The organism is Streptomyces sp. DG2A-72, assembly GCF_030499575.1.
In the GTDB taxonomy this organism is placed as follows: domain Bacteria; phylum Actinomycetota; class Actinomycetes; order Streptomycetales; family Streptomycetaceae; genus Streptomyces.
Map to the genome: position 1 here is coordinate 3,145,193 of NZ_JASTLC010000001.1, position 115,343 is coordinate 3,260,535.

Consider the following 115,343-nt stretch of genomic DNA (forward strand, 5'->3'; position numbering starts at 1 on the left):
CGCCGCGGGCGGTACCTGGCTCCTGCATCGCCGGGCGAGAGGCGACGGGATCTGACGGACACCCTCCGCTGTCCGTCCGCCGGTACCGCACGTCCCCTCCCCCTCCGGGTCCGACGCCCCTCGCGGCCCGGAGGGGGATCGGGTCCAGCCTCAAGAGGCCAGTTCAAGGGGCCAGTTCAAGGGGCCAGGAGGTCGTCATGCGCAGGTTGGGCAAAGCCGCCATAGTCAACGCCGCGGTAGCGACCGTGACCCTGACCGCCCTGTGCACCGGCGCCTGGCTGCTGAGCAGTGGCGCCCGGACGCACACCCCTCCGCAGCCGTCCGCCCGGGAAGCGCGGGAAGCGCGGGAAGCGCACGCCGAAGCGTCCGTACGGCACTCCGCCATACCCGCCGCGCCCGCGCTGCCCCCCTCCCCACCCGACCGCATCCGCATCCCGTCGCTCCGCGTGGACGCCCCCCTGATGGGCCTCGGGCTGACCAAGACCGGCAGTCTCGACGTACCGCCGGCCGAGCAGAGGAACCTCGCCGGCTGGTACGAGGCCGGCACCACCCCGGGCGAGACGGGCACCGCCATCGTCGCGGGCCACGTCGACAACGCCGACGGACCCGCCGTCTTCTACGGTCTCGGCGCCCTGAAGCGGGGCAGCACGGTGGAGGTGGACCGGCGCGACGGCGGGATCGCCGTGTTCACCGTGGACGCCGTCGAGGTGTACGACGCGAAGGACTTCCCCGACGAGAAGGTGTACGGGGCGGCGAGCCGACCCGAGCTACGGGTGATCACCTGCGGCGGGGGCTACTCACGGGCGACCGGTTATCAGGGGAACGTGGTCGTCTTCGCGTATCTGACGAGCAGCCGCTGAAGCGCTCCGCTGGAAGCGCGGTGATGCTGTATCGATGTGCGGCTCCGCCGCGTGCGCGGGCCGGTGGGGGCTGGTCGCGCCCCGCGGCGGAGCCGCTGATGTCACAGCCCCGCGCCCCTTCGGGGCACTGCTTGTCGCGCAGGAGCAAAACCGGCCTCCCTCACATGGCCCCCATGTGTCCCTCACACTTATGGCGAAAAGCTGATCTTGACCGGAACCGTCGGCGCGGCGGACCGTGGCAGTCAGGGCGGGGAGGTGGACATGGCTACCACGGCACGTACGGCGACGACGACCACGGGGAGGGCCGGAGTCGAAGCCCTGGTACGGCAGGACGCCGCGCTGCTGGAGGACGACCTGCGCGAGTTCATCGGGTCGCTTCCCACCAAGATCGGGTCGCTTCCCACCGAGGGGGACCTGTACGGCGCGGCCCTGAGCCGTTCCCTCTACGCACCGGTCGCCGATGCCCTCGCATCCAAAGTGGGACAGGCAGCCCTGCCTCCGACCCCGCGCGCACCGGGTCACGGCGGGCCCCCCTTGCGACCCTCGATCGTCTACTGGGCCTACCGCAACTACCGCGGCTTCCCCGACGAGACCGACGAGAACGGCGAGACCGGCAAGACCGGCCACGCCCCCGGAACCGATGCCACCGACCTCGCCCTGATCCGCCGCACCGCCGTAGCCGTACGCATCCTGCTCAAGGCCGCGGTCGTGCTCGACGACATCCAGGACGGCAGCGACGTACGGTACGGCGAACCCGCACTGCACCGCACCCATGGAGTGCCGCTCGCCCTCAACGCCGCTTCGTGGCTGATCATGGCGGCGCTGCGGCACGCGGCCGATCCGGCGGTGGTGGCCGGTCTCGTCCGCGCGGTGGGCAACGGCTTCACCGGCCAGGCGGGCGACATGTCGACACGGACGGCCCGCACCCGCGCCGAGCTGCTCGCCGCGCCGCACGGGGAGCGCGTGCGGTTCTGGGAGTCGGTGGCGGCGCTGAAGACCGGGACGCTGTTCTGGATGCCGCTGGACGCGGCGGTCGCCGGGCTCGGTGTCGTCGAGGACGAGCGGCGCACGCTGGACGACGCGATGCGCCGGCTCGGGCTGGCGAGCCAGTTGTTCAACGACCTCACCGATGTCGTGCCGGAGCTCGGCGGCGCCAACACCCACGAGGACTTCGACGGCTTGAGCAACCGGGTCTTCCTGGAGCTGGCCGACTCCGCCCGGCCGTCCGCGCAGGGTGAGCAGCTGAAGGCGTTCGTCCTCGGTCATCCGGGACTTCAGCGGACTCTCCTCGAACTCTCGTCTCAGGCCGTCGAGTTGAAGCGCTCCGTGAAGGAGGACGTGCATCGCGTGTGCCGTTCGGCGCGCAGTGCGGCGTACTTCGATGTGACCATCGAGCGCAAGGGCCACCTCATCGACCGGCTCCACGAGACGGTCCGGCAACGGGCGGGCGTGTGACGGCGACCCCCGCGGAACGCCTGCGGGCCGCCACGCGCGCCTGGCACGACGCCCTGGAGACCACCACCTTCGCCACCGCGATGGCCTCCGGAACGCTCCCGCTCGACCGTTACGTCGGCCAGCTCGCCGCCTACCGGGAGGCGCTGGCAGCGCTCGAAGGCGAGCTCTCCCGCGCCACCAGCCCGTCCCTCACCCACGTCTGGTCACCGGATCTGGCCAAACTGCCGCTCCTGGAGCGGGACTTGAGGTACTTCACGCAGTCCGGCATCGATCCGCCGCCCCAGGCGAGGGTGGCGGGACGGGCGTTCGCGGAGGAGATACGGCGCACCGCGGCGGCGGATCCCGAGGCGCTGCTCGGTTTCCTCTACGTCATGGAGTGCTCCACCCTCGGCGCGCTGCTCCTGCACCGGTACGTCAGCGAGGCCTACCGCCTGACCGTCCCGTACGGGCTCGCCTACTACGGCAGCGGCGACCGTACGCGCTGGGCGGGCTTCACCACCCGCCTGAACGAGGCCCTGACCGGCCCGGACACCGAGGCGCGCGTCCTCGCCGCCGCCGAACGCGCCTACCACCACACGGCATCGGTCGCCCAGGCGCTCGCTCCACCTGCGCGAGCCACCGCTCGTACACCGCCAGGGAGCTGAGCTTCACCCCGTGCTCTCCAGATACCGCAGCACCGCCAGCACCCGCCGGTTCCCCGTCTCCGACGGTGCCAGGTCGAGCTTGGTGAAGATGTTGGCGATGTGTTTCTCGACGGCGCGTTCGGAGACGGTGAAGGCCGTGGCGATGGCGTGGTTGGTGCGGCCCTCGGCCATCAGCTCCAGCACCTCGCGCTCGCGGGGCGTGAGCGTGTCGAGGGCGTTGGTGCGGCGGCTCGCGCCGAAGAGCTGGGCGACCACCTCGGGGTCGAGGGCGGTGCCGCCGGCCGCGATCCGCTCCAGCGCGCCGACGAACTCGGCGATGTTCGCGACCCGTTCCTTCAGCAGATACCCGAACCCGGCCGGGTTGCCGAGCAGTCGGGCGGCGTGCGCGGTCTCGACGTACTGCGAGAAGAGGAGCACACCGGTGCCGGGGTGCTCCTCACGCAGCCGTAGGGCCGCTCGTACGCCCTCGTCGGTCTGGGTGGGCGGCAGCCTGATGTCGACGACAGCGACATCGGGGACGTGCTCGGCGACGGCGGCCAGCAGGGCGTCGGCGTCCGCGACGGCCGCGGCGACCTCGACCTGCCGGAGCGCCAGCAGCTGGACCAGTCCGTCACGCAGCAGGGCCGAGTCCTCGGCGATGACGACGCGCATCCCACTCCTGTCACAAGGGCAGCTCGACGGTGACCACCGTAGGCCCTCCCGGCGGGCTGTCGCAGGTGAGTGTGCCGTCGACGGTGCGGGCGCGGGCCAGCAGTCCGGTGAGGCCGGAGCCCTTGCCGAGGGCGGCGCCGCCGCGTCCGTCGTCGGTGACGGTCAGCCGCAGCAGGCCGTCGCGGGCGGTGACGTCGACCGTGGCGGATGCGGCGCGGCTGTGCTTGGCGGCGTTGGCGAGGAGTTCGGCGGCGCAGAAGTAGGCGATGGACTCGACGGCCGGGGCGGGGCGGGTGCGGATGTCGGTGGTGAGGGCGACCGGTAGCGCGCTGTCGGCGGCGAGGGTGGCGAGCGCCGCGGGCAGGCCCTCGTCGAGTACGGGGGGATGGATGCCCTTGACCAGGTGGCGCAGGTCGGTGATGGCTTGGGTGGCGTTGCCCTGGGCGGTGTCGACGACGGAGAGGACACGGTCGGGCGCGGCGTCGGCGGCGATCAGCTCGCGGATCATGGTGAGGTGCATGGTGAGGCCGACCAGCCGGGCCTGGGTGCCGTCGTGCAGGTCGCGCTCGATACGGCGGAGGGTGGCGGCGGCGTCCTCGACGGCGTGCGCACGGGTCTCCTCCAGGGCGCGGATACGGCGGTCCGCAGCGCTCGGGCCGAGCAGCGCGGTCAGTACGAAGCGGTGGGGGGTGAGCGCGTACCGGAGGAGCCGGGGGGCGGCGGCGAGCAGCAGCAGTCCGAAGGTGAGCGGGATCAGCCAGCGCGGCCAGGTGTCGACCTGGTGGCCGAAGAACTCTAGTGACACGCGGGACGTCGAACCGTCCGGATGGTGAACCGTCTCGTAGTTCACGCGCGCGAGCAGCGGGTGCAGCGTGAGCAGAACGCCGTACGCATATCCGATGCAGACGGCGATCACCCCGAGTGCTGCGGTGAACGGGGTCAGCAGCGCGCACCCCACCGCACGCCATCCGACCCGGTCCCCCAGCACGGCTCGCCGCCACGCGAAGATCCCGCGGCCCTCCGCCCGCAGCGGCTCCTCGATCTCCACTCCGAGCAGCCGCCGTGCCAGCCTCCGCTGCACCGCGCCCAGCGCCAGCGCACCCCGCACGGTCCCGGCCATCAGCCACAGGCCCAGCGTGGTCACCGACAGCGCCCCGCCGACCGCCAGCCCGACCAGCGTCAGCAGAAACCCGACGTAAGCGAGCGGAAACGCCAGCACCACGTACAGCACGGCGGCCAGGGCGCGGCGGCCGAAGGTGGCCCGGATGAGAACCCGGAGGCGGGCGACGAGCGTACGGAGGCCATACATGGACAGCAACCTGGGCAAGGCGGTGTCCATCGCGTGCCTCCTGGGCGTGAGCTGCTGAAAGCCGAGCCTCCAGGGTGGCCCGCCCCCGGTTCGTAGACGATGGTGGCCACACGGAAACCGGTGGTTGGGTTACCCGCACCGGCCCCGCCTCACAGCCCGCGACCTGCGCACCGTCCGAACCCTCACACACACCCCCGGCCGCCGCTGAGGGCAGCGTTCCTCACGGGAAACAGACGTGATGCGGCCGGGTAACACCGGCACCGCACGCTCAAGGGCATGACCTCGAATACGCGTGTGGTGGTGATCGGCGCCGGCCTCGCGGGCGTACGTCTCGCCCGGCGGCTCGGTGAGCTGGGCACGCCCGTGACGCTGATCGGCGAGGAGGAGCACCGCCCGTACAACCGGGTACTGCTCGCCGAGGTGCTGGCCGGCCGGTACGCCCCCGAGGTGATCGCCCTGCCCTCCCCCGCCGGGCTGGTCCGGGCCCGGGTCACCGGGATCGACCGCGCCGGGCGGCAGGTGGAGTGCGCGGACGGCTCGAAGATCGCCTACGACACGCTGGTCCTGGCCACCGGCTCCAACCCTGTGCTGCCGCCGCTGCGCGGACTGTTCACCCCCGAGCACGAGCTTCCCGAGGGCGTCCACGCGTTCCGCACCATGGACGACTGCCTCGGCCTGTCCAAGGCGGTACGGCCGGGTGTGCGCGCGGTCGTCATCGGCGGCGGGCTCCTCGGGGTCTCCGCGGCCCGCGCGCTCGCGATGCGCGGCGCCCAGGTCGTCCTCGCCCAGCAGTCCGAGCGGCTCATGGAGCGCCAGCTCGACCCGAACGCCTCGAAGCTGGTGCTGCGGCACCTGAAGGATCTCGGCGTCGAGGTCCACACCGAGTGCCGGGTGCGCGACGTGCGCTGCGTCGGCGGCGCGGTCCGCTCGGTGGAGATGGCCGACGGATACGCCCTCGACGCCGACCTCGTCGTCCTGGCCTGCGGGGTCCACCCGCGTGTGGGCCTCGCCCAGACCGCCGGACTCGCGGTGCGCAAGGGCGTCATCGTCGACGACGAACTGCGTACGTCCGACCCGCACATCCGGGCGATCGGCGACTGCGCCCAGCACGACGGCGTCCTGTACGGGCTCGCCACTCCGGCCCTCGAACAGGCCGACGTACTGGCCGAGATGCTGGCGGGCGACGCGGGCGCCCGCTACACCGGCACCCGTTCGCTGACCCGGCTCACGCTGAACGGGACGGACGCGTTCGACCTCGCCGCGTTCGGCGAGACCGTGCCGCTGCCGGGCGACGACGTCGTCCAGCTCGCCGACGCCACCCGCGGCACCTACCGCAAGGTCGTCGTCCGCGACGACCGCGTGGTCGGCGGCGTACTGGTCGGCGAACTCGGCACCGTCGGCGCCCTCGCCCGCGCCTGGGAGGGAGCAGAGCCGCTTCCCGCCGACGGCGCCCCCCTGCTCCACCTGCTCACCAACGATGGAGGCTCCTGATGACCGCCGCCACCCTGGGGGCCACCCCCACGATCGTGCTCGTCGGCCATGGCATGGTCGGCCAGCGCTTCCTCGAAGCGCTGGCCGAGCGCGGCCTGACCGCCACGCACCGCGTGGTCGTGCTGTGCGAGGAGCCGCGCCCCGCGTACGACCGCGTCGCCCTCACCTCGTACTTCTCGGGCAAGACGCCCGAGGACCTGTCGATGACCGACATGGAGTTCATCGACAAGCACGCGATCGAGCTGCACGTCGGCGACCCGGCCGTCTCCGTGGACCGTGAGGCGAAGAAGGTCACGGCCAGGTCCGGTGAGGTCTTCGAGTACGACACCCTCGTCCTCGCCACCGGCTCCTTCCCCTTCGTACCGCCCGTCCCCAACAAGGACGCCACCGGCTGCTTCGTCTACCGCACCATCGAGGACCTGCTCGCGATCGAGGAGTACGCGAAGACGGCCACGACCGGCGCGGTGGTCGGCGGCGGTCTGCTCGGCCTGGAGGCGGCGGGCGCGCTGCAGGGTCTCGGACTCACCTCCCACATCGTGGAGTTCGCGCCCCGGCTGATGCCCGTCCAGGTGGACGACGGCGGCGGCGCGGCGCTGCTGCGCACCATCGAGGACATGGGCCTGAGTGTCCACACGGGTGTCGGCACGCAGGAGATCGTGGTCGACGCGGACGGCGCCGTGACCGGCATGAAGCTGTCCGACGGCTCCGAACTCGCCACCGACCTGGTCGTGTTCAGCGCCGGTGTCCGCCCCCGCGACCAACTGGCCCGCGACTGCGGCCTGACGGTCGGCGAGCGCGGCGGCATCACGGTCGACGAGCAGTGCCGTACGGTCTGCGACCCGCACGTCTTCGCGATCGGCGAGTGCGCGCTGGCGTCGGACGGCCGGGTGTACGGCCTGGTGGCGCCGGGCTACGAGCAGGCGGAGACGGCCGCCGCGACCATCGCGCAGGACGAGGCGGAATTCACCGGCGCCGACCTCTCCACCAAGCTGAAGCTGCTCGGCGTGGACGTGGCGTCCTTCGGTGACGCGCACGGCTCCACCGACGACTGCCTCGACGTCGTCTACTCCGACTCCCGCGCGGGCCTGTACAAGAAGCTGGTCATCGGCCGCGACGGCACGCTGCTCGGCGGCATCTTGATCGGCGACGCGGACGCGTACGGCACCCTGCGCGCGCTGACCGGCTCGGTCCCGCCGATCGCGCCCGAGTCGCTGGTGCTGCCGGCCGGTGCCGGCGGTCCGGCGCAGCTCGGCCCGTCCGCGCTGCCGGACGACGCGATCATCTGCTCCTGCAACAACGTCCGCAAGGGCACGATCCGCGGCGCGGTCACCGAGCACAACTGCACCACCGTGCCCGAGGTGAAGAAGTGCACCAAGGCCGGTACGACCTGCGGCAGTTGCGTCAAGGTGCTGGGCCAGCTGGTCACCGCGGAGCTGGAGGCCAGCGGCGTCGAGGTCGACAAGGGCCTGTGCGGCTGCTTCTCGCAGACCCGCGAGGAGCTGTACGAGATCGTCCTCGCCCTGCGCATCAACACCTACCAGGATCTGCTGGACCGCTACGGCCGCGAGGACGCCCGGGGCAGCGACGGCTGCGAGATCTGCAAGCCGGCGGTGGCGTCGATCATCGCCTCCCTCGCCCCCACGATCGGCGCGAGCGGCTACGTCCTCGACGGCGAGCAGGCGGCCCTCCAGGACAGCAACGACCACTTCCTCGCCAACCTCCAGAAGAACGGCTCGTACTCGGTCGTCCCGCGCATCCCCGGCGGTGAGATCACCCCGGAGGGCCTGATCGTCATCGGCGAGATCGCCCGCGACTTCGGCCTCTACACGAAGATCACCGGCGGCCAGCGCATCGACATGTTCGGCGCCCGGGTCGAGCAACTCCCGCTGATCTGGACGAGGTTGGTGGACGCCGGCTTCGAGTCCGGCCACGCCTACGGCAAGTCGCTGCGCACGGTGAAGTCCTGCGTCGGCCAGACCTGGTGCCGCTACGGCGTCCAGGACTCCGTCCGCATGGCGATCGACCTGGAGCTGCGCTACCGGGGGCTCAGGTCCCCCCACAAGCTGAAGTCCGCGGTCTCCGGGTGCGCCCGCGAGTGCGCGGAGGCCCAGTCGAAGGACTTCGGCGTGATCGCCACGTCCAACGGCTGGAACCTGTACGTCGCCGGCAACGGCGGCGCGACCCCGCGCCACGCGGACCTGCTGGCGCAGGATCTGACGGACGCCGAGCTGATCAGGCTGATCGACCGCTTCCTGATGTTCTACATCCGCACCGCCGACCGCCTGGAGCGCACCTCGACCTGGCTGGAGCGGATCCCGGGCGGCCTGGACCACGTACGCGATGTGGTCGTCGAGGACTCTCTCGGTATCTGCGAGGAGCTGGAGACGCTGATGGCCGCGCACGTCTCCAACTACCGCGACGAGTGGTCCGACACCATCAACGACCCGGAGAAGCTCGCCCGGTTCGTGTCCTTCGTGAACGCGCCGGACACCCCCGACCCGGTCGTCGGCTTCGTCCCCGAGCGCGACCAGATCAAGCCCGACCTGCCGCTGCTGTCCATCGGCCTGCGCCCCGCCGATGACGTCCTGGAAGGAACCGCCCAGCGATGACCCTGGCCCCAGAGACGACCGATCTGAAAATCCAACTCCGCCTCGACGACAGCTGGTTCACCGTCTGCGACCTGAACGTCCTGCTGCCGGGCCGCGGCGTGGCGGCCCTGCTGCCGGACGGCCGGCAAGCTGCCCTCTTCCGCGACCGGGCGGGCAACCTCTACGCCGTCGACAACCGCGACCCGTTCGGCGGCGCGGCAGTCCTCTCCCGCGGCCTGACCGGCTCCCACCAGGGCCGCCCCTTCGTCGCCTCCCCCCTGCTGAAGCAGCGCTTCGACCTGACGACCGGGCAGTGCCTGGACGACGACTCGGTACGGATCACCGCGTACGAGGTACGCACCGCTTCTTGAGAGAGTTTCCTGTCCCCGAGAAGGTTTCTTGACCGATCGTTCTCATTAAGCCTAGGCTGCGCTACGTGGCCAGGACCAAGGAGTTCGATCCGGACGCCGCACTGCAGGCAGCCCTGGAGCTGTTCTGGCAGCGCGGCTACGAGGCGACGTCGATGTCCGACCTCGTCGAGCACCTCGGCGTCGGCCGCGCCAGCATCTACGCGACCTTCGGCAACAAGCACGAGCTGTATCTGAAGGCGCTGGACCGGTACACCGAGATGGGCGATCCGCGGCTGTTGCGCGAGCTGTCCCAGCCGGGGCCGGCGCTGCCCGCCGTGCGCGCGGTGGTGTGGCGGTTCGCGGCGGAGGCCGCGGACGAGGCCCGCCGCAGGGCCGGTTGTTTCGTCACCAATACAGCGGCCGAGCTGGCACCGCACGACACGGCGGCGGCCCGCCGCGTGGAGCTCAGCTGGGAGCACCTCGAAACACCTCTGCACTCCGCACTCGTACGCGCCCAGGCGCAGGGCGAGCTGCCGGAAGACCGCGATCCGCGAGCCCTGGCCCGCATGCTGCTGGTGCTCATGCAGGGACTGCGGGTGGTCGGCAAGGCGTCGACCGACCCGGCACGGGTGCGGGACGCGGCCGAGCAGGCGCTGAGCCTGCTGAACTGACACCCGACGCCGACTCCAGCGCACACAACGACGACTCAGCAACACGCCCGTGTCGCTGGGCGCCCCGCGCCCCACGACCCTCCCCCTTCCCCCCTGCCCCCTCCCCCTCTCGACTCTCGACTTCATACTGAACCGATCGATCAAAAAAGGAGCGCAGATGACCACGGTCGACGGTACCGCGGCGAAACCGGCGTCACCCCGCTCCACCAAGGCGTCGTTCGCACTGCTCGGCGCCGTGCAGATCACGCTGATCTTCACGCTGGCTGCCGTGGCCGTGCCGTTGCCGCACATCGGGCACGAATTCGGGCTGCGGCGCGAGGAGTTGCTCCTGCTGAGTGCCGCATACGGGCTCACGTTCGCCGGTCTGCTGCTGTTCGGCGGGCGGCTCGCAGACCGGCACGGCGGACGCCGGGCACTCACGGCGGGACTGCTGGTGTTCGGCAGTTCGTCGGCCGCCGCGGCGCTCGCGCCCGGTTACGCCCCGCTGCTCATGGCCCGGTTCGCTCAGGGCGCCGGCGCAGCCCTGGTCGCCCCGGCCGCGATGGCGTTGCTGCGGACGGTCTTCCCCGGGCCCGCCGCCCACCGCAAGGCGATCGCCACCTGGGGTGGCCTGTCGGTTCTCGGCGCCACGGCGGGCAACCTGCTCTCCGGGGTCGTCTCCGCCCTGGCGTCCTGGCGGTGGGCCCTCGCCGTGCCGCTCGTCGTAACGGCGGCAGCGCTCGCCCTCGCGCCCCGAGTGCTGCCGCTGGCTCCTCCGGCTTCCCGCGGCGACGAGCGCGACCCCGGACACCGGCGCCCCGCCCTCGACCTGACCGGCGCGTTCCTGGTCACGGCCGGCATCATCTCCACCAGTTACGGGCTCGTCCTCACCGACGCCTGGCCGTGGACTTCCGTCCGAGTGCTGGCGCCGCTCGCCGTCGGAGCCGTCCTGCTGGGCGCCTTCGTCGCGACGGAGCATCACGCACAGGATCCGCTGCTGCCGCCGCGCTTCCTCCTCGACGGGCGGCGAGCGCTCGGGCTCACCGCCACCGCGCTGACCGCGGCCGGGACGTCGACGGTCTTCGTGCTGTTCTCGCTCCACCTGCAGGACGAGCGCGGCTGGTCGGCGCTGCGTACGTCGGCCGCGTTCGCGCCCTTCGCCGCCGCGCTCATCATCTCCAGCCGGGTGGCGGGGCGGCTCATCGGGCGGTACGGGGCGGCTCTCGTCACCGGCGGCGGGCTGGCCACGGGGGCCGTGGGCCTCGCGCTCCTTGCGCTCCTCGGTGTCGAGGGCTCAGCCCCGTACACCTACGGGATGCTGCCCGGATTCGTCCTGCTGGCCGCCGGGGCCGCCGTCTCCTTCGCGGGGGCCGCCGTGCTGGCCACAGACCGGGTGCCGGCGGAGCGGAGCGGCCTCGCGGGCGGGGTGCACAACACGGCGATGGAGACCGGGCCGACCGTCGTCTTCGCCCTGGTGCTCGCGGTCGGCGGTGACACGGCGAGCCTCGCGGCAACCGCGGCCCTGTTCGCCACAGCCGCCCTGGCCCTGCGCCTCACCCGCTTCTGACCTTCCCGCTCCCGGCTCCGGCCGGGCGGGTCGTACACCACACCATCCCATCCAGCAAAGGGAGTCACCCATGACCCGAAACCGTTTCTCAGGCCGCACCGCACTCGTCACCGGGGGCGGATCCGGCCTCGGACGGGCCATCGCGCTCGCGTTGGCTGCCGAAGGGGCGTCCGTCGTCGTCGCGGGCCGTACCGGGACCTCGCTGGACGAGACCGTCGCCCTCGCCGAGCAGGCCGGCGGCACCGCGATCGCGCAGGTCACCGACGTGGCCCAGGCCGCGGACGTGGAGGCGCTCGTCCGGACGGCCGTGGACCGCTTCGGTTCCCTCGACATCGCCGTGAACAACGCAGGGGTCTTCCGAGGCGGCCGGCCCGTCGCCGACCTCCCCGAGGCCGACTGGCGGACTCTCCTCGGCATCAATGTCACCGGCGTGCTCCTCTCCCTGCAGGCGGAGGTGCGTCAGATGCGGACCCAGCCGGACGGCGGGGTCATCGTCAACGTCTCGTCCAACCTGGGTGCGCACCAGCAGTGGCCAGGCACGACCGCGTACGCCGCCTCCAAGGCCGCGGTGTCCGCGCTCAGCGCCGGTGCCGCGCTCGACCACATCTCCGACGGTATCCGTATCAACGCCGTGAGCCCGGGCGCCTCGGCCACTTCCATGTCGCTACGGCCCGGCGAGACCGTGGACGAGCGTACGGCGCGCATGAAGGAGGAGTCGCCGCTGGGCCGTGTCTCCTCGACCGAGGAGGTGGCCGAGGCCGTCCTGTATCTGGCCTCCGACGCGGCGGCCTCCGTCGTCGGCACGGACCTGGTGATCGACGGCGGCGCGTCGCTGTAACCAGAGGGCCAGAGGGGTTGCCCGGGAAGGCGTGCTCAGGCCTTCAACCCGTCGTACGTCACCCCGGTCAACGTCTCCGACGCCTCCCAAAGGCGTTCCCCCGCCCGGTCGTTGAGCGTCCAGGGTGCGCGCCAGGTCCGGCCCGGTGCGCCCCGCCAGCCCGCGAGGGACGGGCCGGTGAAGGAGTCGGGGTGTACGTCGGGGGCGGTGGCGGCGTAGAGCGTGGGCAGGGCGCCGGCGGTGGCGGGCCGGCCGATGATGCGGTTGCCGAGGAGCATGATCCGTTCGCTGAGCTTGCTGCCCGCCATTCGAGGGCCGGCGGTCTGGAGGTTGGTGTCGGCGTAACCGGGGTGCGCGGCGGCGGCCACGAGGTCCGCGCCGGCAGCCGCCGCCCTGCGGGCCAGCTCGTGCGTGAAGAGCAGGTTGGCCGTCTTGGAGCGGGCGTACGCGATCCAACGGTTGTAGCGGCGCTCGCTGTTGAGGTCGTCGATGTCGATGTTGGACAGGGCGTGCATACCGCTGGAGACGGTCACCACCCGCGCCCCGGGCGTGGCGAGCAGCACCGGCAGCAGCCGTCCCGTGAGCGCGAAGTGGCCCAGGTGATTGACCCCGAACTGCGTCTCGAAGCCGTCCGCCGTCGTCCCGTACGGCAGCGCCATCACCCCGGCGTTGTTGATCAGCAGATCGAGACGGTCGTACGGGTACCAGGCCGCGAAATCCCGTACGGAACCCAGGTACGCCAGGTCCAGCCGGCCGTACTCCACGTCCGTGCCCGGCGCTTCGGTGACCAGCCGGTCGCCGGCCTCGGTGCCGCGTGCCTCGCTGCGGCAGGCGAGCACCACGCGGGCACCCTTGCCGGCCAGCTCCCGCGCGGTGACGTACCCGAGGCCGCTGTTGGCGCCGGTGACGACGGCGACGCGGCCGGTCTGGTCGGGGATGTCACTCGCGTTCCAGCCGGGCATGGCGGGGCTCCCTCCGGTGTGCGGATCGGATTCAGCGTACGGCGGCGAGCGGCCGGTGCGGCCGTCCGACGCGTACTCGGCCGCCACAGCCTGTCCATGACCTGTCAACCCACTGTGCCCGAGCGAAGTAACCCCGCGCCCCTAACGTCCCTCACCGCACGACCCCGCCGTCGATCGGCGACGGGGCGGTCACGCCACCCTTGGAGCGAGAGTGGAACGTCGTACTGTCCTGCGTGCGGCCGTCCTCGGCGGGTCCTCCGCCGTCTTCGGCGGAACCCTGTGGCGCGGCGCCGCGTACGCCGCGCCCGCGCAGCCCGGCACCGGCCCGTACGGAGCGCTCGGTTCGCCGAACGCCAACGGCATCAGACTCCCCAGCGGCTTCACCAGCCGAGTGATAGCCCGCTCCGGCCAGACAGTCCCCGGCACCTCGTACACCTGGCACAACGCCCCTGACGGCGGCGCCTGTTACGCCGACGCCAGCGGCTGGATCTACGTCTCCAACTCGGAGATCAACCCGTCCGGCGGCGCGAGCGCGGTGAAGTTCTCGTCGACCGGCGCGATCACCGGCGCGTACCGCATCCTGTCCAGCACCCGCCAGAACTGCGCGGGCGGCAAGACCCCGTGGAACACCTGGCTGTCCTGCGAGGAGGTGTCCCTCGGCTACGTCTACGAGACCGACCCGTGGGGCGTGAACGCCGCCGTGCGCCGCGACGCCATGGGCCGCTTCAAGCACGAGGCCGCCGCCGCCGACCCCGTGCGCAAGGTCATCTACCTGACCGAGGACGAGTCGAACGGCCGCTTCTACCGCTTCGTACCGACCACTTGGGGCAACCTCTCCGCCGGCACCCTCCAGGTCATGGTCGCCGGCTCCGCCACGTCCGGCTCCTTCACCTGGGCCAACGTCCCCGACCCGGACGGCTCCCCGACGTCCACCCGCACCCAGGTCTCCGGCTCGAAGTCCTTCAACGGCGGCGAGGGCTGCCACTACGCCGACGACACGGTGTGGTTCACCACGAAGGGCGACAACCGCGTCTGGCAGCTCAACCTCACGTCGAACACCTACGAGTTGGCGTACGACGACTCCCTGGTGACCTCGGGCACGGCCCCCCTCACCGGCGTCGACAACATCACCGGCTCCTCCTCCGGCGACCTCTTCGTCGCCGAGGACGGCGGCAACATGGAGATCTGCGTCATCACCCCGGACGACGTCATCGCACCGTTCCTGCGCATCGACGGCCACTTCGGCTCCGAGATCACCGGCCCGGCCTTCTCACCCGACGGAACCCGGCTGTACTTCTCCAGCCAGCGGGGGACCAGCGGGAGTTCGTCCGGTGGGATCACGTACGAGGTGACAGGGCCGTTCCGCTCGTAGCGGCCCGTCCGGCGGGGGCGTCCGTGCCCTGCGGGCGCCCTCCGCGACGTGCTTAGGCTTCTGCCATGGCCGTGACCTTCTTCGCCGTGACCCTCGACTGTCCCGACCCCGATGCGCTGGCCCGCTTCTACCAGGGCTTCCTCGGCGGCAAGCGGGCCATCTCCGACGAGGGCGACTTCGCCGTGCTCGTCCTGGACGGCGGTGAAGTCCGCATCGACTTCCAGCAGGCAGCCAACCCACAGCCACCCCGCTGGCCGGACCCGACCGCCCCGCGCCGCCATCACCTGGAATTCTCCATCGACGAGGACATGCCCGCCATGGAACGCCGCCTTCGCGAACTCGGCGCGACCGTGCAGGAACAGCAGCCCGGCGGCGACCAGTTCCGGGTGTTCGCCGATCCCGCCGGTCACCTGTTCTGCGTGGCGCCGCGGGAGACGACGTATGTGCACGGGGAGTTGCTCGACTATGACCACTGACCCGGGCCGATCCCTCCGCGACAACCGGCCAGGCCCTGGCCAAGAGGGCGGCGGTAGCGCAACTTGCTGAGAGAGGCCCCACCGGTGGTGTCCTCCACAGCTGCGCCGTCTGCGTGCCAGCCAGCGGCTTCGTAGAAGCGCCGGGCGCGTTCATTGTCTTCCAGGACCCACAAGGTGGCCTGCGTGTAGTCAGCCTGTCCGATAGTCGTCAACGTGGCCAGCATCAATTGCTTTCCGATCCCAGTGCCCCAGACCTCGGGCATCGTGTACAGCGTGCCGATTTCCGCTGCGGTGGGGGTCCCCTGAGACGGGCCGAAACTTGCGAATCCGACGATCCCCGCCTCGGTTTCGGCTACGAGTACTCCCGACGATGGCCACCGTGTCTCCGCGATGCGTGTCTTCCACTCGGACTCTTCGCGGCTTGGGTCCATGGCGTCGAGGTAGTGCTGGGGAACAAGACCGGCAAAGGCCACCTGCCAGGAGCACACGTGGACACCAGCGACCGCTGACGCGTCATCAGGCCATGCCTGTCGGGTCTGCATGACCGTCATTCTTCAAGTCTCCACAAACCCGGCCAAGTTCTTTTCCGAGGGCGCCACCGAGTGCTCGACTGGTGATCCGGCAAAGCGTTCCCGGGCTACGAGCGGCGAGAGCTTCATGCATCACCGGGTTTACAGAACGTGAATCCATGAGCGGAGAGCTACCGTCCGGTCACGTCACGTTCGCATCACGGGTCCGGCATTTCGCCGCGGCATCAGCAGGCCCTCAATACGTTCGTCACCTCATATCCGGCCGATCGCCTCTGTGTGATCAGGCGTATGGATATCCGTGCACATGAGGGGGATCTCCGTGAAGCTTTTCCGCAAGCCAGCCGCCGTGGCTGTCGCCGCGCTGGCGCTGGCCGCTCTGCCTGTCACTGCCGAGGCGCATGACGGCAATCACCCGTTCGAGAACTGCTCCGAGGCGTACGACAACGGGTACTCCAACATCAAGGAGGGCGACGAGCACTACGGGGAGCACCTGGACCGCGACCAGGACGGCATCGGCTGTGACAACCCGCCCGCGGGCTTCGTCCCCGCCGAGGACACGGGCACCGACGGCGCCGAAGACGCTGCGGAACAGGAGGACACCGACCTCGCGGCGACCGGCGGCAACAGCGCCACGCCGTATATCGCGGGCGGCGGTGCCGCCGTCCTCCTCGCCGGGGGCGGGCTGCTGGTTGTGGTGCGTCGGCGTCGCGAGGCCCGCTGATCCGTAACGGAGTGACGGGCTAGGGCGGCGTGGAATCGGCGCGTCCGTCGGCGAGTTGACGAGAACGTATCTGCGATCTTCAGGAAGCAGGCCGATATGTCCGACGAACCCGCCGTCCGTGAACTCCGCCTCGTCGTCACAGCGGACGACTACGACGCCGCCCTGCACTTCTACCGCGACGTTCTCGGCCTGACCGAACAGGCCGCGTTCTCCTCACCCGACGGACACGTCACGATCCTCGATGCCGGACGGGCCACGCTGGAGCTGACCGATCCGAATCATGCGGCGTTCATCGACGAGGTGGAGGTCGGGCGGCGGGTGGCCGGGCATATTCGGGTGGCGTTCCAGGTGGGTGACTCCGCCGCCGTCACGGCGAAGCTGGCCGCGGCCGGCGCCGAGGTGGTCGCCGAGCCGACGCGGACGCCGTGGAATTCGCTGAACTCCCGGCTGGAGGCGCCGGGTGCGCTGCAGCTGACGCTCTTCACCGAGCTGGGCGAATAGCGGCGAACAGAAAGGGCGAGAGGGCGGCTCCCCCGCACGGGGTGCCGCCCTCTCGTCGTGCACCGGAGCCGCCGCCCATCGGTGAGGGTCGGGGACGGACGACGGCTCCGGGGTCGGGAGCGCCCCGAAGGGGCGCGGGGCTGTATCTATATGCGGCTCCGCCGCGTGGGCGCGACCAGCCACAACGGCGCCGCAGCCGACCTACGACACATCGCGGCACTCGAAGCGGAGCGCTCAGCGGTGGTCGCTGCCCTGGGACCGGGACGCCGCCCGGCCTGCCTCCAGACGCGCCACCGGGATGCGGAACGGCGAGCAGGAGACGTAGTCCAGGCCCACCTCGTGGAAGAAGTGGACCGACTCCGGGTCGCCGCCGTGTTCGCCGCAGACGCCCAGCTTCAGGTCGGGGCGGGTGGCACGGCCCGCCTCGGCCGCCAGCTTCACCAGGGAGCCCACGCCGTCCTTGTCGATCGTCTCGAACGGGGAGACGCCGAAGATGCCCTTCTCCAGGTACGCCGTGAAGAACGAGGCCTCCACGTCGTCCCGGCTGAAGCCCCACACCGTCTGGGTCAGGTCGTTCGTGCCGAAGCTGAAGAACTCCGCCGCCTCCGCGATCTGGCCCGCCGTCAGCGCGGCGCGCGGCAGCTCGATCATCGTGCCGATCGCCAGCTTCAGCTCCGTACCCGTCGCCGCCTCCACCTCCGCTACGACCTGGTCGGCCTCCTCGCGGACGATCTCCAGTTCCTGGACCGTGCCGACGAGCGGGATCATGATCTCGGCGCGCGGGTCGCCCTTGGCGTTCTTGCGCTCGGCCGCGGCCTCGGCGATCGCCCGTACCTGCATGGTGAACAGGCCCGGGATGACCAGGCCCAATCGCACACCCCTGAGCCCCAGCATCGGGTTCTGCTCGTGCAGGCGGTGGACGGCCTGGAGCAGCCGCAGTTCGTTCTCGTGCGGCTCCTGGCGGGACTCGGCGAGCGCCACGCGGACCGACAGCTCGGTGATGTCGGGGAGGAACTCGTGCAGCGGGGGGTCGAGAAGACGGATCGTCACCGGGAGGCCGTCCATCGCCGAGAACAGCTCCACGAAGTCCTGCTTCTGGAGCGGGAGAAGGGCCTTCAGGGACTCCTCGCGCTCCGCCTCCGTGTCGGCCAGGATCAGGCGCTCCACCAGCTCACGGCGGTCGCCGAGGAACATGTGCTCCGTGCGGCACAGGCCGATGCCCTGCGCGCCGAAGCGACGAGCCCGCAGCGCGTCCTCCGCGTTGTCCGCGTTGGCGCGCACCCGCAGCCTCCGCTTGCGGTCGGCGAACGCCATGATCCGGTGTACGGCCTCGACCAGCTCGTCGGCGTCCTGGGCGCCCGCGTGCATCCGGCCCTCGAAGTACTCCACGACGGGAGACGGGACCACCGGGACCTCGCCCAGGTAGACCTTGCCGCTGGAGCCGTCGATGGAGATGACGTCGCCTTCCTCCACCACCTGCCCGCCGGGGACGGTCATCCGGCGCCGCTTGGTGTCGACCTCCAGCTCCTCCGCGCCGCACACGCACGTCTTGCCCATGCCGCGCGCCACGACGGCCGCGTGCGAGGTCTTGCCGCCGCGCGAGGTCAGAATGCCCTCCGCCGCGATCATGCCGTCCAGGTCGTCGGGGTTGGTCTCCCGGCGGACCAGGATCACCTTCTCGCCCGAACGCGACCACTTCACGGCGGTGTACGAGTCGAAGACCGCCTTGCCGACCGCCGCACCCGGCGAGGCCGCGATGCCCCGGCCGACCGTCTCGACCTTCGTGTCCTCGTCGAAGCGGGGGAACATCAGCTGGGCCAGCTGGGCGCCGTTGACGCGCTGGAGGGCCTCCGCCTCGTCGATGAGCCCCTGGTCGACCAGCTGCGTGGCGATCCGGAAGGCCGCGCCCGCCGTGCGCTTGCCGACGCGGGTCTGGAGCATCCACAGCTGGCCGCGCTCGATGGTGAACTCGATGTCGCAGAGATCCTTGTAGTGGTTCTCCAGGGTCTCCATGATCTGCATCAGCTGGTCGTACGACTTCTTGTCGATCGTCTCCAGCTCCGCGAGCGGGACGGTGTTGCGGATGCCCGCGACCACGTCCTCACCCTGGGCATTTTGGAGGTAGTCGCCGTAGACGCCCTGGTGGCCCGAAGCGGGGTCCCGCGTGAACGCCACACCCGTGCCCGAGTCCGGGCCGAGGTTGCCGAAGACCATCGAGCAGATGTTGACCGCGGTGCCCAGGTCGCCGGGGATCCGCTCCTGGCGGCGGTAGAGCTTCGCGCGGTCGCCGTTCCAGGAGTCGAAGACGGCCTTGATGGCGAGGTCCATCTGCTCGCGCGGGTCCTGCGGGAAGTCCCGGCCGGCCTCCGTCTTGACGATCTTCTTGAACTTGGTGACCAGCTTCTTCAGGTCGGCGGCCTCCAGCTCGGTGTCGACCGTGACCTTCTTGGCCTCCTTGGCCTTCTCCAGCGCGTCCTCGAAGAGGTCGCCGTCGACGCCGAGGACGGTCTTGCCGAACATCTGGATGAGGCGGCGGTAGGAGTCCCAGGCGAACCGGTCGTCGCCGGCCTGCTGGGCGAGGCCCTGCACGGACTTGTCGGAGAGACCGATGTTGAGGACCGTGTCCATCATGCCGGGCATCGAGAACTTCGCCCCGGAACGTACCGATACGAGGAGGGGGTTATCGGCCTGTCCGAGCTTCTTGCCCATCGTCGCTTCGAGGGCGTCGAGGTGCGCACTCACCTCGTCACGCAGTGCCACCGGCTCCTCGCCGCTGTCGAGGTAGACCTTGCAGGCCTCAGTGGTGATGGTGAAGCCCGGAGGGACGGGAAGACCCAGATTGGTCATCTCGGCGAGGTTCGCACCCTTTCCGCCGAGGAGGTCCTTGAGCTCCTTGTTGCCCTCGGTGAAGTCGTAAACGAACTTTTGATTTTCCGACACGGGTCCCAACTCCTCGAGGACGCGGTGGCTGCCCTGACGGCGAGGAACATACCCAGTTCGAAGGCGTCTGGGTACGTCCACTTGTGCGTCATGAGCCTGTAACCAGCCGTCCGCCACAGGATCGAAAGTCAAGGCTTGGCAAGGAATAGCCCGTCGATGTGTTCACTTCTTGAACGGGTTCAGCCCCGCAGGCCGTCATTATCGCTCACCTGAGCGGCTCCCGGCACGTCTGATTTCGATCGATGAACGATCAAGGGGTGGCACTCAGTGCCACTCCTTGGAGAAGTGCAGTCGCTCAAGATCCGCTCATCTGAGCGCTACCCTTATCAAGGGTGGCGAGAATCACGCTGCCACAGGCGACGGGATTTCACCATGCGGACGACCCGCGGACAGGTATCCGGACCGAAACGTGCTGCTTACACGCCGAGCGCCAGCAACCGCTCCTCCACCCGCTCCGGCGCATACAGGTACTCGACGACCAACGCCCCCGCCCCCACAAGCCCGGCCCGCTCGCCGAGCCGCGAGGTCACGACCTCCAGATGGGCGGTGGAACGCGGCAGCGCCCGCTGGTACAGCAGCTCCCGTACGCCGGTGAGGAAGGGAGTTCCGGCCAAATCCCCGGCGATCATCAGAACCCCGGGGTTCAGCAGCGTCACGACGGTCGCCAGTACGTCCCCGACCGCCCGCCCGGCCTCCCGCGCCAGCGCCGCCGCCTCCGGATGCCCGGCCGCCAGCAGATCCCGTACGTCCGAGCCGGACGCGGCAGGCACGCCGGTCTCCGCCAGCCGCCGGGCCACGGCGCCGCCGCTGGCGACGGCGGCCAGACAGCCGTACGAACCACACCGGCACAGCGCCTCCGCGCCCACCCGGATGTGCCCGAGGTCGCCCGCGCCCCCGTCGATGCCCCGGTAGACCGAGCCGTCGACCACGACGCCCGCGCCGATACCGGTGGACACCTTGACCAGTACGAAGGCCGAGCAGTCCGGGTGTCCGGTGCGCTGTTCGCCGTACGCCATGAGGTTCGCGTCGTTGTCGACGAGGACGGGGACGGGCGCGGCGCCCGTGTGCTCGGTGAAGGCTCTGGCGAGGCGGCCCCGTATGTCGTAGCCGTCCCAGCCGGGCATGATCGGCGGCTGGACGACGCGGCCGGTGTCGCTGTCGACGGGGCCGGGCACCGCGAGCCCGATGCCGCAGACCTCGTCGGCCCGGTGACCAGCCTTCTCCAACAGCTCGGCGAACCAGTGGCCGAGGTCGCCGAGTACGGCGTCCGGGCCGTCCTCGACGACCAGCGTGCCGGAGTGCTCGGCGAGGATCTCGCCGCTGAGCGAGAGGACGGCGGCGCGGGCGTGCCGGGTGTCCAGGTCGGCGGCGAGGACGACGGCGTGCCCGTCGTCGAATTCGAGGGTGATCGAGGGGCGCCCGCCGAGCGGGGACTCGACCGGGCCGCCGGCGCCCTCGCGCAGCCAGCCCGCGCGGAAGAGGCGGTCGAGACGCTGACCGACGGTCGCGCGTGAGAGACCCGTCACCTGTTGGAGTGCACCACGGGTCGTCGCACGGCCGCTGCGCACCAGCTCCAGCAGCTCTCCGGCGCTCGCCTGACTCCGACCGGCCATGCACACCCCCTTGTGTTTCTCAAGCTTGCATTACATATTGAGTTTTGCGTGTTAAATAGACGTAACTCTACGGTAGCCACTGCCGAACCGGTCGGCCGGACGTCTTCGGGGAGCCCCGAGTGGATCGCACTGCCCAACTCACAGCACGCCGCACCGAGCGTGAGCTCGTATACGATCCGCCCCTCACGAAACCTTCGCTGCACCTCAGGGCCGCGCGGGTGCTGGAGGCCAACTGGACGGGCACCAACACGGTGCCCTCGCGCAGCCTGTATCCGCACCAGTGGTCCTGGGACTCCGCGTTCATCGCGATCGGCCTGAGGCACATCTCGCCGTTACGGGCGCAGACGGAGCTGGACACGCTGCTCGACGCCCAGTGGGGCGACGGCCGGATCCCGCACATCGTCTTCAACCCCTCCGTACCGCTCGACGCCTACTTCCCGAGCCCCGACTTCTGGCGCTCCTCGACCGCGGGGCGCGCTGCGGGCGCCCCGCGCACCGTACAGACGTCCGGCATCGTGCAGCCACCGGTGCACGCGCTGGCGGCCTGGCTGGTGCACTGCGCCGACCCCGGTCTGTCCCGGGCGCGCGGCTTCCTCTCCCGGGTGTATCCCCGGCTGGCGGCCTGGCACCGCTATCTGCTGCACCGGCGGGACCTGGGCGGGGGCGGTCTGGCGTCCGTCGTGCACCCGTGGGAGCAGGGCATGGACAACTCCCCTTCCTGGGACGCGCCGCTGAGCCGCATCACGCCCGCCCCGGCCCGCTCCTTCCGCCGTGCCGACCTCGACCACGGGGCGGCGGAGGACCGGCCGACGGATCTGGACTACGGGCGGTATGTGCGGCTGGCGACGGACTACCGGGACCGGGGGTACGCCGACGGGGCCGGCGACTTCGCGGTGGAGGACCCGGCGTTCAACGCCCTGCTCATCGCCTCCGAACACGCCCTCGCCCGCATCGCGCACGAGCTGGGGGCGACGGGGACGGCCCGGCACGCGCGCGCGGAACGGCTGACGGCGGCGCTGGTGGAGCGGCTGTGGGACCCGGCGCGGGGCATGTTCTTCTGCCGGGATCTGCGGGGCGGGGAGTCCGGCCGGGATCTGCGCGGCGGCGGCCTGATCCCCGAGCGCGGTGTCTCCGGCCTCGTCCCGCTCCTCCTGCCCGGCCTCCCGCGCGACATCGCCGCCGCCCTCGTCCGCACGGCGAGCGGCCCGCACTTCGGCCTGGGCACCACCACCCGCCTCGTCCCGTCGTACGACCTCCTCGGCGAGGCCTTCGACCCGCACCGCTACTGGCGCGGCCCGGCCTGGTTCAACACCGGCTGGCTGCTGGAGCGCGGGCTGCGCATGTACGGCGAGCGGGAGCGCGCCGGTGCGCTGCGCGAGGCGGTGCTGGAGCTGGCCGGCACGTCCGACTTCGCGGAGTACGTCGACCCGTACACCGGCGAGGCCTGCGGAGCCACCGGCTTCGGCTGGACCGCCGCGCTCACGCTCGACCTGCTGCACAGCGACACCTCAGTCAGCGACACCTCAGTCAGTGACACCTCAGTGATGGCCAGCGTGGTGACCAAGGGAGGGGACCAGGGATGACGGACCGGCATCATCTGCTCGTGCACGGCGGGACGTTCGCCGCCGTGGGCGACGGCGGCGACATCAGCGGCGTACGGGGCGGCACCTCCCCGGACGGCTTGTTCGTGCGCGACGCCCGGCACCTCAGCCGCTGGCAGCTGACGGTCGACGGGGCCGTACCCGAGGCATTGAGTCCCGTCGCCGACGGGGACACCGCGCGCTGTGTCCTGGTCCCGCGCGGTGGCCGCCAGGAGCCACCGGCGTACACGGTCTTCCGTGAACAGGCCGTGGGCGACGGCGCGTTCATCGAGTTATTGCGAGTGACCAGCAACCGCCCGGTGCCGACCACGGTCCGCCTCGCGGTCACCGCGGACGCCGACTTCACCGACCAGTTCGAGCTGCGCTCCGACCACCGCACCTACACCAAGACCGGCGCGACCCGCACCCGCCAAGTCCTCGACGGTGGCGTGGAGTTCACCTACCGGCGCGGCGAATGGCGCTCCCTGACGACGGTGACGGCCGAGCCGGTGCCGGACGGCGTCGAGGAGACGGGCACGGGCGCGCGTCGCCTCGTCTGGACCCTGGAACTGGAACCGCACGGCACGGCGGAGCTGGCCCTGCGGGTCATGGCCCGTCCCCACGGCGACAAGCGAGCCCGCCGGGTGCCCCGCTCCCCCGCCGCGCTGACCGACCAACTTCTCGCCCTGGAAGGCGAGTTCGTGGAGGGCGTGGCCTTCCCGACCGGCTGGCCCGAGCTGGCCGCGGCCTGCGCGCGCGGCCTCGCCGACCTGGCCTCGCTGCAGATCCCGGCGGCGGGCCTGGACGGCGAGGAGGTACGGGTTCCCGCGGCCGGCGCGCCCTGGTTCTTGACGCTGCTGGGCCGCGACGCGCTCCTGACGTCCCTGTTCGCCCTCCCCTACCGCCCCCAGCTCGCCGCCGCCACCCTCCCCGCGCTCGCCGCGGCCCAGGCGACGGAGACCGGCGCGGGCTCGGTCGCCCAGCCCGGCAAGATCGTGCACGAGGTGCGGCACGGCGAGCTGGCGCACTTCGGGCAGGTGCCGTACGGGCGTTACTACGGGTCGGTGGATGCGACGCCGTTGTTCCTGGTGCTGCTGGGTGCGTACGTCGAGCAGACGGGCGACGCGGAGCTGGCCCGCCGCCTTGAGTCGCACGCCCGCGCGGCGATCGGCTGGATGCTGGACCACGGCGGGCTCACCTCCCGCGGCTACCTCGTCTACCGCGCCGACCAGGGCGGCCTCGCCAACCAGAACTGGAAGGACTCCCCCGGCGCGATCTGCTCCGCCGACGGCACGAGGGCCTCCGGCTCGGTGATGGCGGCGGGGGCTCAGGGTTACGCGTACGACGCCCTGCGCCGCACCGCGTGGCTGGCCCGCACGGTGTGGGACGACGAGGTGTATGCGGCGCTGCTGGAGCAGGCGGCGGGCGATCTCCGCGACCGTTTCCAGCGGGACTTCTGGATGCCGGACCGGTCCTTCCCCGCTCTCGCGCTGGACGGTGAGGGCCGACATGTCGACGCGCTGGCCTCCGACGCCGGGCATCTGCTGTGGTCGGGGCTGCTCGACAAGGAGTACGGCGAGATGGTCGGGCGGCGGCTGCTGGAACCGGACTTCTTCTCCGGGTGGGGCGTCCGCACGGTGGCCTCCGGCCAGTCTGCGTATCATCCGCTGTCGTATCACCGGGGGTCTGTGTGGCCGCATGACAACGCGCTGATCACGTTGGGGCTTGCGCGGTACGGGCTCCATGACGAGGCCCGTACGGTGGCGCATGCGCTGGTTGATGCGGCGGCGGCCACGGGGCATCGGCTGCCGGAGGTGCTTGCGGGGTATGGGCGGGGGTCGCATGGGGAGCCTGTGCCGTATCCGCATGCGTGTGTGCGGGAGTCCCGGTCGGCGGCGGCGCCGCTTGCTCTGCTGACGGCGGTTGGCGGCGCCTAAGAGCTCGGGTGGAGTAGCTGCGTGGCGAGTGCGGGTTTGCCGTGGCTGGTCGCGCAGTTCCCCGCGCCCCTATAGGGGCGCCTTATTTGCCGTGTGTTTGCCGAGTGCTGGGCGAAATGGCTGAACACGGGCCGAGGACGGACCGTACGGGATGACGTAGATCCTGGGCCTTGCACGGAAGGACTTCGGGTGCCCGTCTTCACGCGTCAACGTCAACTGCCTGCTACGACTGACGAGCCGGCACCCGACGACGAAAGTAGTACGCCACAGGCGCTTCGCACGCGGCTTGCCCACCTCCGTGCCTGGCGCACGCGCCACCCTGCGGCTGCCCGCAACCTCAGCTGGACCACGACCATCCTCGCCGCGGCTCTCGTCCTCGCCGCCCTCCTCCTCCCGAACGCCTGGGCCGCCCTGCGCCCGAACAGGTTCATGCGGCTGCCGGCGGAGGCGATCGTAGGAGCGGTGATCCTGCTGGCGCTGCCCCGCCGGCCCCGCACGGTGGTCGCCGCGCTGATCGGAGTGGGCCTGGGTGTCCTGACCGTGCTGAACTTCCTGGACATGGGCTTCCGGGAGTACCTGGGCCGGGGCTTCAACATGGTCCTGGACTGGGAGTTGCTGGACGACGCGCAGTCGTACACGGCGGACTCGATGGGCGGTACCGTCGCGACGGTCGCCGCCATCGGAGCCGTACTCCTCGTCGTGGTGCTGATGGCCGTGATGGCGCTGGCGACGGTCAGGCTGGCCAGTCTCCTCGCCCGGAACTCCTCGGTCGCGACGCGCGGCACGCTGATCGCGGGCACCGTCTGGATCCTCTGTGCGGCGCTCGGCATCCAGGTCTCGGGCATGCCGGTCGCCTCCGACCGCACCGTGGACACGCTGAGGATGCAGGCGCGGCGGGTGACGGACACGCTGCGGGACGAGGCGGCGTTCGCCAAGGAGGCCAAGGCGGACCGGTTCGGCAGTACGCCCGGCGCTCAGCTGGTGCCGGATCTGCGGGGCAAGGACGTCATCTTCACGTTCATCGAGAGCTACGGCCGCAGCGCGCTCGAGGACCCGGACATCTCGCCCGGCGTGAACAAGACGCTCGACACGAGCACCCAGGCGCTCACGAAGGCCGGTTTCTCCGCCAAGAGCGGCTGGCTGACGTCGGCGACCTACGGCGGCAGCAGCTGGCTCGGCCACTCCACGTTCCTGTCCGGCCTGTGGATCGACAACCAGCAGCGCTTCCGCACGGTGATGTCCAGCGACCGGCTCTCCCTCACCAAGATGTTCCAGAAGACCGGCGCGTGGGACACGGTCGGCATCATGCCGGGCATCCAGAAGGGCTGGCCGGAGGAGAAGTTCTACGGCCTCGACAAGGTCTACAACGCCTTCGGACTGGGCTACAAGGGCCCGAAGTTCAGCTGGTCGACGATGCCGGACCAGTACGCCCTGGAGGCGTTCCAGCGTCAGGTGCACGGCAAGAAGCGCGACAAGCCGCTGATGTCGGAGGTGATCCTGACCTCCAGCCACCAGCCGTGGGCCCCGATCCCCAAGATGGTCGGCTGGGACGAACTGGGCGACGGCTCGATCTTCAACAGCATCCAGAAGGCGGGCAACAGCCCGTCGGACGTCATGTCCGACAGCGCCAAGTCCCGTGAGGAGTACGGCAAGTCGATCGAGTACTCGGTCACCTCACTCACCCAGTGGCTCGAGCGCTACGGCACCGACGACACCGTCCTCGTCTTCCTCGGCGACCACCAGCCGATCGCCCGCGTCAGCGGCAACAACGCCAGCCGTGACGTCCCGGTATCAATCGTCGCCAAGGACCCCAAGGTCCTCGACAAGATCTCCTCCTGGAACTGGACCGACGGCATCAAGCCCGCCCAGAAGGCCCCCGTCTGGAAGATGGACGCCTTCCGCGACCGCTTCCTGATGGCATACGGCTCGACACCGGGCCCAAGCAAGGGCTGAGCAGGTCGGCAGCGCCCCAAAGGGGCGCGGGGCTGTATCGATATGCGGCTCCGCCGCGCGGGCGCGACCAGCCCCAACGGCGCCGCAGACGACCGGAACCCTTACCCGCCGGACGTATCCAGTTCCGCGTCCTCACTGATGCCCGCGCAGTCGTACGGGTCCTTCAACCAGCCGTCCGGGAGGACGACCCGGTTGTTCCCGGAGGTACGCCCGCGGGGGCCATCCGCGCCGGTCGGCCAGGACTGGTCGAGGTCCAACTCGTCCAGGCCGGAACGCAGTTCCTCCAGCGAGGACGTGATCGCGAGACGCTTCCGCATCTCCGAGCCGACGGCGAAGCCCTTCAGGTACCAGGCCACGTGCTTGCGGAAGTCGATGACGCCGCGTGCCTCGTCGCCGATCCACTCGCCGAGGAGGGTGGCGTGGCGGACCATGATGTCGGCAACCTCGCGGAGGGTGGGCGTACTGAAGTCGGTGCGCCCCTCGAACGCCGCCACCAGGTCCGCGAACAGCCACGGCCGGCCGAGGCAGCCGCGGCCCACGACCACCCCGTCGCAGCCGGTCTCCCGCACCATCCGCAGCGCGTCCTCCGCCGACCAGATGTCGCCGTTGCCGAGGACCGGGATCTCCGGCACGTGTTCCTTGAGGCGGGCGATGGCCTCCCAGTCGGCGGTGCCGCCGTAGTGCTGGGCCGCGGTGCGTCCGTGCAGGGCGATGGCCGTCACGCCCTCCTCGACCGCGATCCGGCCGGCGTCGAGGTAGGTGATGTGGTCGTCGTCGATGCCCTTGCGCATCTTCATGGTGACCGGGAGGTCACCGGCGCCGCTGACCGCCTCGCGAAGGATCGCGCGGAGCAGGGGGCGCTTGTAGGGGAGCGCCGAACCGCCGCCCTTGCGCGTCACCTTCGGGACCGGGCAGCCGAAGTTCAGGTCGATGTGGTCGGCGAGATCCTCCTCCGCGATCATGCGGACGGCCTTGCCGACGGTCGCCGGGTCGACGCCGTACAGCTGGATCGAGCGCGGCTTCTCGGTCGCGTCGAAGTGGATCAGCTGCATGGTCTTCTCGTTGCGCTCGACCAGCGCCCGCGTCGTGATCATCTCGCTCACGAACAGGCCCTTGCCACCGCTGAACTCCCGGCACAGCGTGCGGAAGGGCGCGTTGGTGATCCCGGCCATGGGGGCCAGGACGACGGGCGGCTGGACGGTGTGCGGGCCGATCCGCAGGGTCGGGTTCATCGTGGACGTGGGCGTGGGCATTCACCCATTCTCACGTACCGACGGGGGTGCAGCCAGATTCATTAGTTAGGCGTACTATTCATGCATGCCCGAGCTGAGCCCTCGCCGCCGCATGCTGGTGCTCGCGATCTGCTGCATGAGCCTGCTCATCGTGAGCCTCGACAACACGATCCTCAACGTGGCCCTGCCCTCGATGCAGCGCGAACTGCACGCGAGTACGGCGGGGCTGCAGTGGACCATCGACGCCTACACCCTGGTCCTTGCCTCGCTGCTGATGCTCGCGGGCTCCACCGCCGACCGGATCGGCCGCAAGCGCGTCTTCATGGCGGGCCTCGTCGTCTTCACGATCGGCTCGGCGCTGTGCTCGGTCGCGCCGAACCTGGAAGCGCTGGTCGCGTTCCGCATGGTGCAGGCGGTGGGCGGTTCGATGCTGAACCCGGTCGCCATGTCGATCATCACCAACACGTTCACGGATCCGCGAGAGCGGGCGCGCGCGATCGGCGTATGGGGCGCTGTCGTCGGTATATCGATGGCCGCGGGCCCGCTGGTCGGCGGACTGCTCGTGGAGTCGGTGGGCTGGCGGTCGATCTTCTGGGTCAACCTGCCGGTGGGGCTGGCCGCGCTGCTGCTGACCCTCCGCTACGTCCCCGAGTCCCGTGCGGACCGGGCCCGCCGTCCCGACCCCGTCGGCCAGATCCTGGTGATCGCGCTGTTCGGCTCCGCGACGTACGGGATCATCGAGGCGCCGCACGCGTCGCTCGCCACGGTGCTGCCGTTCGCGGTGGTCGCGGTCGCCGCGCTGATCGGGCTCCTTGGGTACGAGCCTCGTCGCGCCGAGCCCCTCATCGATCTGCGGTTCTTCCGGTCGGCACCGTTCAGTGGGGCGACCGTGATCGCGATCAGCGCGTTTGCCTCGCTGGGCGGGTTCCTGTTCCTGTCGACGCTGTATCTGCAGAACGTACGGGGGCTGGACGCGCTGCATGCGGGGCTGTGGATGCTGCCGATGGCTGTGCCGACGCTGGTGTGCGCTCCGCTGGCCGGGCGGTTGGTCGGTAGCCGGGGGCCGCGGTTGCCGTTGCTGATCGCGGGGGTGGCGATGACGTGCAGTGCGCTGTTGTTCGCGGTCTTCGATGCGGAGACCTCTGACGTCACGCTGTTCCTGGGGTACGCGCTGTTCGGTATCGGGTTCGGGTTTGTGAATGCGCCGATCACGAATACGGCTGTGTCCGGGATGCCGCGAGCGCAAGCCGGCGTGGCCGCCGCCGTCGCCTCGACGAGCCGTCAGTTGGGGCAGACGCTCGGTGTTGCGGTGGTGGGGGCGGTGCTGGCCGCTGGTGTGACGGCGGCGGCGTACGAGGATGCGTTTGTGGCTGCCGCCATGCCGGGGTGGTGGATTCTGACCGGGTGTGGGGTGGCCGTGCTGGTGGTGGGTCTGTTGAGCAGTGGGCGGTGGGCTCGGGGGACTGCTGAGCGCACGGCTGAGAAGCTGGACGCCGTGGAAGCGCGTCAGACCGTAGGGGCTTCTGAGCGTCGGTGAGTGCCGTTGTGGCTGGTCGCGCCCGCGCGGCGGGAGCCGCATATCGGACACAGGGCGTTGGCGAGGTTCTGGGTGTGCGGGTGCGGGGAGAGGCGTAGTGGAGCACCGCATCGGGGGCTCCCGTGAGGGGGAGGTAGCGGACGTCCGGGTCCGGGTGCTGGGCGGCCACCGAGGCCGGGAAGACGCCCACGCCTCTGCGGGCCGCCACCGCGTGCAGGTACTCGTCGATGTTGGTGCCCTCCGCGCCGATCTCGGGGCGGACGTCGGCCGACCAGTCGTCGGGGGTGAGGGCGCACGCCGGCCAGCCGTACGGGACCGTCGTTGAGATCTCGCTCACGGCGGAGTCAGTCCCGCGCCCGCTCCAGCGCGATGGCGTGCAGCTTCTCCAGTCGTTGCCTCGACTGGTCGTCCGCCGGTGCGTACGTCACCATCCTCGGCCCCTGCCCCGGACCCAGCCACAAGTCCGTGTGGTCCACCGTGAGTCGGCCTACGTAGGCGTTGTCGAACTCTTTTCGCTTGCTGCGGTGGGTGTTGACCTCGTGGCGGTCCCAGACCTCGCAGAACTGGGGGACTCGGTGCGGAGACGTTTGAGGAGCATCTTCCAGGCGGGCTCGGCGAGGTGGCCGGCCATGGCGGCGCGGAAGCGGGCGGCCATGAGGCGTTGGGTTTCTTCGAGGTGGACGATCGAGGAGCGCCAGTCGTCGTGGGTGTAGCAGAGGACCATGCAGTTGCGGTCCTCGGGCGGGACGGCGTCCAGGTCGCAGAGGAGCAGGCCGTAGGTGCGGTTGTAGGCGAGGATGTCGTAGCGGCTGTTCTGGAGACAGGCCGGGAACGGCTCCAGTTGTTCGAGTACGGCGCGCAGGGCGGGAGTGACCGACGCGCAGTTGGTGGCCGGGGTCGGGTCCACGGCGCCGGCGAGCTGGAAGAGGTGGGCGCGCTCGCTGGGGTCGAGGAGCAGGGTGCGGGCGAGGGCGTCCAGGACCTGGACGGAGACCTGGATGTCACGGGCCTGTTCGAGCCAGGTGTACCAGGTGACGCCGACGGCGGAGAGGTGGGCGACCTCCTCGCGGCGCAGCCCCGGGGTGCGGCGGCGTCGGCCGCGGGGGAGGCCGACCTGCTCGGGGGCGATGTGCTCGCGGCGGTGACGGAGGAAGGCGGCGAGCTCGTGCCGGCGGATCTCCGCTTCGCGGGCCGGCCGGGGCTGTCGTACCGCCGTGTCCTGGGCCATGGTCGTCATGCCTCCAGCGTGCGCGAGTGCGGACCCTGTTGCCAGGTTCGCCCACTACCAGGATAAGGAGACTCTGGTACCCGTTTGAGGGGAGGAGCAGGCTCATGATCGTGACCGAATCCACGATGTCCACGACCACGGTCCGCTCCCCCGCCGCGCCACCCGTACTCGGCGGTCTCGGACTTCTCACCGTGCTGCTCGGTGCGGCACTTCCGCTCATCGACTTCTTCATCGTCAACGTCGCCCTGCCCACCATCGGCCACGACCTGGCGGCGAGCGAGTCCGTCCTGGAGCTCGTCGTCTCCGGGTACGGCCTCGCGTACGCCGTCCTGCTCGTCCTCGGTGGCCGGCTGGGCGATCTCTTCGGCCGGCGCCGCCTCTTCCTGGGCGGCATGGCGGCCTTCGGACTGACCTCCCTGGCGTGCGGGCTCGCGCCCACCGCGTGGACGCTGGTCGCGGCCCGGGTCGCGCAGGGCGTGGCGTCCGCGGCGATGCTGCCGCAGGTGCTGGCCACGATCCAGGCGGCGACATCCGGCCCGCGACGGGCGAAGGCCATGGGCCTGTACGGCGCGACGGCCGGACTGTCCATGGTGGCGGGGCAGATACTCGGCGGCGTCCTGGTCGCCGCCGACCTCGCGGGCACCAGCTGGCGTGCGGTCTTCCTGGTGAACGTGCCGGTCGTGCTGGTCGGCCTGGTCCTCGCCGCCCGCGCCGTCCCGGAGACCCGCTCGCAGCACCCGGAACCGGTGGACGCCCCCGGCACGGTCCTGCTCGCCGCCTCCCTGCTCGCGCTGCTGGCGCCGCTCACCGAGGGCCGGGCGGCGGGCTGGCCGCTGTGGACGTGGCTGTCGCTGGCCGCGTTCCCGCTGCTGGCGGGGGCGTTCTACGCGGTGGAGCGGCGGGCGGACCGGCAGGGCCGTACGCCACTCGTCCCGCCGAGCCTGTTCGCGCTCATGTCGTTGCGGCGCGGGCTGGTGATGATCGTGCCCTTCTCCATCGGCTTCAGCGGGTTCATGTTCGTGATCGCGGTGGCGTTGCAGCAGGGCGCGGGGCGGGGCCCGGTCGCTGCGGGACTCGCGCTCGCGCCGATGGCGGTGGTGTTCTTCTTCACCTCGCTCGCCGGGCCGCGGCTGGTCACCCGGTACGGCACCCGCGTGGTGACGGCGGGCGCCGGGCTCCAGGCGGTGGGCGTGGCGCTGATGGCGCTGGCCGCTTGGCGTTCCTGGCCGGACCTCGGCATCGTCGAACTGCTGCCGGGCGCGGCCATCGCCGGAGCAGGCCAGGCCCTCCAGCTTCCCATCATCTTCCGCGTCGTCCTCTCCGAGGTTCCGACCGCTCGCGCGGGCGTCGGCAGCGGCGTGATGATCACCACCCAGCAGTCGGCCCTGGCCCTCGGCGTGGCCACCCTCGGCACGCTCTTCCTCTCCCTCGTCCCCGGCCTCGGCATGCGAGACGCCCTGGTCACGACGCTGGTGGTGCAGCTGGCGGGGGTGGCGCTGACGGGTCTGCTCAGCCTGCGCCTCCCGCGTACGATCGGTTGACTCGGCCACAGCTTGGACAACTCGGTGTGAAGGACCACCTGTTGATGTTGGTCTTGCTGCACACTCCTCCTTGACTTTCCCGGGACGACTTTCCCAGGAGGCTGGAGGCGTCATGCCGCAGATCGACTCGAGCAAGGTAAGCCGCTGGGACCAGCACGGCCGTGAGCACGTGGTGCGGGTGCAGCGCACCGGAGTGCAGCGCACGATCAGGTGCGACACCTGCGGCTGGCGCAAACCGGCCCAGTTCCTGCCCTGGCTGAAGGCGGAGGAGCATCTGGCCCAGGCGCATCAGGCGACGGTGGATCCGTCGGCGGCGTAGGGGTCGCGGTGGCGATGACTTTCCGTGGCGGCAGCGGTCGTACATACGAAGGCATACGACGATCAACACGGAAGGCCGGCCGATGAGCGCTCTGCGCGAGACCCTGCGACGGCACGTCGACGACGGATCGGTGCCGGGAGCGGTGGGCCTGGTGGACCGCGGCGACGAGGTCGAGGTGGTGACCGTCGGTTCCCTGTCCGCCGGCGGGACCGCGCCGCTGCCCCGGGACGCGATCTTCCGGATCGCCTCGCTGACCAAGCCGATCACCGCGGCGGCGGTGCTGATGCTGGTGGAGGACGGGCGGATCGGGCTCCACGACCCCGTCGACGTATGGCTGCCGGAGCTGTCGAACCCGACGGTGGTGCGTACGCCGTCGAGTCCCGTGGACGACGTGGTTCCGGCGGTCCGCCCGATCACGGTCGAGGACCTGCTCACCTCCCGGGCGGGCTGGGGGTACGCGTCCGACTTCTCGCTCCCCGCGGTCCAGGCCCTCTCCGCCGTCCAGAAGGACAGCCGGGAGCCGCACACCTATCCCGACCCCGACACCTGGCTACGGCAGCTGGCCCAGGTCCCGCTGCTCCACCAGCCGGGCGAGGGTTGGCTGTACCACACGTCGTCCGACCTCCAGGGCATCCTGATCGCCAGGGCGTCGGGCCGTGCCTTCCCGGAGTTCCTGGCGGAGCGGATCTTCGAACCGCTGGGCATGAAGGACACGGCCTTCGAGGTCCCGGAGACGAAACGCGACCGCTTCACGACCTACTACCGCACGGGCCCGACGGGCGCCCTGGAGCCGGCGGACACCCCGGACGGCGACTGGAGCCGCCTGCCCGTCCTCCCGTCGGGCGGCGGCGGACTGGCCTCCACGGCCGACGACCTGCTGGCCTTCGTCCGCCTTCTCCGCTCCTCCGGTGAATCCGGTGAATCCGGCGGCCACCGTCTCCTGACGCCCGCCTCCGTCAGCCGTATGACCACCAACCACCTCACCGCCCACCAACGCCAACTCGGCACGCTCTTCCTCCAGGACCAGGGCTGGGGCTACGGCGGCCAGGTCGACGTCACCCCCAGCAGCCCCTGGAACACCCCCGGCCGCTACGGCTGGGTCGGCGGCACCGGCACGACGGCCTACCTCGTCCCACCCACCGGCACGATCACCATCCTGCTGACCCAGGTGGGCGTGGAGAGCCCGGAACCGGTGCGGCTGATGGAGGAGTTCTGGCGGTGCACGGCAGGGGTTCAGGTGGGTCCAGGGACAGGAGCAGCGGGGATCCAGCCACTGTCGTCAGGGTCTCCGTCACTGTCGTCAGGATCTCCGCTCTGGTCCGGGCCGGGGCTGTGACGTCCAGGAGTGTAGGAGCGAAACGCCTGGTCGAGGGCCTTGAGCTCCCTTGACGCGACGACGCCCGGCTCCAACACCTTCGAGATGACTTCGGTGTTCAGCTTCTGGCATCCCGGAATGTGCTCCGGGTCGATGTGCCAGGTTTCCCCCACGGGGTAGAAGTTCCTCGAGTCGCCGCCTGGACTGATGACTGCGACACGACCGGCCTTGAGCTTCCTGCCACCGTCGTGAACGAGTTCCACATCGAAGACACCGACCCAGGGACTGTCGCCGTAGTCGATGATTTCCGGGCCCGTCGTGAGGGTGAACTTCTCGTAGGAGTTGGCGTCGATGCGGTGGGTCAGCTCGGCGGTCCTGCTGAACGGGACCTTGTGGGAGTGTGTGCCCGGGACGAGGGGCTGCTTGTCGGGCACGGTCAGGTCGTAGGTCGCGGTGCTTCTCAGGCCTTCGCTCGTGGGGGTGTAGCACCCCTCCAGAAAGAGCGACTTCCGGAAAGTGACGTTGGCCTCGGTGATCAGAGACGGGGCTGTGGCGAGGTTCTGGACCGTGATCTCCACATGTGGACCCGAGATGTCGGCCTTCTGCCGTCCGGCGGCGCCAAGGCCGCCGAACTGTTCCTCGGTCCCTTTGATGCCCTTGCCGATGTAAGCACGGACCGTTGCCAGCTTCAGGTCCGCCTTGAGGTCCGGCCCACTGCGGGCCGCGTCAACGGCCTGCTTGCTGGTGCGGTAGTCGGCCGACCACGACCCGACAGTCCAGGAGGCACCCAAGAGCACGGCGACGACCGCGAGGTAGCCACAGATCAGGTCGACCCAGCCTTGCAGGTTCTCGCGGTTCTCTCTTCGGTGGGCACGGCGGAAACGACGCCACAGCCGGCCGATGAAACCCGGGCCCGGCGGAGCGGGCGGGGGCGCTAACGAGCCGGGCTCTGACATTGCACTCCCCACTGATGTCTACCCCTTGAGTTCCGGCATCCTACGGCTGGGCAGCGCCCCGAAGCCCGCGCACCAGGAGATCCACCACCGCCTCGAACTCCCCCTGGATCCCCGCCCGTTCCCACTCCCGGTGGTACCCCGGGTCATGGAAGCGGGCGGTGGCCTGGAAGAGGGCGGTGGCGGTGGTTGCCGGGTCGGCGGTGGTGAACGCGCCGGACTCGGTGCCGGCGCGGACGATTTCCGTGAGCTGGTCGGTCAGGTCGGTGAGGTGCTCGTCGACGGCGTGGCTGTTCTCGCTGGTGAGGACGGTGTAGGTGGCGAAGAGTTCGGGGTCGTCGCCCGCCTTGTGGCGCTTGGCGTCGAACAGGGCCCGCAGCCAGTCGCGGACCCGGGACTCCGGATCGCGGTCGGTCGCGGCGACGATGCCGGACAGGGACGCCGACGTACGGTCCAGCCACCTCTTCGTCACGGCCTCCCGCAGCGCGGCCTTCGTACGGAAGTGCCGGTACACGCTCCCGTGGCTGACGCCGAGCGCGCGGGCCACGTCGACCACGGTGGCCTTGGCGGGGCCGTGGCGGCGCAGCACCTCCTCGGTCGCTTCGAGGATGCGCTCGGCGGTCAGGATCTCGGAGGTGGGTGACATGGTCAGACCGTACCTGCCGCTACTTGGTGCCGAGGTGGCTCATCTGCGCGGCCGGGTAGCGGTCGCCGGCCGCCGCGTCCGCCGGTACGGCCCGCTCGATCGCGGCGAGGTCGGCGGCGTCCAGCGTGACGTCCAGCGCGCCCAGCGACTCGCTGAGCCGCTCCCGGGTGCGGGCGCCGACGAGCGGCACGATGTCCTCGCCGCGGGCCAGCACCCAGGCAATCGCGATCTGCGCGACGCTCACGCCCTTCTGCTCGGCGATCTTCCGCAGCGCCTCGACCAGGTTCAGGTTGTGCTGGAGGTTCTCGCCCTGGAAACGGGGCGACAGCGACCGGAAGTCGTTCGCGCCGAGCTGCCGGCCGGCGGAGAAGTGGCCGGAGATCAGCCCGCGGGAGAGCACGCCGTACGCCGTGATGCCGATCCCCAGCTCGCGCGTGACCGGCAGGACCTCGTCCTCGATGCCGCGCGAGATCAGCGAGTACTCGATCTGAAGGTCGGAGATCGGAGCCGTGGCCGCCGCCCTGCGGATGGTGTCCGCGCCTACCTCGCTCAGGCCGACATGCCGCACGTATCCCTTCTCGATCAGCTCCGCGATCGCGCCGACCGTCTCCTCGATGGGGACGGCCGGGTCGAGCCGGGCGATCCGGTATACGTCGATGTGGTCGACGCCGAGGCGCTGGAGCGAGTACGCGGCGAAGTTCTGCACGGCGGCGGGACGGCCGTCGTAGCCGGTCCAGCCGCCGTCCGGGTCGCGCAGTGCGCCGAACTTCACGCTGACGAGCGCCTGTTCGCGCCGGGCCGTGGGCGCGGTGCGCAGGGCCTCGCCGATCAGCATCTCGTTGTGGCCCATGCCGTAGAAGTCGCCGGTGTCGAGCAGGGTCACGCCGGATTCCAGTGCGGCGTGGATCGTCGCGATGGACTCGGTCCGGTCCGCGTCGCCGTACAGCGCGGACATGCCCATGCAGCCGAGGCCGAGGGCGGAGACCTGGGGGCCGGTGGTTCCGAGGGTTCGGGTTTGCATCGTCATGCGCTCCACCATGGCATGACAGCTGACAGATTTCAATATCTGTCAGCTGTCATTCGTCTACTGGGAGAACCGGGACGGCTCGAAGAACTGGACGTTCGGCGACAACGTCAAGGCGCTCCAGGGCCGTTGACCCGCTTCGCGGCGGGAACCCCGAGCACATCGAGCATCGCCCGCGTCGCCGGACTCGGATTGAACCGGCTCCACGCGAGCACCTCGATACGGCGCGGCCCGCCCACCACCGGGACCAGCACCAGCTCGGGGTCGCCCGCCGCCAGCGGCCGGGCGAAGGCCGACGGCAGCAGCGCGACGCCCAGGGCGCGCGCGGTCAGGCGGGTGATCAGCTCGACGACCCCGACCTCGTACGCCACGTCCCGCACCAGCCCCGCCGCGGCGAACGCCTGGTCGGACTGGGCCCGGGCGGGTGTGCCGTGCATGAAGTCCACGAACGTCTCCTCGGCGATGTCCCGAAGGGTGACCCGGGAAGCGCCCGCGAGCCGGTGCCCGGCCGGCACGACCAGCACATGCTCGTCGTGATCGAGCACCAGCGTCTCCACCCCGGACGGCCGCTGGTCCTCGGGCAGACCGAGAAAGGCGATGTCCAGTTCGCCGTCCCGGATCGCGGCCACCAGATCGTCGCTGCGCCCGGAGCGCAACACGACCCGGACCTCCGGATGCAGCGCGCGATACCGCTGCAACAGCTCCGGTACGTCGACGGCGGCGGTGGTCACGATCACGCCGACGGCGAGCCGGCCCGTACCACCCCGGCCGCCGCGGCGGCGTCGGCAGCCGCGAGGTCGGCGGCCGTCAGACACTCGCGGGCCCGCGCGACGAACGCCTCCCCGGCGCCGGTGAGCTCCACCCGGCGACTGGAGCGGGCGAACAGCCGGACCCCCAGCTCCCGTTCCAGGCCCGCGATCCGGTGGCTCAGTGACGACTGCACCACGGAACACCGCTCCGCGGCCCGCGTGAAGTTGCGGGTCTCGGCGACGGCGACGACGTAGCGCATCTGCTGAAGGTCCATCCAGCCATCGTTCTGATTCATCGCTGCCATGGCAACCATGCTTTGGAGTCATGACGGGGTGCGGCCGAGACTGCACCTCATGCAGAGGAATTCGTCCGCGCAGCACGCGGCGACCGTCGCCCTGACCGCACTCGCCCCCGCCTCCTGGGGCACCACGTACGCCGTCACCACAGAGCTGCTGCCGCCCGGGCATCCGCTGTTCGCCGCGCTGTTGCGTGCCCTGCCCGCCGGGCTGCTCGCACTGGCGCTCACCCGTGTGCTGCCGCGCGGCGACTGGTGGTGGAAGGCCGCCGTCCTCGGCACCCTCAACATCGGCGCGCTGTTCCCCCTGTTGTTCGTGGCGGCCGAACGGCTCCCCGGCGGTGTCGCCGGCACCCTCGGCGCCGTCCAGCCGCTGCTGGTCGCCGGGCTGGCCATCGCGGTGCTCCACAGCCGGCCGACGGCCTGGACCTGGATGTGGGGTGTGCTCGGGGTGGTCGGTGTCGGACTCGTGGTGCTCGGGCCCGAGGCCCGGCTGGACGCCGTCGGCGTGCTCGCCGGTCTCGGCGGTACGGCGGGCATGGCGGCCGGAGTCGTCCTCACCAAGCGCTGGGGCCGCCCCACGGGGGTCGGTCCGATGGCCCTGGCGGGCTGGCAACTGACGGTCGGCGGGCTGGTGTTGCTCCCCCTCACCGTCGTGTTCGAGGGGGCGCCGCCGTCGATCGATTCGCAGGCCGTCGCCGGCTATCTGTGGCTCGGCAGCATGGGCGGGCTGATCTCGTTCACGCTGTGGTTCCGCGGGATCGGGAAGCTGCCGGTCAGGGCGTCCGCCCCGCTGGTGCTGCTGTCCCCGCTGGTCGCCACCGTCGTAGGCCTCACGCTCGGCGAGACGCTGAACCCGCTCCAGGCCCTCGGTTTCACCCTCGCCCTGGCCGCCCTGCTGGCCGTGCAGTTCAACGCCCCGCACATGAGGAGAGCGCATTCCATGACGACAGGGTTGACGATCGCCGTGCTCGGCGCCACCGGCATGGTCGGCAGCCGGGTGATCACCGAGGCCGTCACACGCGGACACCACGTGCGTGCCCTGTCCCGGAAGCCTGCCGACGAGGACCGCAGCGTGACGCCCTTCCCCGTCGACGCGAACGACACGGACGCCCTGTGCGAGGCGCTCGCCGGCGCCGACGCCGTCGTGGTCGCGGTGCGGACCGATCCGGTCGACCAGGACTTCCTCGTCGGTACGACCCGTGCGGTGCTGGACACCGGGATACGCACCCTTGTGGTGGGCGGCGCGGGGGTGCTGCGCAGCCCCGAGGACCCCGCGCTGCTGGTCGCCGACAACCCGGTGTACGTGCCGGAAGAGGTGAAGCCGGTAGCCGCGGCCGGGGTGGCCCAACTGCGGGCCTGCGAAGGGCACGGCGGCGACTGGGCCTATCTCGCGCCGCCCGCCCTACTGGCCCCCGGCGAGCGCACCGGCCACTACCGGCGGGGCACCGACACCCTGCTCACGGCCACCGACGGCCGCTCCTGGATCAGCGCGGAGGATCTGGCTGTCGCCGTACTCGACGAACTGGAAGCGCCCGGCGCCGACCGCGTGGTCACCGTGGTCCATGACGACCGACGGACGGGGCAGCGCCCCAAAGGGGCGCGGGGAACTGCGCGACCAGCCACGACGGCGCCGCAGACGACCACTACCGCGCGGTGAACGCGAGCTTCGCCCCCAACGCCACGAACGACCCAGCGAAGCTCCGCCGCAGCCACGTCATCACCCTCGGCCGTGAGGTGACGTGGCTGCGGACGGAGGCGGCGAGGATGCCGTAGGCCGCGAAGACGACGAAGGTCGCCAGCATGAAGACGCCGCTGAGCGCGAGCATCCGGAGCACCGAGTTGTGCTCCCCCGGCGTCACGAACTGCGGCAGGAACGCGAAGAAGAAGATCGTCAGTTTCGGGTTGAGGATGTTGATCAGCACGCCCCGGACGATCACCCGGCCCGCGGAGAGGGGAGCCTGCTGATCGTCCAACGCGATCGCCTCACGGTCCTTCAGCGTCGCCCATGCCATGTAGAGGAGGTAGGCGACACCGGCGTACTTCAGGACCTGGAAGGCCGTCGCGCTCGCGTGCAACAGCGCGGCTATTCCGGTGATCGTGGCCAGCATGTGCGGGACGATGCCGAGGGTGCAGCCGGCCGCCGCGACGACGCTCGCCCGGCGGCCGCGGGACAGCCCGGCCGCGAGGGTGTAGACGACGCCGGTGCCGGGGGTGGCGACCACGACGAGGGTGGTCAGCAGGAACGCGATGCTCATGCCGCTACCCTGTCGGGGCCGCCACAGACCCGTACAGGACCAATCACCCGTCCCGTACGGGGACCACTCAGCCCTGCATCAGCGGCAGCGCCAGGTCCACCACCGCCCGGCCACCGTCGAAGGTCCCGGACCGCGTGACCGAACCGTTCAGCAGGTCCACGCGGTACAGCCGCTGCGTACCGCCGACGCTGAGGACGCCGTACGCCGTGTTCGAACCGCTCCTCGTGGACGTGTAGATGTCGAAGCCCGCGCTCGGGCCCGCGTCGACGCCCAGCTTGCCGGTGGGGGCGAGGTTGCCCGCGTTGGCCGGGGACTGGATGGAGACCTGGTCGCCCGCCGTGTCCACGTCGAAGAGCGTGGTGGCGGTGGTCTGCGAGAGGTCGTTGTTCGTGTACGCCGCCCCTGTCACGCCCTGTGCCGTGGCACCCACCGTCGCGGGCGGGACCGGCGGGTTGGTCAGGGTGCCGTCGACAGCCGTGGTGCCCGCCGCCGGGGCGCCCGCCGGGTCGTCGATGTTGTGGCGGAGGTTCTGGCCGGTGTCGCTGATGACGCGCAGGCGGTTGGCGGCGGGGTTGAAGTCGACGCCGAACGACTGCCCCTGCAACGCCACGCTCAGCCGGCCGACCTTCGTCGCCTTCGCGCCGATCTCGCGGACGGTGTAGATGCCGCCGCGGTCGCCGACGCCGTACAGCTTGCCGTTCTGGACGCGGTAGTCGATGCCGACGAGCTTGGTGTCGCCCTGGAGGCCGTTCACCTTGCCGAGCGGGAGGACGCGGTCGGGACGGTCGGTGCGGAAGCTGACGAGCCGCTGGTCGGCGGTGAGGCCGATGGCGGTGAGCCGGTCGCTCTGCGCCGCGCCCGCCCCGATCAGGCCGCCCTTGTTCTCGATGGCGGCGGGGGAAGACTCGGCCTTCGCCGCCCCGTCGCCCTTCGCTCCGCAGCCGACGGTGCCGATGGCCAGTGCCATGACGGACGCGGCGATGACTGCTTGCTTACGCATGGTGCCCCCGTGAAGGTTCTCACCGCGACCCGCCCGCTGCGGGCCGCGCATGTCCCCTCTTCGGAGCCGGATGGGCACCGGATGGGAAAAACCCCGGTTTCGTTACGTCTGTTACGTCCGTAACGAAACCGGGGTTTTCGGACAGCACTCGCGGAAAACTACGCGCCGATCAGGCGGCTCGCCAGGTACCCCTCGATCTGGTCCAGCGAGATCCGCTCCTGCTTCATCGAGTCACGCTCGCGGACCGTCACCGCGTTGTCGTCCAGGGTGTCGAAGTCGACCGTCACGCAGTACGGCGTGCCGATCTCGTCCTGGCGGCGGTAGCGGCGGCCGATGGCGCCGGCGTCGTCGAACTCGATGTTCCAGTTCTGGCGGAGCGCCTGGGCGAGGCCCTTGGCCTTCGGGGACAGCTCGGGGTTCCGGGACAGCGGCAGCACCGCGACCTTCACCGGAGCCAGGCGGTGGTCCAGGCGCAGCACGGTCCGCTTCTCCATCTTGCCCTTGGCGTTGGGGGCCTCGTCCTCGATGTAGGCGTCGAGGAGGAAGGCCAGCATCGCGCGGCCGACACCGGCGGCGGGCTCGATGACGTACGGCGTCCAGCGCTCCCCGGCCTCCTGGTCGAAGTAGGAGAGGTCCTGGCCGGAGGCCTTGGAGTGGGCGCCGAGGTCGTAGTCGGTGCGGTTGGCCACACCCTCCAGCTCGCCCCACTCGTTGCCGCCGAACTGGAAGCGGTACTCGATGTCAGCGGTGCGCTTGGAGTAGTGGGAGAGCTTCTCCTTCGGGTGCTCGTACCACCGCATGTTCTCCTCGCGCAGGCCCAGGCCGGTGTACCAGTTCCAGCGCTGCTCCATCCAGTACTCCTGCCACGTCTCGTCCTCGCCCGGCTTGACGAAGAACTCCATCTCCATCTGCTCGAACTCGCGGGTGCGGAAGATGAAGTTGCCGGGCGTGATCTCGTTGCGGAAGGACTTGCCCATCTGCGCGATGCCGAACGGCGGCTTGCGGCGCGAGGTGGTCTGCACCTGGGCGAAGTTGGTGAAGATTCCCTGCGCGGTCTCGGGACGCAGGTAGGCGATGGAGCCGGAGTCCTGGGTGGGGCCGAGGTGGGTGGAGAGCAGGCCCGAGAACTGCTTGGGCTCGGTGAACTGGCCCTTGTTGCCGCAGTTGGGGCAGTTGACGTCGGCGAGGCCGTTCTCGGGGAGGTGGCCCTTCTTGGCCTCGTACGCCTCCTCCAGGTGGTCCGCGCGGAACCGCTTGTGACAGGAGGTGCACTCGGTGAGCGGGTCCGTGAAGGTGGCGACATGGCCGGAGGCGACCCACACCTCGGGGGCCAGGATCACGGACGAGTCGATACCGACGACGTCCTCGCGCGAGGTCACCATGTAGCGCCACCACTGGCGCTTGAGGTTCTCCTTGAGCTCGACACCCAGCGGCCCGTAGTCCCAGGCGGCGCGCTGTCCGCCGTAGATCTCACTGCAGGGAAATACGAAGCCACGGCGCTTGCTCAGGCTGACGATGGTGTCGATCTTGTCGGCGGCCACGGTGCTCTCTTCATTACGACGACGGGCGACGAAGCGAGGTGCTTCCAGCGAATGCTTCAGGTTACCGGCGCAGGCTCCCCCTCAACCAAATCGGGTTGTGCTCAGGGCCACCCCGGACGTTTGTTGACAATCGTTTCCAGATTCATTGAAAATGACTGTCATGAACGCACGTCGTCGTCTGATACCCACCGCCGTGGTGACCGCCCTCGGTCTCGCTGCCCTCTCCGCCTGCTCCAGCGACAGCGGCAGTGACACCGCAAGCGCCGCGGGCAACACGGACAAGTTCGACGTCGTCGCGTCGTTCTACCCGATGCAGTTCCTCGCCGAGCAGATCGGCGGGGACCATGTGAACGTCTCCACGCTGACCGAGCCCGGCCAGGAGCCGCACGACCTCGAGATCAGCGCCAAGCAGACCGCGGCACTCCAGGAGTCCGACGCGGTGCTGTATCTCAAGACCCTCCAGCCCGCCGTCGACGAGGCGGTGGAGCAGTCCGGCGTCAAGACGAAGATCGACGCGGCAACCCTCACCAAGCTGGAAGACCACGGCGAGACCGGCCACGCCCATGAGGGCGAGGAAGAGCACGCCGAGGAGGAGCACGCGGAGGAGGAGTCGGCGCTCGACCCGCACGTCTGGCTGGACCCGGTGAAGTACGCCGAGGTCGCCGAGGGTGTCGGCGCCGCCTTGGAGAAGGCCGACCCGGACAACGCGGCCGACTACAAGAAGAACACCGCGGCCCTGGTCGCGAAGCTGAACACGCTGAACACCGACTTCGAGGACGGCCTGAAGAACACCGACACGAAGGTGTTCTTCACCAACCACTCCGCCTTCGGTTACCTCGCCGAGCGCTACGGCCTGACCCAGGAGTCCATCTCCGGTCTGGACCCGGAGACCGAGCCGAGCGCGGCGCGGATCAAGGAACTCCAGACGGAGGCGAAGGCCGACGGCGTGACGACCGTCTTCTACGAGACGCTGGTCTCCGACAAGACGGCCAAGACCCTGGCCGACGACGCCGGGCTGAAGACTGATGTGCTCGACCCGCTCGAGGGCATCACCGACAAGTCCAAGGGCGACGACTACTTCGGGGTCATGCAGGCGAACCTGACGGCCCTGGAGAAGGCGCTCGGCGCGAAGTGACCCAGCAGTACCCGGCAGTTCGGAGGCGCACGCCATGACGGCACGTAAAGCCGGCGACCCCGTCATATCCCTGCGGAGCGTGACGGCGGAGCTCGGCTCGCGCCCCGTGCTGCGCGGCATCGACCTCACCGTGGGCCACGGTGAGGTCGTCGCGCTGCTCGGCGCCAACGGCTCCGGCAAGTCGACCGCGGTACGCACGGTCATCGGCCAGGTCCCGGTGTCCGGCGGCGAGATAGAGATCTTCGGCACCCCGCGGCGCCGGTTCCGCGACTGGGCGCGGGTCGGCTACGTCCCACAGCGCACGACAGCCGCGGGCGGTGTCCCGGCGACGGTGACCGAGGTCGTCTCCTCGGGCCGCCTGTCCCGCACCCGCTTCGGTGTCCTGCGCAAGGCCGACCGGGACGCGATAGGACGCGCCCTGGAGCTGGTCGGCATGGCGGACCGCGCCAAGGACTCCGTCAACGCGCTCTCCGGCGGCCAGCACCAGCGGGTCCTGATCGCCCGCGCGCTCGCCTCCGACCCTGATCTGCTGATCATGGACGAGCCGATGGCGGGCGTGGACCTGGCCAGCCAGGAGGTGCTGGCGCGGACGCTCACGGAGCAGGTCGCGGCGGGTACGACGGTCCTGCTCGTCCTGCATGAACTGGGCCCCCTGGAGCCGCTGATCGACCGCGCGGTCGTCCTGCGCGACGGCTGTGTCCTGCACGACGGCCCGCCCCCGAAGGCGGTCGGCCAGCACGCGCTTCCAGGCCACGACCACGTCCACCCGCACGCGGCGCCGGACGCCGAACCGATCCGCACGGGACTGCTGAGCTGATGGAGATCCTCGACTACGCCTTCATGCAGCGGGCCCTGCTCGCCGCCGTCCTGGTCGGCGTCACCGCCCCCGCGATCGGCATCTACCTCGTCCAGCGCCGCCAGGCCCTGATGGGCGACGGCATCGGCCATGTCGCGATGACCGGCGTCGGCCTCGGCTTCCTCCTCTCCACCTCGCCGGTGTGGATGGCGACGGCGGTCGCGGTGATCGGCGCGGTCCTGATGGAGCTGATCCGCTGGTACGGCCGCACTCGCGGCGACGTCGCCCTCGCGATGCTCTTCTACGGCGGTATGGCCGGCGGCGTGATGCTCATCAACCTCGCGCCGGGCGGCTCCAACGCCAACCTGAACTCGTACCTCTTCGGCTCGCTCTCCACGGTCTCCGAGGACGACGTGACGGCGATCTGTCTGCTGGCGGCGTTCGTGGTGCTGGTCACCGTGGGCCTGCGCCGCCAGTTGTTCGCGGTCAGCCAGGACGAGGAGTTCGCGCGGGTCACGGGTCTGCCGGTGCGTGCGCTGAACCTGCTGACGGCGATCACGGCGGCGGTGACGGTGACCGTCGCGATGCGCGTGGTCGGGCTGCTGCTGGTGTCCGCGCTGATGGTGGTGCCGGTCGCCGCGGCGCAGCAGCTCAGCCGTAGCTTCGCGCTCACGTTCGCCATCGCGGTCGCGATCGGGGTGACCGTGACGATCGGCGGGACCGTGACGTCGTACTACCAGGACGTGCCGCCCGGCGCGACCATCGTGCTGCTGACCATCGCCGCGTTCATCGTGCTGACCGCGACGGCGGCTCCGCTGGCCCGGCGCCGCGCGCGGGCCCTCGCCGCCGCCCACCCCGCGGGAGACCCCGCGGAGTGTGCGATTCCGGCCAGCCGGGAACGCGACGGAAAGGTGGGAGTCTGACCGCGCACATGTCGGGCTGGCACAATGGCCCGGCACGGCAAGCGCAGATGTGAGTCGCTCGGTCGACACCGGCGCAAGCGCCCGGAGGCGACCGAGCAAAAAGGAGGAACCGGTGACGACCGCTGGACAGCCGGTGAAGGGCCGAGCCACCCGGCAGCGTGCCGCCGTGGCGGCGGCGCTCGACGAGGTCGACGAGTTCCGCAGTGCGCAGGACCTGCACGACATGCTGAAGCACAAGGGCGATTCCGTCGGCCTCACCACGGTCTACCGCACCCTGCAGTCCCTCGCCGAGGCCGGTGAGGTCGACGTCCTGCGCACCTCCGACGGCGAGTCCGTCTACCGTCGCTGCTCCACCGGCGAACACCACCACCACCTCGTCTGCCGCGTCTGCGGCAAAGCCGTCGAGGTCGAGGGCCCGGCCGTGGAGAAGTGGGCGGACGCGATCGCCGAGGAGCACGGTTACGTCAACGTGGCGCACACGGTGGAGATCTTCGGCACGTGTGCGGAGTGCGCGAGCACCTCCGGCGGTTGACTGAGCGTTTGGTCAGGTGATTCGTGTTTGGTCCCGGGTCAGGTTCCGCGCCAGTTCAGGGTGGTTCGCCGGTGAGTCTGCGGGCCATGAGGTGGATCATCGCTTCGGAGCGGTGCGGGGGGGGCGTTCGTAGTCGCGGGCGAGGCGTCGGTGGTGCATGAGCCAGCCGATGCTGCGCTCGATGGTCCACCGTCTCGGGATGATCGTGAACCCGCGGGCGCCGGGCGGGCGTTGGAGCGTGTTGGGAGCAGACAGGAGCAGTCGGAACGAAACGATTCCCAGGCGTCCCGGGCGGGTCGACTGCCCCATCAAGCACAGCGGCCCCTCCGCCGCAGGACTCTGGAAACGACACCAACTCGACCGAGACAGGACCAAACGCTCAGTCAGTGAGAGTTTGATGCTGATTCAAGACGGGTATTTCGACCTGCTTTGCCGCATTCATTGCCAACATGCACAGCCTGAAGTGCCGACGCCCAAAAGGTCGCGAAGGCACACGTAAGGTGCGGATCGATCCGAAGATTATTGGCCACCGGAGCGACTCGGCACCACAACCCATCGCCAAATACCCTCCCAGAGGGTGTGGGCTTTGTAATGGCACGGTGAACATGGGCCGCCAAAACCACCATCGCTGGGATCCCGCCGACCAGTCTCGGCGGCACCGTCATCGGTGCTCTGCGATGGCGGGGGCCAATTCTGACGCTGTCCACTGCTTGGCGGCAGGGTCTCCGGTACGATCCGGTTATGTCTGACGGACTTCCTTTGAGCGAGGTATTGGCGAGCCTTCGCAGGGAACTCGCTGTCGCTCACGGCCAACGTGATCCACTCATACCATTGCAGGTAAAGGAGATCGAGGTTGAGCTCACGGTCGAGGTGACCAAACAAGCCGCGGCCGACGCGGGTATCAGCTGGCTCGTGGTCGCGAAAGGAAGTAAAAATTCCGCGTCAACGCACTCTCATAAATTGACGCTCACTCTGGACCCCGGTTTCGTCGATTCCCACGCGAACCGGGGCGAGCTTCTGGTCACGCCCTCCGTGCTGATCCGGGATGACGACTGAAATGGCCGAGAACCTCGCGGCCCGAGTGGCCAAGATCAGATTCGAAACGGCCGACGGCCGAGTGTTCCTCGGCAGCGGGTTTCTGCTCGCCCGAGGCCTCGTCCTGACCGCCCGGCACATCGTGACGAAGGCGTCCGAGTACGACGCCGACGGCCGCGTTCCCGCGCGGCGGTTCACGGTCAAGCTGGAGGGATCCGCGTCGTCGGCGGCGGCGGTCACAGAGATCGTTCCGCTGGAGGCCGACGGTCTCGACGCCGCGCTGCTCATAGTCCCGGACCTGGACGAGCCCAGGGGCACCGCCACCCTCGGAGGCACCCACCACGGCGTCCAGACGTTGGAGAACTGCCGGATCATCGGATACCCGGTCGCGGGCGTCGAATCCGGCTCCACGTCGCCCAGGCCGATCGTCGTGCGGGTGAACCTCGCCCCCGTGGTCGACGACGACACGGCGATCGAGATTCAGGTCATCGACCCGAGGCCACGGGCCGACGAGGACTGGGGCGGGATCTCGGGGGCGGGCGTGATCGGCCCGGGCGGGCATCTGCTGGGCATCGTGACCAGCGTCCCCACTCAGTGGGACGGCCGCCTGCGCGGCGTCTCGATCGCCGCGGTCCAGTCGGCGGCCCGGCAGCGCGCGGCGAACGCACTCGAACCGCTGCAGCGTCTTCCCCTCGTCGATCTGTCGGCGCGGCCGTCGCTCTTCGGCACCGAGAGCTGGGCCGGTGACCCACCGCGGCTGCCCGACACCGACGCGAGCCTCTTCGCCTTTGTGAACTACCGGTACCGCCAGGTCGAGTTCGTCAACGACGGCCCGAGCGGCGCGGTACTCGACAGCATCGTCGACTGGGCGAACGATCTGCCGCAGAGACCGGATATCAGGATCGGGCGGCTCACCGGCCCGGCCGGGGTGGGCAAGTCCAGGATCGCCGCCGAGGCCTGCCGGAGGCTCACCCGTGACCGACGGACGATGTGGCAGGCGGGATTCGCCGACTACGACAAGCTCGCCGGCACGCACAGCTTCGTCACGCCGCATTTCATCGTCTTCGACTATGCCGAGCACCAGCACGACATGCTGGGCATGTTCATCGAGAACCTCTATGCGCAGGCGATCAATGACGGTCACCTCGGCGCCTCGATCCGGCTCCTCGTCATCACCCGCAGCGAGGAGGCCTGGCCGGGAGAGCTCCGTACCCGCACTGCCGATCTCCCCTCGCTGCTCACCGGCTCCTTCGACCTGACCACCCAGGCGTTCGATGAGCAGGATGTCCGCGAACGGCATGCCGAGGCCGCTTATCGCTCCTTCAGCAAGGCCGTCGGCGGACCGGACGCGCCGCGGGAGCTGCCGGCCGAAGAGGTCCGGCGGATCGCCGAGTACGATCGGCCGCTGCTGGTCCACGTCGCCGCCTTGCTGGCGGCCTCCGGCCGGGCGGTGCCCATCTCCGCCGCCGACGACTCGGCGCGGCTGGTCCTTGACACGCTCATCGACGTCGAAGTCGACCGTCTGGCCAGGTCGAGCACGGCGCATACGGACGGCGCGAGCGCGCTGGCGGATCGCGGCCGGGCGAAGCAGGCGCTCTGCGTCATGACTCTCACGGCTCCGACTGTGCAGGATCTTGTGGAACTGCTCGAATCAACGCCCGCTTTCGAGGGCGAGCCGGAGCGGACCCGCAGCGACGTCGCCAACGCGCTGCACCGGCGCTACCCGGCCGCGGCCGTCGCGGACGGAGCCCCAGGCGCCCTTCTCGCGCCGATCGAACCAGATCTGATCGCCTCTCACCTGCTCGCGACCACGGAGGGCCGAGCCGCTCTCGTCGAGCGACTCGTCGTTTCGCGCGCGGTCGCGGCACACCCGGCGTATCTCGCGCGCCTGCTCAACACCCTCGCGCTCGCCACGGACGACTACCCCGAGGTCAGTGACGATCTCAGAGCCCACCTGGGGCAGTCCCTCGCTCAACTCGTCGGCAGCGCCGACGCCTCGCAATCGCTCTCGGAACTGCTCCAGGCGCACCTGCGGCGCCTGGTGGACGTCGCCGTGGAACTCGCCGGGCGGCAGGACCTGAGGGCGGCACGGCAGCTGACCACCGCACTCGGCCTGCCCTACCTGACCGGGGCGGATGTCATCAACGAGGCCGCGTACCACGCTCACTACACCGTGCCGCACCCGCACGAGGCGCTCGACGGGCTCGGGGCCGCGCTCGCGGCTCGGGGTGTGGATTACCGCGCCGCCTCGGGTGAACCCGAGGACGTGTATGCCGTTTACCTGAACTACGGCAACCGCCTGCGCTATCTCGGCGAGGCGACCAGGGCTCTGGACGCTGTCAGGACCGGAATCGACTACCTCGAGCGCGCGGTCAAATCCGGCCGGCGAGACCGGCGGGAAACATTGGCGGCCGCGCTGCACAATCTGGCCGGCGCTCTCTCGGCCGCCGACGAATACGAAGAAGCCCTGCGCACGGCCGGACGCGCGGTGGACTTGCTGACGGAGCTCGCCGCCGAAGACCGTGGGAAACACCTCCACTTCCTGTCACTTGCGCAGGGCCAATACAGCGCCGAGTTGCGCAGGGCGGAGCGCGCGCCCGAGGCTCTCACAGTGTCTCGCCAGGCCTTCCAGGGCTACGAGGAGCTGGCTCACTGGGGCCACAAGGCGTACAGGGCCTATCTGCCGTACATGACCCAGATCACGGCAGGGCTCGCCGACGCCCTCGCCCGCAACGATGAGCCGAACGAGTCCCTCATGCTGCACCAGTACAGCGCTTTTCTCGCCGAGGAACTCGTGGACCAGGACAGGGCCGCCTCCCTCAGCGAACTGGCGGCCCAGACCAACGGACTCGCCGTGAGCTATTACGTCCTCGGCAGAATGGACGACGCGGTCGCCGCGAACTCCAGGACCGTCGCGGTCTACGAGGAACTCGTCGAGGACGACAAGGAGCGGTACCTCCGCCCTCTCCTGAGAGCGTATGAGACGGCGATCAGGTTTCGCTGTGCGGCAGGACAGGATCTCGAAACGGCCCTGCGGATCTGTAACCAAGGGCGTGCCATCGCCGAGAGCCTGGAGAAGACCAACCAGGAGTTCGTAGGGGATCTCGGCTTCAGGCTCCGGATGGCGGACACCGATCTCGGCCTCAAGTTCACCCGGGCGATGAAACAGACGATCGAGATCCTGATCGACCAGGCCCGGGGTCGCCTGCATAGGGACAGGGACCCTGACGACTGGCAGACAGCGCCGCCGATCATGTTCGACGGAACCTCCGTGGATCCGGCGACGCTCGACGGACTGGAGGAACTCAAGCAGAGCATGGAGGAGGGCGACAAGATCCACGTCTATACCGACAACCGCCTGCTTCCACCGCGCCTCGAAGAACTCGTGCGGTTCATCCGATCGGAGCCGGCGATCGGGTTCGGGATGCTCGCGGCTCCGCCGAACGAGAGACTCGGAGCCTGTCTCCGGGCCCTGCCCAGCGTCGCGGAGGCCCTCCAGGCCAACGTCGTCGACAGCTCGGGCCAGGAACAGCTTGACGATTTCCTCGCGATCCACGGATACCTCTCGCGCCTGGATCCGGACGACCGGGCGCACTGGGGATCCTTCAAGCTGGCGGTGGGCGCCCTCGGCATGCTCGGCGGGTCGGCCGTGAGGCTCGGGGCGCAGTCCGAGATCTTCCGTGCCATCGTTCCCGGAATTCTCCGCTACACGTATCTGGCCGGTGACCATCTGGCCGGGCTCACCACCGGATGGTTCATCAAGAGCGTGTGGGACGCTTTCGATCCCGATGATCCGAACTCCATCGGTCCCGATGATCCCGACTTCATCGCGCTGAACGATCGGTTCGCCGGGAACGTGTACGTCTCCGGTGATCACGGGCGTGCCCTGGCCCTCTGGAAGGACGTGGTCCACCGGCGCGAACGGGTGCTCGGGCCGGATCATCAGCGCACCATCGTCGCCACCGGCAACCTCGCCGGCTGCCTCGTCGCGTTCGACGAATTCGATCAGGCGGAGGATCTCTACGAGTCGGCCATCGAACGGGGCAGACGAGTCCTGGAGCTAGATCATCCCGACGTACTGCGGTTGCGGAGCAACCAGGCCGGGCTGCTTTTCAGACGCGGACGATACGACGAGGCGCTGCTGCGGCAGCAGGACCTGTTGCAGAGATACAAGAACATCCTCGGCGCCGACCACCAGGAATCACTCGGCGCCGCGGGCGATCTGGCCCTCACCTTGCTGGAGCTCAAGCGATACGCACATGCGCAGGTTCTGGCAGAGGACACCCTGGAGCGGGCCCAGCGGATATTCGGGGTGGACGATCCGCGAACGCGGCGATACGAGGCGCGCCTCGAACAGATCAATGAAGCACTCGAAGCCTACGAGGACGACGCGGAAGACGAGGACGACGAGGACTGAGCGGCTACATCCGGACCGGCGACCCGTCGGGAACTCCGTCGGCGTGCATCCGGTCGGCCCGCGGAGTTCCCGGTCGCTGTAGCCGCATGCCTCGCTGATCAGGCTGAGCCGGGAGTCGGTCGAGGTGAGCAGGTGCGTGGTGCGCCGGAAGCGCAGGACGCGGGCCATCGCCTTCGGCGAGAGGCCGATCTGCTCGTTGAACCGCTTGTTCAGGTAGCTCCGGCTGACGTCCAGTTCGCGGGCTGGGTCGTTGATCCGTAATCGGCCCTGCGTGTGCTCGATGCGTTGCCAGGCGGGCGATCGCGGCATCCGGCCGGTGCGGGTCGGGTGAGAACCAAGCCGTCAGCATCAGAGGACCGGGGGGTGGACTCTTGTCCGGTTCGCGGTTGGGTCTTGGGGGCTGCCGCCCCCAGACCCCCGTTTCGGCCCGAAGGGCCTCGTCCTCAAACTCCCCCAGACGGGCTGGGTGGTTCCTGCCGTCCCTTCATCGCCAGCAGCTCTTCGTTGGGAATCGCCCCGCCGAACCGCCGGTCGCGCGAGGCGAACTCCATGCACGCGCGCCACAGGTCACGCCGGTCGAAGTCCGGCCAGAGGACGTCCTGGAAGACCATCTCGGCGTAGGCGCTCTGCCAGAGCAGGTAGTTGGAGGTGCGCTGCTCGCCGCTGGGCCGCAGGAAGAGGTCCACGTCCGGCATGTCCGGGTAGTACATGTACTTCGCGAAGGTCTTCTCGTTGACCTTGGACGGGTCGAGCCGCCCGGCCTTCACATCCTCCGCCAGCGCCTGCGCGGCGTCGGCGATCTCGGCCCGCCCGCCGTAGTTCATGCAGAAGTACAGGGTCAGCTTGTCGTTGTCCTTGGTCTGCTCCTGGGCGATCTGGAGCTCCTTGGCGACCGACTTCCACAGCTTGGGCATCCGCCCCACCCAGCGCACCCGCACGCCCAGTTCGTCGAGCTGGTCGCGGGACTTGCGGATGAAGTCGCGGTTGAAGTTCATCAGGAAGCGCACCTCGTCGGGCGAGCGCTTCCAGTTCTCGGTGGAGAAGGCGTAGAGCGAGATCGCTCCGACGCCCATCTCGATCGAGCCCTGCAGCACGTCGAGCACACGCTCGGCACCGACCTTGTGGCCTTCCGTGCGCGGCAGCCCGCGCTCCTTGGCCCAGCGTCCGTTCCCGTCCATGACGATCGCCACATGGCGGGGGATCAGCTCGCCCGGGAGCTTCGGCGCGCGGGCACCGGACGGGTGCGGCTCCGGCGTCTTGTACTCGCGGCGTTGGCGCCCCAGGAACCCGCGTACGGCCATGTGTTTCTCGTCTCCTCGCTCCGTGCGTGTTTCGCTACTTCTCTACGTACCTGAGTGAGCGCAGTCCGCGCTCCAGGTGCCAGTGCAGGTAGGCGGAGACCAGCCCGCTGCCCTCCCGCACATACCGCGGCTCGCACGCGTCCGCGGTCTCCCAGTCTCCCGTAAGCAGCGCGCCGAGGAGTTCCAGGGTCTGCGGCGAGGGTACGACGCTCCCGCCCACCCGGCAGTCGCCGCAGACGGAGCCTCCGGAGGCCACGGAGAAGAACCGGTTCGGCCCGGGCAGCCCGCACTTCGCGCAGTCGCCGAAGCTGGGCGCGTACCCGTTGACGGCGAGCGAGCGGAGCAGGAAGGCGTCCAGGACGAGATGGGGGGCGTGCTCGCCCCGGGCGAGCGTGCGCAGGGCGCCGACGAGCAGCAGATACTGCTGGACCGCCGGCTCACCCTCGTGGTCGGTGAAGCGCTCGGCGGTCTCCAGCATGGCCGTCCCGGCGGTGTAGCGGGCGTAGTCGCTCACGATCCCGCCACCGTACGGAGCGATGGTCTCACTCTGCGTGCAAAGCGGCAGCCCGCGCCCGACCAGCTCGCTCCCCCGCGCGAAGAACTGCACATCCACATGGGAGAAGGGTTCGAGCCGCGCCCCGAACTTCGACTTCGTCCGCCGCACCCCCCGGGCCACGGCGCGTACCCGCCCGTGACCGCGGGTGAGCAGGGTGATGATGCGGTCGGCTTCCCCGAGCTTTTGCGTCCGCAAGACGATGCCGTCGTCCCGGAAGAGACTCATCGCGCACCCCCGCGGGTTTCCGGCCGGGGATCCGGGGAGTGCCCCCCGGGCGAGCACAGCATGATCCGGTCCGCCTCGCCCAGCTTCTGGGTGCGCAGGACGATGCCGTCGTCGCGGAACAGACTCATGAGGCCATTCTCGCAGTCACACCCGCTTTCAAGGGACCTCACCCCGACTGCGGGCATTGGCGTACGCCGTCGCCGCGCTGAGCCGCTCGGCCGGGGTGGCCCGGCGCACCGCGCCCGGCTCCGCGTCCCACTCCCTGCCGCCGCCGTACGGTCTCAGCTGGACATAGGGCCCCTCATGCCCCATGACGATGCCGAGCCTCCCGTTGCGGGTGTCCACGACATACGACCCGACCGGCGGCCTCACCGCAGAACCGCCGTGAGTCGCTGCGCGGCCTCGACGGAACAGCGGCCCAATTCGACGAGCGGACAGGGCGCCTCCCGCGCAAGACTTGCCGGGTCGATCCGCAGGGACGGCAGAATGATTCCTGCGTTTTTCAATGCTGCCCGCAATTCCTTCACTGCTTCCTCCGCCTCTTCGACGCAGAGCGCCGAGTGCTGTGCCTTCACGTGGTTCCCCTCCCTTTTCGGGTTTTACGCTTCGCATCTCAAGGGTGGCGCACCACATCTACACTCGGCAGGAGTCTCTGCTCTACAAGTTCGGGGCAGCACAAGGGGGTTGAACTGTGGCCAACGGTTCACGTCAGGCGGCATGGGAGTTCTTCGGCACGGAACTGAAGAGGCACCGGGAGGACAGGGGGCTCACTCAGGTCGAGTTGGGGGCGCGCGTCTTCGTCTCGGGCGCCTATATCGGCCAGTTCGAGCAGGCGATTCGAAAGCCGCAGTTGGATATCGCCCAGCGGATTGATGAGGTGCTGCAAACCGACGGTATTTTCGAGCGGTTGTGCCGGAAGCTGATTGACGACAAGCGGTACGCGGATTACTTCGCGAGGGCGGCGGAGCTGGAGCGTCTGGCGACGAAGATCTGCACGTTCGCGCCGACGCTCGTGCCGGGCCTCCTGCAGACCGCCGCGTACACGCGGGCAGTGACGCTGGCGAGCAACCCCTTCGCCACCGACTCTCACATTGAGGAGAAGATCGCGGCGCGCATCGAGCGGGCGCAGATCCTGGCCGCCGCTACAGGGCCCGTGTATTGGGCGATCCTGCACGAACACGTGCTGCGCATTCCGGTCGGCAGCGCAGGCGAGATGGCCCAGCAGTTGGACCACATCGCAGCGCTGGTACGGCAGCGGAAGGTCCTGGTCCAGGTGCTCCCGACCTCTGTTGGTGCGTACCCCCTCATGGGCCGGATGGTGCAGCTCATGGAGTTCGAGGACGCACCGCCAACCGCCTATACAGAGGCCGTGTATTCGGGGAACCTGCTGGACGATCCGGCCCTAGTGAAGCGCGTACAGGGGGCATACGATCTGCTCAGGGCCGCCGCGCTGCCGCCGGAGGCGTCCCTGGCCCTGATCGAATCGGTGGCGGAGGATCACAGACGATGCGCGAGTATGACCTGAGCAACGCACGCTGGCGCAAAAGCACATACAGCGACGACAACGGCGGCGAGTGCGTCGAGGTCGCGCACGATTTCCCCGGCGCCGCCCGCTGGCGCAAAAGCACGTACAGCGACGGCAACGGCGGCAGCTGCGTCGAGGTAGCCGACGGAGTCCCCGGTGTCGTCCCCGTCCGTGACAGCAAAGTCCCCGAGGGCGGCCCCGTCCTCCTGATCGGCTCGGCTGCCTGGACGGAGTTCATCCGCGCCGTGGCGAGGTGACCCCGGCGCCCCGCGTCAGCCGACCTTGCGCTCGGCCACCATGCGCTGAGCACCGTCGAGAAAGGCTTCGCGACCACCCGACAGCTCTTCTGCCCGCTCACGGTGCCGGAATCGCCTCGTCGGACCAGGCGCTCCAGTTCCCGGCGTTGTCTCCTGCGACCAAGAGAATCGCCGAACGCCACGGGTCGAACATGAACAGGACACGCACCTCGCTCCGGGGGCGCAGGGCGCCGAGGTCGAGCGATGACCGGTTTGCTACGCTCCCCCCGCGTCCCGTGGGGGAAGTCCGGTGAGAGTCCGGCGCTGACCCGCAACGGTAAGCGTGGCCGGCCCCGGTGGACGGTTCGCGCGAGCCCGATCACCCGCGGTTCGTGACCCTGTGACTGCTCGCCGTGGACTGCGGGAAGGGGATCGCGCGGTTCGGCCGTGCGGGCCGTCTCCTTGCTCTCGTTCATCAGGCGGCCCGAGGCGAAGGACGCCGATCGTGCGCCGAATACCCGTCGTGCCGCTGGCTCTTGGGCTGGGGCTGCTGCTCGCCCTGTCCTTGCTGTGCGGGGTGGGCCTCGGCGCCGCCGGGCTCGGCTGGGCCGACGTCTTCCGGTTCCTGTGGGCGGGGACCGGTGGCGGGACCGTCAACGCCGATGACGTCGCCGCGTACACCATCGTCTGGGAGATCCGGCTGCCCCGCGTCGTCCTCGCCGCCGTCGTCGGGGCCGGGCTCGCCGCCGTCGGGGTCGCCGTGCAGGCCATGGTGCGTAACGCCCTTGCGGATCCGTTCGTGCTGGGGATTTCGTCCGGTGCCGCTGTGGGGGCCAATGCCGTCATCCTGCTGGGTGCCTTCGCGGGGCTCGGGATGTGGGCTCTGTCCATATCCGCATTCGGGTCCGCGCTCGCCGCCATGGCGATCGTGTACGCCGTTGCCCGGTCCGGAACGCACGGGCTCACCCCGCTGCGGCTGATCCTGACCGGGACGGCTCTGGCGTACGGCTTCGAGGCCGTGACCACGGTGATGGTCTTCGGCGCCGCCCGCGGCGAGGCCGCCAGGTCCGCGATGATGTGGCTGCTCGGGAGTCTGGGCGGGGCGACCTGGGAGAAGGTGCCGATCGCCGCCGTGACCGTAGCGGCCGGGTGGGCATGGCTTGCCCGCCGCGCGGAGTCGCTGAACGCCCTGGCCATGGGCGACGAGACCGCCACGGCGCTCGGTGTACAACCGGCCCGGCTGCGGCGGGAGTTGTTCCTCGTCACCGCCGCCGTGACCGGGACCGTCGTCGCCGTCAGCGGGGCCATCGGGTTCGTCGGTCTGATGGTGCCGCACGTCGTACGGATGCTCGTCGGTGCCGATCACCGGCGCGTGCTGGTCGTGGCTCCCCTCGCCGGGGCCGTCCTGCTCGTTTGGGCGGATGTGCTGTCGCGGTTGTTGCTCGCCCCGGCCGAACTGCCGGTCGGGGTCATCACCGCCGTCGTCGGGGTGCCCGCCTTCCTGCTGCTGATGCGGCGTGGCGGCTACGCATTCGGAGGTCGTTGAGATGCGGCTCGACGTCGAGGACGTGTCCGTCGCCGCCGGTGCGGTCCGGCTGGTCGACGATCTGCGGCTCAGCGTGGACAGCGGGGCGTTCGTGGGGCTCGTCGGGCCCAACGGGAGTGGAAAGTCGACCCTGTTGCGGTGCGTGTACCGGGCCCTGCGGCCGAGCGGCGGTGCCGTGCGGCTCGACGGTGACGACGTGCACGCGATGAATCCGCGGGCCGTCGCGCGGGTGCTGGCCGCGCTGCCGCAGGAGTCGTCGTCCGAGTTCGACTTCACCGTCGCCGAGGTCGTCGGGATGGGACGGCTGCCGCATCACGGACGGACGGCCGCCGACGACCGGACCATCTGCGCCGAGGCCATGGATCTGACCGGGGTCACCCAGCTCGCCGGCCGCGGGTTCCTGTCCCTCTCCGGCGGTGAGAAGCAGCGCGTCCTCATCGCCCGGGCCCTCGCCCAGCAGCCCCGTGTCCTCGTCCTCGACGAACCCACCAACCACCTCGACATCGCACACCAGTTGGAGGTGCTGTCCCTGGTCCGGGCGAGCGGCCTGACCGCGCTCGCCGCGCTGCACGACCTCAACCTCGCCGCCGCACACTGCGATCTGCTGTACGTGATTCAGGACGGTCGGATCGTCGCGTCCGGCGTGCCACATGACGTACTCCGACCCGCCCTGCTCGCCGAGGTGTTCGGCGTACGCGCCCATCCCGTACGGCATCCGGAGACGGGCGCCGTGCAGTTGCTCTTCGACCTTCTCCCGCCGCCGGATTAAGGAACTCCCTGCATGCGTATGCCAGTTGTCGCCGTCGCCGTCTGCCTGGCCGTGCTCAGCGCGGGCTGCGGTGCCGAGGTCGCGCCCTCGCCGGACTCGAAGGCCGCGTCGTCCGTCACCCTCACCAACTGCGGGCACAAGGTGACGTACGACAAGGTCCCGGAGCGGGTCGTCACCAACGATGTCGGGATCACCGAGCTGATGTTCGCGCTCGGGCTCGAGGATCGGATGGCCGGGTTCGCGATGCCCGACGACAAGGGGGACCTGGACGGGGTTCCGTGGAAGGACGGCTACGACAAGGTGAAGTGGCTGTCGAAGGACCAGCTCACCAAGGAGAACGTCCTCGACGCCCGCGCCGACTGGGTCTTCGCCGGCTGGAACTACGGCTTCCGCGAGGACAGCGACTTCACCCCGGACGCACTGACCAAGCTCGGCATCCCCTCGTACATCCTCACCGAGTCCTGCCGCAACGGCCGTACGGAGACCTCGCGGGGCATCATGCCGCCGCTGGACGCGCTGTACGAGGACCTCACCAACCTGGGCAAGCTGTTCGGCGTGGAGAAGCGGGCGGTGGCGCTGATCGCCGACTTCAAGCGCGAGGTGGCGGAGGTGAAGGCGAAGGCACCGTCCGACTCCCCCAAGGTCTTCCTCTACGACAGCGGCGAGGACCAGCCCTTCACCTCCGGCCGCTACGCCGCGCCCGACCAGATCATCAGCGAGGCCGGCGGGAACAACGTGATGCACGACCTGAAGGACTCCTGGACGACCGTCGGCTGGGAGACCGTCGTGGAACGCAACCCCGACGTGATCGTCATCTGCGACTACGGGGACGTCAGCGCGGAGCAGAAGAAGAAGTTCCTGCTGTCTTATGCCCCGCTGCGGAACGTGTCGGCCATCAAGCACAAGCGGATCTTCACCCTGGACTATGTCGACCTGGTGGAGAGCCCGCGGAACCCGTCTGCGATCGCCCGCCTCGGGAAGTACCTGCGGACGACGACGCCCTGACTCGGAGGCCGGTACCGGTCCCGGCTCGACCGTGGTCGAATCTGCCGCCATCAGGAGTGCGGGTCACGGAACGCGGAGAGTCGGATGAGAAGTCCGGTACGTGAAGGTGTCATCGCTCTGGCCGCAGTGGCTCTGTTGGCGCGCCCCTTCGGGGCACGACCGGTGGCGGGGTTGACCCGCCACCGGTCCTTTCGCGTGAGGTGTCCTACACGGCGCCGGGGCCGACGTCCGTCGTGCTGAGCGGGGCCCGTGTGACCGTGGACGACGAGCGCTCGTCGGCGCCGGCGTCGATGCCGCCGACTCGAGCCTGGCCGTCCATGTCGTCGGTCACGAAGGCGTGGCCGCCGGTGCCGGTGTCGATCGCCGGGCTGCCCGCACCGATCCGGTACAGCGATCCGTCGGAGGCGAGCAGTGGGTCGACCGCCCTGACGGAGCCGGAGGGCAGGGACACGCCGACGGTCGCCGATCCGGTCGGCCACGCGATGTTCCCGGCGTAGGTCATGCCCACGGGTTTCTTGACCTCGTTGAGCAGCTTGCCCCGGCTGCCCGTGATGACGTTGTCGGCGATGACCGAGTCGACCGGGGCGAGGTTGTAGTTGGCGCCGATCTCGATGTTCGACACGTTGTTCACGAAGGTGTTGTTCACGACGGTCGCCCGGTAGACGCGCCAGTGTGCGTTCAGCGCGCCCGAGGTGTCCACGTCGCCGCCGTCGATCTGCAGTGCGGCGTCGTAGCCGGTGCCGGTCAAGCCCTCGAAGTAGTTGTTGTAGATCTTGTGGTCCTGGCCGTAGATGCGGATCCCGCCGGTTCCCGCCTTGCCCTCCCCGAAGAAGAAGTTGCCGTAGAACTCGCCGCGGTTCCCGTGCCGTTGGGACAGAACGCCCTGTGAGGCGCGGAAGGTGTTGTGGCGGACGATGTTGTCGTTGCTCTTCACGGAGACGATCTCCGGGTCACCGTCGCACCTCTCGAAGAGGTTCGACTCGACGACGGTGAATCCGCTCGACTGGGACATTCCGCTCCAGCCGACCCGGACGGCCTCCATCTCGTTCGCCGCGCGGGGGCCGATGTCACGGAAGTGGTTGTGGTCGATGCGGTCGTGCTGTGACTGCTGCTTCTCGAATCCGTCGATGGTGATGAAGTTCCCGGTCTGGTGCTTCTCCTCGAACAGGTTGTGATCGATCCGGTTGTGGTGGCTGTTCTCACCCTGGATGATCACCCACTTCAGCGAGGACTCCTCGGTCAGCCGGAAGTGGTTGCGGGTCAGCCGTACGTTGTTCGAGCCGGTGATCTTCAGTGTGTTGCTGTTCGTGAACTTCAGCCCTTGGAAGGTGACGTAGGAGGAGCCCGCCACCTCCAGTTGCCCGTCGCCGATCACCGCCTTGCCGCGGTTCTCCGCGACGACGGTGATGGGCTGGGCGGCCGTTCCGTTCTTGCCGGTCATCTTGCCGATCGAGTACGTGCCGTCCGCGAGGACGATGCGGTCCCCGGGCCGCGCGTCGCCGAACGCGCTCTTCAACGCGGTCGAGTCCGCGACACGGACCGTGCGGACGGGGGCCGGATCCGTTGGATCCGTTGGATCCGTTGGATCTGTCGGATCTGTCGGATCCCCGCCTCCGTCGGCTTTGTAGATGTCGGTCTCGGTGATGCTGGTCCAGGCGTTGACCGTGTTGCCGTGGCCGACGATCCGCACGTAGCGGGCGGAGGTATCGGCGAAGTCGTACCTCTGCGGCTGAAGTGTCGTACCGCTGCTGGTCTTTCGTTCGAGGACCGTCTTCCACGACGCCCCGTCGTCGGACACCTGCACGTCGAAGGTGTTCTTCCTGCTGTCCCCTTGGTGCCAGGCGACCGCGACCGACCCGACGTTCTGCGTCGAGCCGAGGTCGTAGCGAATCCACGCCCCGTCGCCCTCGGAGGACCAGCGGGTGCTCAGGTTGTTGTCCAGGGTGTTGGCGGGGACGTTGCCGTCATCGGGACTTGCCGTGACGCCCGTGACCTGGACCGGAGAGTCCCCGCCGGGATCGGGATCCTCGCCCGCCGGCTCGACGTCGTAGGTGCGGACCCAGTCGACCTCGAACACGGCCGGGCGCAGGCCGCTGTCGCCGGTGAAGTTGTCCAGCTGGATGACGAGGTTCCCCAGGGGCATGTCCTGGATGTTCCCCCGGTCGGCGTTCGCGCCGTCCGCCAGCCGGAACCATTCGACACCGTCGACGTAGCCGACCAGCGCCTTGGGCGTCCACTCGAACGCGAAGTTGTGCCACTTCGTCATGTCCAGGGGGCAGAGGTCGCGGCGTTCCTTCTTGTCCGAACGGGCTCTTCGGGTAGTGCAGGAACGCCGTGAGGCACTGCGCGTCGGGGTCCGAGTACTCGACCCAGTCGTACTCGCCGTTCTCGAGCCGGCTGCCGTCGGTGGGCCAGATCAGGTGCAGTGGGTGGTAAAGCCCGCCCTCCGAGCCGATGTTCCGTGAGCGGGACCGGATTTCCCACCGGCCGTACTGGGTGGCCTCGTGCTGCCTGATCCACCCCGTGTCGCCGTTCGCCTCACCGCGCATGGTCATCATGCCGTCCGCGACGGTGCTGTTCTTCCCGCACCGGCGGCCGTTTTCGCTGTGGCCTTCCCAGCATTGGGCCGTGCCGCCGACGCTGCCCGACGGTACGTCCCACTTCGCGGGGTCGACCGGGCCGGTGTAGTCGAACTCGTCGGATATCGGCAGCGGGGTGCCCCAGCCGTACCGCTTGGCGGCCTCGGTCGAGTCGCCGTCGCCGCCGCTGCCCCCGTCGCCCCCGCCGTTGCCGTGCGTGACGTTCAACCCGTAGATCTTCACCTGGCCGTAGTTGTCGTCGCTGCACGGCTGGGAGTTGTCGCAGTTGGCCTGCGTGTACGCGCCGGCCTTGAAGTAGGCGCCGGAGAAGTTCTTCGACAGCGTGGTCTGCAGCTGACCGTTGTAGTACGCCTTGATCTTGCCGTCGCTGACCACGAACTTCGCCTGGAACCTCGTCCCCAGCTCGTAGTCGTCCGTCACCAGCTTGTGATGCTTTTCGTCGCCGTCGGTGACGTAGAGCTTCTTGCCTTCCAGACGGAAGACGCTGAGGTCGTCGGAGCCGCCGTGGATCTGCCCTGCGACGACGTTCGGGGTCTTCTCGGGGAGGTCCGTGATGGCCTGGTCGATCACCATCGTGTGGGTGCCGGACGTGGACGACCAACTCGCCTTGGTCTCCCCCGAGTCCGTCATCTCCCGCAGCTCCGAGCGGGGGTACTTGGAGCCGCTGGTGGTGACGCCGTTGACCGGGGCCCGGAACCGGACGGCCGCGCAGTCGTCGGCCGTGATGAACCAGGGGTCGTTCGCGTACGTGTCGAGTTCCGGCTGGTAGACGTTGGTGGGGGACTCCTCCTTGCCCACCGGCAGCCCGATGTACCAGTTCGTCAGGTCCAGCACGTCGGCCGGGTACGCGCAGGAGCCGCCACCACCGCCGGTGCCGTCGGCTCCGTAGATGTCGGTCTCGGCGATGCTGGTCCAGGCGTTGACCGTGTTGCCGTGACCGACGATCCGCACGTAGCGGGCCGAGGCGTCGGCGAAGTCGTAGCTCTGCTGCTCAAGTGTGCTGCCGTTGCTGGTCTTTCGGGCCAGGGCCGTCTTCCACGACGATCCGTCGTCGGACAGCTGGACGTCGAAGGTGTTCGTCCTGCTGTTCCCCTGATGCCAGGCGAGCGACACCGACCCGACGGTCTTCGCCGAGCCGAGGTCGTAACGGATCCACGCACCGTCGCCCTGCGACGACCAGCGGGTGCTCAGGTTGTTGTCCAGGGTGTTGGCGGGAACGTTGCCGTCATCGGGACTCGCCGTGACGCTCTTGACCTCCAGCGGAGAGGTGTCGGCGGCCGACGCGACCGGGTGGAACACACCCGAGACTCCGACGGCGACCGCACCCACTAACAGCGCATGACACATACGTCTCATAGGGCCCTCGCTTCCGTGAGGCGGCGCACCCGAGGTGGTGCACCGAATGCGGAGATACTGTGTCTGTCCTGTGACGGGAGGGGTCCCGTTCCGCCCGTGGTCGAATCTGCCGATGTCAGCAGTGCAGGTCACGGAACGCGGAGAGTCGGATGAGAAGTCCGGTACGTGAAGGTGTCATCGCCCTGGCCGCAGTGGCTCTGTTGGTCTCGTGCACCAAAGGCCCGACGGAAGGCGGCGACAGTCCGGCAGCCACCGGCTCGCCCACCCGCAAGGCCCTCGACCTCAGCGGCGATCCACGGGCCACGGCGGCCGTGACGTTCGACAGCAAGGCGGCCCATGTCCTGCCGACCGGCCCGGCGAAAGACCCCACCGTCGTTCTGTACGGGCGTGCGGCCTGGCATGCGCACGCGTCCGGCGTGACGATGTACAACCTGGCCACGGGCAAGGCCGTCACCACCATCAAGACCCAGAACACGCCCGCGTACGACCTGCCGGCCCCACGCGATCTCAGCAAGAAGCAGGCCGACATGATCAGCGAGCGCGTGTCGCGCCCTGAGCCGGTGCGGATCGGCGGTGTACCGGCCATGCTCACCGTCGTGCCGGTCAAGCTCGCCAAGAAGGGCAAGGGTTCGGCCCAGGCCGGGTTCGAGGTGATCGCCGCCCGGGCGGACAACGGCAAGCTGATCTGGCGGCTTCCCGTGGACATCTACGGTGCCCCGGCGGCCGGCAAGCTCGGCGTGTTCGGTGTGTCGATCGCGGACGGCGTTGTGGCCGTCACCTGGACGCAGGACGACTACGCGCAAGGCACCGTCGCGGTCTCCCTGGACGACGAGCCCCGCATGCTGTGGCAGCGTGCGGGCTTCTGGAAGCTCGGCGGATCCAGCGAGGCCCTGGTGGGCTTCCGCGACGACCCGGAGCAGGACTACCCGTTGACCGGCGTCGCCCCGGCCGACGGCCGTGACCTGTGGGACAAGAAGATGCCGCAAGGCACCACCAGGGTGCTCGACAACTCACCCTTCGCCAAGTTCGACGAGGACGGCAGCAAGCAGGCGCAGCTGCTCGACCTCACGACCGGCGACTTCGTCCTGCCCAAGCGGGCCGGCCTGACCAGCCGCATGGACTGCAGTCAAGGCGAGGGCGGCACCGTCCTGCTGTGCGCCTCGAAGCAGGACGGGGCGCTCGCCGTGGATGAAGACGGCAAGATCTTGTGGCGCCGGGCGGCGGGTGACGGCGCCAAGGACTGGAGCGGCACCCTGACGGCCGACTTCAAGGATCTGTTCTACGCCAAGGGCAAAGACGGAACATTCGTCGTCGACGGGCGCACCGGACGAACGGTCGGCACCGACGCGGGGGTTGTCCCCGATCGCGTCAACGCCTACGCCGCGCTGGTCTTCACCGGCACCGGCGCAGAGGTCCACCTCGCCAAGCGGTGACCGACCACTGAGCGGGGCGGATGAAGTCGGCTGCGGTTCGGCCGCGCCCCAAAGGGGCGCGGGACTGTGTCAATATGCGGCTCCGCCGCGCGGGCGCGACCAGCCCCCACCGGCCCGCGCACGCGGCGGAGCCGCACATCGATACAGCATCACCGTGCTTCCAGCGGAGCGCTCAGCCCACCGACACCAGGCCCGCCTCATACGCGATGATCACCAGCTGGACCCGGTCCCGGGCGTCCAGTTTGGTCAGCAGGCGGGTCAGATACGTCTTCGCGGTCGCCACGCTGATGCACAGCTCGGCGGCTATCTCCGTGTTGGACAGGCCCGAGCCGACGAGGGTGAGGACCTCGCGTTCGCGGTCCGTGATGGCCGTCAAGTCGCGGCGCGAGCCGGACGGTTGGGGGCGGGACGCGAAGTCGCGGATGAGGCGGCGGGTGACGCTGGGGGCGATGAGGGCGTCGCCGGCCGCGACGATCCGTACGGCCGCGATGATGTCGTCCAGGGCCATGTCCTTGACGAGGAAGCCGGACGCGCCGGCGCGCAGGGCGCCGTAGACGTAATCGTCGTCGAAGGTGGTGAGGACGACCACCCGGGTGTCGGGCTCGTCCCGGGTGATGTGGTCCGTGGCCTCGATGCCGTCCATCCCGGGCATGCGGATGTCCATCACCACGACGTCCGGGGCGAGTTCGGCCGCGAGCCGTACCGCCTCCTCCCCCGTCGCCGCCTCCCCGACCACCTCCACGTCGTCGAGTTCGGCCAGCACCATGCTCAGTGCCGTACGGATCAGCTGCTGGTCGTCGGCCAGGACCACCCGGACGCTCATCGGACCGCCACCGGCACCGGCAGCCGGGCCGCCACCCGGAAGCCGCCCTCGGGGCGCGGTGCCGCCGTGAACTCGCCGTGGAGCAGGGCGACGCGCTCTCTCATGCCCGCAAGTCCGAAGCCCGTGTTGGTCGAACTGCCGCTGCCCCGGCCCTCGTCGGTGATTTCCAGTGCCAGTTCGTCGTCGGCGCGGTAGTCGAGAGTGACCCGGCACGCGCGCGTGCCCGCATGGCGTACGACATTGGTGACCGACTCCTGGACGATGCGGAAGGCCGACAGGTCGATGTCCGGGGGCAGCGCGCGGGGGTCGCCGACGCGACGCACCTCGACCTGGACGCCCGCCGCCGTCGTCGTGGCCGCGAGCCGGTCCACGTCCGCGAGACCGGCCGGGGTCACACTCTGCCCCTCGTCCGCCGCCCGCAGCGCGACCAGCATCCTCCGCAGGCCCGCCAGCGTCTCCCGCCCCTCGTTCTCCACCGCCCGCATCGCCTCCAGGGCCGCCTCCGGGCGGGCCGCCGCCACGCGGGCCGCCGCTCCGGCCTGGAGGGCGATGATGCCGATGCTGTGGGCGACCGTGTCGTGCATCTCGCGGGCGATGCGCAGACGTTCGGCGGTGACGACCTGCGCGGCATGCTCGGCCACGAGCCGTTCGGCGTGGACGCGGGCCTGGTGGGAGGAGTTGCCGAGCAGCCAGGCGATCACGGCGACCATGGCCACGGTGAGTTCGGCCGAGGTGCCGACGTTCCAGCCGCTCAGCAGCCGCACGGCCAGCCAGGCGGCCAGCGTGCCGAGTGCCATCGCCAGGGCGGTCAGGGCTGTCCGGCGGGCGTGCGTCGCCGCGATGAAGTACAGGGCGACGGTGGGCGCGAGGAACTGGGCCATCGGTATCTCGCCCGCTGCCAGCGCGGTCGTCGCGCAACCCGCGGCCACCAGCAGCCAGGCGAGGGCGGCGAGCGGTTTCCGGGACAGCAGGCGACTGCCGTACAGGACGAGGGCGGCGGACAGCACCAGAGCCAGCACCCCCTCCAAGCGGTACAGCTGGGACGCGGGGAACTCCTCGGGCTCCAACTCGCCTGGCAGGCGCACACGCGCGAGGCGGGTGAACAGCTCCCCCGCACACCACGCGAGCGCCACCCAGGCACCCGGCGGTACGCGTTTGTGCAGGGGCGGCGGCGGTTCGGTGGCGGGCATGACGGGATCGTAGAGCGGGCTCCATGAGCTGGTCATCGGCCCGGGGATGTACAACCACGGTCGACATCGGGCGTGTACGAGTGTCAGCGGGCGGCCGATGTGCCGCACCGGCCGACCGCGCGACCGTGGTCCCGTGATCGAAGTCAACGAACTGACCAAGAGATACGGCGACACGACCGCCGTCCGCGATCTGTCCTTCACCGTCCGTCCCGGCCACGTCACCGGCTTCCTCGGTCCGAACGGCGCGGGCAAGACCACGACCCTGCGGATGCTGCTGGGTCTCGTCGAGCCGAGCGGCGGCACCGCCACCGTCGACGGCCACGCCTTCCGCCGCCACCGCCATGGACTGCGGCACGTCGGCGCGCTCCTGGACGCCGGTGATGTGCACGGCGGGCGGAGTGCGCGGGCGCATCTGGGGGCGCTGGCCCGGAGCAATCGCATCCCCGCGCGCCGGGTGGACGAGGTGCTGGCGGAGGTGGGGATCGGTGATGCCGCCGCCCGGCGCCGGGTCGGCGGGTTCTCGCTCGGCATGAAGCAGCGGCTCGGCATCGCGACCGCGCTGCTGGGCGAGCCGCCGGTGCTGGTCTTCGACGAACCGCTCAACGGACTTGACCCGGAAGGGGTGTTGTGGGTGCGGGGACTGTTCCGGAAGCTGGCGGCCGAGGGGCGTACGGTCTTCGTCTCCAGCCACCTCATGTCCGAGATGGAGCACACCGCCGACGAGCTGATCGTCATCGGGCGGGGCGAGCTGATCGCCGCCGAGAGCCTCGCCGAGTTCGCCGCGCGGGGTACGGCGCCGACGGTGACCGTACGGTCCCCGGACGCGCGGGCGCTGGCCGACGTACTGGCGTCTCAGGGCGCGGCGGTGGCCGCGTACGACGAGGAGACGCTCCAGGTGGCGGGGCTCAGCACCGAGCGGATCGGCGAGCTCGCCTTCGAACACCGTTTCCTGATCCGCGAGTTGACCACACGCACCGCCTCCCTGGAGGCGGCCTTCATGGAACTGACCGCCGACAGCGTCGAGTACACCGCCGGAGACCAACGATGACGGACGCCCGCTTCACCGACCTCCTGGCCGCCGAATGGCTCAAGCTCCGCTCCCTGCGCTCCACTTACTGGGCACTCGGCATCGGCGCACTGTCCGTCGTCGGCTTCAACGCGAACGCTGCCCGGAACCACTACGCCAACTACCCCTACATGCCCGCGGACATGAAGGCGGGCTACGTGGAGTGGGCGCTGCGGGACGCGTTCACCGCCGCTGCCGCGCTGATCCTGATCCTGGTGTGCGCGAGCGTCGGCGCGCTCACGATCGTCGGCGAGTACGCGACCGGACTGATCCGTACGACGTTCGCGGCCGTTCCGGACCGGCGGGCGCTGATGGCGGCGAAGGTGACGGTGGTGGCGGGGGTCATGACCGGCTACGGGGCCGTGGTCGTCGGCACGTCGTACGCCACCACGCAGGGCATCCTCTCCGGCCGCGGCGCGGACGTCCCGGTCACCCACGAGGGCGTGCTGTCACTGCTGCTGGCCTCCGCCCTGCTCGCCGCCGTCTCCGCACTGGTCGGCATGGGGCTGGGCGCGGTGATCCGGCACGGGGCCACGACGACGGGCGCCATCACCGTCGTACTGCTGCTCCTGCCGACCTTCATCACCGACCGCTACGCCTGGACGGCGGCCGTCCGCAACGCGCTGCCCGTCAACGCCTGGTCCCGGCTGGTCGATGTGACGTACGGCGAGTCGGCGGTCCGGATCTATCCGCCGCACTATCCGACGACGGTGACGGGCAGCTGGGTGGTGTTCGCGGCGTGGGCGGCGGTGGCGGCCGTGATGGCGGTGGTGGTCGTGGACCGGCGGGATGTGTGAGTCGGGGGTGACCCTGACGGCGGCACTGGGGTAAACCCCCGTGGGAAGTGGGTTGTTGCCCGGATGTGAGGGATGGGCCGGCTCCGCGAGGCTCATACCCATGAAGCCGATGACCAAGAGCCTCGCCCTGATCGCCGCCGCCTCCGGAATCGTGTTCGGTGTCGTGACGCCTCTCACCGCGTCCGCCACGAGCGGTCCCACGTCAACGCCGCTGAAGTGGACGAAGTGCGAGGGCAAAGGCCTCGATCCACGACAGCGGTGCGCGACGGTCGAGGTGCCGATGGACTACGCCGACCCGGACGGGCCGACGGTCGACGTCGCCGTCTCCCGTATCCCGAGCGAGAACCCGTCCGCCCGTCGGGGCGCCTTACTGCTGATCCCCGGCGGACCCGGCGGCACCAGCCTGAACGACCCGTCGGGCAAGGGCCAGAGGCTGCCGAAGAAGGTGCGCGACGCCTACGACCTGATCGGGTTCGCCCCGCGCGGGCTGGCCCCGTCCACCTCCGTCGACTGCGGCCTCGAACGCCGCGACCTCGCTCTCACGGCGACCCGGCCCTGGCCCGCTCCCGACGGCTCCATCACGGAGAACCTGGTCACCGCGAAGCGCATGGCGGACGCCTGCGCCCGCAACGGCGGCGAGCTGATCCAGCACCTCAGCTCCGTCAACGAGGCCCGCGACCTCGACCGCATCCGGGCCGCGCTCGGCGAGCGGAAGGTCTCCGCGTGGGGTGTCTCGTACGGCACGTATGTCGGCTCGATCTACAACGAGCTGTTCCCGCACCGCACCGACCGCATCGTGCTGGACAGCAACGACAACCCCGACCCCGTCAAGGTCCAGCGCGCCTGGCTGGCCGGGCACGAGCAGGGCGTCGAGGACGCGTTCCCGGTGTTCGCCAAGTGGGCGTCCGCACCCGGCAATCCGGACCGCGTCGCCGAGACCCCGGCCGAGGTTCGCGCCGGCTTCCTGAGCCTGGCCGCCCGCCTCGACCGCGAACCGATCCCCTGGACCGGCTCCAACCCGCCGGTGCTCAACGGCAACGTGCTGCGCCAGGCCATGCTGAACGACCTGGACGACCCGGACGACTTCCAGGGCCTGGCCCAGCTGATCCTTGCCGCCCGGAAGGGGACGGTGCCGCCCGCGCCGCCGTCCCCGCCCGATGAGGTGCTGCAGAACGTCACCGCGGTCGGCGCCGGGACCATATGCAACGACGCCGACTGGCCCGAGTCCGCCGCCGCGTACGAGAAGGACGTCGCGAAGAGCAGGGCCGAGTTCCCGCTGACCGCGGGCATGCCCCGCAACGCGATGCTCTGCGCCGCCTGGCCGAACGAGCCGCGCGAGGCGCCGGTACGCATCACCGACCGCGGCCCGTCCAACGTCCTCCTCGTCCAGAACGAACGCGACCCGGTCACCCCGCTCACCGGCGCCCTCAAGCTGCGTGCCGCCCTCGGCAAGCGCGCGGTCATGGTCGTCAACGACGCGACGGGACATGACGCGTACCTGGACAACGGCACGGCGTGCGGCGACGACATGGTCTCCCGGTTCCTGGCGACCGGGGAGCGACCGAGGCAGGACACGTACTGCGACTAAGCGACGGTCCACCCGCGCCCCCGAAGGGGCGCGGGGAACTGCGCGACCAGCCACGACGGCGCCGCACACGCTCACGACCTGTCCCGGCACCCCCAGCGGCGCGCCACCGCGTGGAACGCCTCCTTCGGCTCCCAGTGCCAGTCCGAGTCCGGGTCGCCCGGGCGGTCCTTGATCGGCTTCGTGATGGCGTAGCTCGCCAGGTCGAGGTCGTAGCGAGGATCGTCCGGGCGGTGCTCGGCGTCCGCGGTGACGAACTCGAAGGCCATGGCGGCGTACAGCCCCATCGACTCGAAGACGTCCAGCAGCTCGACCAGGTAGTCGGCCTGGGTGCGCTCGCTGCGGACCGGGTTGCCCTTGATCTCCGGCGGGGTCTTGTCGTAGTCGACGATGTTCCAGCCCATACCGCCCGCTTCGGGGGCGCCGACGAACGTGCACGTCCCGAACTCGGTGATGGCGAGGGGCTTGCCCCAGCGGAGGTAGCGCTTCAACTCCCGTACGTAGTCGGCGCGGTCGGGGTGGGACGAGTAGTAGTCGATGCCGACGACGTCGAACAGGTTCCAGTCGACCTTGTCGTTCTGCGCGGCGGCATAGGACAGGCGGCCTCGGAAGACGGAGCGGCCGACCGCGGCGGCCTTGGCGGTGAAGGCATCGAGGCGGCGCTGCATCTTCGCCCAGTCGACGGTGCCGTTCAGGAGGTTCTCGATGCGCTCCAGGACTGTCTCTCCGGGCACGATCCCCGGCACGAACAGCCAGAACTCGCACCCCACGCTGAAGTCGACACTCGCGCCCTGCCGGCGCAGCCGCTCCGCGTGCCGCCCGGTCTCCGCGATGTGGTCGAGGATGTCCCGCTCGGGGGCGTCGCCGAGGGTGGGCTGCAGCCAGAGGTGCAGTCCGGCTTCGGCGGCCTCGGTGGCGGTGGTGTTGAGGCGTTCGACGCCGTCGCCGGTGACATCGACGGTGTCGGCGTGCAGGTCGTCGCGGATGACGCGGATGTCCCTGCGCATGCGGGCGGCGCTGAAGGCCGTACCGGGCGTCTCCCCCGCGCCGACGGTGTAGACGACACCCCGGTGCCGCAGCCCGCGGCGTCCCGTCGTCGCCTCCGTCGCCCGTGCACCGGTGGCCGGCAGCACCGCCCCCGCGACGCCGGCGGCCACGGCCCCGGCCAGGAACCGCGCCCTGCTGATCCCGTTCTTGGTGTTCTCCATGCCCTCACTGTGGCGAGCGGGGGCCCGCCGGGCTGTCGACCGAAGGTCTATGACTCGGCAACCAAGGTATGAGGTCCTGCGTCGATCACATCCAGACGCTTCCGTGGCACGAACACTGTCCACGGGGGCGCCGCACAGGGGACGGCGCCCCCGCCGCCCGGCTCACCTCGCCCGGGTGGGCCCGATCGGGGCCGCCGTTCGCGCCTCGATCCCGCGGAAGTGGACGGCCATCGCGCGCTGCGCGCCCTCGACGTCGTGGGCGCGCAGGGCAGTGACGATGTCGCGGTGGCGGCTGACAGTGAGTTCCGGCGCGGGCTCGTTGGGGCGGCCGAGCGCGCCGGCCACCCGGCGGAAGACGGTCCAGAAGGCGCCGAGCAGCTGCGGCACGAGCGCGTTGCCGAGCGAGGCGTAGAGCAACTCGTGGAACTCCCGGTCGAGTTCCGCGAAGGGCGTACCGGCCCGGCCCGCGGCCTCCATACGGTCCACCACTGACTCCAGGCGGTCCAGGTCGGCCTCGGTGAGCAGCGGCGCCACCCGCCGGATCAGCCCCTCCTCCAGCACTTCGCGGACCTGGAGGATATCGGCGAGCGCGTCGGCGTCGCCCTCGTGCCGGGCCAGCGTGCGGAAGGTCAGCCCGTCGATCAGCGGGGTCAGCGAGGCCTGCCCGACGTAGGTGCCGAAGCCGTGCCGGATCTCCACGATGTCGAGCGCCTGGAGCGCCTTGAGGGCTTCGCGGACGGAGTTGCGGCTGACGCCGAGGTCGGCCATCAGCTCGGTCTCGGTGGGCAGCGGCGCACCGACCCGGAGCTTGCGGTCGAGGATCAGCTGTACGACCTCGCGCTGTATCCGGCTGTTCCTGGGCTCCGAGGACATGCGCCGCATCGTACGCGCCCGGGACGTCCCACGTCCCACGTCTGACCGATGACGGTTCGTCAACATCGGTATACCGCAGCGCCATTGGTCCGACCTCTGGCAGATACGCCATTCGTGTGCGTTCCCTTGACCGCCCTCACAGCCCCTCCTATGGTCGCGCTGACTGCAGGACGTAGGACGTCGTATCTCTTCATATCTTCCGCCCGTCCTCTCGTATCCCCACCCTCATCTCGCTGGAGGAACCGTGCGCGACGTGACCGACGACGTGCCGGCGCTGCATCGCCGGACGTTCCTGAAGTACACCGGCGCGCTGGGAGCGTCCGCCGCCGTCACCGCGTCGCTGTCGGCCTGTTCGTCGGGCCCGGAGTCGACCAATGACACCGGCGGCAGCGGCAGGAACCGCACTCTGACCGCGGTCATCGGCTACGGCAACGACGGCAGCTGGGATCCCACGCAGACGGCGTCGGCGTTCTGCATGGCCGCCAACAACCATATCTACGAGGGGCTGCTCGACACCGACCCGATCTCCCGCGAGCCGTACGCGGCGCTCGCCACGCAGGTGCCGGGCGACCCGAACAGCACGTCCTGGAAGTTCACGCTGCGGGCGGGCGCCACCTTCCACGACGGCAAGCCGGTCACCGCCGACGACGTGGTGTTCGTCTTCGACCGGATCCTCGACCCGAAGACGCAGACCCTGGCCAAGGGGTTCTTCGCGAGCTGGCTGAAGGAAGTCCGCAAGATCGACGCGCAGAACGTCGAGCTGGTGCTCAAGTTCCCCTTCCCGGAAGGGGTTTCGCGGCTCACCCTCGCCAAGATCATGCCGAAGCACGTGTTCTCGCAGCCGGGTGCCTTCGACGACGCGATCAAGGGCAAGGCGATCGGCTCGGGGCCGTACCGGCAGACCGCGCACCACCCGAAGTCCAACACCACCTTCGAGGCGTACGCCGACTACAACGGCCCGCGCAAGGCCGCCTTCCAGAAGATGAACTGGCTGACGATCGTGGACGCCGCCCCGCGCGTCGCCCGGATCTCCGGCGCCAGCGCGGGCGCGCAGATCGCCGACAACATCCCGTACGCCAATATCGGCCGGCTCAAGAGCGGCGGGCTCACGGTCGCGGGCGGGGCCGGGATGAACAACCTGTTCCTGATGTTCAACACCAAGCACAAGCCCTTCGACGACGTGCGCGTGAGGCAGGCGCTGCACTACGCCATCGACACCGAGAAGATGGTCGAGGTCGCGCTGAAGGGACACGGCAAGCCGTCGTCGTCCTTCCTCAACGAGGGCAACCCCGGCTACCGGCGCGCGAAGACGGTCTACGACTACGACCCCGAGAAGGCGAAGGCGCTGCTGAAGCAGGCCGGGGTCCGCGGGCTGACGATCGACATCCTTGCGGTGAACGTGAGTTGGATCGTCGACTGTCTGCCGACCATCAAGGCGTCCTGGGACGCGATCGGCGTGAAGACGACGCTGTCGCCGCAGGAGACCACGGCCGTCTTCACCAAGATGGACCAGAAGCAGGACTACCAGGTCGTCGCCGCCGCCTCGAACCCCAACCAGTTCGGCCTCGACGCCGACCTGATCATGCACTACAACTACGGGCCCACCAACCTGTGGATGGGGTACACGCGCTGGGCGGACAACGCCGTCGCCAAGAAGCTCTTCAAGGACATGGACGCGGCGACCCGGGAGCCGGACGCGGACAAGAAGAAGACGATGATCCAGGACTACATCGACGTCGTCGCCGAACAGGCCGTGCTCTACCCGGTCGTCCACAACGAGCTGATGACCGCCTGGGACCCCACCGAACTCGCCGGGATAAGGGCACAGCCGTACCCCGGAATCAACCTGCTCCAAGCCAAGTGGGTCTAGCCACCGAAGTCGTACGGGAGTTGGTCCGTGGTCGCCATCGCCAGGATCCTGGCCCGCCGTGTCGCCCTGCTCGTGCCGCTGATGCTCGGCATCGTGCTGTTCGTGTTCCTGGTGATGCGGTTCTCGGACGTCGACCCGGCGTCCGCGTTCTTCCAGGGCGCCAATCCGACGCCCGAGCAACTGCGCGAGTTCCGTGAGGAGAACGGTCTGCTCGATCCGCTCCCGGTGCGCTACGTCGACTTCGTGGGCGCCCTGCTCCACGGTGACATGGGCATCAGCGCACTGACCCGGGCGCCGGTGATCGACCAGGTCACGACCGCGCTGCCGCTGACGCTCCAGCTCACCTTCCTGGGCCTGGGCATCGCGGTGGTGCTGTCGCTGATCGGCGGGGTGACCGCGGCGATCTACCGGGACCGGCTGCCGGACCAGATCATCCGGGTCGTGTCGCTGACCGGCGTCGCGGCGCCCGGCTTCTGGCTGGCGCTGCTGATGATCCAGTACCTGGCGGTCGACCTGGGCTGGTTCCCGACCGGCGGCTACATCAACCCGGCGGACTCCTTCACGGGCTGGCTGAAGACGATGACGCTCCCGGCGCTCGCGCTGTCCCTGCCGGTGGCGGCCCAACTCACCCGTATCGTCAGGACATCCGTCGTCGAGGAGCTGGACAAGGACTACGTCCGCACAGCGATCGGCAGCGGACTGCCGCCGCGGGTGGTGGTCGGCCGGAACGTCCTCCGCAACGCGCTGATCAATCCGCTCACCGTGCTCGGCCTGCGCGTCGGCTATCTGCTCGGCGGCGCCGTGGTCATCGAGACGATCTTCTCGCTGCCCGGCATGGGCAAGCTGATGATCGACGCGGTGAAGAACGGCGACCCGGCCGTCGTCCAGGGCGTCGTCCTGACGACCGCGACCGGCTTCGTCGTCATCAACCTCGTGATCGACATCCTCTACCTGCTGGTCAACCCGCGACTGAGGGAAGCCTCCTGATGTTCACGCGCAAGGGGCTCACCGAGGCCCTAGGGCGTGTGGCGAAAGTCCCGCCTGCCTGGCGACGCCTGGCACGCACTCTCGCCGCACCGGGCGAAAGCCCAAGTACGTCCGGTCCATCGACGGAGCCTTCCGCCCGGCACGCCGAGAGCACGCACCAGACGCCGCCCGGCCCGCCCTCCGGGCGGACGACGGGACTTTCGCCACACGCCCTAGCCCGGCCCGGCATCCGGCTGCGCGGCTGGCGCCGGCTGCCGCTGCTGTCGAAGATCTCCGTCTGCTTCCTGGCCGTGGTGGTGCTGGTGGCGCTGTTCGCCCCGCTGCTCGCGCCGGACGACCCGCTCGACCAGCAGCCGCCCGTCGACGGCACCGGCCATCCGTCCGCCGAGCACTGGATGGGCCAGGACAGCCTCGGCCGGGACATCATGAGCCGGCTGATGTACGGCGCCCGCTGGTCCCTCGCGATCGGGCTCGGCGCGACCGGGCTCGCGCTCGTCGTGGGCGCGCTCATCGGAGCGGTCGCGGCGACCTCGCGCAAGGCCGTCGACGAGACGCTGATGCGCTGCCTGGACGTGGTGATGGCGTTCCCGGGGATCGCGCTGGCCGCCGTACTGGTCGCGGTGTTCGGCGGCGGTATCACGGTCCTCATCTGCGCGATCGCGTTCCTGTTCACACCGCCGGTGGCACGGGTCGTACGGGCCAATGTGCTCGATCAGTACGGGGAGGACTATGTGACGGCAGAGCGGGTGATCGGCGCCCGCACCCCGCACATCGTCTGGCGGCACGTGGCCATCAACTGTGCCGCGCCCGTGCTGGTGTTCTGCACCGTGCAGGTCGCCGAGGCGATCGTCTTCGAGGCGTCGCTGTCCTTCATCGGCGCGGGCGTACGGCCGCCGGACCCGTCCTGGGGCAGTGTCATCGCGGACGGCAAGAACATGGTGCTGACCGGCGGCTGGTGGGCGACCGTCTTCCCCGGGCTGCTGATGCTGGTGACCGTGCTGTCGCTGAACGTCCTGTCCGAGGGCGTCTCGGACGCGTGGGCGGCCCCGTCGGCGCGGGAGGTCGAGGTCCGTGACGAGGACGACCGGCTGGAGGCGCCGGAGCCGGGCAGCGGGGAGATCGTGCAGCTGCCGGGGCTGACGCAGGCGGCGGCGCGGCTGCGGGCGCGGGCCCGGCCGCTGCCCGGCGGCGCTCAGCCGGTGCTGGCCGTGGAGAACCTGGCCATCGGATTCGAGGCCCGGCACCAGGGCGTGGACATCGTCGACGGGATCAGCTTCGAGGTGCAGCCCGGTGAAGTCCTCGGCCTGGTGGGCGAGTCGGGCTGCGGCAAGTCGCTGACCGCGCTGACGGTGATGGGCCTGGAGCCGAAGGGGGCCCGCGTGCGGGGGCAAGTCCGCTTCCACCAGCGGGACTTGCTCGCCGAACCCATGCGGGTCCGCCGCAAACTGCTCGGCCACGAGATGGCGATGATCTACCAGGACGCGCTGTCGTCCCTGAACCCGGCGATGACGATCCGCGCGCAGTTGAAACAGGTCGTACGACGCGGGGGCCGCCGTAGCCCCCAGGAACTGCTGACGATGGTCGGCCTCGACCCCGACCGCACCCTGCGCAGCTATCCGCACGAACTCTCCGGCGGCCAGCGTCAGCGCGTCCTGATCGCCATGGCGCTGTCCCGCGACCCGAAGCTGATCGTCGCCGACGAGCCGACGACCGCGCTCGATGTGACCGTGCAGGCGCAGATCATGGAGCTGCTGCTCCGGCTGCGCGAGGAGCTGGGCTTCGCGCTGATCCTCGTCTCGCACGACCTCGCGCTGATCGCCGACATCACCGACCGGGTGGTGGTGATGTACGGCGGGCAGATCGTGGAGACGGGTGTGACCGCCGATCTGGTGGAGGCACCGGCCCACCACTACACGCGCGGGCTGCTCGGCAGCGTGCTGTCCCTGGAAAGCGCGGCCGAGCGGATGACGCAGGTCAAGGGGGTCGTGCCGTCCCCGGCGGACTTCCCGGCGGGCTGCCGGTTCGCCGACCGGTGTCCGCGGGCGAGCGAGGTCTGCCGTACGACGGCTCCCGTGCTGGCGGGTACCCGCACGCATACGGCGGCCTGCCACCATCCGGCCGTCGACCTGATGGACGTGGAGGTCGCCCAGTGAGCGCGCTCGTCGAGCTGTCCGACACGCATGTCGTCCACAAGGCCCGCAGCGGCGGCCTGTTCACCCGGGACCGGGTGTACGCCCTGACCGGCGCCGATCTCGCCATCGCGCCCGGCGAGACGGTCGGTGTCGTCGGCGAGTCCGGGTGCGGCAAGTCGACGCTGGCGAAGGTGCTGGTCGGCGTGCAGCGGCCGACGTCCGGCACGGTGTCCTTCCGGGGCCGTGACCTGTGGAGCATGGCGCCCGCCGAACGCCGGGTGGCGGTCGGCCGCCACACCGGCATGATCTTCCAGGACCCGTCCACCGCACTGAACCGGCGCCTGACGGTACGGCAGATCCTGCGCGACCCGCTGGATGTGCACCGGCAGGGCACCGCGAGGGAACGGGACGCCCGGGTACGGGAGTTGATGTCCCTGGTCGGCCTGCCGAAGGCGCTGACCGACGCGCTCCCCGGCCAGCTCTCCGGCGGCCAGCGGCAACGCGTCGCCATCGCCCGGGCCCTCGCCCTCGACCCCGATCTCGTGATCGCGGACGAGCCGACCAGCGCCCTGGACGTGTCGGTGCGCGCCCAGATCCTGAATCTGCTGCTCGACCTGAAGGAGCGCCTGGGGCTCGCGCTGGTCTTCGTCTCGCACGACATCCAGACGGTACGGCGGATGAGCGACCGGGTGATCACGATGTACCTGGGCCGGATCGTGGAGGAGGCACCGGCCGAGCGGGTGACGGAGGGGTCCCGGCACCCGTACACCCGTGCCCTGTTCTCGGCGACCCCCGGACTGCTGCACCCGATCGACCCGATCCCGCTGGTCGGTCCGGTGCCGTCGGCGACCCGCCCGCCGAGCGGGTGCCCCTTCCGCACCCGCTGCTGGAAGGCGGACGGGGAGTGTGCCGACACGATGCCCGAATTTTCCGTTGCATCCACTCCTGCGCACCGGTTCCGGTGTCACCATCCAGTAGAGGAGGGCCGACCGACCCGCGACCTAGTGAGCCAGGCGGCCGTACCGGAAGAGCACCAGGAGCCGACATGAACCTCCCCACCCCGCTGACCGGAGTGGTCCCGCCCGTCTGCACGCCCCTGACGCCGGACCGCGAAGTGGACGTGGACTCGCTGCTCAGGCTGGTCGACCATCTGATCGACGGCGGGGTGGACGGGCTGTTCGTGCTCGGGTCGTCCTCGGAGGCCGCGTTTCTGACGGACGGGCAGCGCAGGCTGGTCGTGAAGTCGGTGGCGGCGCATCTGGGCGGGCGGCTGCCGCTGCTGGCCGGCGCGATCGACATGACGACACCGCGGGTGCTGGACCATGTGGCGGAGGTGACGGAGGAGGGCGCGGACGCGGTCGTCGTGACGGCGCCCTTCTACACGCGCACCCACCCCGCCGAGATCGCCCGCCACTACCGGCGGATCGCCGCCGAATCCCCCGTGCCCGTCGTGGCGTACGACCTCCCGATGGCCGTCCACACGAAACTCCCCGCCGACCTGGTCCTGGAACTCGCCGCCGACGGCGTGCTGGCCGGACTGAAGGACTCCAGCGGCGACCTGGGCGGCTTCCGCACCGTCGTGACCGGCGCCCGCACCCACCCCGGCATCACCGGCTTCAGCGTGCTGACCGGCTCCGAGGCGATCGTCGACGCGGCGCTCGCGCTGGGCGCGGACGGGGCGGTGCCCGGCCTCGCCAACGTCGACCCGCACGGCTACGTCCGCCTCCACCGTCTCTGCCGCGCGGGCGACTGGGACCGGGCCCGTGCCGAACAGGAACGGCTGTGCGCCCTGTTCGGCATGGTGGGCGTCGGCGACCCGGCCCGGATGGGCGGCAGTTCCTCGGCGCTCGGGGCGTTCAAGGCCGCGCTGCATCTGCGCGGCGTCATCGCGTGCGCGGCGACGGCGGAGCCACAGGTACCGCTGTCGGAGGACGAGGTGGAGCGGGTGGGGAAGCATCTCGCCGCGGCGGGGTTGCTCTGAGCTCCGCTGGTGGTGCCGCGATGGGTCGTCTGTCTTCTGCGGCGGCGTGAGGGCTGGTCGCGCCCACGCGGCGGAGCCGCATATCGATACAGCCCCGCGCCCCTATCGGGGCGCTTCGCTCAAGGTCAGCTCACACAGTGAACTTGACTGCTTCCAGCCACAGGTCGTTGTTGAGGGTTCCGCCGAAGATCAGGTTCTCGCCACCGGGTTCGTCGCAGCCCATGCCGTGCCAGCCCTCGTTGTGGACGTGCGAGGTCTGGCAGATGACACTCGTGCTCTCACCGACGTTGATGGCGAAACCCAGCATGTCCGGGGCGCTGTTCTTGCCGCTGCCGATGTAGTTGTCGATGCCGTCGACCGCGCCCTTCCACGGCCCGTTGTAGTGCCCCTTGCCGTCGGTCGAACCGGGGTTGTGGACGAAGGCGGTGGCGGCTGTGCCGTTGGTGCCGGACACGGCGATGTTCAGCGCCTTGATCGGCCTGCCCTGGCCCACCGTGCCGGCGGTGGCGCCATCGCACACCGCGGCCTGCCAGCCGAGGTTCTCCACATAGGCCCGGTAGCAGATGTGCCGGCCCGGATCCCGCGTGGCCAGCGCCTGCACGGCGACCGCGGCGGTCCTCACCCGCGGCTTGGTCACCTCTTTCGTCACATCGCCCCCGGACCTCGTACCGGCGGCCGGCGCCGACGCGACCGGTGCCGCGGACGAGGGCTCCGGTGTCACGACGGGCGGAGGGGCCTGGACCACGGCCTCGGCGGTGGGGGTGGACTTGGTTCTGGTGGGCGTGGGTGTGGGCGTGGGCGAAGGGGTGAGTGAGGGAGCGGGCGAGGTGGGGATGGTCTCCGCGGTGACCACGCCGCTGCTGTCGTCCGGGGTGAAGACGTCACTGCCGACGAGCGTGAGGCCGACGGCGACGACGACCGTCAGGGCACCGCCCCAGCCCAGGCTGAGCCAGACCCGACGCCCGGGCACGAGACCACGGGGTGAACGGGCGGGTTTGCGGGCGAAGGTGTCCGAGAAGCCGTTCGGCGACTTCGAGGACTTCGAGGACTTCGAAGTCTTCGGTGACTGTGTGGGCATCGGGGTTGCTCCGGGAATCGTGGACAGTGAGTCGGGCATCGTCTTCGGGTACGTCACAAACGGCTTCCGCGGCTCCGCCGGACCCGCTCAGGGGACCGTCCATTTCTGGGCCGCGTTGCCCGAGCACCAGGCGATCTGGAGCGGAGCGCCGTCGGCGGTATCGGCGTTGGCGACATCAAGGCACTTGTCGGCGGCGACGTTGACGATGTCGTAGGCGGCGCTGTAGCGCCACTGGGTGACCGTGGTCGAGTCGCAGGAGGCCATGACGACCCGGGTGCCGTCGCTGGTGGAGCGGCCGGCCAGGGACAGACAGCGGCCGTCCTTCCGGAGGGTGCCGTTGGCGGCGAACTGCCACTGCTGGTCGGAACCGCCGTCGCAGCCGTACAACTGGAGGGCACTGCCTACGAGTTGGACGCACTTGCCGATGAACCCGTCGTAGTGGCCGGAGATCTGGCCGACAGGGCGGGAGAAGTCCTGGGCGGGGGTGGTGGATTCGGCGGTGGTCCCGGCCTTGGCTGTGGGCGTCTGCTTGGCGGCGGGTGGCCTGGGGCTCGGGGTGGCGGTGACGGTGGCTACGGTGCCCGGGTGGTTCGGGGCCTGGGCCGTGTCCGGGTTCCTGGTCTCCTTCGTGGTCTTCCCCGGGGTCCTGGAGGGGGACGCGGACTCAAGGGAGGGCGTGGGCGTGAGCGACGGAGCGGGCGACGCGGCCGGGATGCCGCTCGCTGCGGCCACCTCGGCGCCCTCGTCCGAGGCAGGGGCCCCGCTGCCGGCCAGCTGGATGCCGAGGGCGCAGACGGCAGCCACGGCACCGCCCCAGCCCAGGCTGAGCCAGACCCGTCGCCCGGGCACGAGACCGCGGGGCGAGCGGGCGGGTCTGCCGGCGAAGGTCTCCGAGAAGCGCTGCGGGGATTTCGAGGGCTTCGGGGGCATGGAGGGCGCTCCGGGGAGTCGGGAGTGACGGCCGTAGGACGGACAGGGGTCGGTCAGACGGGTGTGGCGGGCTGGGGCAGGTCCTGCTCGTCCAGCAGCACGAGTTGTGCCGCCTCGGGCGCGGTCAGCTCGGCGACCCGCATGGCCTGACGTTCCGTCATGCTCTGGAAGAGCTGGCGAGCCGTGCGGCCGTTGCCGAACCGGTCGTTGCGCGGGATCAGTTCGACGTGCTCGGCCAGCGCCTTGCGGGCGGCCGTGCTGAGTTCGTACTGGTGGCGCTGGGCGTGGTGCTCGACGATGCTGACCAGTTCGGCCGTGGAGTAGTCGGCGAAGACCAGACTGCGGGTGAAGCGGGAGGACAGGCCGGGGTTGGAGCCGATGAAGCGGTCCATGTCGTCCGGGTATCCGGCGGCGATGACGACGACCTCGTCCCGGTGGTCCTCCATCAGCTTGACCAGGGTGGCGATCGCCTCGCCGCCGAAGTCGTTCGCGGTGCCGGCCGGGACCAGGGCGTACGCCTCGTCGATGAAGAGGACGCCACCCCGGGCGCGGTGGAAGGCCTCGGTGGTCTTCGGGCCGGTGTGGCCGACGTACTCGCCGACGAGGGCACTGCGGTCGACCTCGACCAGGTGGCCGCGGGCGAGCAGGCCGAGGGCCTTGAGGAGGCGCCCGTAGAGGCGGGCGACGGTCGTCTTGCCGGTGCCGGGGTTGCCGGCGAAGACCAGGTGGCGGCTGAGCGGCGGGGCGGGCAGGCCCGCCTGCTCGCGCAGCCGCACGGTCTGCATCAGCTTGACCATGCCACCGACGTCGCGTTTGACGCCGTCCAGGCCGACGAGTTCGTTCAGCTCGGCGAGCAGGTCCTCCAGGGTCTCCGGCTCGGGTTCGGGCTCGCCGTGCTGGGCCAGGCCGGGGGTGCCGGTCGCCGACTCGGCGGGGCCGGCCGGGGTTCCCGTGGGTGTGCGGGGTGCGGCGGGGGCCGTCGGCAGGTCCGAGAGCGTCGGGAGCAGGGCCGTGCCGACCCGGATCGCGGCGCAGTCCTCGAACTCCGGCTCGGCGCCCTCGGCAAGTTGCGCGTCGTGGCCGCAGTCGAAGACCCGGCAGCCCCGGAATCGCGGGGTGGCGCCGCGGGCCAGGTGCAGCGCGGGGAACGCGGTGTCGGACACATCGCAGTGGTCGAATGTGCCGCCGGACTCCTCGCCGACGAGGATGCCGTTCTTGCCGGTGCCTTCGATCCGTACGCCCCGCACCTCGGCCTGTGCCTTCCGCCCCAGAACCAGGCCGCCGGCCCCCGCCCCGGACACCCCGCCGCCCTCCATGACCAGCCGGGCCCCGGTGTCGACGGTCACGCCCGCGCCGCCCACCTCGGCGATACGGGTACCGCGCAGCACGGCGACCGCGTCGGCCGCCAGCTCGACACCGCCCCGCCGCTGACCGGTCACCGAGCAGTCCAGGAGCTGCGACTCCCGGCCGGAGCGCACTCGTACGCCTGTCTCGCCGTCCTCCACGCGTACGGCGGCCAGCACCACCTGTGCCTTGTCGTCCACCTGCACTCCGCACGCCCGCGCCCCGGCCAGCGTGGTCCGGGTGACCTCGGCCTGCGTGCTCCCGGCGGCCACCAGGGCGTGCTCCCCGCTGCCGGTCACCCGGCAGCCGGTCACCAGCGCGACCGCCCGCTCGTCCAGGTGCAGGGCCGAGCCGCCCGTGCGGGCGAACAGCGAGTCGGTCAGCGTCACCGTCGTACCGCCGGCCGCCAGCAGCCCGCGGCCCGCCGGGTCCAGCACATGGCAGCCGCGTGCCGTCAGCCGGGACGCGTCGCCGGCCTCCAGGCCGTGGCCGCCCGCCCCGCTGATCCGGCAGTCCGTCAGTTCTGCCCGGGCCTCGTGCGAGACCTGGACACCGGAGCGGGCCACGCCCTCGATCCGGCACTCGGCCAGCAGCGCCTCGGCGGTGTCCTGGACGAGGATGCCGTTGCGTCCCGCGCCCACCAGGCGCGCGTCGCGCACCAGCAGCCGTGAACCGCCGCGAACCCGCAGCGCGGATCCGGAGTTCTCCTGGATCCGCAGCCGCTCGGCGAGCAGCACGGCCGTGCCGGACAGTACGGCGCCGATGCCGTCGACCGACTCGATCACCGTGTCCTCGACGCGGGCGCGGGCGTCCCCGGCGAGGTGCAGCGCGGTGTGCTGGGCACCGCTGAGCCGGGTCCCCCGCAGCACCAGCACTCCGCCGCCCAGCGGGTCCGCCAGCTCGGCGGTCAGGTCGCTGTCCAGGTCCAGGGCGGCGTTGGCGGCGGCTCCGGAGCCGTCCGGGGAGCCGAGCACCTCGATGCGGCCGTGGCCGAGCCGGCAGTCCTCCAGGCTGAGCCCGGCGGCGTCCTCGACCCGGATCAGCGCCTCCACGGGGTCGGCGCCGCGCAGCACCAGTCCGGTCAGCAGGCACTCCGGGGCGGTGACGGTGAGGGCGATGCCCGCCGGGGCCCGCAGGACGACCGAGCCGGGGCCGTACTCCGGCTCCAGCGTGACACGCCGGTCGAGCCGCAGGGTCTCCTCGTACTCGCCGGGCGCGACGGTGACGACCGCGCCCGCGGGCGCGGCGGCGAGCGCCGAGGCGATGCTGCGGTGGGTGCCCCGGCCCTTGGGCGCGACCCTGATGGTCCGGTCCGTCATGCGCCGCCCCCGCTGTTTCCGACGTCCCCGACGACCGAGTCGCGGATCGCGCCCGTCAAGTACATGTTGGCGAAGATCTTGTTGGCCAGCTTGCCCATGCCCGCCACCACGAAGATGTCGAAGAAGCCCTGGCGGTGGTACCAGCGGCCGGCGATGTTCTGGGTGATGATCGTCCGGGCGAGGCCGGTGGTGACGCCGCCGATCACGCCGGCCGCCGCACCGGCCGCGCCCACCAGCAGCGCGTCGGTGCCGTAGAGGTGGACGGTGTTGCCGTCCTTGTCCTTCACCCCGAAGATCGCCGCGCTCGCGCTGCCGCCGATGAAGCCGGACAGGGCGCCGCCGACGATGCTGAGGCCGAAGTCGTACGAGCCCGAGCGCCAGCGGGTGACCTTCTCGTTGCCCGCGAACTCGCTCTGCCAGCTGTCGTCGTTGGGGCGGCGGGAGTAGGGCTGGCCCATGTCCATCTGGCCGAGACCCGTCTTCCAGGGCCCGCCCCGGAACGTGGCGAGGTGCCCGGCCGAGAGGGTGCCCTTGACGCCCGCGCTGACGGTCGCGCCGAAGGCCGCCTTGGCTACGTCGTTCCAGCCGAACTCGCTGCCGGTGGCGGCCGCGACGATGCCGTAGACGACCAGGTTCATGCTGAAGTCGAGCAGCCACTCCTGGCCCATCTCGACGGCGAGCATCTGGGCGGCCTTCCCGGCGAACGGGGTGTACACGGCCTCGCCGCCGACGCTGCGGCCGAAGTCCCAGCGGTTGGGTTCGCGCCACATCCGGCTGAAGCCGCGGTACTCGCCGAGCGCGCCGATGAAGTTGGTCTCACGGCCGATGAGCGTGGTCCGGCCGAAGGTGTCGGTGTTCCAGATGTATCCGGAGATGGCGCGCTGTTCGAGGAGTGTCGTGCCGTTCGGCCCGCCGTAGCGCCGCCACTGCTTGTGCCACTCCTCGCTCTCCAGGAAGGTGCCGTCGCCGAGATCGGTCTTGCGGCGGATGTCGATCCCGTTGTCGAACTCCTTCCACACGTTGGAGTTGAAGGTCCCGCCCACGTCCGGCACGTACTCGCGCACCCGGAACGGCGCGTCGGTGGCCCAGCTGTGGATCGGTCCGGTGGCCGGGCGGGCCGGGATCTCCTGCACGGTCATGGTGTTGATGGTGGCCGGGTTGTTCGGGTCCGGAGTGGCCACCTGGTCCTGCCAGCGGGCGTCAGGCCGCCAGCCGGGGAGCACGTTGCCGTTGGAGTCGATCCAGTTCCGCACCCGGTGCGGGGCGCCGCCGCCGAAGTCCATGACGTTGCCGTGCCGGTCGATCTTGTTCCACTGCCAGGTCTCGGCGCCGGTGTTCGGGTCCCGGCTGACCCGCCAGGCGTCGACGGTGGTGCCGTCCCCCAGCAGCCGGTGCTCGCGGATCAGCCTTCCCCCGTCGAAGTCCTGGAACGACTCCTTGTCCCAGGCCCAGGTCTCCATGCCCCGCTGGTGCTGTGTCTGCCGGATGCCGTGGGTGCCGTTCGGGCCGTGCCATTCCAGGGTCTTGGCGCCCGCCGGGCCCGTGGCGGTGATCGTGATGGTGTTGTTGCCGCCGCCGGCCGGGTCGGGCCAGGTGTCCTTGCGGCCGACGACCATGCCGTGGGGGTCGTACTTCGTCCAGTCGCCGGTGCCCGCGTGGACGTTCTGCTGGAAGGCGATGTCCCCGTTGCCCGCCTGGCCGTCCGGGCGGACGGCGGGGGCGGGCCGGTACTCGATCACCGTGCCGTCCTTGAAGCCGGTGCGGGCGACCTCCCACTGCTTGTTCGGGTCGGGCGAGTACCAGTCGCCGTCGGCACGGTTGGGGGTGAAGCGGTCCTGGAAGAGGATGTCGCCCCGCTGGTAGCCCTGCGGCACGTGGAAGTCGGCGGCCACGTACGTGCGGTGGCCGTCGAGCTTGCCCGCGCCCTCGGACCAGGGCAGGTAGTTGGCCTGCCGATTGACACCGTTCGGCAGCGGGACGTCGCCGACGGTGAGGTCGTTGCCGCTCGGCGTCTTGCCGGTCACCCGGACGACCTGTCCGTTCCTCGCGATGTCCGTCGTGACACCGCTCATGCTGACGAACCGCACACCCCGCTCGGGCAGTCCGCCGGCGGCGGGCGTGAGCTTCCACTCGTGGATCTGGTATCTGCCGTCGAAGCGCAGCCAGCTCGCGTCGGCCAGGCTGGTGGCCCGGTAGTCCCCGCTCATCGCCCAGCGGGCGAAGAACGGCGGGCGCTGCTCGGCGATCCGGTGGGTCTCCAGGAAGTTGCCGTTGCTCAGCGTCTCACCGCGGTCGATCTCCTTGCCGTGCGGCGAGTGGGACATCCAGTCCCGCTTGGGGATGCCGTCCGCGCCCATCTCCACCTGGAAGTAGCGGCGTACGTCGTGCGGGCTCGGAGCGAAGCGGCCGAACTTCTCGTGGACCACGGTGCTCGCGCCGGTCCTCGGGTGGGCCATGGTGTCCGTCCAGCCACGGCCCGGACCCCACTTCCTGGCCCCCTCGGCCAGGTGGTTGTAGTCCGCGTCGAAGCGGTGCCAGGTGCCGCGGCCCGCGCTCTGTGTCCAGACCGAACGGTCCAGGTTGGCCAGCACATGGCCGCCGTCCGGGTTCTGCTGGAAATGGCGGACGCGGGTGTCGACGCCCCGGATCGTGGTGACGTCGAAGTAGCTGCGGCCGCTCTCGCCCCAGTGCCGGGTGCCGTGGCGGACCGCCGCGCCGGCCCCGTCGAACTCGGTCCACACACCGCGCTGGTTGAAGCGGCCGAAGGTGCCGACCCCGGCGGCGGAGTGGAAGGCGTCGATGGAGCCGCCGTTGCCGAACGGCAGCGGGCGGCGCTCGAACACCTCGGTGCCGGAGTGGCCGAGCAGCCGGACCCGGCCGTGGTCGATGCCCTTGAGGTCGACCGTCCCGCCGTCGTACCAGGGCCGGTTCCCGTTCGGTGGCACCGGGTTGCCGGCCGCGTCCAGGTGGATCCGCTGCCAGGTCGGCTTGGCGCCGCCCGCGGCCGGGTTCGGGTAGGTCACCTCGATGTGCTGGTTGGGCTTGATCTGGCCCTCGTGGATGACGTTGATCCGCTGGAAGTCGAGTCGGCCGTCGGCGTCGTACCGCTTGAACTCGCCCTGGTGCGGGGCGCCGACGCCGTCGACCCGGTACTGGCCGTTCGGCTCGCGGGTGACGTTGCCGGGTGTCGGGGTCAGGTCGGCGTCCAGGACGCGGAGCTGGTTCAGGTCCGTACGCAGGAAGCGGGTGCCGATGCCGTCGCCGAGCCGGACGGTGTCGTACAGGCGGGTTCCGTTCCCGTCGTCGACGCGGAAGACGCCGCCCTGGCCGGTGTCGATCACGGAGCGGTCCAGCCTGCCGTCGTTGCCGTAGAGCTGGAAACCGCCGTCCGCCTGCTCCACACGGTGTCCGCCGCCGGGCCGCGCGGTGACCTTGATGTTCGGTATCTCGGCCAGGTTGTTGTCCACCAGCTCCAGGGCCCCGCCCGGGTGGGCGCGGACGTTCTGGCCGATCGGCGCACCGGCCGCGTTCTGGAGCCGGACGGTGTCGATGTCGACGCGGCCGTCCGCCGCCCGGTGGACACGGAGGGCGGTCGGGTGTTCGACGAGGAAACTGCCGTCGGCGCGGACGGTGAGGTGGGAGTTCGGGATGGCGGAGCCGTCGGCGTGCTTGAGTACGGCCGGTCCGTTGACCGGCGTGTGGACGAACTCGCCGTTCGCATGGGGGGCGGTGCCGCCGGTCAGCTCCCGGACAGCGGCGGTGTGGTTGCCCCTGATGTCCACGGCGACATGGTCGTTGCCGCGGAGGACGCGGAACCCGTTGCCGTCGCCCGACTGGGGGACGACGGTCGCGGTCGGGTGACCGTGCAGACGGGCCGTGCCGACGGGGTCGATCCGTAGCACTCCGCCGTTCAACGCGCCTCTGGTCAGCGGGAGTTCGTCGTACACGTGCCGGTAATCGGCGCCGTAGACGACCGTGCGATTGCCCGGCCCCGGAACGCGGTACTCGCCGCCGACATGCGTGATGCCGCCCGGCCGAGGTGCCCCCGCCACGTCGGTACGGACGATCCCCCCGGGCCGGCCCTCGACGGGCCTGTGGACGAACTCGCCGTCCGCCGCACCACCGTCCAGGCGGCGGGCGGTATGCGTCTGAACACCCGCCTCATTGACCACGATGTGCGGCTGACCGCCACCGTTCTCGATCCGGAAACCGACCGGCTGCGTCTCCACACGAGCACCCGGCACCGGATTGCCACCCGCATCGAGCAGATCGTGAGTCGCACGAGTCCCCTCCGGGAAACGGACCAAGTTGCCGCCCGGCACCGGCAGAACCCGGTGCACATAACCCCCGTCGACCCCGTACACCCGCAGCCAGCTGCCGTTCGCCTCACCCACATGGAAACCACCGTTGCCCGGCAGAACCCTGACATTGACGCCGGGCCGACCCGTCACACCCACCGTGCCGTCGGCATCGATCCGCAGCACCCCATCGCCCAACGCGCCCCTGGTCAACGGGAGTTCGTCGTACACGTGCCGGTAATCGGCGCCGTAGACGACCGTGCGATTGCCCGGCCCCGGAACGCGGTACTCGCCGCCGACATGCGTGATGCCGCCCGGCCGGGGTGCCCCCGCCACGTCGGTACGGACGATCCCCCCGGGCCGGCCCTCGACGGGCCTGTGGACGAACTCGCCGTCCGCCGCACCACCGTCCAGGCGGCGGGCGGTATGCGTCTGAACACCCGCCTCATTGACCACGATGTGCGGCTGACCGCCACCGTTCTCGATCCGGAAACCGACCGGCTGCGTCTCCACCCGGGCACCCGGCACCGGATTGCCACCCGCATCGAGCAGATCGTGAGTCGTACGAGTCCCCTCCGGGAAACGGACCAAGTTGCCGCCCGGCACCGGCAGAACCCGGTGCACATAACCCCCGTCAGCCCCGTACACCCGCAGCCAGCTGCCGTTCGCCTCACCCACATGGAAACCACCGTTGCCCGGCAGAACCCTGACATTGACGCCGGGCCGACCAGTCACACCCACCGTGCCGTCGGCATCGATCCGCAACACCCCATCGCCCAACGCGCCCCTGGTCAACGGGAGTTCGTCGTACACGTGCCGGTAATCGGCGCCGTAGACGACCGTGCGATTGCCCGGCCCCGGAACGCGGTACTCGCCGCCGACATGCGTGATGCCGCCCGGCCGGGGTGCCCCCGCCACGTCGAGGTGCCGTATTCCGTTCGTGCCGCCCGGCAGTACGTCGATGCCGACCGTCGTACCGCCGAAGTGGCCGCCCTGCAGGGTGATCTGCCGCTCGGCGCCGACCAGACGGGTGCCGTGGGCGTCCACGTCGAAGTCCCAGTGGCGGGTCTCGCCGCCGTTGACGTACTCGACGCGGACGATGTTGTCCTGGCCGATCCGTTCCGCGCGCAGCCCCTGGACTCCGTTCGGGTTGACGATGTTCGGCCGGGAGCCGGGCGTGATGTCGACGCGGACGCCGTCCAGCCCGGGCACGTTGACGGCGTGGGCGGGTGTGCTGTTGGTTCCGGAGGGTCCGGCCACGGTGGTGTGCGGCGGCGGGGCCTGAGGCGTGAGGGTCTGGAGCTCGATGCCCCGGACGACCTGGGTGCCGATCTGCTCGTGGTTCAGGGCGGCGTTCAGGTGGTAGTCGGTCCGGCGGACCGAGCCGTCGCCGAGGTCCTGCTCCACCCGCAGGAACTGGCCGCCTCCGCCCTGCGGTGTCTCGTAGGTCGCCCGGACTCCCGCAGTGGCGGGGACGACCCGCGGCCCGGTGGCCGTCGGGGTGACTTCGACCCGCACGTCGGGCAGGCCGGGGATGTTGGTGAAGGTGTGCTGGAAGTCCAGCGCCTGGTCGTCCTGCATGAAGACCCGGATGGTGCGGTGCTGGTCACGGAACGCGGTCAGGTCGACGCGGCCGAGCTTGGGCAGGTCGACGACGAGGCTGTCGTTGCCGGGCAGGCCCACGCCGCCGTTCTTGGCCGGTCCCCCGGTGCCGGGCGGCGGTACGTGTGAGGCCGGGCTGCTGTCGAGCCCGCCCGTGGGGGTGTGCTGGACTGTGCCCGGTGTCGGGGGCGCGGTCAGCGCGTTCACCGGCGCCGGGTTCACCGCGGGCGTACCGCTGACGGGCACGTCCACCCGCCCGAGAGCGGACACGGGCGGTGCGTCCACATGGGCGGCCCCGGCCGGGACGTCCGACACGACCCCCTTGGGTCCGCCCGCGTTCCCGGTGACGGGGAGGTCCACGCGGCCCACGGACGGCACGTTGACGCTCCCTGCGGCCGGAACCTCGACGCGACCCACGGACGGCACATTCACACTTCCCGTGGCCGGGACATCCACCCGGCCCACCGGCGACACACTCACACCCCCCGCCACCGGGACATCCACCCGCCCCACCGGCGACACACTCACACCCCCCGCCACCGAGACATCCACCCGCCCCACCGGCGACACACTCACACCCCCCGCCACCGAGACATCCACCCGCCCCACCGGCGACACACTCACACCCCCCGCCACCGAGACATCCACCCGCCCCACCGGCGACACACTCACACCCCCCGCCACCGGGACATCCACCCGCCCCACCGGCGACAGGTTCACGTTCACGCTCGCGACCGACGGGACGTCCACGCGGCCGACGGACGGCACGTTCACGCTGCCGACCGACGGGACGTCGACCCGGCCCAGGGTCGAGCCGACGCCGTTCACCGAGGGGATGTCGGTCATCCGGGCGGCCATCGCCGGGGCGTCCACCCGCGCCGTCGTCGGGCCGTTCGACACCGCCCCTAGGCTCGGCACGTTGACCTGGTGCACGCCCACCGCGGGGACGTCCGGCGCGGCCCCCATGTTCACCGTGGGCGCGTTGACCTGCCCGAGGCCCATCGTGGGCACGTTGACCTGGGCGACGGCCGGGACGTCGACCTGGCCGACGGACGGTGTCGACACGGAACCGACGCCGTGCGCCGAGGGGATGTCGGTCACCCGCGCGTCCACCGAGGGCATGTCCACCCGCACCGCGGTCGGACCGGACGCCACCGAACTCAGACTCGGTACGTCGATCCGGGCGGCGCCGACCGCCGCGATGTCCCCCACGGCGATGTCGGCGCCCCGGAAGGCGCCCGTGCCGACCGCCCCGACCTGGCTGATCTGGCCCAGCTGCGGCAAGTTCATGTTGCCGAGCCCGACCGACTGGGGCACGTTGACGCCGCCGAGCCCGCCCAGTGGGGGCATGTGGACACCGCTGGGTCCGGAAACGGCCGGCAGGTCGGTGATGCGGGCGCCGATGGCGGGGACGGGCGCGTTGAAGGACCCGCCGAGCCCGCTCAGACCGCCGGTGAGGTTGGTGCTGCCGATCGAGGGCGACAGGTTCACCGGCGGCAGGTTCGTCAGCCCCGAGCCGAGTCCGCCGGCTGGGGTGGGAGTGAAGCCGGTCAGGTTGATGTGCGACAGGCCGCCCAGGTCGGCGCCGGGCCGCAGCAGCGTGAGCCCCGACGCGGCGGCCCCGCTGATCTTGCTCGACACGCCGAGGAACTGGCCCCCGGCGAAGGCCCCGTACCGGTACATGCCGAAGACACCGCGGTCGATGACGCCGATCCTGAGCGCGAAGAGCAGGCCGTTGCCCATCTCGTCCGCGGCGACCGGCAGGAAGAACCGCAGCCCGTTGAGCCCGCGCACGCCGTTCAGCATCGAGCTGCCCAGCGAACTGCCCAGCCGCCCGATGCCGTTGAGGCCGCTGACCACGCTGCGCACCGCGAAGAAGCTCTTCACGCCCAGCAGGTTGATGACGGTCAGCTCGGTGGCCACCGGGAGGACTCCGAAACCCTTACCGAGGCCGGCCCCGCCCATGGTGAAGCCCTTGAGCCCAGGCATGAAGACCAGACCGGGCGTGAACCTCATCCCGCTGATGCCGCGCAGACCGTTCAGCCAGACTCCGGTTGCCCGGAAGGTGTCGTCGATGCCGAGGGTCAGCCGGCCGAGCAGCCCGAACGCGTTGGGCCCGCCCAGGAACAGGTTCCTGCCGCCCTGGAAGGCGGAGACACCGGCCCCCTTCAGCCCCTTGAACACCGCGCCGACGTTGATGCCCTTGGTGGTGGGCGCGATGACGCCAAGGATGGAGAGCACCAGTTCGGTGACGCTCGCCTTGCCCTGGGAGAAGTCCACCGCCGTCTTGATCAGCAGCGCCACGTTGAGCCCGATGGCGAACAGGGCCAGCGGACCGCCGACGATGATCGCGGGGATGATGAGGATCAGCGCCAGCCAGCCCAGCGCCTTCCAGAACTCCTCGCACTCGTCGATCGGCGAGGCGATGCTCTCCGCCGCCGTGGTCAGCGCGGTCGCCGCCGTCTCGGCGGCCTCCGACAGGATGCTCCCCGCGTCCTCGGCGGTGGACTTGTGCGTCTCGCGTCCCTCGTCGTCGTCCTCGGCCAGCGCGGCCGCCGCGGTCAGGGCGGCGTCGGCCCGCTGCTGCTGGGTGCGCATCACACCGACATAGGTCCGCAGCGCGGCCTGGGCGTCCTGGTGGGCCTGCCGGAACGTGGATACGTAGTTGCGCAGATCACCGTCGATCACCTTGCGCAGCGCGTCCGCCGTCTCGCCGATGAAGGCCCCGTCCGTGGTGTTCTTGATCTCCGTAAGCCCGGAGTCGATGGTGTCCGCCAGAGTGACCAGTTCGCCCTGCGAGGTGATGATCTCCTCGATCCGGGCGGCGTCGCCCGGGGTGGGGTCACTGCCGAGGCCGAGCGCGCTCCAGTCGGCGGGACGAGCCATCGGGGCGCCTCCTTCTGCTGCCGGGACGTGCGCCGGGACGCACGCGGACGTGACGTGGGACGTACGTACGGGCCGTCGTCCGTACCGTCCACGCACCGGGACCCCGAGATGGTTCAACGCATGGGAAAACAGTGCCTGTTGAACCATTCCGGGGTCCTGGTGCGTGGATGGGGCGGAAGAGACGGACGGCACACCAGGAGGTACGACGCGTGGCGGACTTCTCCATCGACTACTCGGCCCTGCACACGGTCCAGAAGAAGATGCACGACCTGGCCGACCAGGCCGACTCGGGCGGTGCGACCGGGGCGTTCAAGGAGGTGGGCGAGGACACCTCCAGCGAGCGCAGGGCGGTCTTCGGTGACTCCGGTCTCTCCTCCGCGTTCAACCTCTTCTACCGCCGCTCCAGCTCCCGTACGAAGCAGGCCAAGGACGGGCTCGGCCAACTGGCGGACGTCTTCAGCTCCGTTGCCAACACCTTCTTCGACGCCGACGCCCAGCTCTCCAGCGCGGCGGGGCTGATGGGCTCCAGCATCGGCCTCGACGAATGGAAGAACGACACGGCGGCGTACGAGGCCTGGCAGGAGGACAAGACCGCTTGGGACGCCTACCTCGACAAGATCGGCGCCGGCGAGTACTTCGACCAGAACCCGGACGCCGACATCAGTGAGGTCTGCCGGGCCGACGGCGCCCCTTCCTGGTGCGAGACCTGGCAGAACGACGAGGACGCCCCCGATCCGCCGGGCCCCGCACCGGAGAAGCCCTCCGACGACCCGCCGACCACGTACACCTACGAGGACGAGCACGGGACGGTCGAGGTCAAGGTCGAGCTGAACGACCAGCACGACGTCATGAAGGAGACGTCGACGATCACCACCCCCGACGGCCAGTCCTACACGTCGGTCACCACGTACGACTCCGCCCCGAAGATCATCGATCCGGAGGGCGACGGCACCAAGGACGCCTTCGACGCCCGCGACTACACCATGGTCACCACCTACGCGGACGGTTCGAAGACCACCAGCGTCTTCACGATCAGCGACGACGGCTCGGGAACCATGACGAGCACCGACCAGGACGGCAAGGTCACCGTCTCCACCCGCTCCGGCCCGGACGCGGAATGGGTGACCCCCGAAGACGACGAAGAAGAGTAGAGACCGGGAAAGGACCCCTCCCCATGGCAGCCAACATCAGCCTCTCCTACGCCGAGATCGAACGTGTCGCCGGCCTGCTGGACACGAGCGTCGACCAGACCCTGGTCCCGCGCATGGACGAGGCCAAGCAGGAAGTGGACACCCTCCTGGACACGGCTCTGATCCTCACCGAGTCCAGCCCCGCCCTCCAGGTCCAGTACGAGAAGTTCACCACCTCGCTGAAGGAGGCCACCGACAGCATCAAGGGTTACGCCGAGCAGTTCCGCAAGATCATGGAGTCGGTGAAGGGGATGGACCACGACATCGCCGAGAAGGTCAACAGCAGCGGCCAGTAGCCCTCCGGGCCCGGTCACCCGTCCAGTAGCCCGAGCAGTCGGACACCCCTCAGGAGGATCACGATGGCAGCAGGAAGTCCCGATGTCCTTTTCGATTACGACGAGATCGCCCGGGCCGCCACGGCCATGGGCAACAAGCTCACCGACATCTCCAACGAACTGACCGACCTGGAGACCACGGTGAGCGGCCTGCTCCAGGACGGCCTGGTCTTCGAGAAGGCCAGCCCCGCGCTCAGGGACGCGTACGAAGCCTTCAGCAAGCAGATGAAGTCCTCGGCCAGCAACATCGGGGAGTACGGCAAGAGCTTCCAGGACATCGGCGAGTCGATCGCCCAGTCCGACCAGGACATCGCCAACGAGGTCATCAAGGCCCAGAGCGAGGCGAACGCCTGACCCAGTAGTAGAGCCAGCAGTGAAGAAGGGGGGTGGGGCCGCTGTCCAGCGGCCCCACCCCCCTTCTTCACTGCCTGCTCAGCCGTCCAGCACCGTGAGCGGCACCTGGACCGCGATCGGGGCGCCCGCCTCGCTCGCCGTCCAGCCGCGGCCGGGGGCCAGCGGGGTACGGACCTGCTCGGAGGAGATCCGCACCCCGATGAGGTCGCCCTCCCCGATCGACTTCGGCCCGAGCAGGATGCCGCGCCGCGAACGGCGGGCCATACCGACCCAGCCGAGGGAACTCATCGACTCGGGCAGCCCGGCGAGCAGCAGGCCCTGCTGTCGGTCGCGCCCCGAAGTGGCAACCTGCCGGAGCACCTTGTCGGCCCCGCACGACAGGAGCAGGTCCGCGTCGTCCACGACGATGACCACCGGTTTCCCCGAGACCGCGCGCAGGGCCTGGGTGACCGCGTCCGCCGAGGGGTCGTGGTCGGTGATGACGTGGGCGAGATCGTGTGCGGCGAGCTGCCGCAGCTGCGAGTCGCGCGGCGCGAGGACGACGAGTGCCGTGCCGCCCATCAGGAGGGACACGCACATGGAGGCGAGCGTCGTGCTGCGCCCCGAGCGCGGGGGCCCGGCGACCAGGAAGGAGCCGCCGCCGGCCGCGAAGTCGAAGCCCAGGGGCTCGGCAGTGTCGCCGCCGATGCCCACCAGGGCCCACAGCGGGCGGCGCTGGGCCTTGGGGACGCGGTCCACCGCCTCCTGGAAGCCGATCAGGGAAGGGAGTTCCTCGATGCGGAAGGGACGGCGGACGACCGGGAGCGCGGAGTCGCGCGCGGTGGTGCGGCGGCCGATCTCGGCCAGCGCCTCGCCCTGGTCGGCGCCGTCCTCGGTGGGCAGCAGCGCGATCTGGGCCTCGACACCGCTTGGGGCGTGCCAGCCGCGGCCGGGCGGGATGTGCGCCGGAACCTTGCCACGGCCCATTCCGGCGACGTTGTAGTCGCTGAGGTCGGCCTGCTTGAGCAGGAACCGGCTGTCGTTGTGGGCGGCGAGGCGGCCGCCCAGCAGGATGCGTTCGGAGGTGGCGATGACATGGATTCCGGCCGCCGCGCCCTCCCTCAGCAGCCGTACGACCTCGGAGTACAGCCGGCCCCCGTCGTAGTCGTCGAGCATCGCGCTGAGCGCGTCCCAGCCGTCGATGAGCAGCAGCAGACGGGCCGGGCGACGGTCCTTGGGGAGCTTGGCGCGCAGTTCGCCGATGCCGGCGGCGCTGTGCTGCGAGATCAAGCGCTGACGGGCCGTCAACTCTGCCGTCAGGCGGGAGATCAGCCGCTCCAGGCGTTCCGTGTCGTGCCGCGAGACGACCGCTCCGCAGTGCGGCAGGGACTCCAGGGCGGCGAGACCGCCGCCGGCCGCGTCGATGCCGTAGATGTGCAGGTCGGAGCTGGGGATGACGAGGGCGGCGGAGCCCGCGACGGTCCGCAGGACCTGGGTGCGCCCGGAGCGGGGCGAGCCGATGACGTAGAGGTGGCCGAAACTCGCGAAGTCGATCGTGCCGAGCCGTTGTTGCTGCAACTGCGGGACGTCCATGAGGGCGTACGGCACCAGCGGCAGCCCACCGGGTTCGGGCGGCGGGCAGGGCGGCAGGGATTCCATGCGGACGGTCTCGGCCAGCGGGGGCAGCCAGGGGCTGCGCTGCGGCTTGTAGTCGTCGAGGAGCTCGGCGGCCCGGCCGAGAGCCTCGACCAGGGCGCTCAGGTCGGTGACGGGTTCCTCGCCGCCGGTGCGGTACTCGAAGGGTTCGTGCTCGTCCTCCGCGGCCAGGTCGGCGGGGCGGCCCAGCCGGTTCCAGGTCAGCTCGACCCCTCGTACGGGACGGGAAGGCGTCACCGATTCGGGCGTGGCGGCTGAGGCGCGCTCGGCGCCCACCCAGGCCGTCTGGAACGGGGTGGGGGCGCCGGATCCGCGCCGGATGAGGGCGCGGCCCGGGGTGGAGGGCGAAATGCTGGCCGCTTCCGGCGCGTTGATGATGTCCTGGCTCTCGGAGCGGTCGGTCACCCGCAGGGCGATCCGGAGGTTGGTGTTGGCCTTGATCTCGTTGCTGACCGAGCCACCGGGCCGCTGGGTGGCCAGGACGAGGTGCAGGCCCAGCGAGCGGCCGCGCTGGGCGAGGCTGATCAGGCCCGGCACGAACTCGGGCAACTCCCTTACGAGGGTGGCGAATTCGTCGATGACCAGGAGCAGTCGGGGCAGCGCGGGCAGCTTCGGGTCGCGGGCCCGCTTGGCCCGGTACTCGGGATGGTCCTTGGCCTCGACGTCGGCCAGCACGCGTTCACGGCGGCGCAGTTCGGCGTCCAGCGAGGCCAGGGCCCGCTGCACCAGATGACCGTCCAGGTCGGTGATCATGCCGAGGGTGTGCGGGAGTTCGGCGCACTCGCTAAAGGCGCTGCCGCCCTTGTAGTCGACCAGCACGAAGGCCAGTTCGTCGGGCCGGTTGACGGCGGCCAGTGAGGCGATCATGGTCTGCAGCAGCTCGGACTTGCCGGATCCCGTGGTGCCGCCGATCAGCCCGTGCGGCCCGTCCCTGACCAGGTCGAGGCGGAGCTCGCCCTCGTACCCGGCGCCGAGCGTGAACATGGTGGAGGCCGGCCGGCGGGCCCAACCCGCCGCTATCGCGGCCGGGTCGGGCGGTTCCTGGCCGAGCAGCGGCAGCAGCCGTACGTCGGAGGGCAGCCCGGAGTCGCTGTCGACCGTGACGTCCCGCACGGGCGCGAGAGCGCGGGCGACCTCCTCGCACCAGTCGGCGCCGACCAGGTCGGCCCGGATGTCCTCCACGGAGGGCACTCCGGACGCCCGTACGGTCAGCCGGTTGCCCTCCGCCGTGATGACGGCGGTGCACTCCTCGGGCAGCAGCCGTTCGCGTTCGTCCACGCACAGACTGAAGATCCGCACACCGGGTCCGCCGGTCAGGACCTGGACGACGCCGGGCACGTCCCGCAGCCGACGGGCACCGTCGAGGACGACCAGCACATCCGGTTCGCGCAGCAGGGTGTGGCCCAGCGCGGAGGTGGCGGCGGACGTCCTGGCCTGGATGTCGGCGATCAGTTCGTTGACGCGGTGGGCCGTGCTCTCCGGGTCGTTGCCGAGCGCGATGACCGAGCCGCGGCGGTCGGGCCGCAGGTGCGGCAGCCAGCGCACCCAGTTCCAGGCGTCCGCGTGCGCGTCGTCGGTGAGGACGACGATCCGCAGGTCCCGGGGACTGTGCAGGACGGCGGCCTGCGCGACGGCCCAGCAGGCCACCGTACGAGGGGTGCCGCCGGGCCCGGACAGGCCCACGACGCCGAAGTCGGCCAGTTCGACGCCGAACGGCACGTCGGCCAGGCGCCAGTGCACCTGGCGGTGGTTGGACTCGCGGGCCTGGTCGTCGATGCGCTTGAGGGACGGGCGGGTGACCGTGCCGAGCCTGAGGGTGAGGTGGTCGGGGTCGCGGCGGCGGCGCTGCCACAGCAGGCTGCCGGGGCCGGTGGCGGTGAGCAGGACGGTGGCCGGGTCGGGGAACGTGATGTTGCGCAACTGCCGTTCCGCCACGGTCGCGTCGCGCATCTCCAGCTCCAGGGAGGCGCGGCGCAGCCGGTAGATGCGCAGTGCCTCCTCCTGTTGCTTGCGCCCGGTGCGGCGGCCCATGATCCAGTTGCTGACCGCCATGATCGGCGTGAAGAAGATGAAGATGATGAAGTAGAAGGAGCGGAACAGGCTCATCAGGACGAGGCCCATGACCAGCGGCATCAGCATCATCAGCACAGGGAACGGCCGTGAGCCGCGTTCGCCGGGCGGACCCTGCATACGGATCTGCTCGCTGTCCAGGTGCGGGGCGATGCGCGGCGGCCGGTTGTACTCGATGGCCAGGCCGTCGGCCGAGGGGTTGACGGCCGCGTCCGGGTCGAACAGCGGGCTCAGCCGCAGCAGATGGTCACCGAGCGACAGGTCGGCGTACGCGGGCCAGTCCTCCGAGCCGTCGTCCGGCGGCGGAAGCCAGCCGACCGGGGGCAGCGGGGGCTGTTGCGGCAGACCGTCCGGTCCCGGCCGGGCGGGCTGCGGGGTGTGCCCGCCGGGGCCGCCGTCCTGCGGGCCCGCCGGTTCCTCGGCGGTCAGCGGGGTCCCGGTCTCCGGGTCGACGGGCGGCGGCGGGGTCAGGCTGCGCAGCCCGCAGCGGGCCTGGTCGGCGTTGCCGGGCAGCCGGTAGGTCACCGTGCCGTCCGTGCCCACGGTGATCCACACGCCCTGCTCGGGCGCGCCCCCGCCGTCCAGCCGCAGGGCGCAGCCCCGGTCGGTGCCGGCTTCGTGACTGCCGGGCCCCAGCCGCCAGGACCGCCCGGCGCCGGGCCCGCCCACATGCCGGATCTCCACCAACTCCGGGTCGGAGGAGGGAGGTTCCCAGGCGCGGGCGGCCGTGCGGGCCGGCACGGGGGCGCCCAGGCCGACCACGACGCCCGCACGGATGCCGCTGGCGCCGATGGGCAGATCGGGGCCGAGCAGCCGGTCGCCCAGATACAGCGGCCCTGCCTCCAGAGCGGCGCCGAGGTCGCCGACCGTGGCCCCCTCGGGCAGGTCCAGCAGATGGTCCGCCCGGCGCCCGGCCGGGTCGGCGGTGGTGAGGATGAGGTTCACGTGGGTCCAACCGGTGGGCGAGGGTCAGCTGTGCGTGGACGTGGTGCCGGGGGCCGGGGCGGCGGGCTCCGGGCGGGGGCCGGCCGTGCGGGAGGCGCCGGGGAGCGGGGCCTCGCCGCTCGTGTGCAGGGATGTGCCGGACGCGTCAGGCGTACCGCGGGACACCCTCGGCGCTTCCCCCACGTCTTGGTCTTCCTCTTCTTCTTCGAACAGGTCGCGCGCATGGCGGCCGGACAGTCCGGTCGAGGCCTCGGCGGCCGAGGCGGGCGGCAGGACGGGCGGGATCGAGGGCAGCGCCCTGGCCACGGCGCGGCCCAGCGGGCCGCAGCGGGCCAGCAGCGGGGTCCCGGTGACGGCCACCCTGCCGTGCCGGTCGGTCAGCAGGGAGCGGACGTATGCCCGGCCGGGGCCCAGGACCACTGCCCGGACCGTGGGGTCGTCCCCGGGCGGGGCGGCGAACTCCGGGGGCAGCGGGTCCGGCAGTTCGGCCGCGATCAGCACAGGTGCGACACCGAGCCGGGGCGGGGTCTCCCGGGCGGTCCGGTAGGCCGACCGCACCGGGGGGCCCGGGTAGTCCCGGTGCACGCCCTCGGCGACGACGACCAGCGGGCTCGGCAGCCGTACGTCGAGCTGCGCGGCGACCGCCTGGACCAGGGCCGTGGCCGCCCGGTCGTTCCCGGTGACGGAGAGCACGGGCGGGCCGACGGCCAGGTCGAGGAAGGCCACCGACCGGTCCGCCTCACCGACGGCGACGATGATCGGGCGGACGTCGGCCGCCTCCGGTGTCACCGAGGGCAGGTCCGCGCGGGCCACGAGCCATCGCTCCGGTTGGTCCGGCTCCGTCCACCACGCCCCGTCGGGGTCGGGCTGCGCGAGTTCGGTCCCGGCGAGGAGCACGGCGACCGAGTCGGAGGCCACCAGCGCGGCGTACGGCCGGGCCGGCGCGGCGGCCAACCGGGCCGCGGCCAGGGCCCGTTCTGCGTCCCGCCAGTTCGCGGGGGTGCCCAACTGCCGTACGAGCAGCCGCAGACTCCTCCGGTGGCGGTACCAGGCCCGCACGGGCGCGGTGAACGCGTAACGCGTGACGGCCACTTCACGGCGCAGCCGCGCCCAGGCCGCGCGCCAGCCGCCCCAGCGCATCGCCCACACGCGCAGCAGCAGGAAGACCAGCAGCAGCGCTCCGGCGATGCCGAGCACCCGGTAGATGGTGTCACTGTGCTGCCGGAAGAAGACGAAGGGATCGGTGTTCCTCATGCCGCCTGGATCTGGTCTCGTAGCGCCAACAGGGCATAGTGGTTACGCGACTTGACGGTGCCCTGCGGGACCCCGATGGTCCGCGCGGCCTGCGCCCGGGTGTGGTCGCGCAAGTGGATGTGGAACAGCACCTCGCGATGCTCGGGCGACAGTCCCGCCAGGGCCAGCCGGACGACCTGACGGTCGGCGACGCCGTCGGCCAGGTCGCCGGCACTGTCCGGCCGGTGCACCATGTCGTCCGGGATCACGCCGACTGGAACGGCGCGGTCGCGTCGGCGGGCATCGACCGCGAGATTGCGGGCGACGCGGTAGAGCCAGGCGATCCGGCGGTCCTCGTCGTACCGGTCGAGGTCGGCGGCGGCCAGCCAGGCCCTCAACATCGTCTCCTGCACGATGTCCTCGGCGCGGTGCCGGTCTCCGGAGGTGAGCCGGTACGCGTAGCGGAGCAGGCGAGCCCGGTAGCGCTCAGCGGTTGGGGGAGAGCCGGGTAATTGAGCGTGAGACATGGTGTGGCTCCAACGACGCTCTCTGTGGGGCGACATGGGGGCACCGGGCCCACTGGGCCGTGGTGGAACTCCGAGGCTATTGACATCCTGCCGATTTTTCCTGTGTCACCTTTTGCCCAATAACGACAAAAGAGAGCAGAGTCACCTCAGATATAGCTCAGAGTTCAGCTCCCAATGGGCAACAGCAACAGGCGAGTTGCCCAATCAGGAAGGAATGCCGGGACCTTCAGTGCACCTCCTCGCATGTGTGGTCGGACTCGTCTAGAGCCCGCTGACCGGAAGCCGGCGGAACTCGATCGTCTCGTACGTCCCGCTCGTCCCCGTCTCGTACAGGATCCCGACCGTGCTCCGGTTCACCTGCACCAGGTCGGAGTAGGCGGCCCGGCGCCCGTCCAGGGTGCGGACCTTCTTGAACGTCTTTCCGGCGTCCTTGCTGCGCCAGATCGCCATGGACCGCCGGGCGGTGGGCACGGACGGGCCGGAGAACAGCAGCGGGCCCGACTGGACCTGGAGGACGCTGGCCTCCACCACGGGCACGTCGTTGAGGCTGGGCTGCACCCGGTAGGGGCGGTCCAGCTTCCGCGCGCCGCTGCTCGAATGGCTGTCGAGCCGGTTGCCGGTGCTCGTGCCGTTGTGGTCGCGGGAGTTGAAGTAGAGGCGGCCGTCGGTGAGCTGGGTGGCGGTGGATTCGTTGGCGTTGTTGTAGCCGTCGTAGGTGGTGTCGACGAAGCCCAGGTTCCAGGTCTGGCCGCCGTTGTCGCTGTAGAGGGCGTGGCCGCCGTAGTACTTGGACTCCTGGCCGGTGTCGGTGGAGCCGGCGGGCGGGGCCGTGGAGTGGTTGGCGGGGACCACCAGGCGTCCGGTGTGCGGGCCGCGGGTCAGGGCGACGGCGTGGCCCGGTCCGGTCGCGTACCAGCGCCAGTTCCGCGGCTTGACGCGGGTGGTGATGTCGCGCGGCGGTGTGAAGCTGAGGCCGTCGTCCCAGCTGCGCTGCACGAACACCCGGCGGCTCTGCTGGGGCGTGACCTCGCCGCGCATGATCTGACTCTCCGTCACGTCCCCGCTGTTGTAGGAGGTGAGCAGGATGACCGCGTCGGCGCGCGGGTCGTACACGGGCGCCGGGTTGCCCCGGGTGTTCCCGCCGCCGGCCGCGACGACCTGGAGCGGGCCCCAGGTGCAGCCTCCGTCGCCGGAGCGGCGCAGGACGACATCGATGTTGCCGGTGTCGCCGGCGCCGTCGCGCCGGCCCTCGGCGAAGGCGAGGATCGTGCCCTCGCCGGTACTCACGGTGGCGGGGATGCGGTAGGTGTCGTAGCCGCCCTTTCCGGAGACGTACGGCAGTGAGGTGGTACAGGCGGCTGCCGAGGCGGTGGCCGTGGGAGCGGCCAGGGGACTGAGGAGTACTGCGGTGACGAGGAGGGTGCGGATCAGGAGTCTCATCCCTCTCCCTGACGGATCGTCGGATGCTGTCCGTCACATGGTCCCCGGTGTGACCATCCCCGACTCGTACGCCACGATGACCAATTGCGCCCGGTCCCTCGCCCCCAGCTTCCCCATGATCCGACTGACGTGCGTCTTCGCCGTCAGCGGGCTCAGCCCCAACGCCTCGGCGATCTCGGTGTTGTTGAGCCCGCGCGCCACCAGAGTGAGCACCTCGCGCTCCCGTTCGGACAGGCATTCGGGCCCGCCCGCCGCCGGCGGAGCCGAAGGGCTGCGCAGAAGTCGCTCGATCAGCCGTGCCGTCGGCCCCGGCGACAGCAGCGCCTCCCCGGCCGCCACCGTCCGGATCGCGTCCAGCAGTTCGGCCGGACGGGTGTCCTTCACCAGGAAGCCGGAGGCGCCGGCCCGCAGCGCCTCGACGATGTGCTCGTCGGTGTCGTAGGTGGTGAGGACGAGGACCTTGACGCCGGCCAGGTCCTCGTCGGCGGCGATCTGCCGGGTCGCCTCGATGCCGTCCAGGTCGGGCATGCGGATGTCCATCACCACCAGGTCGGCGCGTTCGCTGCGGGCCAGCCGCACGGCCTCGCGGCCGGTGCCCGCCTGGCCGACGACCTCCATGTCCGGGGCCGACTCGATGAGCATGGCGAACGCGGCGCGCACGAGGTTCTGGTCGTCCGCGAGCAGTACTCGGATGGTCATCCGGTCCCTTCCAGCACGTTCATGGGCAGTACGGCGGCCACCTCGAAGCCGCCCTGGGCGCGCGGTCCGGCGACGAGGGTGCCGCCCACACTGCGGGCCCGCTCGCGCATGCCGACCAGCCCGAAACCGGGCTGCGCGGCATTCCCGGCCCCGGTGCCGTCGTCGGTGACCGTGAGGTGCAGGGCACCGTCCCGCTCGTGCAGGTCGACGCGGACGGACGGTTCGGGTCCCGCGTGCCGTACGGCGTTGGTCAGCGCCTCCTGGACGATGCGGTAGGCGGCGGCGCCGACGGCGGGCGGGGCGTGCCGAATCCGTACCGTCTGCTCCACGCGCGCGCCCGCGAGCCGGGCGGCCTCCACGAGGTCGGACAGTCCGTCCAGGCCGGGCAGCGCACCGCGCGCGTCCGGCGAGCCGTGCTCCCGCAGCACCTCCAGCGTCGTACGCAGCTCGCCGCGCGCCGTCCGGCAGGTCTCGGCGATGTCGTCGAGGGCCTTGGCGACCGTCTCCCGGTCCAGGCGCTCGGGGTCGGCGGCGAGCACATGCGCGGCGACGGAGGTCTGCACTCCGATGAGGGTGATGCTGTGCGCGAGCAGGTCGTGCAGGTCCCGGGCGATCCGGAGGCGCTCCTCGGCGACGCGGCGGCGGGCCTCCTCCTCGCGGGTGCGTTCGGCGCGTACGGCGCGTTCGACGATGGCGGCGACGTACTGGCGGTAGTAGCGGATGTCGATGCCGAGGAAGAGGACGGCGATGACCCAGCCGGAGATCCGCAGGAGCTCCACCACCCCGTTGGGGTTGGTGAGGGCGTTGATGATCAGCGTCACGCCGAGGATCGTGGTGCCGGTGAGCAGCGTACGGCGCACCGTGCCGGTCGCCGCGATCGTGTACAGCACCACCATGGTCGCCGGGATGGGCGCGCTGTGGTTGTTGTCGAGGGCGTGGTACGGAGCGACGCAGGCCAGCACCACGAGCAGGACCGGCACCGGGCGGCGGCGCCGCCACACGAGCGGCACATGCGCGGCGAGCAGCAGGGTCCAGCCGAGCGCGTCGGGCCGCAGCCCGTGGTCGCCGAGCAGGGCGAGGGCCGTGGCGACGACGGCGAGCGCCCCGGCCAGCAGCGCGTCGTTGCGCATGCCGTGCGGGGCGGTGCGGGGGTCGCGGTTGATCGCCGCCATGACCCGCTCGCCCAGGCGGGGAGGTGCCGTTGTGGTGGTTGCCTGCACAGGGTCATCTTCCGTGCGGAGGGCGCCCCTCCGGGAGAGGGGCGCCTGTTCGGGTCAGTGGGCGGACGCGGTCACCGGCTCGGGTTCCTTCGGCGGTACCGGCGGTTCGGGCTCGCGGGAGAGGCGGCCCGGCCACCACACCTTGCGGCGCAGCGCGACGCTCGCGCTGGTGACCAGGTAGGTGCGGACGAGGAAGGTGTCGAGCAGGACGCCCACCGCGATGACGAAGCCCAGCTCGACGAGTTGGACGAGCGGCATGTTGGTGAGCACCGCGAAGGTGGCCGCGAGGACCAGTCCCGCGGAGGCGATGACCCCGCCCGTCGTCCGCAGCGCGGTCAGGGCGGCTGCCACGGGCTCGGCGCCCTTCAGCGCCTCCTCCCGCATCCGGTGCATCAGGAAGATGCCGTAGTCGACGCCGAGGGCGACGAGGAACACGAAGGACAGCAGCCCGAGTCCGGGGTCGGTGCCCTCGAAGCCGAACACCGGCCCGAAGACCAGCCCGCCGATGCCGAGCGCCGCACCCCACACCGCGACCACGGCGGCCACCAGCAGCAGCGGAGCGACGATGCTACGCAGCAGCGCGACGAGGATCAGCAGGACCGAGAGCAGCACGATCGGTACGACGATCAGCCGGTCCCGTGCGTTGGTGTCCTTCAGGTCGATCTGCTCGGCGCTCGCTCCGCCGACGTAGGAGCCGTCGAGCCGGTCACGCAGATCCTCGATGGTGCGGGTCTCGCCCGGGGACTGCGGCGGGGCGGCGGCGAGTACGGAGATCTCGGTCCAGCCGTCGCCGCTGCGACCGCGTTCGGCGCTCTCCACGCCGCCCGTGTCGCGGATGTCGGCCAGGGCGGCGTCGGCACGGTCGGTGGGTGCGATGACGCTGATGGGCTGCGTGCCCTGTTCGGGGTAGGCCGTGGCCAGGGTCTCCATGGCGGCGACCGCTTCGGGCTTGCTGGTGAAGGAGTCCTCCTGCTTGATGGTGCCGGGCAGGTTCAGCGTGCCCAGCGCGAGCGCCCCGAGCAGGACCGCGCCACCGGCGAGCACGGTCAGCGGACGCCGCCCGGCGGAGCTGCCCATCGCGGAGAACAGCGACCGGCGGACCTTGGGCTGAGTGCCGTAGCGCGGCACCAGCGGCCAGAACACCCGTCGGCCCAGCAGCACCAGCAGCGCGGGCAGCAGGGTCAGCATGGCCACCAGCGCGCACAGCACGCCGACCGTGCCGAGCGGGCCCATGCCCCGGCTGGAGTTGAGGTCTGCGGCGAGCAGGCACAGCAGTCCCGCGGCGACGGTGCCCGAGGAGGCGAGCACGGCGGGCCCGCAGCCGCGCAGGGCGGCGACCATGGCGTCGTACGGCCGCTCGATGCGCCGCAGTTCCTCCCGGTACCGGGAGACGAGCAGCAGCGCGTAGTCGGTCCCCGCCCCGAACACGAGGATCGTCATGATCCCGGAACTCTGGCCGGACACGGACGTCCCGAACCACTGGTTGAGCCCGTAGGCGACGCCCATCGACAGATAGTCGGCCATGCCTGCGACGAAGAGCGGCACCAGCCACAGGAACGGGCTGCGGTAGATGATGATCAGCAGCAGCGCGACGACTGCGACGGTGGTGTAGAGCAGCGGTCCGTCGAGCGAGTTGTAGATCTCGGCGGCGTCCGTGGCGAGCGCCCCCGAACCGCCGACGTCGACGTTCAGCCCATCCCCGCCCTGTGCGATGTCCCGTACGTCGTTGACCAGCTCGTCCCGGGCCTTCTCGTCCGTGCCGGGCTCGGTGCTGGCCACCGGGTACATCAGGGTGGTGCCGTCCCGGGACGGCACGCCGGCCGGTTCGCCGGTCAGGGTGTGCGCGCCCGCGATCCGGTCGATCTGGCCGGCGGCGGTGGCCTTGTCGGCGGCGGTCAGTCCGCCGTCGCGGTGGTAGACGACGACCATTTCGGTGGCCTCACCACCGGGCAGCCGCTCCTGGATCTTGGCGACCTGAGTGGAGTCGGCACTGGCCGGCAGATAGTCGACGGCACGGTCACGCTGGACGTCACCGAGTTTCGAGGCGAACGGCGAGGCGATCGCCAGCACGGCGATCCACAGCCCGAGCACCAGCCAGGGCACGGCACGCCGCCGCCGTACGGATGTCCTTGCGGCCCCCATGTGACGGGCCTCCCTCCGGTCGGGGTGTCTGGGTCGTTCTCCAGACTCCCGGCGGGAGGGGGGCGATTCGTCGCGCGTGAGGGCGAGTTGAGGGGTACTGCCAGGGGCGGCACGCAGGCCGCGTTACTCCCCGGGGAGTACGGCTACGACGGTGTACGCGCCGCCGCCAGCAACCGGCTCACATCGTCCCCGCAGATCGTGAGCGCCGCCCCCACCGTGCTGAGCACATCCCGCTCGGCCGGGGTGTACGGCCCGTCCGCGAGGGCGATCCGCGCGCCCTGCAGCAGGATCGACTCCCGGCCCGCCGCGGCGAGGTGCGGGGCCAGCGGATCGAGGGCCTCGTGCAGCTCTATGGCCAGACCTGCCCCGCACGGCTCGCCGTAGACCCGGCCGGTGTCCGCGGCGAGCGCCTCCACGAGGGCGTTCAGCTGGTCCTCCGTACAGTCGTCGAACCCGGCGGCACGGACCTCGGTCGCCGCCGCCTCCAAAGACGTACGACTGCAGGTGCCGCCCGCGGCGAGGACCGCGAGGGCGACGGTGTGCACGGCGTCGCGGAGCATCGCGGAGAACCGCGTGGTCGTCGGGTGGTCCATCACATCCGTGCCGAAGTGCCGACGGCAGGCCGCACACTCCACCACCGGCCCGGACTCACCCCGCGGCAGCACGGGCACACCCAGCATCGTGAACCGGCGGCGCCCGGTCAGCCGCTGATAGTTCCGGTCTCCCCCACACCCCGGGCAGAAGAACTCACCGTCCCCGACGGCACTCCACGAAGTACGGGTGCCCAGAATGCGCGCACGCCTGGCAGCACGGCCGTCTCGTCCCCGTCCTGGCAGCACGTCGCACCTCCGTAACCCCACGGCAACATCGCCGCGCTCGCGTGATGTTAGCCACATTGTTGAGCCAGAGTCAGTACCCCGGACGAGACCTACCCGTGACCTGCACAGGGATTGGCCGGAATACGACAGGCCCCGCCCACCGGAATACGGCAGACGGGGCCTCTGAACGCCGGGCGCAACAACGCCCTAAAGGGGCGCGGGGCTGTGTCGATATGCGGCTCCGCCGCGTGGGCGCGACCAGCCACGACGGCGCGTCAGCCGATCAACGACCTGCCCGGTTGACGGCGGAGACAACCGCCTTCAGCGACGCACGCGTCGTATTCGCATCGATCCCGATCCCCCACAGAACCTTGTCCTCGATCGCCACCTCGATGTACGACGCGGCCTGCGCGGACGCCCCCTCGCTCATCGTGTGCTCCTGATAGTCCAGCAGCCGCGCATCGATGCCGATGCCCTGCAGCGCATGGAAGAAGGCCGAGATCGGACCATTGCCCGTGCCGACCAGGGTCGTCTCGACGCCGTCCACCTCCGCCTCGACGTGGAGCGTGTCCACACCGTCCGTGTCGGTCGTCGACTGGCCGTTCTTGACCTGGATCCGACCCCACGGATTCCCGGGGTTCGGCAGGTACTCGTCCTGGAAGATCGCCCAGATGTCCTTCGGCGTGACCTCGCCGCCCTCGGCATCCGTCTTCGCCTGGATGATCTTCGAGAACTCGATCTGCATCCGGCGCGGCAGGTCCAGGTTGTGCTCGTTCTTCAGGACGTACGCCAGCCCGCCCTTGCCGGACTGCGAGTTGACGCGGATGACCGCCTCGTAGGACCGCCCGACGTCCTTCGGGTCGATCGGCAGGTAGGGCACGGCCCACTCGATGTCGTCGACGGTGACCCCGCGAGCCGCCGCGTCGGCCTCCATCGCGTCGAAGCCCTTCTTGATGGCGTCCTGGTGGGAGCCGGAGAAGGACGTGTAGACCAGGTCGCCCACGTACGGGTGGCGCGGGTCGACCTCCATCTGGTTGCAGTACTCCCACGTACGACGGATCTCGTCGATGTCGGAGAAGTCGATCTGCGGGTCGACGCCCTGTGAGAACAGGTTCATGCCCAGGGTGACCAGGTCGACGTTGCCGGTGCGCTCACCCTGTCCGAACAGGCAGCCCTCGACGCGGTCGGCGCCGGCCATCAGCGCCAGCTCGGCCGCCGCCACCGCCGTACCGCGGTCGTTGTGCGGGTGGATCGACAGGCAGACGTGCTCACGGCGGGACAGGTTGCGGCCCATCCACTCGAAGCGGTCCGCGTGCGTGGACGGCGTCGAGCGCTCCACGGTCGCCGGCAGGTTGAGGATGATCTCGCGCCCCGGACCGGGCCGCCACACATCCATCACCGCCTCGCAGACCTCCAGCGCGAAGTCCAGCTCGGTGTCGGTGAAGATCTCCGGGCTGTACTGGTACCCGAACTCGGTCTCCGGCCCCAGCAGCTTCTCCGCGTACTCCATCACCAGCCGCGTGCCGTCGACGGCGATCTGCTTGATGTCGTCCTTGGAGCCACGGAAGACGACCCGCCGGAAGACCGGGGCGGTGGCGTTGTAGAGGTGCACGGTGGCGCGCTTGGCGCCCTTGATGGACTCCACCGTCCGCTCGATCAGGTCCTCGCGGGCCTGGGTCAGTACGGAGATGGTGACGTCGTCGGGGATCGCGCCCTCTTCCTCGACGATGGAGCGCACGAAGTCGAAGTCGGTCTGACCGGAGGCCGGGAAGCCGACCTCGATCTCCTTGTAGCCCATCTTGACCAGCAGGTCGAACATCGCGCGCTTGCGCACGGGCGACATGGGGTCGATCAGGGCCTGGTTGCCGTCACGCAGGTCGGTGGAGAGCCAGCGGGGGGCGGCGGCGATCCGCTTCTCGGGCCAGGTGCGGTCGGGAATGTCGACCTGCTCGTACCGGCCGTACTTCTGAATCGGCATAGAACTGGGCTGCTGGCGATTTGCCATGGTGCGGGGCTCCTCAGGATGTCCGGAAGGACGGCCGACGACGCAACACCAAGCTCCGCGGGGAGGGAGTCGACCTGTACTACAGGCCCTCGCCGCGGCAGCTAAGGAGGAGCAGCCCGAAACGCATGATGCGCAGCATCGTAGCTGAGCCCCTCCCGAATGCAGGCCTCTGTATCAATATGCGGGACTAGAGCACCCCGCCAGGGGCGCGGGGAACTGCACGACAAGCCACGACGGCGCCGCAGCCAATAACACAGCGCAACCACCCCACGCCCAAACATCCCCACATTTCACCAATCATGGTTGCCGATAGTGACACCGGCATCACGGAGTGCAAGTGTGCGGAACATGACGACAAACGGGGGCTACACGCCCGTCTTCTGCACCGTCGTGCCACCCCACATCCTCGACAAGCTCGCCCAGGCCGAGGACCCCGCGCTCGCCGGCCCCGCTCGCAAGACCCTCGAGCGCGACGCCTACCAGCGCACCCACCGCCGCCTGACCACAGTCCTCGGCGCACCCACCATCGCCCCGCCAGCCGAAGCCGCCGCAGGCAAACCGCACCGCACGATCCACGACGCCGAGCACAAGACCGACCTGCCCGGCAAGAAGGTCCGCGCCGAGGGCGACAAGCCCGGCAAGGACGCCACCGTCAACCGCGCCTACGCGGGCCTGGGCGCCACCTTCGAGCTGTTCCTGAAGGCGTACGGGCGCGACTCGATCGACGGCGACGGACTGCCGCTCGACGCGACCGTGCACTACGACGAGGACTACGGCAACGCCTTCTGGAACGGCGAGCAGATGGTGTTCGGCGACGGCGACGGCGAGATCTTCCTCGACTTCACCATCCCGATCGACGTCATCGGCCATGAGCTGGCCCACGGCGTCACCCAGTACACGGCCAACCTGACCTACTTCGGCCAGCCGGGCGCCCTGAACGAGTCGATGTCCGACGTGTTCGGCTCGCTGATCAAGCAGTACACCCTCGGCCAGACCGCCGCCGAGGCCGACTGGCTGATCGGCGCGGGCCTGCTCGCCCCGCGCGTGACCGGCAAGGCGCTGCGCTCCATGAAGGAGCCGGGCACGGCGTACGACGACGACGTCCTCGGCAAGGACCCGCAGCCCGGCACGATGGACGACTACGTCCGCACCGGCCGCGACAACGGCGGCGTGCACATCAACTCCGGCATCCCCAACCACGCCTTCTACCTCGCCGCGACCACGCTCGGCGGTCACGCCTGGGAGCGGGCCGGGCAGATCTGGTACGACGTGCTGACCGGGGGCGAGCTGAAGGAACAGGCCCTCTTCGTCGACTTCGCCACGCTGACGGTCGCTGCCGCGAAGGCACGGTACGGCGACAGCAGCGAGGAGCTTCAGGCCGTACTCAAGGCCTGGGAGCAGGTCGGGGTGCGCACCCTCTAGTTCCGTACTAGACAGGACCCATGCGTATTCAGGTGCGGCGCACGGGCGGATTCGCGGGCATCGAGCGGCACGCCGAGGTGGAGACCTCGGGGCGGCCCGATGCCCAGGAGTGGCACTCCCTGGCCGAGAGCGCGGTCGCGTCCGGCCGGGGTGTGCCCCCCGTCGGGGTTCCGGACGGCTTCAGCTACCAGATCACCGTGGACGGCAAGACGGTGTACTGCTCGGATCCCCGGCTCACGGAGGAGCAGCGGAAGCTGATCTCCAGGGTGCTCAAGGAAGGCGCGTAGCCGGTCGGGGAAAGGGCGTAACTGCTTGTTCACGCCTGCCCGTTGACTTCCGTTACCGGCGGTACGGATGATCCGGCGCATGGCGACTGATCCGATACCTCGGTTCCCCTCCGGCTTCCTGTGGGGCGTCTCGACGTCCGCCCACCAGATCGAGGGCGCGGCCGACCAACGCGAACCCTCCGTCTGGGACGCCTTCACGGCCGAGCCGGGGCGGGTGAAGGACGGCTCGACGGCGGCGGTGGCCTGCGACCACTACCACCGCTACCGCGAGGACGTGGCGCTCCTGGCCGAGCTGGGGGTGGACGCGTACCGCTTCTCGATCTCCTGGCCGCGGGTCCGGTCCGAAGGCGGACTGGACTTCTACGACCGTCTGGTCGACGAGCTGTGCGCGGCGGGCGTACGTCCCGTCCCCACCCTCTTCCACTGGGACCTCCCGGTGTCCCTCGACTGGCTGAAGCGCGACACGGCTCCGCACTTCGCGGAGTACGTGTCGACGGTGGCGGGCCGCCTGGGCGACCGCGTCTCGAAGTGGATCACCCTCAACGAGCCCGCCGAACACACCCTGTTCGGCCATGCCCTCGGCGTCCACGCACCGGGCAAGCAGCTGATGTTCGACGCGCTGCCGGCCGCCCACCACCAACTCCTGGCCCACGGCCTGGCCGTACAAGCACTGCGCGCCTGCGGCGCCACCGACATCGGCATCGCCAACTCGCACGGCCCGACCTGGCCGGCCTCCCGCGAACAGGCGGACCTGGAAGCGGCCGACTTCTACGACCTGCTGCTCAACCGCCTCTTCGCCGACCCCGTCCTGCGCGGTGAATACCCCGAGGGAATCGGCGAGTTGATGCCCGGTGACGTCCCGGCCGACCTCAAGGTCATCGGTGAGCCGCTGGACTTCTACGGCGTCAACTACTACGCGCCGACCCGGGTGGGCGCCCCGCAGGGCACCGACATCGAGTTCGGCGGGCTGACCATCCCGGCCGAACTCCCCTTCTCCGTCCACGAGATCGACGGCGTCCCGGTGACCGACTTCGGCTGGCCGGTGGTCCCGGAGGGCCTGACCGAGCTGCTCACCGGCTTCCACGAGCGCTACGGCGACCGGCTCCCGCCCGTCGTGATCACCGAGAACGGCTGCTCGTACGAGGGGATCGACGACCAGGACCGGATCGCCTACCTGGACGCTCATGTGCGCGCGCTGCACCGGGCGGTGGAGGCGGGCGTGGACGTACGCGGCTACTTCGTGTGGTCGCTGCTGGACAACTTCGAGTGGGCGGAGGGGTACGCACGCCGCTTCGGGCTGGTCCACGTGGATCACGAGACGCTCGCCAGGACCCCGAAGGCGTCGTACGCCTGGTTCCGGGATGTGCTGCGGGCCCAGAGATGACCGGGGTCGCCCTTGCCGAGCCCGTCGAGAACGTCGGCCGGGGCTGGACGTCGGCCCTGTCGCTGGCCAACGTGGCGATCTGGGTGGGCTGGTACGGCCCGCTGCAGATCCTGCTGGCCCGGCAGGCGGAGGACTTCGCGCCCGGCACCGGCATGTCGAAGGAGACGCTGCTGGCGTGGGTGACGGGCGTGGGCGCGGTGGTGTCGCTGGCGGCCAACCCGTTCTTCGGCGCGCTGTCGGACCGTACGGCGGGCCGCTGGGGCCGCCGTACGCCGTGGATCGTGGCCGGCGCGGCGGGCGGTGCGCTGTCGTTGCTGCTGCTCGCGGGCGCGGGCGGGCTGTGGACGATGGCGGTGGGCTGGTGCCTGGTCCAGCTGACCCTGAACGCGGCCTTCGCGGCGGTGACGGCGGCGGTGCCGGACCGTGTGCCGCGACTGCAGCGGGGTTCGGTGGGCGGTTGGCTGGGGGCGGCGCAGATCCTGGGGGCGGTGGTCGGGACGGGGCTGGCGACGGCGGCGGGCGGGATCGCGGCGGGGTACGCGGCGTGCGCGCTCTTCTCTCTGGCGGGCGTGCTGCCGTACGTCCTGCGATACGGGGATCTCAGGCTGGCGGTGGCGGACCGGCCGCCCCGGTCCCCGAAGGCCTTCCTCAAGGGCTTCTGGCTGAGCCCGCGCCGCTACCCGGACTTCGGCTGGGCGTGGCTGACCCGCTTCCTGATCAATCTCAGCAACGCCCTCGTGATCCTCTACCTCCTCTACTACCTGCGGGACCGCCTGCGCCACGACGACCCCGAGTCCGGCGTCCTGATCCTCACCGCCGTGAACAGCGTGACCCTGCTGGCCACGGTCGTCGTGGGCGGCGCCTGGTCGGACCGCGTGGGCCGCCGCAAGCCCTTCGTGCGCTGGTCCGGGGTACTGATGGCCGCGGCCACGGCCCTACTGGCCGCCTGGCAGACCTGGCCGAGCGCAATCGTCGTGGCGGCCCTGCTGGGCGTGGGCCTGGGGGTCTTCATTTCGGTCGACTTCGCGTTGATGACGGACGTCCTGCCGAAGGCACGGGACCGAGGCAAGGACCTCGGCGTCATCAACGTGGCCAACGCCCTGCCCCAGGTGGCGGCGCCCGCCCTGGCCGCACCGATCGTGACGCACCTGGGCGGGTACCGGGTGCTGTACGCGGTGGCGGCGGGGGTCGGGCTGGCGGGGGCGGTGCTGGTGGGCCGGATCAGAGGCGTGGACTGAGGCGCCCCGTCAGGGGCGCGGGGAACTGCGCGACCAGCCCCCACGAACCCGCGGACGAACACGGCGCCCGCTCACAGCGCCCCAGCGTCCCGCGCCGCATAAACACTCGGGAACAACGGCCGGTAGCCCAGCTCCCGGCGGATACGGTCGGTGGACGTGATCACGAGCCACGGGTCGGGATCGGTGCGGCTGTACAGCTCCTCGGGTACCTCGACGCCATTGAGCTGGTGCAGCTCGACCGCCGTGACGAGGGCGTCGTCGGCGATGTTGTAGATACGGCCGGCAATTCCCGGCGCGTGCAGGATGCGCAGCAGCCCTTGGGCGACGTCCGCGTGATGGCCCATCTGGAGCCGCCGGGTCGCCGCCCAGTCCTTGGCCCACATCAGGGACTGGGCGAGGTGCGGGTCGCCCTCGCCGTAGACGAAGGGGAGCCGGCCGATGCGCACGTCCAGGCCCTCCAGCGCGAGCAGCTTCCGCTCGGCCTCCGCCTTGGACTCGGGATAGGCGCCCCACATCGACCCGCCGGGCCGGCTCTCGTCGTCCTCGGTGAGCGGGCGCCCGCGTCCGGTGCCGTACACCAACCCCGTGCTGACCTGCACGAACCGCTGCACACCGGCAGCCAGCGCGGCACGGCCCAGCTCCACCGCCGCGTCCCGGTTGACCGCCCACGCCTCCTCGTCCGGCACCCCGCGGAAGGAGGCCGCGACGTTGACGACCGCGTCGACCCCGGCGACGGCCTTGCCGAGCGCCTCCGTGTCCCGCAGATCGCCGACCACGACCTCGGCGCCCAGCTCTGCGAAGGGCTCACCCCGCGCCGCGTCCCGTACCAGCACCCGCACCCTCTCCGAGGGCCGGGCCTGCGCCAGCAGCCTCGGCACGAAGCGCCGGCCGACCTGTCCCGTCGTACCCGTCACCAGTGTCAACATGATCTGCTCCTCACGAACCGGATGCTCTGCTGCCACCACCCTCGGAGAGACACGCGCCGGCCGGGAGAGACCCGTTGATCAGGGGATCGACAGTCCCTGGATAAGACGGGCGGAGTGCCGCACGCTGGGGGCGTGAACCGAGCCGAACTCGCGGACTTCCTGCGCCGGGGCCGAGCCCGCCTGACCCCGTCGGACGTGGGCCTGGCGCCGGGCGCCCGGCGCCGTACGGCCGGTCTGCGGCGCGAGGAGGTGACGCAGCTGGCGGGCATGTCGGTGGACTACTACACGCGCCTGGAGCAGTCCCGGGGACCACGCCCGTCCCGGCAGATGCTGGCGGCGCTGGCCCGTGCCCTGCGTCTCACCGCCGACGAGCGCGACCATCTGTTCCACCTGGCCGGCGAGGAGCCACCGCGCCGCGAGACGGCGTCGGCGCACGTCGCGCCGGGCCTGATGCTGATCCTGGACCGGCTGCATGACACACCGGCGCAGGTGGTGACCGACTGTGGCGAGGTGCTGGCCCAGAACACCATGGCGAGGGCACTGACCCGCGATGTGATGTCCCGCCCCCCGGGCGAGCGCAACCTCCTCCGCCTCTACTTCCTGGACCCTGAGGCGTGCACCCTGTTCCCGGAGGAGGACCGGGCCGAGCACGCACGCGCCCATGTGGCCAATCTGCGTGCGGTGGCCGCCGCCCGTCCCGACGACCCGGAACCCGCCGCGCTGGTCGCCGAGCTCCGTTCGTCGAGCGAGGAGTTCGCGCGCCTGTGGGACGAACACGAGGTGTCGCTGCGCCACCGGGCGACCAAACGCTTCCTGCACCCTCTGGTCGGCCGGCTGGACCTCGACTGCGAGGTCCTGCTCAGCCACGAACACCACCAGCTCCTGGTCATCCACACCGCCCGCCCGGGCACGGAGTCCCACGAACGCCTCCAGCTGCTGCGCGTGGTGGGACTCCAGGACATGTCGGTGGGCAAGCCCTGAACCGGGCCGATGAAAAGACCTACGGCGATGTCAGTCTCCCGGCGTACTCTTGAAATCGCCAGGCCGCCCTTGTGGCAGGCGAGTCGTATGGAGGAGGACGTGCAGGCCTACAGAGCCGGCCCATGACTCAGACACCCACAGCTCACACCCCTGCGCAGGGGCAGGCACGAGCACGGTTCACCGTTCCCGCCCAGCACCCCATGGTCACCGTCCTGGGGTCCGGCGACGCCCTCCTGCGCGTGATCGAGAAGGCCTTCCCGGCGGCCGACATCCACGTCCGGGGCAATGAGATCAACGCGGTCGGCGACGCCGCAGAGGTCGCCCTCGTCCAGCGACTGTTCGACGAGATGATGCTGGTGCTCCGCACCGGACAGCCGATGACGGAGGACGCAGTGGAACGCTCGATCGCCATGCTCCGGGCGAGTGAGAACGGGGAGAGCGACGGCGAGGAGACCCCCGCCGAAGTCCTCACGCAGAACATCCTCTCCTCCCGCGGCCGCACGATC

The 115,343-nt window shown here is 70.4% G+C and carries 88 protein-coding genes, 7 pseudogenes and 1 riboswitch (2 of these 96 running past the window's edge); of the genes and pseudogenes, 52 read left to right on the plus strand and 43 right to left on the minus strand.

Annotated features, from left to right (window positions below):
• The 4 genes from QQY66_RS15060 to QQY66_RS15075 form a co-directional block, all read left to right on the plus strand.
• A protein-coding gene (locus QQY66_RS15060; protein WP_301980821.1) for a hypothetical protein crosses the window boundary here: on the plus strand, nt 1–55 show its final stretch. The gene continues 467 nt to the left of window position 1, outside the view; the window shows 55 of its 522 coding nt (coding positions 468–522); its start codon lies off the left edge, out of view; its stop codon occupies nt 53–55.
• 142 nt (nt 56–197) lie between these two features.
• Nucleotides 198–860 carry a class F sortase gene (locus QQY66_RS15065; protein ID WP_301980822.1) on the plus strand — a complete coding sequence of 221 codons (663 nt, stop codon included), beginning with the start codon at nt 198–200 and terminating at the stop codon, nt 858–860.
• A 261-nt stretch (nt 861–1,121) separates the two neighbouring features.
• Nucleotides 1,122–2,315, plus strand: coding sequence for a polyprenyl synthetase family protein (locus tag QQY66_RS15070; protein WP_301980823.1), 1,194 nt, complete (start codon nt 1,122–1,124; stop codon nt 2,313–2,315).
• The gene (locus QQY66_RS15075; protein ID WP_301980824.1) at nt 2,312–2,959 is read left to right on the plus strand and encodes a biliverdin-producing heme oxygenase; all 648 of its coding nucleotides are present in this window, start codon (nt 2,312–2,314) and stop codon (nt 2,957–2,959) included. Before QQY66_RS15070 ends, QQY66_RS15075 begins: the two co-directional genes overlap by 4 nt.
• A 3-nt stretch (nt 2,960–2,962) precedes the next feature.
• Here the strand turns inward: QQY66_RS15075 and QQY66_RS15080 are convergent, their stop codons facing one another.
• Nucleotides 2,963–3,610, minus strand: coding sequence for a response regulator transcription factor (locus QQY66_RS15080; RefSeq protein ID WP_301980825.1), 648 nt, complete (start codon nt 3,608–3,610; stop codon nt 2,963–2,965).
• A 10-nt stretch (nt 3,611–3,620) separates the two neighbouring features.
• Nucleotides 3,621–4,949 carry a sensor histidine kinase gene (locus QQY66_RS15085; RefSeq protein WP_301980826.1) on the minus strand — a complete coding sequence of 443 codons (1,329 nt, stop codon included), beginning with the start codon at nt 4,947–4,949 and terminating at the stop codon, nt 3,621–3,623.
• A 246-nt stretch (nt 4,950–5,195) separates the two neighbouring features.
• Here QQY66_RS15085 and QQY66_RS15090 point away from each other — a divergent pair, with 246 nt between their 5' ends.
• From QQY66_RS15090 to QQY66_RS15115, 6 genes are all read left to right on the plus strand, one after another.
• Nucleotides 5,196–6,410 carry an NAD(P)/FAD-dependent oxidoreductase gene (locus tag QQY66_RS15090; RefSeq protein ID WP_301980827.1) on the plus strand — a complete coding sequence of 405 codons (1,215 nt, stop codon included), beginning with the start codon at nt 5,196–5,198 and terminating at the stop codon, nt 6,408–6,410.
• Nucleotides 6,410–9,019 (plus strand): nitrite reductase large subunit NirB, encoded by a 2,610-nt coding sequence (gene nirB, locus QQY66_RS15095; RefSeq protein ID WP_301980828.1) that lies wholly within the window; start codon nt 6,410–6,412, stop codon nt 9,017–9,019. The genes QQY66_RS15090 and nirB overlap by 1 nt, the downstream gene beginning before the upstream one ends.
• Entirely contained in the window at nt 9,016–9,369 is a 354-nt protein-coding gene (gene nirD / locus QQY66_RS15100; protein ID WP_301980829.1) for a nitrite reductase small subunit NirD, read from the plus strand. Before nirB ends, nirD begins: the two co-directional genes overlap by 4 nt.
• Nucleotides 9,370–9,434: 65 nt before the next feature.
• Nucleotides 9,435–10,019 carry a TetR/AcrR family transcriptional regulator gene (locus tag QQY66_RS15105; protein ID WP_301980830.1) on the plus strand — a complete coding sequence of 195 codons (585 nt, stop codon included), beginning with the start codon at nt 9,435–9,437 and terminating at the stop codon, nt 10,017–10,019.
• A 157-nt stretch (nt 10,020–10,176) separates the two neighbouring features.
• On the plus strand, nt 10,177–11,565 hold the full coding sequence (locus QQY66_RS15110) for an MFS transporter (protein WP_301980831.1): 1,389 nt from the start codon (nt 10,177–10,179) through the stop codon (nt 11,563–11,565).
• Between the two features lie 70 nt (nt 11,566–11,635).
• The gene (locus QQY66_RS15115; RefSeq protein WP_301980832.1) at nt 11,636–12,403 is read left to right on the plus strand and encodes an SDR family NAD(P)-dependent oxidoreductase; all 768 of its coding nucleotides are present in this window, start codon (nt 11,636–11,638) and stop codon (nt 12,401–12,403) included.
• A gap of 35 nt (nt 12,404–12,438) precedes the next feature.
• Here the strand turns inward: QQY66_RS15115 and QQY66_RS15120 are convergent, their stop codons facing one another.
• Nucleotides 12,439–13,365 carry an oxidoreductase gene (locus QQY66_RS15120; RefSeq protein WP_301980833.1) on the minus strand — a complete coding sequence of 309 codons (927 nt, stop codon included), beginning with the start codon at nt 13,363–13,365 and terminating at the stop codon, nt 12,439–12,441.
• Between the two features lie 211 nt (nt 13,366–13,576).
• Between QQY66_RS15120 and QQY66_RS15125 the strand changes: the two genes are divergently transcribed.
• Both QQY66_RS15125 and QQY66_RS15130 read left to right on the plus strand, forming a co-directional pair.
• A complete protein-coding gene (locus QQY66_RS15125; RefSeq protein ID WP_301980834.1) occupies nt 13,577–14,737 on the plus strand; it encodes an alkaline phosphatase PhoX in 1,161 nt (386 codons plus the stop codon).
• A gap of 65 nt (nt 14,738–14,802) precedes the next feature.
• Entirely contained in the window at nt 14,803–15,213 is a 411-nt protein-coding gene (locus tag QQY66_RS15130; protein ID WP_301980835.1) for a VOC family protein, read from the plus strand.
• Here QQY66_RS15130 and QQY66_RS15135 read toward each other — a convergent pair.
• The gene (locus QQY66_RS15135; protein ID WP_301980836.1) at nt 15,201–15,764 is read right to left on the minus strand and encodes a GNAT family N-acetyltransferase; all 564 of its coding nucleotides are present in this window, start codon (nt 15,762–15,764) and stop codon (nt 15,201–15,203) included. The genes QQY66_RS15130 and QQY66_RS15135 overlap by 13 nt on opposite strands.
• A gap of 298 nt (nt 15,765–16,062) precedes the next feature.
• Here QQY66_RS15135 and QQY66_RS15140 point away from each other — a divergent pair, with 298 nt between their 5' ends.
• Together QQY66_RS15140 and QQY66_RS15145 are read left to right on the plus strand one after the other, a co-directional pair.
• Complete coding sequence (locus tag QQY66_RS15140) at nt 16,063–16,464, plus strand: excalibur calcium-binding domain-containing protein (protein WP_301980838.1); 402 nt, start codon at nt 16,063–16,065, stop codon at nt 16,462–16,464.
• A 96-nt stretch (nt 16,465–16,560) separates the two neighbouring features.
• A complete protein-coding gene (locus QQY66_RS15145; protein WP_301980839.1) occupies nt 16,561–16,965 on the plus strand; it encodes a VOC family protein in 405 nt (134 codons plus the stop codon).
• 234 nt (nt 16,966–17,199) lie between these two features.
• Here the strand turns inward: QQY66_RS15145 and ppdK are convergent, their stop codons facing one another.
• Together ppdK and QQY66_RS15155 are read right to left on the minus strand one after the other, a co-directional pair.
• On the minus strand, nt 17,200–19,905 hold the full coding sequence (gene ppdK, locus QQY66_RS15150) for a pyruvate, phosphate dikinase (protein ID WP_301980840.1): 2,706 nt from the start codon (nt 19,903–19,905) through the stop codon (nt 17,200–17,202).
• A gap of 416 nt (nt 19,906–20,321) precedes the next feature.
• Nucleotides 20,322–21,518, minus strand: a complete 1,197-nt coding sequence (locus QQY66_RS15155) for an ROK family protein (RefSeq protein ID WP_301980841.1) — start codon at nt 21,516–21,518, stop codon at nt 20,322–20,324.
• 119 nt (nt 21,519–21,637) lie between these two features.
• On the opposite strand from QQY66_RS15155, the gene QQY66_RS15160 reads away from it, so the two are divergent.
• From QQY66_RS15160 to QQY66_RS15170, 3 genes are all read left to right on the plus strand, one after another.
• The gene (locus QQY66_RS15160) at nt 21,638–23,101 is read left to right on the plus strand and encodes a hypothetical protein (protein ID WP_301980842.1); all 1,464 of its coding nucleotides are present in this window, start codon (nt 21,638–21,640) and stop codon (nt 23,099–23,101) included.
• Nucleotides 23,098–25,035 (plus strand): glycogen debranching N-terminal domain-containing protein, encoded by a 1,938-nt coding sequence (locus tag QQY66_RS15165; protein WP_301980843.1) that lies wholly within the window; start codon nt 23,098–23,100, stop codon nt 25,033–25,035. The genes QQY66_RS15160 and QQY66_RS15165 overlap by 4 nt, the downstream gene beginning before the upstream one ends.
• 189 nt (nt 25,036–25,224) lie before the next feature.
• On the plus strand, nt 25,225–26,988 hold the full coding sequence (locus QQY66_RS15170; RefSeq protein ID WP_301980844.1) for a CDP-alcohol phosphatidyltransferase: 1,764 nt from the start codon (nt 25,225–25,227) through the stop codon (nt 26,986–26,988).
• A gap of 101 nt (nt 26,989–27,089) precedes the next feature.
• On the opposite strand, the gene dusB is transcribed toward QQY66_RS15170, so the two are convergent.
• Entirely contained in the window at nt 27,090–28,241 is a 1,152-nt protein-coding gene (dusB, locus tag QQY66_RS15175) for a tRNA dihydrouridine synthase DusB (RefSeq protein WP_301980845.1), read from the minus strand.
• A 64-nt stretch (nt 28,242–28,305) separates the two neighbouring features.
• Between dusB and QQY66_RS15180 the strand changes: the two genes are divergently transcribed.
• Complete coding sequence (locus QQY66_RS15180) at nt 28,306–29,757, plus strand: MFS transporter (protein ID WP_301980846.1); 1,452 nt, start codon at nt 28,306–28,308, stop codon at nt 29,755–29,757.
• Nucleotides 29,758–30,101: 344 nt separating this feature from the next.
• Here the strand turns inward: QQY66_RS15180 and QQY66_RS15185 are convergent.
• A pseudogene (locus tag QQY66_RS15185) lies at nt 30,102–30,994 on the minus strand (helix-turn-helix transcriptional regulator).
• Nucleotides 30,995–31,095: 101 nt separating this feature from the next.
• Between QQY66_RS15185 and QQY66_RS15190 the strand changes: the two are divergent.
• The 3 genes from QQY66_RS15190 to QQY66_RS15200 all read left to right on the plus strand — a co-directional run bounded on the left by QQY66_RS15190 (nt 31,096) and on the right by QQY66_RS15200 (nt 34,181).
• On the plus strand, nt 31,096–32,526 hold the full coding sequence (locus tag QQY66_RS15190; protein WP_301987325.1) for an MFS transporter: 1,431 nt from the start codon (nt 31,096–31,098) through the stop codon (nt 32,524–32,526).
• 112 nt (nt 32,527–32,638) lie between these two features.
• Nucleotides 32,639–32,845 carry a hypothetical protein gene (locus QQY66_RS15195; RefSeq protein ID WP_301980847.1) on the plus strand — a complete coding sequence of 69 codons (207 nt, stop codon included), beginning with the start codon at nt 32,639–32,641 and terminating at the stop codon, nt 32,843–32,845.
• Nucleotides 32,846–32,927: 82 nt separating this feature from the next.
• A complete protein-coding gene (locus QQY66_RS15200) occupies nt 32,928–34,181 on the plus strand; it encodes a serine hydrolase (RefSeq protein WP_301980848.1) in 1,254 nt (417 codons plus the stop codon).
• Here the strand turns inward: QQY66_RS15200 and QQY66_RS15205 are convergent.
• From QQY66_RS15205 to QQY66_RS15220, 4 genes and pseudogenes are all read right to left on the minus strand, one after another.
• Nucleotides 34,079–35,116, minus strand: coding sequence for a hypothetical protein (locus QQY66_RS15205; RefSeq protein WP_301980849.1), 1,038 nt, complete (start codon nt 35,114–35,116; stop codon nt 34,079–34,081). The two genes, QQY66_RS15200 and QQY66_RS15205, sit on opposite strands and share 103 nt — an antisense overlap.
• Before the next feature lie 40 nt (nt 35,117–35,156).
• Nucleotides 35,157–35,759 carry a TetR/AcrR family transcriptional regulator gene (locus tag QQY66_RS15210; RefSeq protein WP_301980850.1) on the minus strand — a complete coding sequence of 201 codons (603 nt, stop codon included), beginning with the start codon at nt 35,757–35,759 and terminating at the stop codon, nt 35,157–35,159.
• A 19-nt stretch (nt 35,760–35,778) separates the two neighbouring features.
• The gene (locus tag QQY66_RS15215; RefSeq protein WP_301980851.1) at nt 35,779–36,786 is read right to left on the minus strand and encodes an aldo/keto reductase; all 1,008 of its coding nucleotides are present in this window, start codon (nt 36,784–36,786) and stop codon (nt 35,779–35,781) included.
• A 107-nt stretch (nt 36,787–36,893) separates the two neighbouring features.
• Nucleotides 36,894–37,807: pseudogene (locus tag QQY66_RS15220) on the minus strand (LysR family transcriptional regulator).
• 79 nt (nt 37,808–37,886) lie between these two features.
• On the opposite strand from QQY66_RS15220, the pseudogene QQY66_RS15225 reads away from it, so the two are divergent.
• Nucleotides 37,887–38,732, plus strand: a pseudogene (locus tag QQY66_RS15225) (EamA family transporter); the annotation flags it as partial.
• A 69-nt stretch (nt 38,733–38,801) separates the two neighbouring features.
• Nucleotides 38,802–39,488: pseudogene (locus QQY66_RS15230) on the plus strand (NAD(P)-dependent oxidoreductase); the annotation flags it as partial.
• Here the strand turns inward: QQY66_RS15230 and QQY66_RS15235 are convergent.
• The 3 genes from QQY66_RS15235 to QQY66_RS15245 form a co-directional block, all read right to left on the minus strand.
• Nucleotides 39,475–40,086, minus strand: coding sequence for a LysE family translocator (locus QQY66_RS15235; RefSeq protein WP_301980853.1), 612 nt, complete (start codon nt 40,084–40,086; stop codon nt 39,475–39,477). The pseudogene QQY66_RS15230 and the gene QQY66_RS15235 sit on opposite strands and share 14 nt — an antisense overlap.
• A 67-nt stretch (nt 40,087–40,153) precedes the next feature.
• Nucleotides 40,154–41,086 (minus strand): DUF4394 domain-containing protein, encoded by a 933-nt coding sequence (locus QQY66_RS15240; RefSeq protein ID WP_301980855.1) that lies wholly within the window; start codon nt 41,084–41,086, stop codon nt 40,154–40,156.
• Between the two features lie 158 nt (nt 41,087–41,244).
• Nucleotides 41,245–42,627: a glycine--tRNA ligase gene (locus QQY66_RS15245; protein WP_301980857.1), complete on the minus strand. Its 1,383-nt coding sequence runs from the start codon at nt 42,625–42,627 to the stop codon at nt 41,245–41,247.
• 160 nt (nt 42,628–42,787) lie between these two features.
• On the opposite strand from QQY66_RS15245, the gene QQY66_RS15250 reads away from it, so the two are divergent.
• From QQY66_RS15250 to QQY66_RS15265, 4 genes are all read left to right on the plus strand, one after another.
• On the plus strand, nt 42,788–43,762 hold the full coding sequence (locus tag QQY66_RS15250) for a zinc ABC transporter substrate-binding protein (RefSeq protein WP_301980858.1): 975 nt from the start codon (nt 42,788–42,790) through the stop codon (nt 43,760–43,762).
• Nucleotides 43,763–43,796: 34 nt separating this feature from the next.
• On the plus strand, nt 43,797–44,579 hold the full coding sequence (locus QQY66_RS15255; RefSeq protein WP_301980859.1) for a metal ABC transporter ATP-binding protein: 783 nt from the start codon (nt 43,797–43,799) through the stop codon (nt 44,577–44,579).
• Nucleotides 44,579–45,481 carry a metal ABC transporter permease gene (locus QQY66_RS15260; protein ID WP_301980860.1) on the plus strand — a complete coding sequence of 301 codons (903 nt, stop codon included), beginning with the start codon at nt 44,579–44,581 and terminating at the stop codon, nt 45,479–45,481. The genes QQY66_RS15255 and QQY66_RS15260 overlap by 1 nt, the downstream gene beginning before the upstream one ends.
• Before the next feature lie 112 nt (nt 45,482–45,593).
• Complete coding sequence (locus tag QQY66_RS15265) at nt 45,594–46,013, plus strand: Fur family transcriptional regulator (protein ID WP_301980861.1); 420 nt, start codon at nt 45,594–45,596, stop codon at nt 46,011–46,013.
• 38 nt (nt 46,014–46,051) lie between these two features.
• Here QQY66_RS15265 and QQY66_RS15270 read toward each other — a convergent pair.
• A pseudogene (locus QQY66_RS15270) lies at nt 46,052–46,229 on the minus strand (transposase); the annotation flags it as partial.
• 525 nt (nt 46,230–46,754) lie between these two features.
• Between QQY66_RS15270 and QQY66_RS15275 the strand changes: the two are divergent.
• Together QQY66_RS15275 and QQY66_RS15280 are read left to right on the plus strand one after the other, a co-directional pair.
• Nucleotides 46,755–47,069 (plus strand): trypco2 family protein, encoded by a 315-nt coding sequence (locus QQY66_RS15275; protein WP_301980862.1) that lies wholly within the window; start codon nt 46,755–46,757, stop codon nt 47,067–47,069.
• Nucleotides 47,059–51,465, plus strand: coding sequence for a tetratricopeptide repeat protein (locus QQY66_RS15280; protein WP_301980863.1), 4,407 nt, complete (start codon nt 47,059–47,061; stop codon nt 51,463–51,465). The genes QQY66_RS15275 and QQY66_RS15280 overlap by 11 nt, the downstream gene beginning before the upstream one ends.
• An 81-nt stretch (nt 51,466–51,546) precedes the next feature.
• On the opposite strand, the pseudogene QQY66_RS50380 reads toward QQY66_RS15280, so the two are convergent.
• The 6 genes and pseudogenes from QQY66_RS50380 to QQY66_RS15305 form a co-directional block, all read right to left on the minus strand.
• Nucleotides 51,547–51,774: pseudogene (locus tag QQY66_RS50380) on the minus strand (helix-turn-helix domain-containing protein); the annotation flags it as partial.
• 134 nt (nt 51,775–51,908) lie between these two features.
• Complete coding sequence (locus tag QQY66_RS15285; RefSeq protein ID WP_301980864.1) at nt 51,909–52,766, minus strand: isoprenyl transferase; 858 nt, start codon at nt 52,764–52,766, stop codon at nt 51,909–51,911.
• Nucleotides 52,767–52,800: 34 nt separating this feature from the next.
• Complete coding sequence (recO, locus tag QQY66_RS15290; protein ID WP_301980865.1) at nt 52,801–53,547, minus strand: DNA repair protein RecO; 747 nt, start codon at nt 53,545–53,547, stop codon at nt 52,801–52,803.
• Nucleotides 53,544–53,675: a hypothetical protein gene (locus QQY66_RS50385; protein WP_367667105.1), complete on the minus strand. Its 132-nt coding sequence runs from the start codon at nt 53,673–53,675 to the stop codon at nt 53,544–53,546. The genes recO and QQY66_RS50385 overlap by 4 nt, the downstream gene beginning before the upstream one ends.
• 28 nt (nt 53,676–53,703) lie before the next feature.
• Entirely contained in the window at nt 53,704–53,919 is a 216-nt protein-coding gene (locus tag QQY66_RS15300) for a hypothetical protein (RefSeq protein WP_301980866.1), read from the minus strand.
• Nucleotides 53,916–54,122: a hypothetical protein gene (locus tag QQY66_RS15305; RefSeq protein WP_301980867.1), complete on the minus strand. Its 207-nt coding sequence runs from the start codon at nt 54,120–54,122 to the stop codon at nt 53,916–53,918. Before QQY66_RS15305 ends, QQY66_RS15300 begins: the two co-directional genes overlap by 4 nt.
• A 116-nt stretch (nt 54,123–54,238) precedes the next feature.
• On the opposite strand from QQY66_RS15305, the gene QQY66_RS15310 reads away from it, so the two are divergent.
• Complete coding sequence (locus QQY66_RS15310; protein ID WP_301980868.1) at nt 54,239–55,072, plus strand: helix-turn-helix transcriptional regulator; 834 nt, start codon at nt 54,239–54,241, stop codon at nt 55,070–55,072.
• On the plus strand, nt 55,054–55,329 hold the full coding sequence (locus tag QQY66_RS15315) for a DUF397 domain-containing protein (RefSeq protein WP_301980869.1): 276 nt from the start codon (nt 55,054–55,056) through the stop codon (nt 55,327–55,329). Before QQY66_RS15310 ends, QQY66_RS15315 begins: the two co-directional genes overlap by 19 nt.
• Nucleotides 55,330–55,426: 97 nt before the next feature.
• On the opposite strand, the pseudogene QQY66_RS15320 reads toward QQY66_RS15315, so the two are convergent.
• Nucleotides 55,427–55,546, minus strand: a pseudogene (locus QQY66_RS15320) (DNA-binding protein); the annotation flags it as partial.
• 18 nt (nt 55,547–55,564) lie between these two features.
• A riboswitch (cobalamin riboswitch) is annotated at nt 55,565–55,714 on the plus strand.
• A gap of 99 nt (nt 55,715–55,813) precedes the next feature.
• On the opposite strand from QQY66_RS15320, the gene QQY66_RS15325 reads away from it, so the two are divergent.
• The 3 genes from QQY66_RS15325 to QQY66_RS15335 are packed head-to-tail and all read left to right on the plus strand — an operon-like array spanning nt 55,814 to nt 58,628.
• Entirely contained in the window at nt 55,814–56,854 is a 1,041-nt protein-coding gene (locus QQY66_RS15325) for an iron ABC transporter permease (protein ID WP_301980870.1), read from the plus strand.
• A gap of 1 nt (nt 56,855) precedes the next feature.
• Entirely contained in the window at nt 56,856–57,623 is a 768-nt protein-coding gene (locus tag QQY66_RS15330) for an ABC transporter ATP-binding protein (RefSeq protein WP_301980871.1), read from the plus strand.
• Nucleotides 57,624–57,635: 12 nt separating this feature from the next.
• Nucleotides 57,636–58,628 (plus strand): ABC transporter substrate-binding protein, encoded by a 993-nt coding sequence (locus QQY66_RS15335; RefSeq protein WP_301980872.1) that lies wholly within the window; start codon nt 57,636–57,638, stop codon nt 58,626–58,628.
• A 205-nt stretch (nt 58,629–58,833) separates the two neighbouring features.
• Here the strand turns inward: QQY66_RS15335 and QQY66_RS15340 are convergent, their stop codons facing one another.
• A complete protein-coding gene (locus QQY66_RS15340) occupies nt 58,834–60,705 on the minus strand; it encodes a chondroitinase-B domain-containing protein (RefSeq protein ID WP_301987328.1) in 1,872 nt (623 codons plus the stop codon).
• Nucleotides 60,593–62,527: a polysaccharide lyase family 7 protein gene (locus tag QQY66_RS15345; protein WP_301980873.1), complete on the minus strand. Its 1,935-nt coding sequence runs from the start codon at nt 62,525–62,527 to the stop codon at nt 60,593–60,595. Before QQY66_RS15345 ends, QQY66_RS15340 begins: the two co-directional genes overlap by 113 nt.
• A gap of 206 nt (nt 62,528–62,733) precedes the next feature.
• On the opposite strand from QQY66_RS15345, the gene QQY66_RS15350 reads away from it, so the two are divergent.
• Complete coding sequence (locus QQY66_RS15350) at nt 62,734–64,017, plus strand: hypothetical protein (protein ID WP_301980874.1); 1,284 nt, start codon at nt 62,734–62,736, stop codon at nt 64,015–64,017.
• Between the two features lie 172 nt (nt 64,018–64,189).
• Here QQY66_RS15350 and QQY66_RS15355 read toward each other — a convergent pair whose 3' ends face one another.
• Together QQY66_RS15355 and QQY66_RS15360 are read right to left on the minus strand one after the other, a co-directional pair.
• Nucleotides 64,190–64,840: a response regulator transcription factor gene (locus tag QQY66_RS15355; protein WP_301980875.1), complete on the minus strand. Its 651-nt coding sequence runs from the start codon at nt 64,838–64,840 to the stop codon at nt 64,190–64,192.
• Complete coding sequence (locus tag QQY66_RS15360; RefSeq protein WP_301980876.1) at nt 64,837–66,030, minus strand: sensor histidine kinase; 1,194 nt, start codon at nt 66,028–66,030, stop codon at nt 64,837–64,839. The genes QQY66_RS15355 and QQY66_RS15360 overlap by 4 nt, the downstream gene beginning before the upstream one ends.
• Before the next feature lie 133 nt (nt 66,031–66,163).
• Between QQY66_RS15360 and QQY66_RS15365 the strand changes: the two genes are divergently transcribed.
• The 3 genes from QQY66_RS15365 (at nt 66,164) to QQY66_RS15375 (ending at nt 69,481) form a co-directional block, all read left to right on the plus strand.
• Nucleotides 66,164–67,078: an ABC transporter ATP-binding protein gene (locus tag QQY66_RS15365; RefSeq protein ID WP_301980877.1), complete on the plus strand. Its 915-nt coding sequence runs from the start codon at nt 66,164–66,166 to the stop codon at nt 67,076–67,078.
• Complete coding sequence (locus tag QQY66_RS15370; RefSeq protein WP_301980878.1) at nt 67,075–67,893, plus strand: ABC transporter permease; 819 nt, start codon at nt 67,075–67,077, stop codon at nt 67,891–67,893. The genes QQY66_RS15365 and QQY66_RS15370 overlap by 4 nt, the downstream gene beginning before the upstream one ends.
• Before the next feature lie 100 nt (nt 67,894–67,993).
• Nucleotides 67,994–69,481: an alpha/beta hydrolase gene (locus QQY66_RS15375; protein WP_301980879.1), complete on the plus strand. Its 1,488-nt coding sequence runs from the start codon at nt 67,994–67,996 to the stop codon at nt 69,479–69,481.
• 71 nt (nt 69,482–69,552) lie between these two features.
• On the opposite strand, the gene QQY66_RS15380 is transcribed toward QQY66_RS15375, so the two are convergent.
• Both QQY66_RS15380 and QQY66_RS15385 read right to left on the minus strand, forming a co-directional pair.
• Nucleotides 69,553–70,686, minus strand: a complete 1,134-nt coding sequence (locus QQY66_RS15380) for an abortive phage infection protein (RefSeq protein WP_301980880.1) — start codon at nt 70,684–70,686, stop codon at nt 69,553–69,555.
• 162 nt (nt 70,687–70,848) lie between these two features.
• The gene (locus QQY66_RS15385; protein ID WP_301980881.1) at nt 70,849–71,568 is read right to left on the minus strand and encodes a FadR/GntR family transcriptional regulator; all 720 of its coding nucleotides are present in this window, start codon (nt 71,566–71,568) and stop codon (nt 70,849–70,851) included.
• Between the two features lie 235 nt (nt 71,569–71,803).
• Here QQY66_RS15385 and QQY66_RS15390 point away from each other — a divergent pair, with 235 nt between their 5' ends.
• The 5 genes from QQY66_RS15390 to QQY66_RS15410 are packed head-to-tail and all read left to right on the plus strand — an operon-like array spanning nt 71,804 to nt 78,529.
• On the plus strand, nt 71,804–73,429 hold the full coding sequence (locus QQY66_RS15390) for an ABC transporter substrate-binding protein (RefSeq protein WP_301980882.1): 1,626 nt from the start codon (nt 71,804–71,806) through the stop codon (nt 73,427–73,429).
• Between the two features lie 27 nt (nt 73,430–73,456).
• The gene (locus QQY66_RS15395; RefSeq protein ID WP_301980884.1) at nt 73,457–74,416 is read left to right on the plus strand and encodes an ABC transporter permease; all 960 of its coding nucleotides are present in this window, start codon (nt 73,457–73,459) and stop codon (nt 74,414–74,416) included.
• Entirely contained in the window at nt 74,416–76,569 is a 2,154-nt protein-coding gene (locus tag QQY66_RS15400) for a dipeptide/oligopeptide/nickel ABC transporter permease/ATP-binding protein (protein ID WP_301980885.1), read from the plus strand. The genes QQY66_RS15395 and QQY66_RS15400 overlap by 1 nt, the downstream gene beginning before the upstream one ends.
• Nucleotides 76,566–77,597 (plus strand): ABC transporter ATP-binding protein, encoded by a 1,032-nt coding sequence (locus tag QQY66_RS15405; protein WP_301980886.1) that lies wholly within the window; start codon nt 76,566–76,568, stop codon nt 77,595–77,597. Before QQY66_RS15400 ends, QQY66_RS15405 begins: the two co-directional genes overlap by 4 nt.
• On the plus strand, nt 77,594–78,529 hold the full coding sequence (locus QQY66_RS15410; RefSeq protein WP_301980887.1) for a dihydrodipicolinate synthase family protein: 936 nt from the start codon (nt 77,594–77,596) through the stop codon (nt 78,527–78,529). Before QQY66_RS15405 ends, QQY66_RS15410 begins: the two co-directional genes overlap by 4 nt.
• Nucleotides 78,530–78,659: 130 nt before the next feature.
• Here the strand turns inward: QQY66_RS15410 and QQY66_RS15415 are convergent, their stop codons facing one another.
• The 4 genes from QQY66_RS15415 to QQY66_RS15430 all read right to left on the minus strand — a co-directional run bounded on the left by QQY66_RS15415 (nt 78,660) and on the right by QQY66_RS15430 (nt 91,986).
• Entirely contained in the window at nt 78,660–79,607 is a 948-nt protein-coding gene (locus tag QQY66_RS15415) for a hypothetical protein (protein WP_301980888.1), read from the minus strand.
• 87 nt (nt 79,608–79,694) lie between these two features.
• The gene (locus tag QQY66_RS15420; RefSeq protein ID WP_301980889.1) at nt 79,695–80,537 is read right to left on the minus strand and encodes an RICIN domain-containing protein; all 843 of its coding nucleotides are present in this window, start codon (nt 80,535–80,537) and stop codon (nt 79,695–79,697) included.
• A 53-nt stretch (nt 80,538–80,590) separates the two neighbouring features.
• Nucleotides 80,591–83,200: a right-handed parallel beta-helix repeat-containing protein gene (locus QQY66_RS15425; protein WP_301980890.1), complete on the minus strand. Its 2,610-nt coding sequence runs from the start codon at nt 83,198–83,200 to the stop codon at nt 80,591–80,593.
• Complete coding sequence (locus tag QQY66_RS15430) at nt 83,197–91,986, minus strand: hypothetical protein (protein ID WP_301980891.1); 8,790 nt, start codon at nt 91,984–91,986, stop codon at nt 83,197–83,199. The genes QQY66_RS15425 and QQY66_RS15430 overlap by 4 nt, the downstream gene beginning before the upstream one ends.
• Before the next feature lie 209 nt (nt 91,987–92,195).
• On the opposite strand from QQY66_RS15430, the gene QQY66_RS15435 reads away from it, so the two are divergent.
• The 3 genes from QQY66_RS15435 (at nt 92,196) to QQY66_RS15445 (ending at nt 93,865) form a co-directional block, all read left to right on the plus strand.
• Nucleotides 92,196–93,137, plus strand: coding sequence for a serine/arginine repetitive matrix protein 2 (locus QQY66_RS15435; protein ID WP_301980892.1), 942 nt, complete (start codon nt 92,196–92,198; stop codon nt 93,135–93,137).
• A gap of 23 nt (nt 93,138–93,160) precedes the next feature.
• Entirely contained in the window at nt 93,161–93,472 is a 312-nt protein-coding gene (locus QQY66_RS15440) for a hypothetical protein (RefSeq protein ID WP_301980893.1), read from the plus strand.
• Nucleotides 93,473–93,535: 63 nt separating this feature from the next.
• Nucleotides 93,536–93,865, plus strand: a complete 330-nt coding sequence (locus QQY66_RS15445) for a hypothetical protein (RefSeq protein WP_301980894.1) — start codon at nt 93,536–93,538, stop codon at nt 93,863–93,865.
• 78 nt (nt 93,866–93,943) lie between these two features.
• Here QQY66_RS15445 and QQY66_RS15450 read toward each other — a convergent pair whose 3' ends face one another.
• The 9 genes from QQY66_RS15450 to leuA all read right to left on the minus strand — a co-directional run bounded on the left by QQY66_RS15450 (nt 93,944) and on the right by leuA (nt 108,599).
• Entirely contained in the window at nt 93,944–98,515 is a 4,572-nt protein-coding gene (locus QQY66_RS15450; protein WP_301980895.1) for an FtsK/SpoIIIE domain-containing protein, read from the minus strand.
• A 24-nt stretch (nt 98,516–98,539) separates the two neighbouring features.
• Nucleotides 98,540–99,769 carry a hypothetical protein gene (locus tag QQY66_RS15455; RefSeq protein WP_301980896.1) on the minus strand — a complete coding sequence of 410 codons (1,230 nt, stop codon included), beginning with the start codon at nt 99,767–99,769 and terminating at the stop codon, nt 98,540–98,542.
• Complete coding sequence (locus QQY66_RS15460) at nt 99,766–100,275, minus strand: sigma-70 family RNA polymerase sigma factor (RefSeq protein ID WP_301980897.1); 510 nt, start codon at nt 100,273–100,275, stop codon at nt 99,766–99,768. The genes QQY66_RS15455 and QQY66_RS15460 overlap by 4 nt, the downstream gene beginning before the upstream one ends.
• A 261-nt stretch (nt 100,276–100,536) precedes the next feature.
• Entirely contained in the window at nt 100,537–101,715 is a 1,179-nt protein-coding gene (locus QQY66_RS15465) for an exo-alpha-sialidase (protein ID WP_301980899.1), read from the minus strand.
• A 33-nt stretch (nt 101,716–101,748) separates the two neighbouring features.
• Nucleotides 101,749–102,414 (minus strand): response regulator transcription factor, encoded by a 666-nt coding sequence (locus QQY66_RS15470; protein ID WP_301980900.1) that lies wholly within the window; start codon nt 102,412–102,414, stop codon nt 101,749–101,751.
• Nucleotides 102,411–103,586, minus strand: coding sequence for a sensor histidine kinase (locus QQY66_RS15475; RefSeq protein WP_301987329.1), 1,176 nt, complete (start codon nt 103,584–103,586; stop codon nt 102,411–102,413). Before QQY66_RS15475 ends, QQY66_RS15470 begins: the two co-directional genes overlap by 4 nt.
• A 102-nt stretch (nt 103,587–103,688) precedes the next feature.
• On the minus strand, nt 103,689–105,776 hold the full coding sequence (locus tag QQY66_RS15480; RefSeq protein ID WP_301980901.1) for an MMPL family transporter: 2,088 nt from the start codon (nt 105,774–105,776) through the stop codon (nt 103,689–103,691).
• Between the two features lie 143 nt (nt 105,777–105,919).
• Nucleotides 105,920–106,615, minus strand: coding sequence for a TerB family tellurite resistance protein (locus tag QQY66_RS15485; RefSeq protein WP_301980902.1), 696 nt, complete (start codon nt 106,613–106,615; stop codon nt 105,920–105,922).
• A gap of 262 nt (nt 106,616–106,877) precedes the next feature.
• Nucleotides 106,878–108,599 (minus strand): 2-isopropylmalate synthase, encoded by a 1,722-nt coding sequence (gene leuA / locus QQY66_RS15490; protein WP_301980903.1) that lies wholly within the window; start codon nt 108,597–108,599, stop codon nt 106,878–106,880.
• Between the two features lie 348 nt (nt 108,600–108,947).
• Here leuA and QQY66_RS15495 point away from each other — a divergent pair, with 348 nt between their 5' ends.
• The 4 genes from QQY66_RS15495 to QQY66_RS15510 all read left to right on the plus strand — a co-directional run bounded on the left by QQY66_RS15495 (nt 108,948) and on the right by QQY66_RS15510 (nt 112,930).
• Entirely contained in the window at nt 108,948–110,021 is a 1,074-nt protein-coding gene (locus tag QQY66_RS15495; protein ID WP_301980904.1) for a M4 family metallopeptidase, read from the plus strand.
• 20 nt (nt 110,022–110,041) lie between these two features.
• Complete coding sequence (locus tag QQY66_RS15500) at nt 110,042–110,308, plus strand: protealysin inhibitor emfourin (RefSeq protein ID WP_301980906.1); 267 nt, start codon at nt 110,042–110,044, stop codon at nt 110,306–110,308.
• Between the two features lie 79 nt (nt 110,309–110,387).
• Nucleotides 110,388–111,692, plus strand: a complete 1,305-nt coding sequence (locus QQY66_RS15505) for a GH1 family beta-glucosidase (RefSeq protein WP_301980907.1) — start codon at nt 110,388–110,390, stop codon at nt 111,690–111,692.
• A complete protein-coding gene (locus QQY66_RS15510; RefSeq protein WP_301980909.1) occupies nt 111,689–112,930 on the plus strand; it encodes an MFS transporter in 1,242 nt (413 codons plus the stop codon). The genes QQY66_RS15505 and QQY66_RS15510 overlap by 4 nt, the downstream gene beginning before the upstream one ends.
• 71 nt (nt 112,931–113,001) lie before the next feature.
• Here QQY66_RS15510 and QQY66_RS15515 read toward each other — a convergent pair whose 3' ends face one another.
• Complete coding sequence (locus QQY66_RS15515) at nt 113,002–113,856, minus strand: NAD(P)-dependent oxidoreductase (protein ID WP_301980911.1); 855 nt, start codon at nt 113,854–113,856, stop codon at nt 113,002–113,004.
• A gap of 132 nt (nt 113,857–113,988) precedes the next feature.
• On the opposite strand from QQY66_RS15515, the gene QQY66_RS15520 reads away from it, so the two are divergent.
• Nucleotides 113,989–114,837: a helix-turn-helix transcriptional regulator gene (locus QQY66_RS15520; RefSeq protein ID WP_301980912.1), complete on the plus strand. Its 849-nt coding sequence runs from the start codon at nt 113,989–113,991 to the stop codon at nt 114,835–114,837.
• Between the two features lie 122 nt (nt 114,838–114,959).
• On the plus strand, nt 114,960–115,343 hold the start of the coding sequence (locus QQY66_RS15525; protein ID WP_301980913.1) for a PhoH family protein. 687 nt of this gene lie beyond the right edge of the window; the window shows 384 of its 1,071 coding nt (coding positions 1–384); its start codon is at nt 114,960–114,962; its stop codon lies beyond the right edge, outside the window.

Bases quoted from the DNA above. Each gene is read 5' to 3' on its own strand.
- QQY66_RS50385 (WP_367667105.1), bottom strand. From the start codon at position 53,675: ATGAGTCTGTTCCGCGACGACGGCATCGTCCTGCGCACCCAGAAGCTG.
- QQY66_RS15360 (WP_301980876.1), bottom strand. From the start codon at position 66,030: ATGCCCGCCACCGAACCGCCGCCGCCCCTGCACAAACGCGTACCGCCG.
- QQY66_RS15065 (WP_301980822.1), top strand. From the start codon at position 198: ATGCGCAGGTTGGGCAAAGCCGCCATAGTCAACGCCGCGGTAGCGACC.
- QQY66_RS15375 (WP_301980879.1), top strand. From the start codon at position 67,994: ATGAAGCCGATGACCAAGAGCCTCGCCCTGATCGCCGCCGCCTCCGGA.
- QQY66_RS15090 (WP_301980827.1), top strand. From the start codon at position 5,196: ATGACCTCGAATACGCGTGTGGTGGTGATCGGCGCCGGCCTCGCGGGC.
- QQY66_RS15145 (WP_301980839.1), top strand. From the start codon at position 16,561: ATGTCCGACGAACCCGCCGTCCGTGAACTCCGCCTCGTCGTCACAGCG.
- QQY66_RS15165 (WP_301980843.1), top strand. From the start codon at position 23,098: ATGACGGACCGGCATCATCTGCTCGTGCACGGCGGGACGTTCGCCGCC.
- QQY66_RS15430 (WP_301980891.1), bottom strand. From the start codon at position 91,986: ATGGCTCGTCCCGCCGACTGGAGCGCGCTCGGCCTCGGCAGTGACCCC.
- QQY66_RS15215 (WP_301980851.1), bottom strand. From the start codon at position 36,786: ATGACGATGCAAACCCGAACCCTCGGAACCACCGGCCCCCAGGTCTCC.
- QQY66_RS15205 (WP_301980849.1), bottom strand. From the start codon at position 35,116: ATGTCAGAGCCCGGCTCGTTAGCGCCCCCGCCCGCTCCGCCGGGCCCG.
- dusB (WP_301980845.1), bottom strand. From the start codon at position 28,241: ATGCCCACGCCCACGTCCACGATGAACCCGACCCTGCGGATCGGCCCG.
- recO (WP_301980865.1), bottom strand. From the start codon at position 53,547: ATGAGTCTCTTCCGGGACGACGGCATCGTCTTGCGGACGCAAAAGCTC.
- QQY66_RS15070 (WP_301980823.1), top strand. From the start codon at position 1,122: ATGGCTACCACGGCACGTACGGCGACGACGACCACGGGGAGGGCCGGA.
- QQY66_RS15505 (WP_301980907.1), top strand. From the start codon at position 110,388: ATGGCGACTGATCCGATACCTCGGTTCCCCTCCGGCTTCCTGTGGGGC.
- QQY66_RS15495 (WP_301980904.1), top strand. From the start codon at position 108,948: ATGACGACAAACGGGGGCTACACGCCCGTCTTCTGCACCGTCGTGCCA.
- QQY66_RS15255 (WP_301980859.1), top strand. From the start codon at position 43,797: ATGACGGCACGTAAAGCCGGCGACCCCGTCATATCCCTGCGGAGCGTG.
- QQY66_RS15455 (WP_301980896.1), bottom strand. From the start codon at position 99,769: ATGAGGAACACCGATCCCTTCGTCTTCTTCCGGCAGCACAGTGACACC.
- leuA (WP_301980903.1), bottom strand. From the start codon at position 108,599: ATGGCAAATCGCCAGCAGCCCAGTTCTATGCCGATTCAGAAGTACGGC.
- QQY66_RS15510 (WP_301980909.1), top strand. From the start codon at position 111,689: ATGACCGGGGTCGCCCTTGCCGAGCCCGTCGAGAACGTCGGCCGGGGC.
- QQY66_RS15355 (WP_301980875.1), bottom strand. From the start codon at position 64,840: ATGAGCGTCCGGGTGGTCCTGGCCGACGACCAGCAGCTGATCCGTACG.
- QQY66_RS15135 (WP_301980836.1), bottom strand. From the start codon at position 15,764: ATGACGGTCATGCAGACCCGACAGGCATGGCCTGATGACGCGTCAGCG.
- QQY66_RS15465 (WP_301980899.1), bottom strand. From the start codon at position 101,715: ATGAGACTCCTGATCCGCACCCTCCTCGTCACCGCAGTACTCCTCAGT.
- QQY66_RS15275 (WP_301980862.1), top strand. From the start codon at position 46,755: ATGTCTGACGGACTTCCTTTGAGCGAGGTATTGGCGAGCCTTCGCAGG.
- QQY66_RS15350 (WP_301980874.1), top strand. From the start codon at position 62,734: ATGAGAAGTCCGGTACGTGAAGGTGTCATCGCCCTGGCCGCAGTGGCT.
- QQY66_RS15425 (WP_301980890.1), bottom strand. From the start codon at position 83,200: ATGACGGACCGGACCATCAGGGTCGCGCCCAAGGGCCGGGGCACCCAC.
- nirD (WP_301980829.1), top strand. From the start codon at position 9,016: ATGACCCTGGCCCCAGAGACGACCGATCTGAAAATCCAACTCCGCCTC.
- QQY66_RS15370 (WP_301980878.1), top strand. From the start codon at position 67,075: ATGACGGACGCCCGCTTCACCGACCTCCTGGCCGCCGAATGGCTCAAG.
- QQY66_RS15335 (WP_301980872.1), top strand. From the start codon at position 57,636: ATGCGTATGCCAGTTGTCGCCGTCGCCGTCTGCCTGGCCGTGCTCAGC.
- QQY66_RS15330 (WP_301980871.1), top strand. From the start codon at position 56,856: ATGCGGCTCGACGTCGAGGACGTGTCCGTCGCCGCCGGTGCGGTCCGG.
- QQY66_RS15480 (WP_301980901.1), bottom strand. From the start codon at position 105,776: ATGGGGGCCGCAAGGACATCCGTACGGCGGCGGCGTGCCGTGCCCTGG.
- QQY66_RS15410 (WP_301980887.1), top strand. From the start codon at position 77,594: ATGAACCTCCCCACCCCGCTGACCGGAGTGGTCCCGCCCGTCTGCACG.
- QQY66_RS15285 (WP_301980864.1), bottom strand. From the start codon at position 52,766: ATGGCCGTACGCGGGTTCCTGGGGCGCCAACGCCGCGAGTACAAGACG.
- QQY66_RS15235 (WP_301980853.1), bottom strand. From the start codon at position 40,086: ATGAGCATCGCGTTCCTGCTGACCACCCTCGTCGTGGTCGCCACCCCC.
- QQY66_RS15420 (WP_301980889.1), bottom strand. From the start codon at position 80,537: ATGCCCCCGAAGCCCTCGAAATCCCCGCAGCGCTTCTCGGAGACCTTC.
- QQY66_RS15240 (WP_301980855.1), bottom strand. From the start codon at position 41,086: ATGCGTAAGCAAGCAGTCATCGCCGCGTCCGTCATGGCACTGGCCATC.
- QQY66_RS15110 (WP_301980831.1), top strand. From the start codon at position 10,177: ATGACCACGGTCGACGGTACCGCGGCGAAACCGGCGTCACCCCGCTCC.
- QQY66_RS15475 (WP_301987329.1), bottom strand. From the start codon at position 103,586: ATGGCGGCGATCAACCGCGACCCCCGCACCGCCCCGCACGGCATGCGC.
- QQY66_RS15155 (WP_301980841.1), bottom strand. From the start codon at position 21,518: ATGGCCGGTCGGAGTCAGGCGAGCGCCGGAGAGCTGCTGGAGCTGGTG.
- QQY66_RS15195 (WP_301980847.1), top strand. From the start codon at position 32,639: ATGCCGCAGATCGACTCGAGCAAGGTAAGCCGCTGGGACCAGCACGGC.
- QQY66_RS15180 (WP_301980846.1), top strand. From the start codon at position 28,306: ATGCCCGAGCTGAGCCCTCGCCGCCGCATGCTGGTGCTCGCGATCTGC.
- QQY66_RS15415 (WP_301980888.1), bottom strand. From the start codon at position 79,607: ATGCCCACACAGTCACCGAAGACTTCGAAGTCCTCGAAGTCCTCGAAG.
- QQY66_RS15440 (WP_301980893.1), top strand. From the start codon at position 93,161: ATGGCAGCCAACATCAGCCTCTCCTACGCCGAGATCGAACGTGTCGCC.
- QQY66_RS15500 (WP_301980906.1), top strand. From the start codon at position 110,042: ATGCGTATTCAGGTGCGGCGCACGGGCGGATTCGCGGGCATCGAGCGG.
- QQY66_RS15460 (WP_301980897.1), bottom strand. From the start codon at position 100,275: ATGTCTCACGCTCAATTACCCGGCTCTCCCCCAACCGCTGAGCGCTAC.
- QQY66_RS15400 (WP_301980885.1), top strand. From the start codon at position 74,416: ATGTTCACGCGCAAGGGGCTCACCGAGGCCCTAGGGCGTGTGGCGAAA.
- QQY66_RS15260 (WP_301980860.1), top strand. From the start codon at position 44,579: ATGGAGATCCTCGACTACGCCTTCATGCAGCGGGCCCTGCTCGCCGCC.
- nirB (WP_301980828.1), top strand. From the start codon at position 6,410: ATGACCGCCGCCACCCTGGGGGCCACCCCCACGATCGTGCTCGTCGGC.
- QQY66_RS15385 (WP_301980881.1), bottom strand. From the start codon at position 71,568: ATGCGGCGCATGTCCTCGGAGCCCAGGAACAGCCGGATACAGCGCGAG.
- QQY66_RS15080 (WP_301980825.1), bottom strand. From the start codon at position 3,610: ATGCGCGTCGTCATCGCCGAGGACTCGGCCCTGCTGCGTGACGGACTG.
- QQY66_RS15120 (WP_301980833.1), bottom strand. From the start codon at position 13,365: ATGCCCGGCTGGAACGCGAGTGACATCCCCGACCAGACCGGCCGCGTC.
- QQY66_RS15315 (WP_301980869.1), top strand. From the start codon at position 55,054: ATGCGCGAGTATGACCTGAGCAACGCACGCTGGCGCAAAAGCACATAC.
- QQY66_RS15380 (WP_301980880.1), bottom strand. From the start codon at position 70,686: ATGGAGAACACCAAGAACGGGATCAGCAGGGCGCGGTTCCTGGCCGGG.
- QQY66_RS15210 (WP_301980850.1), bottom strand. From the start codon at position 35,759: ATGTCACCCACCTCCGAGATCCTGACCGCCGAGCGCATCCTCGAAGCG.
- QQY66_RS15130 (WP_301980835.1), top strand. From the start codon at position 14,803: ATGGCCGTGACCTTCTTCGCCGTGACCCTCGACTGTCCCGACCCCGAT.
- QQY66_RS15280 (WP_301980863.1), top strand. From the start codon at position 47,059: ATGACGACTGAAATGGCCGAGAACCTCGCGGCCCGAGTGGCCAAGATC.
- QQY66_RS15250 (WP_301980858.1), top strand. From the start codon at position 42,788: ATGAACGCACGTCGTCGTCTGATACCCACCGCCGTGGTGACCGCCCTC.
- QQY66_RS15200 (WP_301980848.1), top strand. From the start codon at position 32,928: ATGAGCGCTCTGCGCGAGACCCTGCGACGGCACGTCGACGACGGATCG.
- QQY66_RS15445 (WP_301980894.1), top strand. From the start codon at position 93,536: ATGGCAGCAGGAAGTCCCGATGTCCTTTTCGATTACGACGAGATCGCC.
- QQY66_RS15085 (WP_301980826.1), bottom strand. From the start codon at position 4,949: ATGGACACCGCCTTGCCCAGGTTGCTGTCCATGTATGGCCTCCGTACG.
- QQY66_RS15115 (WP_301980832.1), top strand. From the start codon at position 11,636: ATGACCCGAAACCGTTTCTCAGGCCGCACCGCACTCGTCACCGGGGGC.
- QQY66_RS15515 (WP_301980911.1), bottom strand. From the start codon at position 113,856: ATGTTGACACTGGTGACGGGTACGACGGGACAGGTCGGCCGGCGCTTC.
- QQY66_RS15470 (WP_301980900.1), bottom strand. From the start codon at position 102,414: ATGACCATCCGAGTACTGCTCGCGGACGACCAGAACCTCGTGCGCGCC.